The organism is Deltaproteobacteria bacterium HGW-Deltaproteobacteria-18 (assembly GCA_002841885.1).
Lineage (GTDB): Bacteria > Desulfobacterota > Desulfovibrionia > Desulfovibrionales > Desulfomicrobiaceae > Desulfomicrobium.
In genome coordinates this window covers 25,063-108,038 of the sequence record PHBE01000018.1, presented here as the reverse complement: position 1 = coordinate 108,038, position 82,976 = coordinate 25,063, and the positions used below count along the sequence as shown (strand labels likewise).

Annotated in this window: 77 protein-coding genes, 2 tRNA genes and 1 pseudogene (1 of these 80 running past the window's edge); 55 read left to right on the top strand and 25 right to left on the bottom strand. The window is 60.3% G+C overall.

Going from position 1 to position 82,976, the window contains the following annotated elements; all coding sequences use genetic code 11:
• Positions 1-169: 169 nt before the first annotated feature.
• The 4 genes from CVU60_15190 to CVU60_15175 all read left to right on the top strand — a co-directional run bounded on the left by CVU60_15190 (position 170) and on the right by CVU60_15175 (position 6,555).
• Positions 170-766 carry a TetR/AcrR family transcriptional regulator gene (locus CVU60_15190; protein PKN40679.1) on the top strand — a complete coding sequence of 199 codons (597 nt, stop codon included), beginning with the start codon at positions 170-172 and terminating at the stop codon, positions 764-766.
• Positions 767-835: 69 nt separating this feature from the next.
• On the top strand, positions 836-1,984 hold the full coding sequence (locus CVU60_15185) for an efflux transporter periplasmic adaptor subunit (protein PKN40678.1): 1,149 nt from the start codon (positions 836-838) through the stop codon (positions 1,982-1,984).
• 9 nt (positions 1,985-1,993) lie between these two features.
• Positions 1,994-5,149 (top strand): hydrophobe/amphiphile efflux-1 family RND transporter, encoded by a 3,156-nt coding sequence (locus CVU60_15180; protein ID PKN40677.1) that lies wholly within the window; start codon positions 1,994-1,996, stop codon positions 5,147-5,149.
• Entirely contained in the window at positions 5,137-6,555 is a 1,419-nt protein-coding gene (locus tag CVU60_15175) for a hypothetical protein (protein PKN40676.1), read from the top strand. Before CVU60_15180 ends, CVU60_15175 begins: the two co-directional genes overlap by 13 nt.
• A gap of 69 nt (positions 6,556-6,624) precedes the next feature.
• Here the strand turns inward: CVU60_15175 and CVU60_15170 are convergent, their stop codons facing one another.
• From CVU60_15170 to CVU60_15115, 12 genes are all read right to left on the bottom strand, one after another.
• On the bottom strand, positions 6,625-8,013 hold the full coding sequence (locus tag CVU60_15170) for a hypothetical protein (protein PKN40675.1): 1,389 nt from the start codon (positions 8,011-8,013) through the stop codon (positions 6,625-6,627).
• 3 nt (positions 8,014-8,016) lie between these two features.
• On the bottom strand, positions 8,017-9,693 hold the full coding sequence (locus CVU60_15165; protein PKN40684.1) for a hypothetical protein: 1,677 nt from the start codon (positions 9,691-9,693) through the stop codon (positions 8,017-8,019).
• A gap of 124 nt (positions 9,694-9,817) precedes the next feature.
• Complete coding sequence (locus CVU60_15160; protein PKN40674.1) at positions 9,818-10,279, bottom strand: D-tyrosyl-tRNA(Tyr) deacylase; 462 nt, start codon at positions 10,277-10,279, stop codon at positions 9,818-9,820.
• Positions 10,279-10,677, bottom strand: a complete 399-nt coding sequence (gene queD, locus CVU60_15155; GenBank protein ID PKN40673.1) for a 6-carboxytetrahydropterin synthase QueD — start codon at positions 10,675-10,677, stop codon at positions 10,279-10,281. The genes CVU60_15160 and queD overlap by 1 nt, the downstream gene beginning before the upstream one ends.
• Positions 10,678-10,682: 5 nt before the next feature.
• Entirely contained in the window at positions 10,683-14,144 is a 3,462-nt protein-coding gene (locus tag CVU60_15150) for a DNA polymerase III subunit alpha (protein ID PKN40672.1), read from the bottom strand.
• 137 nt (positions 14,145-14,281) lie between these two features.
• A complete protein-coding gene (gene gap / locus CVU60_15145) occupies positions 14,282-15,277 on the bottom strand; it encodes a type I glyceraldehyde-3-phosphate dehydrogenase (protein PKN40671.1) in 996 nt (331 codons plus the stop codon).
• A gap of 12 nt (positions 15,278-15,289) precedes the next feature.
• Entirely contained in the window at positions 15,290-16,213 is a 924-nt protein-coding gene (fba, locus tag CVU60_15140; GenBank protein ID PKN40670.1) for a fructose-1,6-bisphosphate aldolase, class II, read from the bottom strand.
• 21 nt (positions 16,214-16,234) lie between these two features.
• On the bottom strand, positions 16,235-16,996 hold the full coding sequence (locus tag CVU60_15135) for a 5'/3'-nucleotidase SurE (protein PKN40669.1): 762 nt from the start codon (positions 16,994-16,996) through the stop codon (positions 16,235-16,237).
• Positions 16,954-17,565, bottom strand: coding sequence for a pyruvate ferredoxin oxidoreductase (locus tag CVU60_15130; GenBank protein PKN40668.1), 612 nt, complete (start codon positions 17,563-17,565; stop codon positions 16,954-16,956). The genes CVU60_15135 and CVU60_15130 overlap by 43 nt, the downstream gene beginning before the upstream one ends.
• A complete protein-coding gene (locus CVU60_15125; GenBank protein PKN40667.1) occupies positions 17,558-18,394 on the bottom strand; it encodes a 2-oxoacid:ferredoxin oxidoreductase subunit beta in 837 nt (278 codons plus the stop codon). Before CVU60_15125 ends, CVU60_15130 begins: the two co-directional genes overlap by 8 nt.
• A 2-nt stretch (positions 18,395-18,396) precedes the next feature.
• Positions 18,397-19,545: a 2-oxoglutarate synthase subunit alpha gene (locus CVU60_15120; protein ID PKN40666.1), complete on the bottom strand. Its 1,149-nt coding sequence runs from the start codon at positions 19,543-19,545 to the stop codon at positions 18,397-18,399.
• A complete protein-coding gene (locus CVU60_15115) occupies positions 19,526-19,870 on the bottom strand; it encodes a 4Fe-4S ferredoxin (protein ID PKN40665.1) in 345 nt (114 codons plus the stop codon). Before CVU60_15115 ends, CVU60_15120 begins: the two co-directional genes overlap by 20 nt.
• 248 nt (positions 19,871-20,118) lie before the next feature.
• Between CVU60_15115 and CVU60_15110 the strand changes: the two genes are divergently transcribed.
• The 3 genes from CVU60_15110 to CVU60_15100 are packed head-to-tail and all read left to right on the top strand — an operon-like array spanning position 20,119 to position 22,609.
• Positions 20,119-21,204, top strand: coding sequence for a DNA-binding protein (locus tag CVU60_15110; GenBank protein ID PKN40664.1), 1,086 nt, complete (start codon positions 20,119-20,121; stop codon positions 21,202-21,204).
• A 9-nt stretch (positions 21,205-21,213) separates the two neighbouring features.
• Positions 21,214-21,849, top strand: a complete 636-nt coding sequence (tmk, locus tag CVU60_15105; GenBank protein ID PKN40663.1) for a dTMP kinase — start codon at positions 21,214-21,216, stop codon at positions 21,847-21,849.
• Positions 21,842-22,609, top strand: coding sequence for a glycosyltransferase family 2 protein (locus CVU60_15100; GenBank protein ID PKN40662.1), 768 nt, complete (start codon positions 21,842-21,844; stop codon positions 22,607-22,609). Before tmk ends, CVU60_15100 begins: the two co-directional genes overlap by 8 nt.
• A 57-nt stretch (positions 22,610-22,666) precedes the next feature.
• On the opposite strand, the gene fumC is transcribed toward CVU60_15100, so the two are convergent.
• The gene (fumC, locus tag CVU60_15095; protein PKN40661.1) at positions 22,667-24,058 is read right to left on the bottom strand and encodes a class II fumarate hydratase; all 1,392 of its coding nucleotides are present in this window, start codon (positions 24,056-24,058) and stop codon (positions 22,667-22,669) included.
• Positions 24,059-24,090: 32 nt separating this feature from the next.
• Complete coding sequence (locus CVU60_15090) at positions 24,091-24,696, bottom strand: nitroreductase (GenBank protein ID PKN40660.1); 606 nt, start codon at positions 24,694-24,696, stop codon at positions 24,091-24,093.
• A 66-nt stretch (positions 24,697-24,762) separates the two neighbouring features.
• Between CVU60_15090 and CVU60_15085 the strand changes: the two genes are divergently transcribed.
• Together CVU60_15085 and rarD are read left to right on the top strand one after the other, a co-directional pair.
• Positions 24,763-25,569, top strand: a complete 807-nt coding sequence (locus CVU60_15085) for a monofunctional biosynthetic peptidoglycan transglycosylase (protein ID PKN40659.1) — start codon at positions 24,763-24,765, stop codon at positions 25,567-25,569.
• Between the two features lie 53 nt (positions 25,570-25,622).
• Positions 25,623-26,501 carry an EamA family transporter RarD gene (gene rarD / locus CVU60_15080; GenBank protein ID PKN40683.1) on the top strand — a complete coding sequence of 293 codons (879 nt, stop codon included), beginning with the start codon at positions 25,623-25,625 and terminating at the stop codon, positions 26,499-26,501.
• Positions 26,502-26,573: 72 nt separating this feature from the next.
• Here rarD and CVU60_15075 read toward each other — a convergent pair whose 3' ends face one another.
• The gene (locus tag CVU60_15075) at positions 26,574-27,728 is read right to left on the bottom strand and encodes a UDP-4-amino-4,6-dideoxy-N-acetyl-beta-L-altrosamine transaminase (GenBank protein PKN40658.1); all 1,155 of its coding nucleotides are present in this window, start codon (positions 27,726-27,728) and stop codon (positions 26,574-26,576) included.
• 122 nt (positions 27,729-27,850) lie between these two features.
• Between CVU60_15075 and CVU60_15070 the strand changes: the two genes are divergently transcribed.
• The 6 genes from CVU60_15070 (at position 27,851) to CVU60_15045 (ending at position 32,222) form a co-directional block, all read left to right on the top strand.
• Positions 27,851-28,105, top strand: coding sequence for a glutaredoxin family protein (locus tag CVU60_15070; protein PKN40657.1), 255 nt, complete (start codon positions 27,851-27,853; stop codon positions 28,103-28,105).
• The gene (locus tag CVU60_15065; GenBank protein ID PKN40656.1) at positions 28,105-28,455 is read left to right on the top strand and encodes a ferredoxin:thioredoxin reductase; all 351 of its coding nucleotides are present in this window, start codon (positions 28,105-28,107) and stop codon (positions 28,453-28,455) included. Before CVU60_15070 ends, CVU60_15065 begins: the two co-directional genes overlap by 1 nt.
• Positions 28,456-28,503: 48 nt before the next feature.
• Entirely contained in the window at positions 28,504-28,725 is a 222-nt protein-coding gene (locus CVU60_15060; protein PKN40655.1) for a hypothetical protein, read from the top strand.
• A 133-nt stretch (positions 28,726-28,858) separates the two neighbouring features.
• Positions 28,859-30,253, top strand: a complete 1,395-nt coding sequence (locus CVU60_15055; GenBank protein ID PKN40654.1) for a glutamate--tRNA ligase — start codon at positions 28,859-28,861, stop codon at positions 30,251-30,253.
• A 79-nt stretch (positions 30,254-30,332) separates the two neighbouring features.
• Entirely contained in the window at positions 30,333-31,463 is a 1,131-nt protein-coding gene (locus CVU60_15050; GenBank protein ID PKN40653.1) for an RNA methyltransferase, read from the top strand.
• 162 nt (positions 31,464-31,625) lie between these two features.
• Entirely contained in the window at positions 31,626-32,222 is a 597-nt protein-coding gene (locus CVU60_15045) for a superoxide dismutase [Fe] (GenBank protein PKN40652.1), read from the top strand.
• A 61-nt stretch (positions 32,223-32,283) separates the two neighbouring features.
• Here CVU60_15045 and rpmB read toward each other — a convergent pair whose 3' ends face one another.
• The gene (gene rpmB, locus CVU60_15040) at positions 32,284-32,484 is read right to left on the bottom strand and encodes a 50S ribosomal protein L28 (protein ID PKN40651.1); all 201 of its coding nucleotides are present in this window, start codon (positions 32,482-32,484) and stop codon (positions 32,284-32,286) included.
• Between the two features lie 195 nt (positions 32,485-32,679).
• Here rpmB and CVU60_15035 point away from each other — a divergent pair, with 195 nt between their 5' ends.
• The 19 genes from CVU60_15035 to lon all read left to right on the top strand — a co-directional run bounded on the left by CVU60_15035 (position 32,680) and on the right by lon (position 50,967).
• Complete coding sequence (locus tag CVU60_15035) at positions 32,680-33,210, top strand: metal-binding protein (GenBank protein ID PKN40650.1); 531 nt, start codon at positions 32,680-32,682, stop codon at positions 33,208-33,210.
• 26 nt (positions 33,211-33,236) lie between these two features.
• Positions 33,237-33,416 (top strand): 50S ribosomal protein L32, encoded by a 180-nt coding sequence (locus CVU60_15030; protein PKN40649.1) that lies wholly within the window; start codon positions 33,237-33,239, stop codon positions 33,414-33,416.
• Positions 33,409-34,476, top strand: coding sequence for a phosphate--acyl-ACP acyltransferase (locus CVU60_15025; GenBank protein ID PKN40648.1), 1,068 nt, complete (start codon positions 33,409-33,411; stop codon positions 34,474-34,476). Before CVU60_15030 ends, CVU60_15025 begins: the two co-directional genes overlap by 8 nt.
• 48 nt (positions 34,477-34,524) lie before the next feature.
• A complete protein-coding gene (locus tag CVU60_15020; protein PKN40647.1) occupies positions 34,525-35,514 on the top strand; it encodes a 3-oxoacyl-ACP synthase in 990 nt (329 codons plus the stop codon).
• Positions 35,515-35,569: 55 nt separating this feature from the next.
• A complete protein-coding gene (locus CVU60_15015) occupies positions 35,570-36,313 on the top strand; it encodes a beta-ketoacyl-ACP reductase (GenBank protein PKN40646.1) in 744 nt (247 codons plus the stop codon).
• 44 nt (positions 36,314-36,357) lie between these two features.
• On the top strand, positions 36,358-36,588 hold the full coding sequence (locus CVU60_15010; GenBank protein ID PKN40645.1) for an acyl carrier protein: 231 nt from the start codon (positions 36,358-36,360) through the stop codon (positions 36,586-36,588).
• A gap of 112 nt (positions 36,589-36,700) precedes the next feature.
• Positions 36,701-37,942, top strand: coding sequence for a beta-ketoacyl-[acyl-carrier-protein] synthase II (gene fabF, locus CVU60_15005; protein PKN40644.1), 1,242 nt, complete (start codon positions 36,701-36,703; stop codon positions 37,940-37,942).
• A gap of 44 nt (positions 37,943-37,986) precedes the next feature.
• Complete coding sequence (gene glyA, locus CVU60_15000; protein PKN40643.1) at positions 37,987-39,225, top strand: serine hydroxymethyltransferase; 1,239 nt, start codon at positions 37,987-37,989, stop codon at positions 39,223-39,225.
• An 83-nt stretch (positions 39,226-39,308) separates the two neighbouring features.
• Entirely contained in the window at positions 39,309-39,770 is a 462-nt protein-coding gene (locus tag CVU60_14995) for a cytidine deaminase (protein PKN40642.1), read from the top strand.
• On the top strand, positions 39,763-40,887 hold the full coding sequence (ribD, locus tag CVU60_14990) for a riboflavin biosynthesis protein RibD (protein PKN40641.1): 1,125 nt from the start codon (positions 39,763-39,765) through the stop codon (positions 40,885-40,887). Before CVU60_14995 ends, ribD begins: the two co-directional genes overlap by 8 nt.
• Positions 40,888-40,889: 2 nt before the next feature.
• Positions 40,890-41,546 (top strand): riboflavin synthase, encoded by a 657-nt coding sequence (locus CVU60_14985; GenBank protein ID PKN40640.1) that lies wholly within the window; start codon positions 40,890-40,892, stop codon positions 41,544-41,546.
• Positions 41,547-41,585: 39 nt separating this feature from the next.
• Positions 41,586-42,800: a bifunctional 3,4-dihydroxy-2-butanone-4-phosphate synthase/GTP cyclohydrolase II gene (locus CVU60_14980; protein PKN40639.1), complete on the top strand. Its 1,215-nt coding sequence runs from the start codon at positions 41,586-41,588 to the stop codon at positions 42,798-42,800.
• A 19-nt stretch (positions 42,801-42,819) separates the two neighbouring features.
• Positions 42,820-43,290 (top strand): 6,7-dimethyl-8-ribityllumazine synthase, encoded by a 471-nt coding sequence (locus CVU60_14975; protein PKN40638.1) that lies wholly within the window; start codon positions 42,820-42,822, stop codon positions 43,288-43,290.
• Positions 43,291-43,299: 9 nt separating this feature from the next.
• Positions 43,300-43,764 carry a transcription antitermination factor NusB gene (gene nusB / locus CVU60_14970; protein PKN40637.1) on the top strand — a complete coding sequence of 155 codons (465 nt, stop codon included), beginning with the start codon at positions 43,300-43,302 and terminating at the stop codon, positions 43,762-43,764.
• A gap of 7 nt (positions 43,765-43,771) precedes the next feature.
• A complete protein-coding gene (locus CVU60_14965) occupies positions 43,772-46,261 on the top strand; it encodes a leucine--tRNA ligase (GenBank protein PKN40636.1) in 2,490 nt (829 codons plus the stop codon).
• A 4-nt stretch (positions 46,262-46,265) separates the two neighbouring features.
• On the top strand, positions 46,266-46,787 hold the full coding sequence (locus CVU60_14960) for a hypothetical protein (GenBank protein ID PKN40635.1): 522 nt from the start codon (positions 46,266-46,268) through the stop codon (positions 46,785-46,787).
• Positions 46,788-46,794: 7 nt separating this feature from the next.
• Complete coding sequence (locus CVU60_14955) at positions 46,795-47,748, top strand: DNA polymerase III subunit delta (GenBank protein ID PKN40634.1); 954 nt, start codon at positions 46,795-46,797, stop codon at positions 47,746-47,748.
• Complete coding sequence (locus CVU60_14950) at positions 47,745-48,425, top strand: hypothetical protein (GenBank protein ID PKN40682.1); 681 nt, start codon at positions 47,745-47,747, stop codon at positions 48,423-48,425. Before CVU60_14955 ends, CVU60_14950 begins: the two co-directional genes overlap by 4 nt.
• Before the next feature lie 127 nt (positions 48,426-48,552).
• Positions 48,553-50,967: an endopeptidase La gene (gene lon / locus CVU60_14945; GenBank protein PKN40633.1), complete on the top strand. Its 2,415-nt coding sequence runs from the start codon at positions 48,553-48,555 to the stop codon at positions 50,965-50,967.
• Positions 50,968-51,051: 84 nt separating this feature from the next.
• On the opposite strand, the gene CVU60_14940 is transcribed toward lon, so the two are convergent.
• The 3 genes from CVU60_14940 to CVU60_14930 all read right to left on the bottom strand — a co-directional run bounded on the left by CVU60_14940 (position 51,052) and on the right by CVU60_14930 (position 56,173).
• Positions 51,052-54,291: a hypothetical protein gene (locus CVU60_14940; protein PKN40632.1), complete on the bottom strand. Its 3,240-nt coding sequence runs from the start codon at positions 54,289-54,291 to the stop codon at positions 51,052-51,054.
• Positions 54,292-54,392: 101 nt separating this feature from the next.
• Positions 54,393-54,869: a hypothetical protein gene (locus CVU60_14935; GenBank protein ID PKN40631.1), complete on the bottom strand. Its 477-nt coding sequence runs from the start codon at positions 54,867-54,869 to the stop codon at positions 54,393-54,395.
• A 53-nt stretch (positions 54,870-54,922) separates the two neighbouring features.
• Positions 54,923-56,173 (bottom strand): phosphohydrolase, encoded by a 1,251-nt coding sequence (locus CVU60_14930; GenBank protein PKN40681.1) that lies wholly within the window; start codon positions 56,171-56,173, stop codon positions 54,923-54,925.
• 242 nt (positions 56,174-56,415) lie between these two features.
• On the opposite strand from CVU60_14930, the gene CVU60_14925 reads away from it, so the two are divergent.
• The 3 genes from CVU60_14925 to CVU60_14915 all read left to right on the top strand — a co-directional run bounded on the left by CVU60_14925 (position 56,416) and on the right by CVU60_14915 (position 58,612).
• Positions 56,416-56,844 (top strand): 50S ribosomal protein L13, encoded by a 429-nt coding sequence (locus CVU60_14925; GenBank protein PKN40630.1) that lies wholly within the window; start codon positions 56,416-56,418, stop codon positions 56,842-56,844.
• Between the two features lie 18 nt (positions 56,845-56,862).
• The gene (locus CVU60_14920; GenBank protein ID PKN40629.1) at positions 56,863-57,255 is read left to right on the top strand and encodes a 30S ribosomal protein S9; all 393 of its coding nucleotides are present in this window, start codon (positions 56,863-56,865) and stop codon (positions 57,253-57,255) included.
• A gap of 76 nt (positions 57,256-57,331) precedes the next feature.
• Positions 57,332-58,612: a radical SAM protein gene (locus CVU60_14915; protein ID PKN40628.1), complete on the top strand. Its 1,281-nt coding sequence runs from the start codon at positions 57,332-57,334 to the stop codon at positions 58,610-58,612.
• Between the two features lie 144 nt (positions 58,613-58,756).
• Here the strand turns inward: CVU60_14915 and CVU60_14910 are convergent, their stop codons facing one another.
• Entirely contained in the window at positions 58,757-59,818 is a 1,062-nt protein-coding gene (locus tag CVU60_14910) for a phosphoribosylformylglycinamidine cyclo-ligase (protein PKN40627.1), read from the bottom strand.
• A 40-nt stretch (positions 59,819-59,858) separates the two neighbouring features.
• Here CVU60_14910 and CVU60_14905 point away from each other — a divergent pair, with 40 nt between their 5' ends.
• Both CVU60_14905 and amrS read left to right on the top strand, forming a co-directional pair.
• Positions 59,859-60,197, top strand: coding sequence for a hypothetical protein (locus CVU60_14905; GenBank protein ID PKN40626.1), 339 nt, complete (start codon positions 59,859-59,861; stop codon positions 60,195-60,197).
• A gap of 3 nt (positions 60,198-60,200) precedes the next feature.
• The gene (amrS, locus tag CVU60_14900) at positions 60,201-61,232 is read left to right on the top strand and encodes an AmmeMemoRadiSam system radical SAM enzyme (GenBank protein PKN40625.1); all 1,032 of its coding nucleotides are present in this window, start codon (positions 60,201-60,203) and stop codon (positions 61,230-61,232) included.
• 22 nt (positions 61,233-61,254) lie between these two features.
• Here amrS and CVU60_14895 read toward each other — a convergent pair whose 3' ends face one another.
• Both CVU60_14895 and CVU60_14890 read right to left on the bottom strand, forming a co-directional pair.
• Positions 61,255-61,758 (bottom strand): cob(I)alamin adenolsyltransferase, encoded by a 504-nt coding sequence (locus CVU60_14895; protein PKN40624.1) that lies wholly within the window; start codon positions 61,756-61,758, stop codon positions 61,255-61,257.
• Complete coding sequence (locus CVU60_14890) at positions 61,749-63,029, bottom strand: chlorohydrolase (GenBank protein PKN40623.1); 1,281 nt, start codon at positions 63,027-63,029, stop codon at positions 61,749-61,751. Before CVU60_14890 ends, CVU60_14895 begins: the two co-directional genes overlap by 10 nt.
• Before the next feature lie 179 nt (positions 63,030-63,208).
• Between CVU60_14890 and CVU60_14885 the strand changes: the two genes are divergently transcribed.
• Positions 63,209-64,954 carry a methyl-accepting chemotaxis protein gene (locus CVU60_14885; GenBank protein PKN40622.1) on the top strand — a complete coding sequence of 582 codons (1,746 nt, stop codon included), beginning with the start codon at positions 63,209-63,211 and terminating at the stop codon, positions 64,952-64,954.
• Positions 64,955-65,019: 65 nt separating this feature from the next.
• Here the strand turns inward: CVU60_14885 and CVU60_14880 are convergent, their stop codons facing one another.
• From CVU60_14880 to CVU60_14870, 3 genes are all read right to left on the bottom strand, one after another.
• Positions 65,020-65,610: a pyridoxal 5'-phosphate synthase glutaminase subunit PdxT gene (locus CVU60_14880; protein PKN40621.1), complete on the bottom strand. Its 591-nt coding sequence runs from the start codon at positions 65,608-65,610 to the stop codon at positions 65,020-65,022.
• A complete protein-coding gene (locus tag CVU60_14875; protein ID PKN40620.1) occupies positions 65,610-66,506 on the bottom strand; it encodes a pyridoxal 5'-phosphate synthase lyase subunit PdxS in 897 nt (298 codons plus the stop codon). Before CVU60_14875 ends, CVU60_14880 begins: the two co-directional genes overlap by 1 nt.
• A gap of 99 nt (positions 66,507-66,605) precedes the next feature.
• Positions 66,606-67,607 (bottom strand): hypothetical protein, encoded by a 1,002-nt coding sequence (locus CVU60_14870; GenBank protein ID PKN40619.1) that lies wholly within the window; start codon positions 67,605-67,607, stop codon positions 66,606-66,608.
• A gap of 81 nt (positions 67,608-67,688) precedes the next feature.
• Between CVU60_14870 and CVU60_14865 the strand changes: the two genes are divergently transcribed.
• From CVU60_14865 to CVU60_14795, 15 genes and pseudogenes are all read left to right on the top strand, one after another.
• Complete coding sequence (locus CVU60_14865; GenBank protein PKN40618.1) at positions 67,689-68,075, top strand: hypothetical protein; 387 nt, start codon at positions 67,689-67,691, stop codon at positions 68,073-68,075.
• A 206-nt stretch (positions 68,076-68,281) separates the two neighbouring features.
• Positions 68,282-69,703 (top strand): hypothetical protein, encoded by a 1,422-nt coding sequence (locus tag CVU60_14860; protein PKN40680.1) that lies wholly within the window; start codon positions 68,282-68,284, stop codon positions 69,701-69,703.
• Positions 69,703-71,265, top strand: coding sequence for a KamA family radical SAM protein (locus CVU60_14855; GenBank protein PKN40617.1), 1,563 nt, complete (start codon positions 69,703-69,705; stop codon positions 71,263-71,265). The genes CVU60_14860 and CVU60_14855 overlap by 1 nt, the downstream gene beginning before the upstream one ends.
• Positions 71,262-72,431 (top strand): peptidase M20, encoded by a 1,170-nt coding sequence (locus CVU60_14850; protein PKN40616.1) that lies wholly within the window; start codon positions 71,262-71,264, stop codon positions 72,429-72,431. Before CVU60_14855 ends, CVU60_14850 begins: the two co-directional genes overlap by 4 nt.
• Before the next feature lie 112 nt (positions 72,432-72,543).
• Positions 72,544-73,503: a C4-dicarboxylate ABC transporter substrate-binding protein gene (locus CVU60_14845; GenBank protein PKN40615.1), complete on the top strand. Its 960-nt coding sequence runs from the start codon at positions 72,544-72,546 to the stop codon at positions 73,501-73,503.
• A 92-nt stretch (positions 73,504-73,595) separates the two neighbouring features.
• Positions 73,596-75,803 (top strand): C4-dicarboxylate ABC transporter, encoded by a 2,208-nt coding sequence (locus CVU60_14840; GenBank protein ID PKN40614.1) that lies wholly within the window; start codon positions 73,596-73,598, stop codon positions 75,801-75,803.
• Between the two features lie 16 nt (positions 75,804-75,819).
• On the top strand, positions 75,820-76,311 hold the full coding sequence (locus CVU60_14835; protein PKN40613.1) for a universal stress protein: 492 nt from the start codon (positions 75,820-75,822) through the stop codon (positions 76,309-76,311).
• A 263-nt stretch (positions 76,312-76,574) separates the two neighbouring features.
• The gene (locus CVU60_14830) at positions 76,575-77,813 is read left to right on the top strand and encodes an aminoacetone oxidase family FAD-binding enzyme (GenBank protein ID PKN40612.1); all 1,239 of its coding nucleotides are present in this window, start codon (positions 76,575-76,577) and stop codon (positions 77,811-77,813) included.
• 128 nt (positions 77,814-77,941) lie between these two features.
• Entirely contained in the window at positions 77,942-78,421 is a 480-nt protein-coding gene (locus tag CVU60_14825; protein PKN40611.1) for a peroxiredoxin, read from the top strand.
• Positions 78,422-78,432: 11 nt separating this feature from the next.
• Positions 78,433-79,737 (top strand): GGDEF domain-containing protein, encoded by a 1,305-nt coding sequence (locus CVU60_14820; protein ID PKN40610.1) that lies wholly within the window; start codon positions 78,433-78,435, stop codon positions 79,735-79,737.
• The gene (locus CVU60_14815; GenBank protein ID PKN40609.1) at positions 79,730-80,200 is read left to right on the top strand and encodes an ATPase P; all 471 of its coding nucleotides are present in this window, start codon (positions 79,730-79,732) and stop codon (positions 80,198-80,200) included. The genes CVU60_14820 and CVU60_14815 overlap by 8 nt, the downstream gene beginning before the upstream one ends.
• A gap of 137 nt (positions 80,201-80,337) precedes the next feature.
• Positions 80,338-82,398, top strand: a complete 2,061-nt coding sequence (locus tag CVU60_14810; GenBank protein ID PKN40608.1) for a methyl-accepting chemotaxis protein — start codon at positions 80,338-80,340, stop codon at positions 82,396-82,398.
• Positions 82,399-82,590: 192 nt separating this feature from the next.
• Positions 82,591-82,667, top strand: a tRNA-Pro gene (locus CVU60_14805).
• 7 nt (positions 82,668-82,674) lie between these two features.
• Positions 82,675-82,750: transfer RNA gene (locus CVU60_14800), tRNA-Thr, on the top strand.
• A 130-nt stretch (positions 82,751-82,880) separates the two neighbouring features.
• Positions 82,881-82,976: pseudogene (locus CVU60_14795) on the top strand (trehalose-binding protein); it runs 1,531 nt beyond the window's last position.

Here is an 82,976-nt window from a genome sequence, read left to right as displayed (position 1 = left end):
GACTTTTCCGCCCTGCACGCAACGACTCAACTCTACGAGGCCAGCGAAGGAGTTCCGGCGGGTCTCAAGGCCATGACGACAGCGGGCCGTTTTCCGCAATAGGTTTTCTGCTTCCTATCTCCCAATTTACTCTTGACGACAAAGTGAACGATCGTTAACTAGCCCCTCCATGTCAAAACGACTCACCACGATAATACGCCGCGAACAGATCGCAGAAGCGGCCCTGGCCCTGGTTGCCGACCAGGGTGTCGGCGCACTGACCGCACGCAATGTGGCCCGCGCCGTGGGCGTGACCGCACCAGCCCTTTACAAGCACTTTCCGGGCGGCAAGGCCGACATCCTGTCCAGCGTCCTGGACCTGCTCGACGACGTCAAGAGCGAAGGAATCCGTCAGGCTCTCAAAGAACCTGGCCCGGCCCTGATCAAGCTGCGTCGCTGCTACGACCTGCACATCAGCGTTGTCGAGCGCTACCGCGCGCTGCCCAACCTTGTGCTTTCGGATGCCCTGTGGAGCGACGAGACACATCTGCGGGAGCGCCTGCTCAAAAACCACCAGCGACATCAGTCCGAAGTGGCCAAAATCATCAGCCAGGGACAGGCAGCAGGCGAAATCCGCGCCGATATCGATGCCGACGAGATCTTCGTGCAGTTCCTGGGTCAGTTCCTGACCATCGCCATCCTGTACAGCAGGCGCGGCGACATGATCGATCCCAAAACCCAGGCCGAGGCGAACTGGAAAATGTTTGTCCGAGGCGTATCCCCCTAATTTTTTTTGCCCCTAAAGTGAACACCTGTTCACATGCCATTTTCAAAACAGCAATCATGGAAGGACCAAATGAAAAAAATACTTATTCCCGTTGTCGCGCTGCTCGCCGTCGGCCTTGGCTATCTCGCCTGGAACAAGCCTTCGCAGGCCAATCAGCCCACTGCCGCCCGGGTCGCTCCCGCACCGGAAGTGGCCGTGGTGACCATGCAGGAAAAAGATGTCCGGCTGACCACGGAATTGCCGGGCCGTACCGCCGTTTACCAGATGGCCGAGATCCGGCCGCAGGTAGGCGGCATCATCCTGAAGCGGGCCTACACGGAAGGAACCGAGGTCAAGTCCGGCGACCTTCTCTACCAGATCGACCCCGCAACGTATGAAGTGGCTGTGGCCCGCGCCAAGGCTGCCGTGGCCAAAGCCAAGGCCGAACTGGAGCCCGCGCGGCTCAAGGCGCTGCGCTACCGCGACCTGATCCGCACCAAGGCCGTCAGTCAGCAGGATCACGACGAGGTACAGGCGGCCCTGGCCCTGGCTGAAGCCAATGTGGCTGCGGCACAGGCCGAGCTTGGCGCCGCGCAGATCGACCTTGAGCGGACCAGGGTCCTCTCGCCCATAAACGGCCGCATCGGACGCTCCACCATCACCCCCGGTGCCCTGGTCACGGCCAATCAGGCCCAGGCCATGGCCACGGTGCAGCAACTCGACCCCATCTATGTCGATCTGACCCAGTCCAACGTGGAGCTTTTGCGCATGAAGCACGCCCTCAAGAGCGGGGCCGTCCAGTCCGCAGGCGAGGCCGCGACAAAAGTGCGTCTCATCCTCGAAGACGGAGCCACCTACGCCCATGCAGGCGTGCTGCAGCTGGCCGAGGCCAGCGTGGACCAGAGCACCGGTTCCGTCACGCTGCGCGCCGTGTTCCCCAATCCCGAACGCGACCTCCTGCCGGGCATGTATGTCCGCGCCGTCGTCGAGGAGGGCGTGCTCGCAAGCGCACTGCTCATCCCGCAGCAGGCCGTGGTCCGCAACGCGCAGGGCCAGCCCCTGGCCATGGTCGTGGACGGCGAGGAAAAGGTGGCTGCCCGCCCCCTGGAACTTGACCGTGCGGTCGGCGGTGACTGGATTGTACGGGAAGGGCTGGCCGCCGGAGACCGCGTGGTCATCGAAGGGTTGCAGAAGGCGCGCCCCGGCGTGCAGGTCCGTGTAGCCCAGGACGCAATGTAAGGAACTATCATGGCACATTTTTTCATAAATCGACCGGTCTTCGCCTGGGTTCTGGCCATCGCCGCCATGCTTGGCGGCGTGCTGGCCATCACGGGCCTGCCCATATCCCAGTATCCGCCCATCGCCCCGCCTTCCGTGGCCATCAGCGCGACCTACCCCGGCGCGTCGGCCAAGACGCTTGAAGACGCGGTCACGCAGGTCATCGAACAGAAGATGAAGGGCATCGACAATCTGGACTACATGTCCTCGACCAGCCAGTCCTCGGGACAGGCCGAAATCACCCTGACCTTCAAGGCCGGCACCAACCCTGACATTGCCCAGGTGCAGGTCCAGAACAAGCTGCAGCTGGCCATGTCGCTGCTGCCGCAGGAAGTGCAGGCCCAGGGCGTACAGGTCACAAAGGCGGTCAGAAACTTCGTGCAGGTGCTCGGTTTCGTGTCCGAAGACGGCTCCATGGCCAGGGCGCAACTGGCCGACTATGTAGCCGCCAACGTGCTCGACGGCCTGAGCCGTGTGGAAGGGGTCGGCGAGGTCACCCTGTTCGGCTCGCAGCACGCCATGCGCATCTGGCTCAACCCTGACAAGCTGCATACCTACAGCCTCACGCCATCCGACGTTGCCGCCGCCATCAAGGCCCAGAACGCCCAGATTTCGGCCGGACAGCTCGGCGGATTGCCCTCGGTGGAGGAGCAGCGCATCAACTTCACGGTCAGCGTCCAGGACCGTCTGCAGACTCCCGAACAATTCCGGAACATCCTGCTGAAGACGAACACCGACGGATCCGTGGTACGCCTTGGCGACGTCGCCAAGGTGGAACTGGGCGCAGAAAATTCGCAGATCGTCTCCCGCTTCAACGGTCAGCCCGCGGCGGCTCTGGCCATCAAGCTGGCCACCGGCGCAAACGCCCTGAAAACCGTCGAGGCCATCGCCGAATACACAGCCAGCATCAGCTCGACCTTTCCCGCCGGACTGAAGGTTGTGGAAGCCTTCGACACCACTCCCTTCGTGCGCATCTCCATCGAGGAGGTGGTCCGCACCCTGCTTGAAGCCGTCGTGCTGGTCTTTCTGGTCATGTACCTGTTTCTGCAGAACTTTCGGGCCACCCTCATCCCGACCATCGCCGTGCCCGTGGTTCTGCTCGGCACCTTCGGGGTGCTGGCGGCATTCGGCTACTCCATCAATACCCTGACCATGTTCGCCATGGTCCTGGCCATCGGCCTGCTGGTGGACGACGCCATCGTGGTGGTCGAGAACGTGGAGCGCATCATGCACGAGGACGGCCTGTCGGCCAGGGATGCCACTCACCTGTCCATGACCCAGATCTCAGGCGCCCTGGTCGGCATCGCCCTGGTCCTGTCCGCCGTGTTCGTGCCCATGGCCTTCTTCGGCGGCTCCACCGGAGTCATCTACCGTCAGTTCTCCATCACCGTGGTCTCGGCCATGGTCCTCTCGGTCCTGGTGGCCCTGATCCTGACCCCCGCCCTGTGCGCCACCATGCTCAAACCGGCCAAGCCCGGACAGGGCAAGCGAGGCTTCTTCGGCCTTTTCAACCGCGGCTTCGACCGCACGGCAAATGGCTATCAGAAGCTGGTCGGGTCCATGACCCGGCGCTGGGGGCGCTCTCTGGTGCTCTACGCCCTCATCCTTGCAGCCATGATGTTCCTGTTTCAGCGACTGCCCACGGGCTTTCTCCCGGACGAAGACCAGGGCATCCTCTTCGTGCAGGTCCAGCTGCCCATCGGCGCGACCCAGGACCGCGCCCTTGATGTGCTGGAGCGCATCGAGAACCACTTCCTGGAAGCAGAGAAGGACTCTGTGCAATCGCTCATGGCCGTGGCGGGTTTCAGTTTCGCCGGCAGCGGGCAGAACACAGCCATGTGCTTCATACGTCTCAAGGACTGGAGCATGCGCAAGAGCCCCGACTTGCACGTCAAGGCCATCGCCGGACGGGCCATGGCCGCTTTCTCGCAATACCGTGACGCGCAGGTCTTTGCCTTTGCCCCACCGGCGGTGATGGAGCTGGGCAACGCGGCCGGCTTTGACTTCGAGCTTCAGGACATGGCGGGCCTTGGTCACGAAAAGCTCATGGCCGCCCGCAACCAGCTCCTGGGCATGGCCAGGCAGCATCCGGACCTGGCCATGGTCCGCCCCAACGGTCTGGACGACACGCCGCAGTACCGCATCGACATCGACTGGAACAAGGCAGGCGCACTGGGCCTTGCCGTGTCGGATGTGACCGGGGTCATCGCCACGGCCTGGGGCAGTTCCTACGTCAACGACTTCCTGGACAAGGGACGCGTCAAGAAGGTCATCATGCAGGGCGAGGCGCCCTACCGCATGATGCCCGAGGATCTGGCCCGCTGGCATGTGCGCGGCAAATCCGGACAGATGGTGCCCATGTCGAGTTTCGCCACGGCCCACTGGACCTCGGGCTCGCCGCGACTGGAACGCTACAACGGCGTCCCCGCCATGCAGATTCTAGGCGCCCCGGCTCCGGGCAAGAGCTCCGGGCAGGCCATGGCGACCATGGAGAACCTGGCCAGCCAGTTGCCTGAAGGCATAGGCTTCTCCTGGACCGGGCTGTCCTTCCAGGAACGTCAGGCCGGTTCGCAGACCATCATGCTCTACGGCCTCTCCATCATCGTCGTCTTCCTGTGCCTGGCGGCCCTGTACGAGAGCTGGAGTCTGCCCGCATCGGTCATCCTGGTCGTGCCCATCGGCGTCGTCGGCGCCCTGGCCGCCGTCAGCCTGCGCGGCCTGACCAACGACGTCTACTTCCAGGTCGGCCTGCTCACGACCATGGGGCTGGCAGCCAAAAACGCCATCCTCATCGTCGAGTTCGCCAAGAGCCTGGCCGAATCGGGCATGGACCTCATGACCGCGGTGGTCGAGGCGGCACGGCAACGTCTGCGGCCCATCCTCATGACCTCCCTGGCCTTCGGCCTTGGCGTCCTGCCTCTGGCCCTGAACTCCGGCGCGGGTTCGGGCGGTCAGAACTCCATCGGCACGGGCGTCATCGGCGGCACCATTGCATCGACCATCATCGGTTCCCTGCTCATCCCTGTCTTCTTCGTCATTGTGGCCAAGCTGGGACTTTCCCGCAAGGAACCGAAAAAATCGACCACTCGCGCCATCATCCCCGGAGGCCATCCATGCGAAGATTGATACTCGTGATCGCGCTCGTCGCCCTTGGCGGCTGCGCCACTCTCGCCCCTGAGCGAGAACGCCCTGACATGCCCGTGCCCGAAGCATGGAACGCACCGGCCCAGTCCAGCCTGGGGCTGGCCGAAGTGGACGAGCTTGGCTGGCGGGATGCTTTCCCCGACCCGGCACTGCAAAAGCTCATCTCCACGGCCCTGCACCAGAACAGAAGCCTGCGCCAGGTCGTTCTGGCCATGGACAAGGCCCGGGCGCAATTCGGCATCGCCCGCGCCGACCGCATCCCAGGCATCGACGCATCGGGCCAGAACTCGAACCAGCGCCTGCCAGCGGACCTGCACGGCGGCATCGAGGGCATTGACCGGCAGTGGAACGTAGGGCTTGGAATCTCCTCCTTCGAACTTGATTTCTTCGGCCGGGTGAAGAACCTGGAGGAATCAGCCCTGGAGAGCTACCTGGCCACGGAAGAAGCCCGCCGGGCCGCGCACATCAGCCTCGTGTCCCAGGTCGCAAAGGGCTACCTGACCCTGGCCGGGGACCGCGAACACCTGGCCCTGGCCCGGGAAACCTATGAAAGCCGCCAGGCAACCCTGGAGCTGACCCTGGCCCAGTTGGCCCACGGAATGAGCACCGAACTGGCCCGGCATCAGGTCGAAGAAGTGGTGGCCGTGGCCCAGGCCGAGGTCGCGCGCCTCGCGGCCCAGGTGACCATGGACGAAAACGCCCTGGCCGTGCTGGTCGGCGTGCCCGTCCCGGAACTCGACCTCCCGGCCCGGGCCATAAACGACGTGGCCCTGCGCACGACCGTGAAGCCAGGCCTGCCCTCGGAACTCTTGACCAGACGCCCGGACATCCTTGAAGCCGAACATCGGCTCTGGGCCGCAGGGGCGGAAATAGGAGCCGCACGGGCGGCGTTCTTCCCGCGCATCGGCCTGACCACAACGGCCGGTCTGGCCAGCCTGGAACTGACCGACCTGTTCGATTCGGCCCAGCGGGTCTGGACCTTCGTGCCCAGCGTCACCCTGCCCATCTTTGATGCGGGCCGGAACAAATCCAGGCTTGAAGCGGCCAAGGCGGAACAACAGATCCGGGTCGCGCAGTACGAGGAAACCATTCAGAACGCCTTCCGCGAAGTCTCCGACGCCCTGGCCAAAAACCAAGGCTACGAAGGGCAGGTCCGGGCCCAGGTCCGCCGCGCCGCAAGCGCCGAGAAAAGTCGTCAGCTGGTCGACCAGCGTTTTTCGGCGGGCCTTGAGAGCGCCTTTGCCGTGCACGACGCGGAACGCACCCTCTTCAACGCCAGACAGAATCTGCTGGAAGCACGCCTGGCCGGAAAACTGGCCATGGTCGAGCTCTTTACCGCGCTTGGCGGCGGCTGGCAGGAAAACGCACTGCATGCCTCAGCGCAATAACAAAACCCTGAATAAAAACGAAAAAAGGCGGCCACTGGCCGCCTTTTTTCGTTTGAAAACATTATGCGATCACGTTTGACGAAGAAAACCGAGATGCTCTTCGGCCAGGGCCAGCACGCGCTTGCGGCTGGCCGGGGAGCAGTCGTGATTGGACAGGTGAACGGCGGCGTACCCGCTCAAAGGGCGCAGGGCCAGGGCAGCGTGATCCCATTCGCGCACAAGCCGCTCAGGATCAAGGGCGCTGCTCGCGGTGCGCAAAAACCTAAGGACGCCGACCGCCATGACACGCACCATGGCTTCGTGGGCTTCCCGCAGATTCCCCGCTGCAGCCAGACATTCGTCCTTTGCGCCAAGGCCGAAAGCGTGCAGCCAGAAAGCCTGCCAATATACGGACAGCATCTGACCGGCCTTGGGGCGAACGGAGAGAGGGAGCAAATCGTAGAGACCGTCCTTGCGCCCGCTGGCCAGAATCTCGAGTCCGGGAAGCCGCAGGCCCGTCAGCTTGCCCTTGCGGCCGAGCATGGCTTCGAGCACGCGCACCACCCGCGCAGGCTTGAAACGCTGGTGGCAACGCGGAAGTTCAAAGCGGCAGCGCCAGCAGCCCACGCAATCTCCTGAACTGCGCAGCACCACGTGTCCCGGCTGATAAGGGCCGGTTTCGAAGGCGTGCACCGGACCCATGGAAAGATTGAGCACCTTGATTCCCGACCAGGCCGCCAGGTGCATGGGGCCCGTATCGGGAGAGATCATGGCGGCCAGATTCTGCCCATATACGGCAAACGCATCCAGCCCGAGGCTGCCGCAGGCGCTGGCCACAGGCCGCTTGGAGAGACGAAGCACCTCGCGGCACAATTCCCGCTCTGCGGGTCCGCCAAGCAGAACCGGCACGAACCCGCGCCGCTCAAGCTCCGCGACAAGCTCGACCCAAAACGCGGCGCAAGGCCGCTTGTCCGGTTCGCTCGCACCGAGAAAAAGGCCAACATGGCGGATGTCGGCCGGCATGTTGCGCGGCGCGGGCCAGCAGGTCTGACCCATGATGCGGCGCGGAATGACATCGAGGGCGTTCAGATCGGCCCAATGAAAGCGGTTGTGCCGGTTGTTGTGGGTCAGCGAGGCCCGGTATTCCTGCCAGTCGCCCTCGATGCGGGTCACGCCGTCCCGGATGTATCCGCCCACCAGAGCGTCGCAGCTCAGGCTCCCGGCCAGCTCCATGCTTTCGGCGCGGTGACTCAGATTTATGACCAGATGGAACGCCTGCCTCCTCAAGGCAGCGCCCTGCCCATGGCTGAAGTAGCGCACCTGCGGGCTGAGGCGCATGAGCGGCCCGGCGAAACTCGGCTCGGCCATGACCCAGACCGGATGACCGGGAAATGCCCGCTCAAGCCACAAAAAAAGCGGAAAGGACAGGATCAGATCCCCCATGCGCTGCATCTGGATGACCAGGATGGGCTTCTTCACCGGCTATCCGTAGATGGAGCGCATGGTCCGGACCAGGGACTCAAGGCGCAGGTCGTAGGTGTGTTCAGCCAGGATGCGGGAACGCGCGGCCTCGGTAATCCTTGCGCGCTCGCCGTCGTGGCGAAGATAATGGCGAACAAGGTCGGCAATCTCGCCGGGCTCCTGATAACAGACAATCTCCCGGCCGGGCTCGAAAAGCGCTTCCATCTGCCGCCTGTGGTCAGTGAGCAGAAACCCGCCGCAAACCGGCACGTCGAAGACGCGCTGATTGACCGCGCCCTTCATCTGCTGGCTGGTGCAGTTGAAGTTGATGCGCGTGGCCGGATAAAATGCGGGCAGGTCGGCGTAGTAGTTGAGTTCGCGGTGATAGGTCCAGCCGTCCGGCGGCAGAATGTCATGCCAGCCCGGATCTCCGACCAGAAGCGGCTTGAAGGGCAGCAGCTCGCGCACGCGCTGCAGGCGGTACAGAAGTGTCGCCTGCCAGGTGATCAAAGTCTCGAAGGCAAGCCGGGCATCCACATCGGGCAGGGACCTGAAAGCCTCCACGTACATGGGCCGCTCCTCTTCCAGAAACCGAGCCACGGACAGGGCCCCGCTGAGCATGAAGGCGCGTCCGAGCTCCTCCAGATCGGCCAGAAGAACGGCGGGAAAATCATAGTGGCGCAGCTTGGCGTGCACCTTGTAAACCATAGAATTGCCGACAAAAGAGACATCGCGCAGCGGAGTCGTGTGCGGCGCGTAGGCAAAACGGTGCGGGTCCGTGGCCAGGGGCAGGTAGTGCACGCGCGAGAATCCCTGCGCCTTCAGGGACTCGATATTGTCCACATCCCAGGTGAAGAGCGTGACCCAGTCCGAAGCCAGATTCTCGTAAACGTAGAGGATGAGGTGCGGGTTGTCGACGAACCAGGACGCCAGGGGCAGCTCCATGCGCGCCAGAAGCGCCGTCAGGATGCCCTCCTTGTCCACGCCCAGATGATTGATGGTCAGCACGAAGTCGGGACGAAAGGCCAGGATTTCCGAGAGGATGGACTCCACGAATTCCTGGCTGCCCACCTCCTGGCTCGGGAGCTGCACCAGCGAGGTCGCGTAGCCAAGGCGGGCAAAGGCGGCCTCGAGCTCGCCCATCAGGAAGTAGGAACTGGTCAGCAGCAGCACTCGCGGGACGCCGGAGCGGAACTTGGGATAGCGCGCCTGGCTCCAGAAATCGACCTTGCGGCTCACTTCCAGGCGGTCGCCCAAATCGCGGTACATACCGGGTCGCAGGCGAACATAGAAAGGATCACGCACCGGGGCGAAAGGCAGGCCGCCGTGCCGGATCTGCCAGCGGGTCAGCTGGTCCAGGGCCGCGGCAGGATCAGCATCGGCGATCCAGAACACACGCGGGTCATCGCGCCATTTCTGCGGCACTCCGGTCAACGCGCCGATGGGCTCTTCGGCATCGACCACGGCCACCGGGCCCGCAGTTCTGTCCAGCACATCGGCAAGACCGACTCCCAGGCCCGCTCCCAAGAAAACAGGCAAAACGCCGCGGGCCGGAATTTCCGCCGCGCGACGCAATTCGTTCTCGGCCCCGCGCCTGCCACCCAGGTGCTGGACGCGGCCATCGCGCAGGATGCGCACGTCCACGGATCCGTCGGGCAAGCGGGCGGGTTCGGCGGTGTAGTCGATCTCGGCGGACATGGTTTCAGACCGTGCCGCTGGCCGCTTGTGGGAGGAGGAAAATCCGGATGAAGCCATGCATGCTGTGTCCTGTCAAAAAATGAACGTTCGCAAAACTGCTAGCAACATGCCTGCCAAAAAGAGACTAGAGTTCGTCGCTGTCCAGCCAGATCGTGACCGGCCCCCAGTTGACCAGGGACACGTCCATGTCCGCGCCGAATTCGCCCTCGGCCACATTCGGCCACTGCCGGCGCAGGTCGGCCACAAAAGACGTGTACAGGGCCAACGCGGCCTCTGGCGGAGCGGCTTTGGAAAAGGAGGGGCGGCGGCCCTTTTTGACGTCGGCATAGAGGGTGAACTGCGAAACCACCAGGATGCCGCCGCCGTGATCGGCCAGGCTCGCGTTGATGGGGCCGCCTGCGTCGGGAAAAAGCCGCAGGCCGAGGAGCTTCTGCATGAACCTGTTCCAGACGGGCCCGCCGGCCATGTCCGGAGTGTCGTTGCCGCCGAAGCCGAGCAGCACGACGATACCCGGTCCGATCTCGCCCACGGTGCAGCCCTGGACACGGACGCAGGCCGAGCGCACCCGCTGCAGGACCGCCCGCATCAGGCCGGTCCTTCCGAGTAATAGGCCCTGGAACTGGCTTTCTCCGAGACCATGACCTCGGCCAAACGGACCGGATACGGGGCCAGCAGGACTTTCATGCGCCGGAACACGAAGCGGGCCAGCAGCTCCGAAGAGGGATTCTGCTCGGCAAAATCCGGCAAGTCGTTCAGATGCCTGTGGTCGAGTTCGTCGGTGACCTCTTTCAGCAAACGCTTGAGCGCCTTGAAGTCCATCAGGATGCCAAGCTTTGGGTCGAGGCTCTCGCCGACCACGTCGACCTCGACGGTGAAATTGTGGCCGTGCATGTTCTCGCACTTGCCCTCGTAATGCCGCAGCTGATGCGAGGAGCTGAAATCCGAGCTCACCCGAAGCCGCCATTGCCCTTGTGTCATGCACACTCCCTTTAGGTTCGGACCAATCGCCATTGTTCGAATTCACGCCAAAATTCCGGGCACGGCGCCACCATGAAATCCGGCCCGAACTGGAGCCTGCACACGTATTCCCCGCGGCCGAGATCGACCTGCACCGGAGCCTGCCCCGGATAACGCGTGACGATCTCGCCCAGCCCGGCCCAGTCGGGGTCCTGCCCCTCGGCGCGCACGAAAAGGACCACCGGCTCCGTGCCCGATCCGACCACCTCCGAGAGCAGCTTGAAGGACTCGGCCAGAACCTTGGCTTTCTTGGGCCCGTCCTCGTTCTCCTCGTTCATGGAGTCGCGCTTGGCCACAACGCCGGTCATGAGCAGGGGCTCCTCGCAGGTCAGCAGCTCGCGGTAGGTCACGTACGGCTCCGAAAAGACGATGGCCTCGCCCGAACCGCTCAGGTCCTCGATGCCGCAAAAGGCCATGCGGTCACCCTTCTTGGTGTTGATGGTCTTCATCGACGTGACCAGGACCGGTATCTGCACCGGCGATTTTTCGGTGAGGTCCGCGCACTGGGCCAGGGTCGGGTAGCCCAGCCGCCTGATCTCCTGGCGGAAGGGCTGCAAGGGATGGCCGATGAGGAAAAACCCGAAGGCCTCCTTTTCCATGCGGCACTTCTCGTCATCCCCGAATTCAGGCAGCGCGGCCTCTTCGCCTTCGATGCCGAGCCCCGTCAGGTTGCAGGTGTTCTCCTCGACCATGCCCATGAACGAGAGCTGGCCGGAGGTTTTGCGCTTGGCCCGTTTCTGGGCCATGGCCTGGACCTTGTCGAGGCCCTCCAGCAACGCCCGGCGCGAGCACCCGAAACTGTCCATGGCGCCCGATTTGACGAGGGAATCGAGCACCCTCTTGTTGACCTTGCGCAGATTCACGCGCTGGCAGAAATCGAGCAGACTGGTGAAATCCCCGCCCTTTTCCCGCTCCTCCACGATGGACTCGACAGCCCCCTCGCCCACGCCCTTGATGCCGGAGAGGCCGTAGCGGATGGACTCTCCCTCGACGGTGAACTCGTTGTAGCTGCGGTTCACGTCCGGAGGCAGGACTTCGATGTCCATGTCCCGGCAGGCGCTGACATGAGCCAGGATCTTGTCGGTGTTGGACACTTCCGAGGTGATGATGGCGGCCATGAACTCGGCCGGATAATGGGCCTTCACGTAGGCCGTCTGATAGGAGATGACGGCGTAGGCGGCGCTGTGGGACTTGTTGAACCCGTAGCCCGCGAACTTCTCCATGAGGTCGAAGATGTATTCGGCCGCCTCCTGGGAAATGTTGTTCTCCCGCGCACCGTCCAGGAAACGGACCCGCTGCTTGGCCATCTCCGCCGGGTCCTTCTTGCCCATGGCCCGGCGCAGGTTGTCGCCTTCACCCAGGGAATACTTGGCCAGATCCGAAGCGATCTTCATGACCTGTTCCTGGTAGAGGATGACGCCGTATGTGTCCTCCAGGATGGGGTGGACCACGGGGGCCAACTCCTCGAACTCGTACTCGACCTTGCGCAGCCCGTGCTTGCGGCCGATGAAATCGTCAACCATGCCCGATTCCAGGGGACCAGGCCGGTACAGGGCCAGAAGCGCGATGATGTCCTCGAAGCAGGAGGGCTTGAGGCCGCGCAAGACCCGGCGCATGCCGTCGGATTCCAGCTGAAACACGCCGTCCGTCTCGCCACGGCACAGAAGTTCGAAGGTCTGCGGGTCGTCGAGGGGGAGTTTCTCAAGAACAGGCACGGGCTTGTTGTTCTTGCGAATGAGTTTGAGCGCATCGTCGATGACGGTCAGGGTTTTAAGGCCCAGAAAGTCGAACTTGATGAGCCCGATAAGCTCGACCTTCTTCATGTCGAGCTGGGTCACGACCTCCCCGTTCTTGCCCTTGTGCAGGGGCAGGTACTCGACCATGGGCTTCTGGGAGATGACGATGCCGGCGGCGTGGATGGACGAGTGCCGGGCCAGGCCCTCAAGGCGCCGGGCGACATCGTAGAGTTTTCTGTACTGCGGGTCGCTGTCGATGAGGGTGCGCAGCTCAGGCTCCTCGTCCAGGGCCTTGGTCAGGGTCATTTTCAGGTCTTCGGGGATGAGCTTGGCGATGCGGTCGGCGTCCTTGAGGCTGACATCAAGAGCCCGGGCCACATCGCGGATGGCGCCCTTGGCCTTCATGGTCCCAAAAGCCACGATCTGGGCCACGTGGTCGGCCCCGTATTTATCCGAGACGTAGCGGATGACCTCGTCGCGCCTGTTGTAGCAGAAATCCACGTCTATATCAGGCATGGACGCACGCTCCACGTTCAAAAACCTCTCAAAGAAGAGCGCGTAGCGGATGGGGTCCAGGTCCGTGATCCTGAGCGCGTACGAGACCAGCGATCCGGCAGCCGAACCTCGACCGGGACCGACCGGGATGTTCTGCGATTTCGCCCAGTTGATGAAGTCCTGAACGATCAGGAAATAGGCCGGAAAGCCCTTCTCGATGATGACGCTGAGTTCGAGTTCCAGGCGCTCGCGGTAAGCGGCCTCGTCCACCTCGTAAGGCAGGGCGGCGATGCGCTCCCTTAGCCCCTCTTCGGACAGGCGGCGAAATTCCTGGTCCAGGGTCACGCCCTCGGGCACGTCGTAGACCGGGAAGAAATGCTGCTTGAGCTTCAGTTCCACCTCGCACATGTCCGCAATGCGGCCCGCGTTTTCCACGGCCTCGGGACAGTTGGCGAAGGCGGCCTCCATCTCTTCGGGGGCCTTGTAGTAAAATTCGTTGGTGTCGAACTTGAGACGCTGCTTTTCCGATGCGATCTTGCCCGTGCCCACGCACAGGAGGATGTCGTGGGCCTCGTAGTCGTCCTTGTTCAGATAGTGGCAGTCGTTGGTGGCGACCAGAGGCAGGCCCGTCTCCCTGGCCAGCTCCATGAGCCTGTCGTTGACGACCTCCTGCTCTTTCAGGCCATTGGACTGCAACTCCAGATAGAAGCGGTCCGGAAAGATCTCCATGTATTCTTTGGCCTTGAGCAGGGCACTGTCGAAAGTGCCGTGTCGCAGAGCATAAGGCACCTCGCCCTGCAGACAGGCCGAAAGGCAGATGAGGCCCTCGGAGTGGGCGCGCAGATATTTCTTGTCCACGCGGGGTTTGTAATAGAACCCCTCAAGAAAACCGGCGGACACAATCTTGACCAGGTTGTGGTAGCCGATGAGGTTCTGGGCCAGTAGAACCAGGTGAAAACGCTTCTTGTTCTCCCGCTCGTGCATGTCGTCGGCGATGTAGACTTCGCTGCCGATGATGGGCTTAATGCCGTGCTTCTTGGCTTCGAGATAGAAAGGCACGGAACCGAAGAGATTGCCATGATCTGTGATGGCGGCCGAGGAAAAGCCGAAATCAACGGCCCGGGCGCACAGGTCCCTGAGGCGGATGGCGCCGTCAAGAAGGCTGTACTCGGAATGGCAATGCAGATGGGTAAAACCGCTCATGGTACTCTCAGGGAAACGAGGATTTCAAAAATCGGGGAAATGGAGACTAGAAAAGGCGCGGCTGAATTGCAAGCCGAGCTTCAAAGCAGAACGCCCGGACTGGCCGGGCGTTCTGGAATGGCATCGCACTCAGAGAATCACACGGATGCCCCGACCATCCTGGCCAGGCGCAGCAGCTGGTTGGTGAAGCCGGCCTCGTTGTCGTACCAGACGATGATCTTGACCATGGTTCCGTTAATGACCGAGGTGCACAGGCCGTCGACCACACCGCCGTAGATGCTGCCGACGTAGTCCATGGAAACGAGCGGAACCTCGGTGTAGCCCATGGCCCCGCCTTCGGGTCCGCTGGCCGCGGCCTTCAGGATCGCGTTGACCTCGGCCGCCGTGGTCGGCTTCTCCACTTCCACGACCAGGTCCACCAGGGACACGTTGGGCGTGGGCACACGCACGGCCATGCCGTCGAGCTTGCCCGCCAGGGCCGGGATGACCAGGCTCACTGCCTTGGCCGCGCCCGTGGTCGTGGGCAGCATGTTCATGGCCCCGGCACGCCCGCGACGGATGTCCTTGTGGGTGCCGTCGAGCATGCGCTGGCTCATGGTGTAAGAGTGAATGGTGGTCATGAGCCCGTGCTTGATGCCGAAAGTGTCGTTCAGCGCCTTGGCCGCAGGAGCCAGACAGTTGGTGGTGCAGGAGGCGTTGGAGATGATCAGGTGTTCGGCCGGGTTGTAGAGCCCGTCATTGACGCCCATGACCACGGTGAGATCGGCGTCTTTGCAGGGGGCGGAGATGAGCACCTTTTTTGCTCCGGCCGCCAGATGCTTCTTGCAGTTTTCACGATCATTGAACTTGCCCGTGGACTCTACGAGAATGTCGACACCCTTCCAGTCCCAGGCGTCCGGAGCGTTGCGGGTGACCAGCACCTGCTTGCCGTTCAGCAGAAATCCCTGTTCGTTGGGCTCGACATCACCGGCAAAAGTGCCGTGAACCGAGTCGTATTTGAGCAGATACGCAAGAGATGCGTTGTCGCCGCGGGCGTTTACGCAGACCAGCTGCACATCCTGGTTTCCGGCCAGGATGCGTGCGAGGTAGCGCCCGATGCGACCAAAACCATTGAGTGCGATTTTGACAGCCATATTCTTTTCCTCTTAGATTTTATTGGATGAACCCAGAACGTTCCTGATCTTGTGTGCCACCATGTCCCGCACTGCGTCCCTGGCCACCAGCAGATACTGGCGCGGATCGAAATGGGAAGGATTGTCGGCCAGATACTTGCGGATGGTGGCGGTCATGGCCAGACGGATATCGGTGTCGATATTGATCTTGCACACGGCCGAGGCAGCCGCCTTGCGCAGCAGGTCTTCGGGCACGCCCTTGGCCCCGGCGATCTTGGCGCCGTACTGGTTGGCCATGTCCACAAATTCCTGGGGCACGGACGACGCGCCGTGCAGCACGATGGGGTAACCGGGCAGCAGGGCCTTGATCTTCTCCAAACGATCGAAGTCGAGCTTGGCCTCACCGGCAAACTTGTAGGCCCCGTGACTGGTGCCGATGGCAATGGCCAGGGAGTCGCAACCCGTGCGGCCGACAAACTCCGCTGCCTGATCCGGGTTGGTGTACACGCTGTGCTCCACATCCACGTCGTCCTCCACGCCTGCGAGCTGTCCGAGCTCCGCCTCGACCCAGACGCCACGATCGTGGGCATAGGCCACGACCTGTTTGGTCAGGGCGATGTTTTCCTCGAAGGACAGGTGCGAACCGTCGATCATGACGGAAGTGAAGCCGCCGTCGATGACTTCCTTGCAAATTTCGAAATTCTGGCCATGGTCGAGGTGCAGGCAGACCGGCAGATCATTGTCGGCCAGGGCGGCCTCCATGAGCTTGATGATGTACCCCTGTCCGGCGTAGCGGCGGGCGCCGGCGGAAACCTGCAGGATGAGAGGGGATTTCTCGAGGTTTCCGGCCTCCATGATACCCTGGATGATCTCCATGTTGTTCACGTTGAAACCACCGACGGCAAAGCCTTCGGCGTAACCTCGGGCAAACATTTCCTTGGGTGTGGTCAGGGGCATGATCGTCTCCTTGAAAGGCGGTTATTCGTTCTTGGCCAGATGCCGGGTCAATGCTTCCAGATATCCGGCATGAGTCAGATCAAAAGTCAAAGGGGTGGCGGTGATGTAACCTCGACTCAGATATCCCCGATCCGATTCGGGCTCCACATTTTCCGGCGGGATGATCCCGCACAGCCAGTAATATGGATTTCCCCTGGGATCGTTTCTCTCGTCGTACCAGTCCCGGTAGGTGGACGAGGTCTGACTGCAGACCTTGAGCCCCTTGGCGTTTTCAAACGGCCCGGCGGGAAAATTCAGATTCAGCACGCAATGACGGGGAAAGGAAGTCCAGAATTCCCCGTCAAGCATCCGCACCGCGTATTCGGCCTGTGCGGAAAGCTCTTCAGGATGAAAATCGTCCACGGACACCGCCATGGCCGGGATGCCCGCCAGGGCCCCTTCGGTGGCCGCGGATACCGTGCCCGAATAGAGCACGTCCACTCCCACGTTGGCGCCTGAGTTGATTCCCGACACGATCATGTCCGGGCGCCTTGGCAGCAGGTGGCTCAATGCCAGCTTGACGCAATCCGCCGGAGTGCCGGAAATGCCAAGGCCGGAAAACCCCGTTTCCTCCACCTGCTTGACCCTCAGTGGAGAAAACAGGGTCACCGAATGCCCTACCGCGCTCTGCTCGGTCATGGGTGCGGCCACGTGCACCCTGTGTCCGGCCTTGATCAAGGCGCCGTAAAAGGCGCGCAGTCCTACTGCTCTGATTCCGTCGTCATTTGTGAGGAGAATGTCCATTTTTCGGGTGCGTCCGGATAAAGTTTCTTGGCCTGACTGTGCCCAAGGGTCAGAGCCTTGACGTTCACGTCCAGGATCTTGGCCGGCAGGACCGATGCCAGGGCCTTTTTCACGTTGGCGAAATTCATGAACGGCAAAAAGTGACTGAGCGCCCCAAGACAGATTATGTTCATCGTCTGGGGCAGGCCGATCTTATCCCGGGCCATTGTCGTGAACGGCAGCCCCCAATAAATGTTGGAAGGAGTCTGGGTCACGAGCGAGGTATCCACCAACAGGAAGCCGGTGGGCTTCAGGTTGCGAAAATACAGGTTGCAGGCCTCCTGACTGAGAGCCACGAGCATGTCAAGATTCACGGGCTTTGGATAGCTGATTCTGTGTGAGCTTATGACCAGATCGGCCCGGCTCGCTCCGCCCCGGGCCTCGGGGCCGTAGCTCTGGGTCTGCGTGACGTGAAAGCCGTGATCTATGGCCAGCACCTGGCCCATGATCTTGCCCAGGGTCAGGATGCCCTGGCCGCCCGTGCCGGAAAGCCGTATTTCAAATCGATTCAGTTCGTGCTGCTTAGGCATTTCGCTGCTCCTGAAGCTTGTTGCGCAGTTCCTCATAACGCACTTCCAGACCCTGCCGCATCTCGTCCCTGAACACTCCGATGGGCGTGAACTTTCCCTTCTCTTCCGGGGCGAGCTGGGCATACCGATCAAGCTTGGCGGTGTTTTTCTTGTACCACTGGTACATGTCCACCACGGTCTTGAACTTGTTCTTGCGGCCATACTGGGTATGGCAGGGGGTCAGGATCTCGACCAGGTTGAAACCCGGTTTCTCCAGGGCGTCGCAGATGAGCCCGTCGAGCATGTTGGCGTGCAGCACCGTGCCGCGGGCCACGTAACTGGCGCCGCTGGCCATGGCCATGTCCACGATGTCGAAGCTGCGTTCGAGCTGACCGAAAGGCGACGTCGCGGAGACGGTCCCTTCGGGGCTGGTCGGGGAAGCCTGGCCGCCGGTCATGCCGTAGATATTGTTGTTCAGCACCAGCGCCGTCAAGCCAATGTTGCGCCTGGCCGCATGGATGAGATGGTTTCCGCCGATGGACATGGCGTCGCCGTCGCCCATGACCACGATGACCTTGAGCGCCGGGTTGGCCATCTTGATGCCCGTGGCGAAGGTCAGGGCCCGGCCGTGAGTGGTGTGCACGGTGTTGAAGTCAACGTACACGGCCATGCGCCCGGAGCAGCCGATGCCGGCCACGAGCACGACATCGTCCTTGGCGTAGCCCAGGCGATGCACACTGCGGATGAGGGAGCCGAGCACGATGCCGTGGCCGCAGCCCGCGCAGTAGACGTGGGGAAACTTCTTGTTGTGCCTGAGATAGTCGTGAATGAGTTGTGTTACCTGTGCCATGGTCACGCCTGCATGATATTTTTGAAGATTTCCGAGGGAGTGATGATCTGGCCGTCAACGCGGTTGTTGGTGATGACGTGGGTCAGGCCGTTGTTGACCCGCTTCACCTCGCGCGAGATCTGCCCCATGTTCATCTCCGGCACGATGAGCGCCTTGCACTGCCGCGCCAGGGATTGCACTGCCGTCTTGGGGAAGGGGAAGAGGGTTTTGAGCTTCAGCAGCCCGGCCTTGACCCCTCGTTCGCGGGCCATGTGCACGGCAAGCTCGGCCGAACGGGCCACGCAACCGTACGCCAAAACGACCACCTCCGCATCCTCGCAGCTGACCTCGTCGAAAAGCTGGATGTCGTAGAAGAACTGGTCGATCTTGCGGAACTGCCTGTGCATCAGCGCCTTGACCTCGTCGGGCTTCGACGTGGGGAATCCGTTCTGGTCGTGGGTCAGGCCCGTGACATGAAAACGGTACCCGGAACCGAGGGGCGGCAGGGCCGGAACCCCGCGCATGGTTTCCTCGTAGGAAACGTACCACTCCGGCGGCATGGAAGGGGTCACGCGGGCCAGGATCTCAAAATCCTCGGGACCGGGAATGGAGATCTTTTCCCGGGTGTGGGCCGTGATCTCGTCGAGCAGCAGGATGACGGGCGTGCGGTATTTTTCGGCGAAATTGAAGGCCACGACGGTCATTTCCAGGCATTCCTGAACGTCGCTGGCCGAAAGGACGATGATGGGATGGTCCCCGTGACAGCCCCAGCGGGCCTGCTGTACATCGCCTTGGGCCGGACTGGTCGGCAGGCCGGTGCTGGGCCCTCCGCGCATGACGTTGACCACGACCAGGGGCACCTCGGTCATGCACGCGTAGCCCAGATTCTCCTGCATGAGGGAAAAGCCCGGCCCGGAGGTGGCGGTCATGGCCTTGCGGCCGGCCAGGGACGCACCGATGATGGCGCCCATGCTGGCGATCTCGTCCTCCATCTGGATGAACACCCCGTCCTTGACCAGAGGCAGCCGCGCGGACATGACCTCGGCGATTTCCGTGGACGGGGTTATGGGGTAGCCCGCATAGAAGTTGCAACCAGCCAGGAGGGCTCCCTCGACCACCGCTTCATTGCCGAGTGCGAATATTTCCGTTCTCTTACGCTTTTTTGTCGCCATGTTCGTCTTCCCGGTTAGGTGTTCCAACATTTTCCTCCGGACCTGGGTCGGTGCCGGCAGACGGGTCCAGAGGCCCGCCCTTGGCGGCATCGAACGCGTCGGTCTTTCTGCGGCTGACCTCCTTGGGGGTAACGGAGATCGCGAAATCCGGGCAATGCAGCTCGCAGAATCCGCAATTCACGCAGTCTTCCTCACGCACCACATGTGCCTTGCCGTCCGGCCAGAGTTCGAGCACCTTGGACGGGCAAAAAGCCGCGCATATCCCACAGCCTTTACACCAATCCGGATAAATCGTCACCTTTGCTTGACCTTTCTTTTTGGACATAACCGCTCGATAAAGTGTTGGGGTTTCTTTCGTGGGTATGAAAAAAGGACACGCCCCGCCAATTCTGGTCGTCAATCCGGCCGGATACGTCCGGCCTCTTGCCAAAGTTGAAAACTTGCCTGTAGACGAAGTGGGAAACGAGCACGCGAAAGTCTTTTGAATATTGTGCAACTGCCCAATTATCTTAGAAAATATCGACATCGCCTTCGTTTGCGCCATTACCTCATGCATGCAGGAATAGCAACTTAATGAAGCACAAAAAAACATACGTACGCGATTTGGCTGAAGGAAATTCGATTTCCGAGGTGTTTGCCCTTTCCAAGGCCCAGCGCAAGGAAGCCAAGAACGGCCCCTACTGGCAACTGACCCTGACCGACCGTACCGGCAACATCGAGGCCAGAATCTGGTATCCCCAAAGTCAGCAATTCGAAGCCCTGCAGGCGGAGCAATTCGTGGCCGTAAGCGGCCAGGTGGCCTCTTTCAAGGACCAGCTGCAGATGAACGTCAACGACATGGGCGTCATCGACCCGCGCGAAGCGGGCCTGGACATGGCCGACTTCCTGCCTTCCTCAGCCATTCCCCCGGAGGAGCTTCTGCTGGAAATGGAAGAGTTCCTCGGCTCCGAGCTGACCTTCAAGCCATGGAAGGCCCTGTGCAAAAGCGTGCTGCACGACGAGCGCATCCGCACGTCCCTTTTGAGCGCGCCCGGAGCCAAGGCCATCCACCATGCCTACGCCGGAGGGCTCCTTGAGCACACCCTGGCCATCATGCGCATCTGCAGTTCCTTGTCCCGGCTCTATCCGGGGATCGACCGGGAGATCCTGCTCGTGGCCGCGCTTTTCCACGATCTGGGCAAGGCCTTCGAACTCTCGCACGGCATAAGCCGCGAATACACCGATGCCGGACGTTTGCTGGGGCACATCCAGATCGGGCTGGAGGTCCTGGAGCCTTTTCTGCGCAAGACCAAGGACCTTCCTGAAGAGCTGGCCATGCACCTGAAGCATCTCATCGTCGCACATCATGGCGAGCTGGCCTTTGGTTCTCCCTGTCTGCCCCAGACCGCGGAAGCCTTCGTCCTGCACTACGCGGACAATCTGGACGCCAAGATCAATACCGTGCATGGAGCTCTGACCGCCCCCGACGGCGAGGAAGTCAGCGGCTGGAGCGAATATCACCGCACCCTTGGTCGCTACCTGTACCAGCCCATGCGCACGCCGGTTGCGGCCAGGACAGCAGAACCGCAGCCCAAAACGCCCAAAAAAGCGGCGCCCAAATCCGAGGAATCGCCCCTTTTAAAGGCCATGGGCATCACCGCAACATCCGGCAACCAGTGAGGAGGAGGCATGTTTCTTACTTTTGAAGGCATGGAGGGCTGCGGAAAATCCACGCAGTGCAAAAAACTCATCGAACATTTCGTACGTCAGGGACACGATGTCCTGCACACTCTTGAGCCCGGCGGCAGCCGCCTGGGCAAGGAGCTCAGACGCATTCTGCTCGATCCCAAGAACAGCGACCTGTCCTCCACCAGCGAACTTTTTCTCTATCTGGCCGACCGCGCCCAGCACGTCTCCTCGGTCATCCGTCCGGCCATGGAAGACGGCCGGACCGTTATCTGCGACCGCTTCGCCGACTCCACAGTGGTCTATCAGGGCTACGGACGCGGCCTGGACCCGAGCCTCCTGCACCACCTGAACGACGTGGCCGTGCAAGGGCTCTGGCCGGACGTGACGATCCTGCTGGACGTGGAACCGGAAATCGGCCTCAAGCGCGCCCTGACCCGCAACATGCAGGACAACAAGGCCGCCACCGAGGGCCGCTTCGAAGCCGAAAGCATGGCCTTTCACACCCGCATCCGTGAAGGCTACCTGACTTGGGCCGCCCTGCATCGCGGCCGTTTTCTGGTCGTTGACGCGGGCCGGAATCCGGACGCCGTGTTCGAGTCCATCCTGCGCGGTCTGGAGGAGAAAGGCCTTGGCTAAGCCGGAAGTCACAGGCCTGATCCTGACCCTGAACGGAGCACGGCATCTGGGCGCATGTCTTGCGTCCCTCAGTTTCTGCGACCGGATCCTGGTCGTGGACTCGGGCAGCACGGACGCGACGGCGGACATCGCCGCCGCTCATGGTGCCCAGGTGCTGGTCAACCCCTGGCCCGGACCCAAAAAGCAGTTCGAGTTCGCCTTCGGACACATCGAGACCCCCTGGGTGGTCTCGCTGGACCAGGACGAGATCCTGTCCGACGAACTGCGGGCGTCCGTCATCCAGGCGCTGCAGGACCCGGGGAACACGAGCGCCTTTCTCTGCCCCCGCACCTCCTACTATTTCGACCGCTTCCTGCGCCACAGCGGCTGGTATCCGGACCTGCTGCCCCGCGTCTTCAGGCTGGCCGACACGGGAGTGCATGTCTCCGGGCCGCACTACGGGTTTGAAACGAAAGGAAAGACCCGGCGCCTGGCCGGAGACATCATCCACTACCCCTACGAAAACCTGAAGCAGCATGTGGAAAAGATCAACTACTACACGCAGATCGCCGCCGAAGAAATGCACGCCAAGGGAAAACGGGCGGGCGTGGCCACGGCAATGGGCCACGGACTGGCCAGATTCTTGAAGATCTATTTCTTCCGGCGGGGTTTTCTGGACGGCAAGGCAGGTTTCGTGCTGGCGATCAACTCATTCTTCTACGCCTTCCATAAGTATATCCGGCTGGCGGAACTCACTCTCAAGGACAAAAACGGGGCGTAGCAGTCTCACGACTTTCTTCCTTGCCGCGCCTGAATCCCGAGCATCGGAATACGGCCGTCAACCCTTCTCGTGGGGCCTGGCCATCCGCATGGGATCGACCAGGGTGTCGAAGGCCCCCCCGTCCAGATAGCCCAGTTCCAGGCAGGCCGCCTTCAGGGTTGTGCCCTCCACATGCGCCTTGTGCGCCACCTCGGCGGCCCTGTCGTAGCCGATGACCGGCGATAGGGCCGTGACCAGCATGAGCGAATTTCCCACATGGCTGGCGATGACCGCCTCGTCGGGCGCAAGACCCGTCAGCGCGTGGGCGGTGAAGCTTGCGCAGGCATCGGTCAGCAGGCGCATGGCTGTCAGCAGGTTGAAGATCATGACGGGCTTGAAGACATTGAGCTCGAAATTGCCCTGGGAACCGGCCATGCCCACCGCCGCGTCCAGCCCCATGACCTGCACCGCGACCATGGCCATGGCCTCGGACTGGGTCGGGTTGACCTTGCCGGGCATTATGGACGAGCCGGGCTCGTTGGCGGGCAGGATCAGCTCGCCCAGCCCCGCGCGCGGGCCCGAGGCCAGCCAGCGGATGTCGTTGGCGATCTTCATCAGCGACCCGGCCAGGGTTTTCATGGCTCCCGAAGCCATGACCACCGCGTCATGGGCCGAAAGGGCCGCGAAGAAATTCGGGGCAGGCACGAACGGCAGCCCCGTAAGTTCGGCAATCCGGTCCGTGGCCACCCGGGCGAAATCCGGGTGTGCGCCAAGGCCCGTGCCCACCGCCGTCCCTCCCAGGGCCAGCCGGCACAGATGCGGCAGACAGCCCCGCAGCCGCTCCAGATTGTCCTCCAGCAGGGCCGCATATCCCGAGAACTCCTGCCCCAGGGTCATGGGTACGGCGTCCTGCAAATGGGTGCGGCCGATCTTGACGATGCCGTCCCACTCCCCGGCCTTGCGCGCCAGTTCGTCATGCATGGCCGTCACGGCCGGAATCACCTCGCCCGTGAGCATGAGGGCCGATGCGATGTGCATGGCCGCCGGGAACGTGTCGTTGGACGACTGAGACATGTTGACGTGATCGTTGGGATGCACGGGCGTCTTGCTGCCGAGCACCCCGCCGAGCATCTCGATGGCCAGGTTCGCGACGACCTCGTTCACGTTCATGTTGGTTTGGGTGCCGCTGCCCGTCTGCCAGACATGCAGGGGAAAATGCCCGGCCAGCTTCCCGTCCGCGACTTTCCGGCAGGCTGCCATGATGGGTTCGGCCAGATGGGACGGCAGCTTGCCTAACTCCAGATTGGCCTGGGCCGAAGCGAGCTTCAGGATGCCGAAGGCGTGGATGATCTCCTGCGGCATGAGATCGCCGCCGATGCGGAAGTATTTCAGGGAACGCTGGGTCTGCGCGCCCCAGTAGCGATCCCCCGGCACCTCGATTGGTCCCATGCTGTCGGTCTCGATACGCATTTGCGCCATGCTCCCTTCCCCCTTTTCGAAGTTCAGATTTTCTTGATCACGTTCTGAAGAGGCTTCTTGCTTGGTCCCTGGGTCGGCCGCACGGGATGTCCCACGGGGATCACGGCCATGAATTCGCCCTTGGGCTCCTGCAGAAAAGCCAGGATCTCGTCCTTGATCAGATAGAGAATGCCAAGCCACACCGCGCCAAGACCCATGGACGTCGCGGCCAGCAGCAGATTCTCCACGGCCGCGGCCGAGCTCTGGATCTCCATGGTGCGAAAGAAATCAAAGGCCATCTCACGGTCGACATGAAAAAGCTCCGTGCCGTGACTGATCAGATCGCCGGTGTTGATCACGGCGATGGTCACCGGAGCCGAAGCGATGCTGCGCGCGGCCATGCGCAATAGCGACGAGGCCGGTTTCTGGAATGTCTTGGACGCCGAAGAGACCAGGTCAGCCAGATTGATTCTCGCCTCCCCTTCCAGAATGACAAATTTCCAGGACTGGCGGTTATGCGCGGAAGGAGCCTGGTTGGCGGCATCGAGCATGGCCATGAGCATATCCTCGGACAGGTCGCGCGGCGCGAACTGACGGATGCTGTGTCGGGCGTGGATAGTGGCCAGAGTTTCATTGTTCAGGTCATTCATGTATTCATCCTTTGTTTGACGGATCGCAAGGCGGATTGACTTTGGCATGACACCGGCGCACAAGCGGTGGCCGGGTACGCCGCCATCCATTTCAAATCCACTAGCTCCAACATGGCACGCAAGACAACCACTTCCACTCCCCGGCGCGGGGGGTCGCGCACATCCGCAAAAAAGCACGCCGCATCAAGAGGCCCGCTTCGCCGCGTCCTGCAGGCGGCCGGCTGGATCCTGCCGGGCATCGTGGTTGTCATCCTGATCTTTCGTTTCATTCCACCGCCCACCAGCGCCTTCATTATCACCTGCCAGGTGGAACGGCTGCTTGATCCGGCTTCCGGTCCCGCTGTGATGCACGAATGGACGCCCATGCGGCGCATTCCGGCGCACATGGCGCTGGCCGTGGTGGCGGCGGAGGATCAGAACTTCCCGAACCATTTCGGCTTCGACCTCGATGCCATCGCGCGAGCCGTGAAGCACAACAAAAAGAGCCAGAACGTCCGCGGGGCAAGCACCATCTCCCAGCAAACGGCCAAAAACCTTTTTCTGTGGTCCGGCCGCAGCTATGTCCGCAAGGCCCTGGAAGCCGGTCTCACGGTGCTGATCGAGCTTCTCTGGTCCAAGGAAAGAATTTTGGAAGTCTACCTGAATATCGCCCAGTTCGGTGACGGCACCTACGGAGTGGGGGCAGCGGCCAAGCGATTCTTCGGCAAGACTCCCGCCGGGTTGACCACCCGCGAGGCGGCGCTTCTGGCCTCGGTGCTGCCAAGCCCCGACAGATTTTCGCCCGCCCGCCCGTCCTCCTATCTGCGGCAAAGGGCGCAATGGGTGCAAACCCAGATGAGGCAGCTCGGACCAAACCATATTGAATGGCACTGAGTGTCAAAGAGGCCACGCATGTCCACCTTTCGCTTCGCCACGGGGAAAACAGCATGAACCCGGGCATTGTCGCCGCCATCGGAGCCTACGCCAGCTGGGGCATGCTGCCCATCTACTGGAAGCTTCTGGGCCACGTGCCCACCTCCCAGTTGCTCTGCCACCGCATAACGTGGTCTTTCGTGGTCCTGGCCATCTTTCTGGTCCTGACCCGGCGCATCGCGAGATTGCGCAGCAGCCTGAGTCCATCCGTATGGGGAAGCTATGTCCTGGCCAGCCTGCTCATCGGCGTGAACTGGTTCATTTATGTCTGGAGCGTCAACGCGGGCTATATCGTGGAGGCGAGCCTTGGATATTTCATAAACCCCCTGCTCTCGGTGCTGCTTGGGGTCTTCTTCATGCGCGAAAGGCTTCGACCCCTGCAATGGGCGCCTCTGGGGCTGGCGGCGGCGGGCGTGATCTATCTGACCTTCGATTACGGCCGCTTGCCCTGGATTGCCTTGACCCTGGCCATAACCTTCAGCCTCTACGGACTGGTCAAAAAAAAGGCGCCGCTGGGCGCTTTTGAAGGCCTGACCCTGGAGACGGGGCTGCTCCTTGCCCCCGCCCTGGCCTGGCTTGGCTGGAGCGAACTCTCGGGCACGGGAGCGTTCCTGCACGCCGAAGGCGGCTCGGACCTGCTGCTCATGGGCGCAGGCGTGGTCACCACCGCACCGCTGGTCATGTTTGCGGCCGCCGCGCACCGCATTCCCCTGTCCATGATCGGCATCCTGCAGTATATCGCGCCGACCATCCAGTTCCTGATCGGCGTCTTCATGTACCATGAACCCTTCTCCCGCACCCAGTTCACGGGCTTCGGCATGGTCTGGCTGGCGGTGCTGCTGTTCTGGCTGGAACGCTGGAGTTTTGGGCGAAAACTGCGTCACCCCGCGTGACAGAAACGCAGAAAAGCCGGTTAACCCGGCTTTTCTGCATCATTTCAAACCAAAATTACCCCTGCCGCAGGTTCAGGATTTGGCCAGAACCTGACGCACGGCACCGATCACATCACTCACATCCTCATCCGTCAGCTTTGCCGAAATGGGCAGGCTCACGGTCTGGCGACCGATATCACGCGCATGGGGATAATCCTGCGGCGACCACCCGAAGCGTTCCTGATAATAGGGATGCTCGGGGATGGAGAGATAGTGCACGCCGACTCCGATCTTGCGGGCCGTCATGGCCGTCAGGAAGGCATCGCGGCTGATTCCGGCCCGCTCTTCATCCACCATCACCGAGTAAAGGTGATATGCGTGCCGGGTATCCTCTTCAACCGGCGCGGGCAAAGTCAGCGGCAAATCCGACAGCTCTTCCATGTAGCGGGCCCAGATCGCCCCGCGCCGCTGCCAGTAGGGCTCGACCTTGTCGAGCTGGCGCAGACCCAGGGACGCCTGCAAGTCCATCATGTTGTATTTGAAACCGGCTTCGGTCACGAGGTAATGCTTGTAGCCCGAATCTCCAAAACGGTTCCAGGCGTCGCTGGACATGCCGTGCAAGGCCAGAACCTTGAGTCGGGCCGCATGCTCGGGTTTCCTGGCCAGAATGAGCCCGCCCTCGCCGGTGATGATGTTCTTGGTAACATAGAAACTGAAGCAACCGAAATCTCCGAAACACCCGGCCTTGCGCCCATGATATTCGGTTTCGATGGCATGGGCGCAGTCCTCGATGATCGTCAGGCCGTGGTCGTTCGCCAGAGCGCAGAGCGGATCCATGTCGCAGGCCCGGCCCGCGAAATGCACGGGCAGAATGGCTTTGGTGCGGGAGGTGATCCTGGCCTTCACGCTCTGGGGGTCGATATTCATGCTGCGGGGGTCCACGTCGGCAAGGACAGGAGTGGCTCCGGCATGGATGATGGCATTGACCGAGGCGCAAAAGGTCAGCGGGGTGGTGATGACCTCGTCGCCGGGACCGATCCCGGCAGCCAGGATGCTCAGATGCAGGGCGGCGGTGCAGGAATTGACGGCCACGGAATGCTCGGCATCCTTGTAGGCCGCAAAGCGCCGCTCGAACTCGGCCACCCGGGGACCGGTGCCGATCCAGCCGCTGCGCAGGCAGGAGACGACTTCTTCGATCTCATCCTCACTGATTCGTGGCGACCCGAAAACCAAAAATTTTTCGCGCATGATGTTCTCCCGCGATATGCCCCATCCCGGCGTGGACGGCGGGGCGATTAATCTTTATAGCATCCCAATCAAAGAGACGGCCAAGGGCTATCGCAACGCCCACGACATAGCAAGGAGGATCCATGCCTGACAAAGCCATCACGCTCTATGCATTAAGCACCTGCGTTCATTGCAAGAAAACAAAAGAGTACCTCGACGACTGCGGTGCGAAATACGACTGCGTCTTCGTCGACAAGCTCGAAGGCGATGAACGCAAGCAGATCATCGAGGCCATCAAGAAAATCAATCCCAAGCTTTCCTTTCCGACCTTGCTCGTGGACGAGGAAGCCATTGTCGGCTTCAAGCAGGATCAGATCAAGGAAGCCCTGGAGAGATGATGACTCCCGAAGAACTCTACGAGAAACTGCGGCCCCTGCAGGAAGCCAAAGGCTATTTCTTCAACAAGGACAAAGCCTTCGTTCTTGATCTCATGGAAAGCCTGCTGATCAACCGCGAGCGTTACGGCTACATGGCCTGCCCCTGCCGCCTGGCTTCAGGCAAGCGCGAACTGGATCAGGACATCCTCTGCCCCTGCGTTTACCGCGAACCGGATGTGGCCGAATTTGGAGCCTGTTATTGCGGACTCTACGTCTCCAAGGAAATCAACGAAGGCAGCATCCCCCTGGAGACCGTCCCCGAACGGCGCGACCCTGAAAAGCTGATGGCGGGCCTTCTTTTCGAAGAATGATCGAGATCGGCTGACGCCCATCCTGACGCGCCAGCCCCGGAGGGAGCCATGCGAGAACAGGTCGAGAAGGCGCTTGATACCGTGCGCCCCATTCTGCAAGCTGACGGCGGCTACGTTGAACTGGTGGACATCCTGCCCAGCGGCATCGTGCAGGTGCGCATGTCCGGAGCCTGCAAGGGGTGCCCCATGGCACAGATGACGCTCAAGAGCAGCATCGAGCGCGCCGTCAAGAAGATGGTTCCCGGCATCAAGTCCGTCGAAGCCGTCTAGCCGGGCCAGGCCGCCCGGCCGGGACCATCCGGCCGCAACTTTCCCACGCAACACTCATCCCGCGCCCGCCGGCCCAAAGCCCCGGGTTCGGAATCAGCCGGCGTTTTTTCGCCGTTTTTTCTGGAAGAGCAACATGACCCAAATAGTGACACGTTTCCCCCCCAGTCCCACTGGATATCTGCATATCGGAGGTGCCCGCACGGCGCTTTTCAACTACCTGTATGCCCGCCAGAGCGGAGGCAAGTTCATCCTGCGCATCGAGGACACGGATCAGGCCCGATCGACCCAGGAAATGACAGACGCCATCATCGACGCCATGCACTGGCTGGGCCTGGATTTTGATGAAGGCCCCTATTTCCAGAGCGAGCGCGGCGACCTCTACGGCAGCCATGTGGACAGGCTCGTGGAAACGGGCAAGGCCTACTACTGCTCCTGCACGCCCGAAGAAGTCGAAGAGATGCGCGAGACGGCCCGCGCTGCGGGACTCAAGCCCAAATACAACGGCAAGTGCCGGGAACTTGGCCTTGGGCCCGGACCTGGGCGCGTGGTCCGCTTCAAGACACCGCTGACGGGCAAGGTGATCTTTGACGACCTCATCAAGGGTCCCATCGCCTGGGACGTGCAGGAAATGGACGACTTCGTCATCCGCCGGGCGGACGGCTCCGCCATCTATCAGATGGCAGTGGTCGTGGACGACGTGCTCATGGGCGTGACCCATGTCCTGCGCGGCGACGACCACCAGAACAACACGCCCAAGCAGATCCTCATCTACGAGGCCCTGGGTGCAGCCCTGCCCAAATTCGGCCACGTGCCCATGATCCTCGGTCCCGACAAGAAAAAGATGAGCAAGCGCCACGGCGCGACCTCGGTCATGATGTACAAGGATCTCGGGTACCTGCCCGAAGCCATGCTCAGCTATCTGGTGCGGCTGGGCTGGTCTCATGGCGATGACGAACTCTTCACCATGGACGAGCTGCTGAAGAAATTCACTCTTGAGGGCCTTGGCAAATCCGCCTCGGTTTTCGACATGGACAAGCTCAACTGGACCAACAGCCACTTCATCAAGGTCGGCGATGTGCCGAGGCTCGCAGGATTGCTGGACGAAATGATCCGGCAGAACACGGACTTTGAACCAGCAAAGGACTACCTTGAGGCCATCGTGCCCCTCTTCCAGCCCAGAGCCAAGACTCTCAAGGAAATGGCCGAACAGGCGACCTTCTTCCTGCATGACGCCGGGAGCCTGCCTTATGCCGAAGCGGCGGTGACCAAGTTCCTCACCCCGGATACACGTGAGCATCTTGCGATCCTGGCTGAACGCATGGAAGCCCTTGCAGCCTTTGACCACAGCAGCCTGGAAGAGATGGTAAACGTCTATCTGGAAGAGACCGGCCTCAAGTTCAAGGCTCTGGCCCAGCCCATTCGCGTGGCCATCACCGGCACGACCATGAGCCCGGGCCTGTTCGAAACAATGGAAGTCCTCGGGCGCGAGCGCACCCTGGAACGCTTCCGCAAGGCCCTGACCCTGTAATCACGGCCCGGGCAACCGGGCCTTTTCATGACCTGCCGGGCGAGTCCATCTCGTCCATCTCGTCCAGAAGGTCCATCCCATGTACGACTACCAGCAAAACCAGATCTATACAGCCCAGGTGGCGGACGGCATCGAAGACCTGGCCCGAACCGAACTGCAGGAACTCGGGGCCACCGACTGCGCATGCGGCTTTCGCTACGTGCGCTTCAAGGCCTCACCCCAGGCGCTGTACCGCATCGCCTACCGCGCGCGGCTGATCTCCCGCGTCCTGGCTCCGCTTGTGCGCTTCGCCTGCCCGGCGGACCAGGATCTTTACAAGGCCGGCATGGCGATACGCTGGACCGACTTCCTGACGGCGGACCAGACTTTCGCCATCTTCGCCAATGTCTCAAAAAGCGCCATCGGCCATTCCCAGTATGCGGGACTCAAACTCAAGGACGCCGTTGCGGACTGGTTCCGGGATCACACCGGCATCAGGCCCAGCGTCGACCCCCGCGATCCCGACCTGTGGTTGCATCTGCACATCCACGAAGACGTGGGCACGATCAGCCTGGACGTCTCCGGCGGGTCCATGCACCGGCGCGGCTACCGCGTGCAGAGCGTCGAAGCGCCCATGAACGAGACCGTGGCGGCGGCGATAATCCGCATGAGCGAATGGGACGGCAAGTCTCCCCTCATCGACCCCCTGTGCGGCTCGGGGACCATTCTGTGCGAAGCATTCATGCACGCCACCAACCTTCCGTCCGGATTGCTGCGCCGCAAATTCGGCTTCAACCGGCTGCCCGATTTCAATCCCCGTCTGTGGGATCTGGAGCTCGCCGCCGAGACCACGGTGGAACTCGAGGCCGACCTGCGCGGCAGCGACATCGACGCCGTCGCGGTGGAAGCAACGCGGACCAACATGTCCATGCTGCCCGGCGGGGACGAGGTCATCGTCGGGCGCAGGGACTTTTTTGAGCGCGGCGACATGACAAACACTACCATCATTTGCAATCCACCCTACGGCATCCGCCTCGGCAAAAGCGAAGACATGGCCCCGTGGTTCAAAAAATTCGGGGACCACCTGAAACAACGTTGCGCCGGTTCCACCGCATACGTCTACTTCGGGGACAGGGCCTGGCTCAAGTGCATCGGCTTGAAGCCGCAGTGGAAAAAGCCCCTCAAGAACGGAGGCCTGGACGGCCGCCTGGCCAAGTTCGTCCTGTACTGATCGCACCGGCAAGTGAGCACACAATTTCGCGTCCTCCTGTTGACAGATTACTTTCATTGATTCACTTTGAACTACCTTCCAATTTCCACGGCCCGCCCACTTTAAAGGCAGGGACCGCGCCAGGATTGGCATCACGTTCTATACATTAAATAGGAGGCTTGTATGATCTTCGTGCTCCCGGATCTCCCCTACGCCAAGGACGCTTTAAGCCCATGCATCAGCGCCAAGACCTTTGACTTTCATCATGGCAAACACCACCAGCTCTACATCGACAACACCAACAAACTGATCGCGGGCACGGATTTCGAAGGACAGACACTGCGGGAAATAGTCATGGCCACGGCGGGCGACCCCTCCAAGGCTGGCATTTTCAACAACGCGGCCCAGGTCTGGAACCATTCCTTCTACTGGCGCTGCATGAAGGCCGGCGGTGGCGGAGCACCCACCGGAGCCGTGGCTGAAGGCATCAACAAGGCATTTGGCAACTACGAAAATTTCGCCAAGGCCTTCAAGGAAGCAGGCATGACTCAGTTCGGAAGCGGATGGGCCTGGCTGGTGGAAAAAGGCGGGAAGCTTGAGATCATGAAGACCGGCAACGCCGACACGCCCATGATCCACGGCGCCAAGGCACTGCTCACAGCAGACGTCTGGGAGCACGCCTATTACCTTGATTACCAGAACCGGCGGGCCGACTATCTGCAGGATTTTCTGGACAAGCTGATCAACTGGGAATTCGTAAACCAGCAGCTGGCCAAGTAGTACGGCAGGCAACAAAAAAGGCGACCTTAAGTCGCCTTTTTTGTTGAAAGAACAGGGAAGCCTAGTTGACTGCGGGCTTAGTCACGGCTCCAGAACGGATGCACTGGGTGCAAACCTTCATCCGCTTCACTTCGCCGGACTGCAGCTGTGCGCGGACAGCCTGAAGGTTGGGCATGAAGCGCCGCTTGGTCTTGTTGTTGGCATGGCTGACATTGTTGCCGACCTGAGGGCCCTTCCCACAAATATCGCAAACTTTTGACATAACGTCCTCCTAAAATAGTGCTTTGATATCTTAAGCTGTCATGGCCTGGCAGCTCCGAGACTTTCCGGCCGGCCATGAACATGATTTGCCGCCAGAGGAATTTGGACCCATATATCTGGACGCCGGGGATGGCAAGTAAAAATCCTTGACAGGAAAAAGAAACCCCATATACACGTCCCGTTTCGAGGTGCACACATGGTTGAACATTGGATTGGACTGACGAATCTCCCGGCACAAGGTCGGGAATTTTCATTTGACGACCAGGATGTCTGGAGGGAACTCTGGCAGGAGTTCCACTATGACATCGAGATCGTCACACCTCTTTCGGCCACGCTGAGCATCGTTCCCCAGCAGGACGGATACCTGATCCAGGGCCATCTTGGCGGCACCGTAAAAACCGTGTGCCACCGATGCCTGGAAGAGGCCGAAGTGGTCATCGATCACGACTTCGACTCCTTCGAAGCTCACGAAGACGTCGACCTGATCGAAGACGAACCCACCCACCTGCGCAACATCGACACAGGGTGGGAATTGGACTTGGCTGGCCTTTTGTGGGAAGAATTCCTGCTGGCCCTGCCCGAAAAAATACTTTGCGCCGACTCGTGTTTGGGGCTATGCCCGCAATGCGGAAAAAACAGGAACCTGGAATCATGCGCCTGCAGCAATCCCGACAGCCAATCACCCTTGGCCAGAGCGTTGCAAGGCCTTAAAATCAAAACCAATTAGATCGCTTTCAAGATAGAGGTGCCATCATGCCATTGCCCAAGAAGAAAACATCCAAGTCCAGAAGAAACATGCGTCGTTCCCATGACCACGTCGCCATCCCCAATGTCGTGTACTGCGAATGCGGCGAAGCGAGCCTGTCCCACTGCATCTGCCCCGGTTGCGGCAAATACAAGGGACGCCAGTACACCAAGGCTGCAGATGCCTAAAGACATCTGTCTCGCCGTGGACGCCATGGGGGGAGACTTCGGCCCGGAAATAAACATTCCGGGCTCCCTCGCGGCTGCCCGTGAGACGGGAGTCCGGCTCATCCTTGTGGGCGACGAACCGTCCATCCGCAAGGAATTGGAGAGGCACGCCCATGCGGACGTGCGTTTCGAAATCGTTCACACCACCCAGGTGGCCGGCATGGCGGAAAAGCCTTCGGATGTGCTCAGGCGCAAGAAGGACAGCTCCATGCAGGTGGCCTTTCGGCTTGTGCGCGAAGGCCGGGCCCACGGCGTGGTCACGGCCGGAAACTCCGGCGCGGCCCTGGCCTGCGGCATGTTCATCCTCGGCCGCATAAGCGGCGTGGACAGACCGGCGCTGGCTTCCATCTTGCCGACGCTCAAAAAGCCCATCGTGCTCATCGACGTGGGCGCCAATGCGGACTGCAAGCCATACAATCTGGTCCAGTTCGGCCTCATGGCCGAAGTGCTGGCCCGTTGCGTGCTGGACATCCCCAGTCCGAAAGTGGGCATTCTGAGCATCGGAGAGGAAGAAGGCAAAGGCAACAGCCTGACCAAGGACGCCTTTACCCTGCTCAAGGGATCTTCACTCAATTTTATCGGCAACGTCGAGGGACGTGACGTCTTCATCGGCGATACCGACGTCATCGTCTGCGACGGTTTCGTCGGCAACGTGGCCTTGAAGCTGAGCGAAGGACTGGGCTCGGCGTTGGCTTCCATGCTCAAGACGGAGCTCAAGAAGTCAATCTGGTCGCGTCTGGGAACGCTCATCGCCCTGCCCGCCTTCAAACGCTTCGCCAAAAAAATCGACTACGCCGAATACGGTGGCGCGCCCATTCTTGGCCTGAACGGCATCGCCATTGTCTGCCACGGCAAATCCAATGCGAGAGCCATCACCACCGCACTGCAGCAAGCCGCCATCTTCGTTGAGAAAAAGGCCAACGATTACCTCGTGGAGGGCCTTCACGCCAACACGGAACTGAGCCTCTTCTCCCGAACCGGCAAGGCCTCCGCCCTGAAGCAGGAAGCTGCGGGCCTTTAGCTTTGCAACTTGACGCAGCCCCCCTCAGGGGAATGTAGGAATCCGCTCATGTCTTCACCGTGCTTCATTTCGGGACTGGGTTTGCACCTGCCCCGGACAATTGTAACGAATTCGGACCTGGAACACCTCGTCGAGACCTCCGACGACTGGATTCGCACGCGCACCGGCATCGCAACACGATATTTCGCCCAGCCGGACGAGCCCTGTTCCGTCCTGGCCTACCACGCCGCATGCAAGGCCCTTGAAAACGCGGGAATGACCGCCCAGGACCTCACGCATATTTTTGTGGGCACTTTTTCGGGGGACTACAATCTCCCGACCACTTCCTGCCTGCTGCAGGACATGCTGGGCCTCAAGGGCATCCCGGCCTTCGATCTGGCCGCGGCCTGCTCCGGCTTTCTGTATTGCCTCGAGACGGCCCGGGCCTATGCCTGCATGTATCCCGACGCCAGAATCCTGATCGTCGGCAGTGAGGTGACCACCTCACGACTCAACTTTGAAGACCGTACCACCTGCGTACTCTTCGGCGACGGGGCAGGAGCGGCCATCGTCACAGGACAGGGTAATCCCGGCAAAATCAAGGTCCTCGACGCCATGCTCAAAGCCGACGGTTCCGTAGGCAACCTGCTGACCATCCACGGCGGCGGCTCGGCCTGCAAGCCGGTGCTCGGCCAGACCGTCGGACCGGAATATTTTGTCGAGATGAACGGACGCGACGTCTTCAAGCACGCCGTGCGCTGCATGGTTGAAATTTCCGGGAATCTGCTGGAGCGAAACGGGCTGACCACCGACGACATCGATCTCATCATCCCTCATCAGGCCAATATCCGAATCATCGAGGCCATCGGCAAGAAATTGGACGTGGGCTCCGATAAAATCTACGTCAATGTGGACCGGATAGGTAACACCTCGGCGGCCTCCATCCCCATCGCACTGACCGAAGCTGTGGCCAGCGGCCGCATCCAGCCCGGAATGAAGGTCCTGCTCACCGCCTTTGGCGGCGGATTTACCTGGGCATCGGCCTTGTTGCAATTTTAGTGGTCATTGAGTAACCACTCAATTCGCACTTTTCAAGCAAACCACGAGGTCAATCATGAGCGAACTGGTCAGGACCGCCCTGGTCACCGGCGGCACAAGAGGGATCGGCAAGGCGATCGTAAAAAAACTTGCAGGCTTGGGGTACCAGGTTTATTTCACATACGTGAGCAGACCGGAACTCGCCGAAGCCGTATGCGCCGAAGTATCGGCTGATGGCGGGGCGGCCCGGGGCTTTCTGCTTGACGCCAGCGACTGGGACGCCGTAGCCGATTTTTTTGCTGCCGAGATCAAGGACAAGGTCAGCCTTGAGCTTCTGGTCAACAACGCAGGCATCACCAAGGACGGCCTGATCATGCGCATGAAGCGCGAGCAGTGGGAACAGGTGATCCAGATCAACCTGACCGGAGCCTTCGTCTGCCTGCAACAGGCGGCCAAGATCATGCTCAAGCAGCGCAAAGGACGCATCGTCAATATTTCCTCTGTCGTGGGGCAGATGGGCAATGCCGGGCAAGCCAACTACTGCGCATCCAAGGCCGGCCTCATCGGGCTGACCAAGGCTGCGGCACTTGAGCTTGGTTCGCGCGGCATCACCGTCAACGCCATCGCGCCGGGGTTCATCGAGACCGACATGACTGAAACTCTCCCCCAGGACGTGCGGGAAAAATATCTCGAACGCATTCCTCTGGGACGCCTCGGTTCGGCGCAAACCATCGCCGACGCCGTGGCCTATCTTGCATCCGACCAGGCTGAATACATCACCGGTCAGGTGCTCGGAATCAATGGCGGCATGTATCTGTAGCCTGATTCCACATTACGTACGAATACACACTTTGGAGGATGAAAATGTCTATTGAAGAAAAAGTCAAAGAACTGGTGGTCGAGCAGCTGGGCGTTTCCGCGGAAGAAGTAAAGCTTGAGTCCTCCTTTGTGGAGTCCCTGGGCGCCGACTCCCTGGACCTGACCGAACTGATCATGGCCATGGAAGAGGAATTCGACATCGAGATCGATGACGAAGACGCACAGAAGATCGCCACCGTCCAGGACGCCATCAATTATATCAAGTCCAAGTCCTAGGACCCGTATCGTCGCCATGACACGGTACCCCGGTCCGTCTGGGGTACCTTTTTTTTCATGCACAGCCGGGTGGAATTGTCCGCCGGGCAAGTCCTAACTTTTCGAGAAGATCATGATTGGAAAACGCGTTGTCGTTACAGGCCTTGCGGCCATGACCCCCATTGGCAATTCCCTGCAGGAAAGCTGGGCCAACCTTGTCGGCGGAGTCTGCGGCATTGGTCCCATCACCCTCTTTGACTGTTCCGAATTCGACACGAAGATCGCAGGGGAACTGAAAAATTTCAATCCGACCGATTATGTCGGGGTCAAGGATGCCAAGCGAATGGACCGCTTTGTCCAGATCGCCGTGGCCGCCGGCAAGCAGCTCATGGAAGACTGCGGTCTGACCATGGACGAAGCCACGGCCCCGGAAGTGGGCGTGCTCTTGGGCTGCGGTCTTGGCGGCCTGTCAACCATCGAGGAATTCCACAGCAAGCTGCTCAAATCCGGACCAGGCAGGATTTCGCCCTTTTACATTCCCATGCTCATCGCGAACATGGCTTCGGGTCAGATTTCCATCCACACCGGCGCCAAAGGCCCGAATCTGGTCACCACATCGGCCTGCGCCTCGGCCACCCACGCCATCGGCTACGCGTATTCCGACATCAAGCTCGGCCGGGTCAAGGCCTGCATCACCGGCGGAGTGGAGTCGACCATCACGCCCATGGGCGTGTCCGGTTTCATTGCCATGAAGGCCCTGTCCACCCGCAACGACGAACCGCAAAAGGCCAGCCGCCCCTTTGACGCCGACCGCACAGGCTTTGTCATCGGCGAAGGCGCGGGCCTGCTCATGCTCGAAGAGCTGGAGCACGCCAAGGCACGCGGAGCAAAAATCTATGCCGAAGTCGTCGGCTACGGAGCTTCCGGAGACGCGTATCACATCGCCGCTCCCGAAGAATCGGGCACGGGCATGGCCCAGGCCATGAAGTGCGCCCTGCGGGACGCCGAACTGGCCCCCGAACAGGTCACCTTCGTCAATGCGCACGGCACCTCGACCAAACTCAACGACAAGACCGAAACCAAAGCCATCAAGTCCGTCTTCGGCGATCACGCCTACAAGATGCCCATCACCGCCAACAAGAGCATGATCGGACACCTGCTGGGCGCTGCCGGCGGTGCCGAGGCTGTATTCACGGCCATGAGCCTGACCTCGGGCATTGTCCCCGGAACAATCAATCAGGACACTCCGGACCCGGACTGCGATCTGGACTACACTCCGGGCGCCAGCAGGGAAATGGAGCTGGAATACGGCATCAGCAACTCGTTCGGATTCGGCGGCACCAATGCCTCCATAATCCTGCGCAGTTTCAAATAACGACTTGCCGCCGCCGCGCGGCTCAACAGAGTGGAGATACCGCCATGGACGAACTCACCCGCCAGGATCCGCAGATAGCAAAGGCAATCCAGCTGGAGACCAACCGCCAGATCACCAAACTCGAGCTCATTGCCTCGGAGAACTTCACCTCCCTTGCGGTCCGCGCCGCCATGGGCAGCGTCATGACCCACAAGTACGCCGAAGGCTACCCGGGCAAACGCTATTACGGCGGCTGCGAGTTCGTGGACATGGCCGAAAACCTGGCCATGGAGCGGGCGCGCCAGCTTTTCGGGGCCGAGTACGCCAACGTCCAGCCCCATTCGGGTTCCCAGGCCAACATGGGCGCCTATTTCGCCGTCATCGAACCCGGCGACACCATCCTGGGCATGAACCTGTCCCACGGCGGTCACCTGACTCATGGCAGCCCGGTCAATTTCTCGGGCCGCCTGTTCAAGACCGCCTTTTACGGGGTGGAAAAGGAAACCGGCCAGATCAACTATGACGAGGTCGAAGCCCTGGCCAAGCAGCATCAGCCCAAGCTGATCATCGCCGGTGCCAGCGCCTACCCGCGCACCCTCGATTTTGCCCGCTTCCGCGCCATCGCCGATAGCGTCGGGGCCAAGCTGCTGGTCGACATGGCCCATATCGCGGGGCTCGTGGCCACGAATCTGCACCCCTCGCCCATAAAACACGCGCACTACACAACGACGACCACGCACAAGACCCTGCGCGGACCTCGCGGCGGCATGATCCTGAGTTCAGAGGAATTCGGCAAGACCCTCAACTCCCAGATCTTCCCCGGCATCCAGGGCGGACCGCTCATGCACGTCATCGCGGCCAAGGCCGTGGCATTCGCCGAGGCCCTGCGCCCCGAGTTCAGGGAATACCAGCAGCAGGTTCTCGACAACGCCGTCACCCTGGCCAAGGAACTGACCGACGCAGGCTATCACCTGGTTTCCGGAGGCACGGACAACCACCTCATGCTGGTGGACCTGACCGCCCAGGACATCACCGGCAAGGACGCCGAGATCGGCCTGGACAAGGGCGGCATCACCGTCAACAAGAACACCGTGCCCTTCGAGACCCGCTCGCCCTTTGTCACCTCCGGAGTCCGCCTGGGCACGCCGGCCTTGACCACGCGCGGCATGAAGAGCGGCGACATGCGCAAGGTGGCCAAATGGATTGTAGCCATCCTCGAGAATCTGGACAACGAGTCCAGACTGACCGAGATTCGGCTTGAAGTGGAGAAATTCGCGGGCCAGTTCCCGCTTTTCGCCTGGTAGACCACGCTTTTTTCTACCGCCTTTCTCCAACCACAGGGCCAATTTGCGGGCCCTGTGGTTGATTCGTTTCCAAAGAGGTGACCATGGACAACCGCATCCCCTGGCCGGAATATTTCATGAGCATCGCCTACCTGGTGGCCGAGCGCTCCACCTGTTTGCGGCGAAAGGTCGGAGCCCTGGCCGTCAAGGACAAACGCATCCTGGCCACGGGCTACAACGGCGCGCCGGCAGGGCTGACCCACTGCCTTGAACTCGGCTGCATGCGCGAAAAGCTCGGCATCCCCTCCGGCCAGCGCCATGAACTCTGCCGCGCCCTGCATGCCGAACAGAACGTCATCATCCAGGCCGCCATCCACGGGGTGAGCATTGAAGGGGCCGACATCTTCTGCACGACCCAGCCGTGCATTCTCTGCGCAAAAATGCTCATCAACTGCCGTGTCAAAGCCATCTTTTTCGCCGAGGGCTACCCCGACGAGATGTCGCGGGAAATGCTGGAAGAAGCAAAAATCCCGTATACGCGACTGGAGAAGCCAGCCGATGCATGACGGAAGCGTGTTCATGGATCAGGCCATCCGACTGGCCGGACAGGGCCTTGGCCACACTGCGCCCAACCCCTGCGTCGGCGCGGTTCTGGTACGCGACCGCGAGGTTGTGGCCGAGGGCTGGCATACGGCCTGCGGACAGCCCCACGCCGAAGTCGAAGCCCTGCGCGACGCTCAGGCCAAGGGCGTCGATCCTCGCGGATGCACCCTCTACGTCACCCTCGAGCCATGCAACCACCATGGCAGGACGCCGCCCTGCACCCAGGCCATCCTGGAGGCCGGGATCGCGGAGGTGGTCATCGGCTGCCTCGACCCCAACCCTTCGGTGGCCGGTGGCGGAGCCGATCGCCTGCGGGACAGGGGCGTAAAAGTGCGCAGCGGACTTCGCGAACAGGAGTGCCGGGATCTCATCGCCGATTTTCTGGTCTGGCAGACCACTGCCCGGCCCTACTCCATCCTCAAGCTGGCTACCACCCTGGACGGCAAGATCGCCACCCGTGACGGACAGGCGGCCTGGATCTCGGGTGAAGCTTCGCGGCACGAAGTGCACCGGCTGCGGACCTGGTGCGGGGCGGTCATTGTCGGCGGGGGCACGTTTCGGGCCGACAACCCCATGCTTACCTGCAGGCTGCCCGAATACGACGGCCCGCAACCCCTGGCCGTGATCGTGTCCCGCGACCTGCCTGACCCAAGCCATGGATCTCATCTTCTGTCCGTCCGACCGGATCAGACCGTATTCTGGACAACAGAGGCTCAAAGTTGTTCCGAGCGGGCCAGGCTGCTCACGGACCTGGGCGTTACGGTCTGTGGCCTGCCTTTCCTGAAAACGGAACCCGAAGCCCTCGATCTTGGCGCCGGACTGCAACTGCTGCGCAGCGACAAGGGATGCCTTTACACCCTGACCGAGGGAGGCGGGCACCTGGCCGGATCCATGCAGCGACAGGGACTGGTCGATGAACTGCGCATCTTTCAGGCCATGAAGGTCCTGGGCGACGAAGAGGCCCGCTCGGCATTTGCCGGTCGCAAGGCCCTTTCCATGCAGGACTGCTGGGAATTTCGGCTCGTTGAGCAGGGATTTTTCGAAACCGATCTCTATCTCAGGCTGCGAGCAAAGGAGTAGGAATGTTCACAGGAATCATCCAGGGCCTTGGCCGGGTGGGGGCCATGGACCGGCGCGGCGGCGAGACCCGCTTCACGTTGCGACCCGACTTTGCCCTGACCGACTACGCCCTTGGCGAATCCATCGCCGTAAACGGGGTCTGCCTGACTGTGGAAACCTTCGGCGCGGGCTGGTTCACGGCATACGCTTCGGGCGAAACCATGTCCGTGACCAACCTTGGAGCGCTTGGCGTATCCTCGGCGGTCAATCTCGAACGTGCCCTGGCCGTGGGAGACCGCCTTGGCGGACACATCGTCTCCGGACATGTCGATTGCCTGGCAGAGGTCCTTTCCGTCCGTCAGGCCGGCCAGTCCCGTGTCTACCGCTTGGGCTTCCCTGCCCCATACTCGCCCCAGGTCATCCCCAAAGGTTCAGTGGCCCTGGACGGGATAAGCCTGACAGTCAACGATTGCGGTCAGGGTTTTTTGGAAGTAAACATCATCCCGGCCACGCAACGGGAGACAACCATTTCGGACTGGGCGCAGGGTCGGCGGATCAACATGGAGACCGATGTGATCGGCAAGTATGTGCAGCGCATGCTCGATCCCTGGAGCGAAGGTCGCGCCAAGGGCGCTCCATCGGCAATCACCCCCGATTTTCTGAAAGAACACGGATTTTAATCGCCACTCAAGTCCGATAGCCCATAAACGAGGAAAAACATGCACAAATGTTCGGCCGAAGAGGCCATCAAGGAAATAAAGGCCGGGAAGATGATCATCCTGGTCGACGACGAGGACCGGGAAAACGAAGGCGACCTGACCATCGCAGCAGAAATGGTCACGCCCGACGCCATCAATTTCATGGCCAAATACGGACGCGGCCTCATCTGTCTCGCCCTGGAACCCGCCCTGGTCGACAAGCTGGAACTGCCGCTCATGGCCCGGCGCAACACCTCCAAGTTCGGCACCAACTTCACCGTGTCCATCGAAGCCAAGCAGGGCGTGACCACGGGCATCTCAGCCCATGACCGGGCCCTGACCATCCAGACCGCCGTGGCCGACCAGACCACCCCCGAGGACCTGGCCACCCCCGGCCACATCTTCCCCCTGCGCGCCAAGCCGGGCGGAGTTCTGGTCCGCGCCGGACAGACCGAAGGGTCCGTGGACCTGGCCCGTCTGGCCGGGCTCAAGGGTGCGGCCGTCATCTGCGAGATCATGAACGACGACGGCACCATGTCGCGCATGCCCGACCTCAGGAAATTCGCCGAAGAGCATGACATGAAGATCGCCACCATCGCCGATCTCATCGCCTACCGCTCCCGCAAGGACTCCCTGGTCCGCCGCGTGGCCGAGGCGCGCATGCCCACCTGCTACGGCGAGTTCACCATCGTGGCCTACGAGAACGACATCGACGCACACACGCACATCGCCCTGGTCAAGGGAGAAATCTCCGAGGACAACCCCGTGCTGGTCCGGGTGCACAGCGAATGCCTGACCGGCGACGTGTTCGGCTCCATGCGCTGCGATTGCGGCAGCCAGCTGCAGCGGGCCATGCAGATCGTCAATGATGAAGGCTCTGGCGTCATCCTCTACATGCGTCAGGAAGGCCGCGGCATTGGCCTTGGCAACAAGATCAAGGCTTACCACCTGCAGGACGAAGGCCGTGACACCGTGGAGGCGAACCTGGAGCTCGGTTTCGCGCCCGATCTGCGCGATTACGGCCTGGGCGCGCAGATCCTGGTCGATCTGGGCGTGAAGCGCATGCGGCTCATGACCAACAACCCCAAGAAGATCATCGGTCTGGAGGGTTACGGTCTCAAGGTCGAAGAGCGGGTGTCCATCGAAATCCCGGCCTGCGACGACAACAAATGCTATCTGCACACCAAGCATTCCAAACTCGGCCATCTGTTGCAATTTGAAGCCGAAAACAAATAATTTTTTCAAGGGAGTAGACATGCTGCACGTCAAGACCATCGAAGGCCAGATGCAGGCCCAGGACCAGAAGTTCACGATTATTGCCAGCCGCTTCAACGACTTCATCGTCGACCGTCTCATCGGCGGGGCCGTGGATTATCTGCTTCGTCACGGAGCCACACGCGAAAACATCACCCTTATCCGTGTACCCGGGGCTTTCGAGATGCCTCTGGTAGCCCAGAAAGTCGCGAAGAGCGGCAAGGCCGACGCCATCATCTGCGTGGGTGCGGTAATCCGGGGCGCCACCCCCCATTTCGACTTTGTCTGCAGCGAGGCCACCAAGGGTATCGCCCACGTGTCCATGGACACCGGCATTCCCATCGGCTTTGGCCTCCTGACCACGGACACCCTGGAACAGTCCATCGAACGCGCCGGCAGCAAGGGCGGGAACAAGGGTGTCGAAGCCGCCTCCGCGGCCCTGGAAACCCTGCGCGTTCTGCAGCAGATCTAGGGGAAATACGTGACTCACAACCGTCGGCATCAACGCCGCTTCGCCTTTCAGGTCATCTATTCGCTGGTTTTCGGCCGGGAAATGTCCAAGGACTCCCTCATAAAGTCCTTCGACAATTTCTGGACCGAAGAGGAATTCGACATGGAGCGCCAGGATTCCTACGCCTGGACTCTGGTCGAGGGTGTATTCGACAATTACGACAGCATCGACGAGATCATCACCAAGCACTCGCAGCACTGGAAACTCAATCGCATCGCCAAGGTTGAGCTGACCATCCTGCGACTCTCCCTCTTCGAGATGCTCTACTGCCCCGACATCCCCATCAAGGTGGCCATGAACGAGGCCATCGAGCTGGCCAAGGATTTCGGGGATGACAACTCCAAGACCTTTGTCAACGGAGTCCTCGACGCCGCGGCCAAGGGCGCCCAGCGTAACGAACACAAGACAATTCAGTCCGGCAACACGGAATCTTGAGGACAGCATGAGGCATTACGATTTCAAGCAGATCGAGGAAAAATGGCAACAGGCCTGGGAAGACCAGGCCTGTTTTCGAACCGACATGTCCCGGCACGGCGAAAAATACTATGTCCTTGAAATGTTTCCCTACCCGTCGGGGCGCATCCACATGGGACATGTGCGCAACTACTCCATCGGCGACGTGGTCGCCCGTTACAAGCGCATGCAGGGTTTCAACGTGTTCCACCCCATGGGCTGGGACGCCTTCGGCCTGCCTGCCGAAAACGCGGCCATCAAGAACAACACCCACCCCGCCAAGTGGACCTACGAAAACATCGCCTACATGCGCACCCAGCTCAAACGGCTGGGCTATTCCTACGACTGGGATCGGGAAATCGCGACCTGCCATCCCGGATATTACCGTTTCGAGCAGGAATTCTTCCTCAAGTTCCTGGAAAAAGGGCTGGTTTACCGCAAGAACGCGCCGGTCAACTGGTGTCCGAGCTGCCACACCGTACTGGCCAACGAGCAGGTCGAGGAAGGCCTGTGCTGGCGCTGCGATTCCGAGGTGCAGCAGAAGCAGCTGTCGCAGTGGTTCCTGCGCATCACCGACTACGCCGAGGAACTTCTGGCCGATCTGGACAAGCTGACCGAGGGCTGGCCCGAACGCGTGCTGACCATGCAGCGCAACTGGATCGGCAAAAGCATCGGCGCCGAGATTTCCTTCAAGGTCCAGGGCCTTGACGAAGAGATCCCCGTATTCACGACCCGCCCCGACACGCTCTTCGGCGCGACCTTCATGAGCCTGGCTCCGGAGCACCCCCTGGTGCAGAAGCTTGTCGCCGGAACCGCCCAGGAAGTCGCAGTAGGCGAATTCGTGGACCGCATCGCCAAGATGGACCGCATCGTCCGCACCGCCGATGACCTGGAAAAGGAAGGCGTCTTCACCGGACGGTACTGCATCAATCCCCTGAACGGTGTTGAGATGCCCATCTATGTGGCCAATTTCGTGCTCATGGGCTACGGCACGGGCGCGGTAATGGCCGTCCCGGCCCACGACCAGCGCGATTTCGAATTCGCGGCAAAATACAAGCTGCCGGTGCAGGTGGTCATAAACCCCAAGGACGCGAATCTTGATCCGGGGACCATGACCGAGGCCTATTCCGACCCCGGCATAATGACCAATTCGGGACAGTTCGACGGCATGGGCAACGAAGAAGCCAAGAAGGCCATAGTCGACATGCTCGCGGACCGGAATCTGGGCAAGCCCACGGTCAACTACCGTCTGCGCGACTGGAACATTTCCCGCCAGCGTTACTGGGGGGCACCCATCCCGGTCATCTATTGCGATGACTGCGGCATCGTGCCCGTACCGGCAAGCCAGCTCCCGGTGGAACTGCCCCTGGACGTCAAGGTCAACGCCGACGGGCGCTCTCCCCTGCCGGACTGCGAAAGCTTCGTGAACGTCACCTGCCCGACCTGCGGCAAGCCCGCCCGTCGCGAGACGGACACCATGGACACGTTCGTTGAATCATCCTGGTATTTCGCCCGCTACACCTCGGCCCGCAACGAGACTGTGGCCTTCGACCCGGCGGAGGTTGCCTACTGGATGCCCGTGGACCAGTACATCGGCGGAATCGAGCACGCCATCCTGCATCTTTTGTATTCGCGCTTTTTCGTCAAGGCGCTACGCGACGAAGGCTATCTCACCCACGACGAACCCTTCAAGAACCTGCTGACCCAGGGCATGGTTCTGCTGCACGGCTCCAAGATGTCCAAGTCCAAGGGCAACGTTGTGGACCCCGACGAGATGATCGCCAAGTACGGAGCGGACACCGTGCGGCTGTTCTGCCTTTTCGCCGCGCCACCGGAAAAGGATCTGGAATGGAACGACAAGGGCATCGAAGGATCGAGCCGCTTTCTGAACCGTCTCTGGCGTCTGGTGGACGAGCTTGATGACGTCCTCTCACCCGTCGGCACATGCGTAAACGTGGACGGGACCCTCGGCGAGGCTGAGGCCGAACTGCGACGCAAGGAGCACGACACCGTGCGCAGGGTGGAGCGAGACATCGAAAACAAGTTCCAGTTCAACACGGCCATCGCGGCCATGATGGAGCTGGTCAACACCCTCTACGCGACCAAGGACGACCTGCGCGGAAGCAAGCACGGCCCGCGCCTCCTGTCATCGGCCATCTCATCCCTGCTGGTGACCCTGTCCCCCATCGCCCCGCACGTCTGCGAAGAAGTCTGGGACCGCATGGGATACACCAGGACCCTGGCCGCGGAACCCTGGCCCGCGCACGACCCGGAAGCGCTCAAGACCAACGAGGTGACCGTGGTTCTGCAGGTCAACGGCAAGCTTCGCAGCCAGATAACGGTGGCGGCGGATGCGACCTCGGAAGAAATAGAGACTCAGGCCATGAACGATCAAAACGTCTCACGACACATCGAGGGCAAAACAATTGTCAAAACAATCGTCATTCCCGGAAAACTGGTTAACGTGGTTGTCAGGTAGCCTCATGTGGGCGGTGCTCTGCATCGCCCTGCTGCTACCCGCATGCGGATATCAGCTTACCGCCCGGGCACCGATTCAGCTGCCTCAGGACAGTACGCGCCTCTATCTGGACAAGGTCACCAATCCGACCACCGAGACATGGCTCGAACCCATGCTCAGGAGCAGCCTGCGCGACGAACTGACCCGCCGCGGCAACGTCACCTGGGTCAGCCGGGACGAGGCCGAGGCCACGGTCAACATCGACGTGCGCTCCTACAGCACCTCGGACTCCCTGAAAGGCCGTGATGACATAACTCTCAAGTCCGCGGCCAGCATCCAGATGGTGGTCACCTTTTTCAGCACCAAGACCAACGCCCTGATCTGGACCTCAGGTCCGATTGCGGCCTCCGAATCCTTCCGGGGCGTCAGCGAAACCCAGTCGAGTACGGGGGCCCTGCAGTCAACCAGCGCCAAGCGCGAAGCGACGCAGGACGCTGTTGATCTCGCAGTGCGCAAGGTGGCCGACCAGCTGGGCCAGAAGTTCTGATCCGGCCATGACCAGACAGGGCTTCTCCTTTCTCGTCTGCGCGGACCCTGAACTTCTGAAGGACCGTGTGGACGAACTCCTGGAAGGCCAGGGTTTCGCCGTTCGAACCTTCTGGGGCGACGAGGAACTCCCTGATCGCTTCTGGCAAACCCTGACCGTTCCCTCCATGATGGGCCCGCCCAACGCCGTGGTCCTGCGCCGGGCCCAGGACCAGAACGACGAGTTCTGGACCCGCATGGAAGCCCTGCTGGCCATGGCCAGACCTTCAGTGTGGCCCATGTTCTGTCTTGAAGGCGAGTGGAAATCCGGCAAGTCCAACGTGCCAAAGACCGTGAGCAAGGGCAGATACTGGGCCGCCGCGCAAAAACGAGGCTGGATCTGGGAACATCCCGGCCTCTCCCGCGCCACCATCGGCCAGGAGCTCGACCGTTTCGCCTCGCGCCACGGACTGAGCTACGCTCACGGCGTCAAGAAAATCCTGGCCGAATCCCTGCCGCTCAGCACCATCGCCCTGCGCAACGAACTTGAAAAAATCCTGCTCCTGTCAGGCCCGGAAAAATCGATCCAGCCCGAACACCTTGTGGCTCTCGATGCCGGGGAGGCTTTTGATCTGTTTGCCTTTCTGCGTTCCCTGCAGACGCCCGCCGGCCGCCAGCAGGCCTGGGACCGTCTCCTGAACGACCCGGCCATGGCTGGCGGAGACATGGTATTCCCGGTCTCCTCGCTCATGCTGCGCGAAGCCCGTCAGCTCTGGCAGCTTCTGCACGGGGAGGACGGCAAGGTTCAGCTCTACCCCAGCCTGAAGACGGAAAAGAAGCGCCTGGCCCAGCGTCTGGGACCGGTGCGCATCGGCCGCTTCTGGGATATCGTGCTGCAGGCCGACACGGACATCAAGACCGGAAGGCTAAAGCCCGCGCAGGCCATGGAGAACCTCGTCAAGGAAGCGCAGCGCCTGTGGTGAAAGAGGACGCAGCCCACTATCTGGGACACCGCGAACGTCTGCGCGAACGCCTGGACAATGATCCCCGGGCCTTGTCCGATTACGAAGTGCTCGAATTGCTGCTGACCTATGCCCTGCCCCGCAAGGACACCAAGCCCATCGCCAAGGAAATGATCTCCCGCTTCGGGTCCCTTGGAGACGCGCTGCTCGCGGATCCCGGACGCATCGCCGAAATCGCCGGCCTTGGCGAAGGCGCGGCCAGATTCTGGCGGACCCTGCACGAATGCCGCGCGCGCCAGGCGTGCGGCTCGATAGCCCGCAGGGAAAAGTTCTCATCTCCGGAGCAGGTTAGGGACATGGTCTGCGCTCGCCTGGGGCACCTCACCAAGGAGGAGTTCTGGGTCATCCTCGTCGACAACCAAAACAGGCTCATCTCCTTCGAACGCATCTTTCAGGGCACCGTGGACCAGACCGCGGCCTACCCGCGCGAAATCCTCGAACTGGCCCTGCGACACCATGCCGGCGGGCTGATACTGGTTCACAACCATCCTGGGGGAAACCCCGCCCCCTCCTTGCAGGACAAGGCCCTGACCGAGACCATCGCCCGCCTGGCGGATGACCTTGGCCTGCGCCTCCTCGACCACATTGTGGTCACTGCCGAGACCTATTCCAGCTTCCGCGCCCAAGGCTTGCTCTGATTTTTTATTCCCAAATGGGAAAAAATCCATTTTTTTTCTTGCCTGAGGCTCCAGGAGCCTTATAATTGACTGAATTTGCTTTTCGCGGCTAGAAATTACGCGAATACAACACCACGAGGAGACTTTCATGAGCGACGAAAAATCGTTTTCCCCGGAAAAAAACGAACTTCAGGGCGAAAATTCCAATACAGCCAGCGCCGACAGCTCCGTTCAGGAAGCGGAAATCCCGACCACCATGCCTCTTTTGGCGGTCAGGGACATTGTCGTCTTCAATTACATGATCCTGCCCCTGTTCGTTGGACGTGAAAAGAGCGTTCAGGCTGTGGACGCGGCGCTCAATGGCAGCCGGTACATCTTCATCAGCACCCAAAAGGACGAGGGAGTGGATGATCCTTCTCCCGAAGATCTCTACGCAACCGGCACAGTGGCCATGATCATGCGCATGCTCAAGATGCCCGACGGCCGCCTTAAAGTACTGGTGCAGGGGCTGACGCGCGCCAGAATCACCGAATTTGTCCAGCACGACCCCTTCGACATGGTCAAGATCGAAACCATCGACGAGCTCGTGGTTGAAAATCCCGGCCCCGAAGAGGAAGCCCTGCTGCGCTCGGTCAAGGAACAGAGCGAAAAAATCCTGACCCTGCGCGGCATCGACGCCGGCGAGATCATGAATGTGCTCAACGCCGTGAACGAGCATGGCCGCCTGGCCGATCTCGTGGCATCGAACCTGCGCATGAAGTCCTCCGAAGCCCAGCGCATCCTTGAGAGTCATGATCCCATCGAGCGCCTGAATCTGGTCAACTCGCAACTGGTCAAGGAAGTGGAAGTGGCCTCCATGCAGGCCAAGATTCAGAGCATGGCCAAGGAAGGGATGGATAAGGCCCAGCGCGAATACTTCCTGCGCGAGCAGCTGAAGGCCATCCGCCGCGAGCTTGGCGACAAGGGCGGCGAAGGCGAGGAGATGGAGGAACTCAGAAAAACCCTGAACTCCATAGGCCTGCCCAAGAAGGTGAAAAAAGAGGCCGACAAGCAGCTCTCGCGCCTTGAGTCCATGCACCCGGACAGCTCGGAAGCGACCATCCTGCGCACCTATATCGACTGGCTCATCGATCTGCCCTGGAAAAAGACATCAAAAGACCGGCTCGACATCAAAGAGGCCGCCAAGATCCTGCATGAGGACCACTACAACCTGGAGAAGGTCAAGGAGCGCATCCTCGAATACCTGAGCGTACGCAAACTCAACCCGTCCATGAAGGGCCCGATCCTGTGCTTCGTCGGCCCTCCCGGCGTGGGCAAGACATCCCTTGGCAAGTCCATCGCCAGATCCCTCGGACGTAAATTCGTGCGCATGTCGCTGGGCGGAATGCGTGACGAGGCCGAAATCCGAGGACATCGCCGCACCTACATCGGCGCCATGCCTGGCCGTATCATCCAGTCCATGAAGGATGCCGGGACGGTCAACCCAGTCATCATGCTCGACGAAATCGACAAGCTCGGCAACGATTTCCGGGGCGATCCATCCTCGGCGCTGCTGGAGGTGCTCGACCCGGAACAGAACAACTCCTTTACGGATCATTACCTGAACGTGCCCTACGATCTGTCCAAGGTCATGTTCATCTGCACGGCCAACATGCTCGATACCATCCCCTCGGCGCTCCTGGACCGCATGGAAGTGATCCGCATTCCCGGTTACACCGAGCAGGAAAAGACCATCATCGCGAGGCGTTATCTCTTGACCAGACAGATCAAGGAAAACGGCCTCACCAATGATACCCTGATCATCTCCGACGCGGTTCTGGCCGAAATCATCAGAGGCTACACGCGCGAGGCGGGCTTGCGCAACCTGGAACGGGAGATCGGCTCCATCTGCCGAAAATACGCCCGCCGGGTGGCCGAAGGCAAGAAGGGACCATTCCGCGTGACCACCTCGGCGCTCACCAAACTCCTGGGACAGCCCAAATTCATGGATGAGGAGCGCGAAAGTTCCATGCCTCCCGGCGTGGCCCTGGGCCTTGCCTGGACGCCTTACGGCGGCGAGATCCTGCACATCGAATGCAGCCTGCTGCCGGGCAAGGGCAAACTCATCCTGACCGGGAAGCTCGGAGAGGTCATGAAGGAGAGCGCCCAGGCCGCACTGAGCTTTGCCCGCACCAAGAGCGCGAGTCTGAAACTTGCAGATGACTTCTTCGACACGCACGACATTCACATCCATGTCCCGGCCGGCGCCACTCCCAAAGACGGGCCATCGGCGGGTGTGACCCTGGTCACGGCGCTCATGTCGGCCATCAGCAACGAACCCGTTGCCTCGGATGTGGCCATGACCGGCGAGATCACCCTGCGCGGTCGGGTCATGCCGGTTGGCGGAATCAAGGAAAAAATCCTGGCGGCTGTCAGCCACGGGGTCAAGAAGGTGCTCATCCCGGCCCGCAACGCCCACGACTTGGACGAGATCCCGAAGGAACTCAGAAAACGCATCACGGTCAAAACCGTCGAAACCATCGACGAAATCTGGCCGGAAGTACGCTCGATGAAAAGCGAATGATCCGCCCAATGCCCATCGTCAAGAAAGCCCCCGCGACACGTAATCGTCGTGGGGGCTTTTCATTTACCTCTGCGGGGCTTCGACTCATCCCTGGCCGTAGCCCGGATCCTGTCCCCGCCATCCGCTTGCGGGCAGCTCGATCACAAATCTGGTTCCGTTGCCGGGAGTCGATTCCACCCACATTTTTCCGCCATGGCCCCGTGTCACTATGAAGTAGGACACGGAAAGACCTAGGCCAGTACCGACGCCTGGAGCCTTGGTGGTATAGAACGGCTCGAAGACCCGGCGCAGAATCTCCGGCGGCATGCCCGGCCCGTTGTCCTCGAACTCGCATCGCACTCCCGAGGCATGGTTCGACAACCGCACCACGATCCTCGGATCATCCGGCGGGGATTCGCCCATGCTCATGGCCTGTGCAGCATTGCGCAACAGATTCAGAAACACCTGCTCAAGTTCCGTCTCCGTGCATTGGATCTGCACAAGATTCGCTGCATACTCCCTGTCGATGCGGATTCGTTTGAAATCAAAGCTCTTCTTCAGGTCATAGTCATTTTGCGCCAGGATCACGGCCCGATCCACAATGACCGGTATCGAGCAGACAGCGCGCCTGGATTCGCTGCGACGGCTGAAGTCGAGCATGTGGCGGATGATTTCTGCCGCTCGCAATGCAGCGGCCTGCATATCCTGCACAAATGGCAGGATTTTACGTGCCTGCATGTATTTTTCGAGCAACTCCATGTCCAGGCCGATGCTCTGGGCCACTTCGATGTTCCTGTGAAAATCCGGACGGGTGCGCTGCACCAGATTCTGCGCGGTCTGCACGATAATTCCCAGCGGATTGTTGATCTCATGAGCGATTCCGGCCGCGATTCCACCCACGGAGACCATCTTCTCGCTCTGGATCATCATCTCCTGCATACGCCTGAACTCCGTCACGTCCCGTATCACGGCCAGAAGAAAACGTTCCGCCCCAAGAGTTATGAACTGTGCTGAAACACTGCACATCACGAGGGCGCCATCCTTGCGCCTAAATTCAATCTCCGTGTTGTTGACCTGGCCGGTGCTCTTCAGGCGCTCAACCACCCGCCTGCGGCTTTGAGGGTCTACGAACAGACCGATCTCAAGGGCGCTTCTGCCCACAAGCTCATCCTGACGGTATCCCGTGAGCCTTGCGTACGCGTCGTTTACTTCAACCAACAGGCCGCTGTCAGGATCGGAAAGGGAGATGGCGTCCGGTGAAAGCTTGAAGAGGCGTGAAAATTTCTCCTCGGATTGACGCAGCCGCTCCTCGGTTCGTTTACGTTCGGTGATGTCGCGAAAAATCCCCTCGACCCCAAGCACGGAGCCCTCATCGTCACGATAAAGCCCGCTCGATGTGGCCACGAGCACAGGTTCGCCGTCCTTGCGCTTCAGCATCACCTCGAAGTCGGCAACAAACCCGTCAGCCTGGATTCGCTGCAGGAAATCCCGGCGCTCCTCCGGCTTGAACCAGAACTCCTCGTTCAGCCGTCCGAGCATCTCTTCGCTGCTTTCGTAACCGAGCAGACGGACTCCCGAAGGGCTGACCATGGACAGCCGGCCCTCGGCATCGGTGCGGTAAAAGACATCATGAATGTTGTCGATGACCGAGCGATAGAGCTTCTCGCTTTTGCGCAAGTCTTCTTCCGCCCTTTTACGCTCGGTATAGTCGAAAAGCAGTGAAAGCATGACCTCCCGGCCCTCAAGAACGATGGTCTCGGCGGACCAGAGGACGGATCGCACGCTGCCCGTTTTGGTCAAGAACTCGATGGGGAACTCCTTGAAGGAGCCATACCTGCGCAGGATTTCAGTGGCCCTGTCCCTGAATTTCGGATCCGCCCATATCCCGACCTCTTTGGAGGTCCGCCCGATCTGGTCATTCTTTGCATAACCGAGCATCTCCAACCATCTCGCATTGACGTCGATGAAACGGCCGGTGGCAATGTCGGAGATGACCAGCGGCGCCGGGCTGGAATGAAAGGCCTTGGCGAAGCGCTCTTCACTCTGACGCAGCAGCTCCTCGCCCTTTTTGCGCTCGGAGATATCCCGGCCAACGCCGACGATAGCCTCGATCTCCCCGTCCTCTCCCAGAACGGCCGAATCGTTCCAGGCAAACCAGCGCCAACCCTCGACAGTCATGGCGCGCTGCTCCAAGTAGGCGGTATGCGGCGGGACATGCAGCGCCTTCAAGGCCTCTTCGGTGGCGGGCAGATCCTCTGCATGAATAAGCGGCATGAAGGTCGAATTCAACAATTCGTCTTCGGACTTTCCAAAAACCCGGCAATATGCCGGGCTCACGTAAAGAAAACGGCCCTCCAAATCGACCTTGACCACCAGATCGGTCTGATGCTCCACCAGAAGTCTGTATTTTTCCTTTCCCTGACTTGCCTCGCGCACAGACTCCGCCAACGCTGCTGTTTTTTCGAACACTCGTCTGCGCAGGATGAAATTCCACGAAAAAACACCCAACAGTATTACGATTAAAATCCCGAACCAGGAGACAATCATGTGCCAAGGCAAAGACGCTTGTGCGGAGCGACCATGCCAATCGTCCATGATTGCTTCGATTTCGGACTCCGTGATTTGATCGAACCCGCCCTGTATCACTCCCAGAAGCTCGGCATTGTTCTTGCGCACTGCCCCGTGCACGGCATGTGTCAAAACCAGTTCCGAGGCCTGGCGAAACACGGCGCTGCCCTCATGCCGAGCCAGATAATGCCGCGCCACGGGCACGTCCGAGATGAACACCTTGATCTCACCTGAAATTGCCGCCTCGACAAGTTCGTGCGCGCCGGGAAACGTGGCGAACCGCAATTCCGGATAACGCGACAGGGCCACGTCCCGCGCAGCGTCCCCGCCGACAATTCCTACCGAAAACCCAGCGAGATCTTTGACATTCTTGATCCCCCCAAGCTGGCCTTGAAAAAAAATGGCCGAGGGTATGGCGGCGATCTGGGTCGTCAGGTCGAAAACTTCCTCACGCACCGGCGTGCGGGCCATCCCGCCAACCGCGTCGGCCTGCCCGTCCTTGACCGCCTCGAGAGCGGCGCTCCACTCCATGAGATGAAATTCCACGGTGATGCCGGTCTTCCTGCTCCACAGTTCCCAGATATCAACCAGAATCCCCCTGGGATCGCCAGCGGCATCGAGAAATATGTACGGGGGATAATCCTTGTCATCCGCAACAACGATCTTCCCGGGGACGGCCAGCGCACCCGGGACAATAAAAAATAGGGAGACAAAGACAAGAGCCGCGCCCGCCAGAAGGCGGACCCCGGATCTTAAGCCCTTTTTGGTGCAGCTCATTATGGCAGCTCACTTGCGAAGGAAACGCCGGGGGCGCTGAAAAATCCTTCGGGAAAAAGATATCTTGGAGAGCCGGGGACGCCAGCTCTCTCGGAAGAAAACTATGGCATCAGAGAATCGCCGATTTCCTTGAACAGATCGGCCATGCAGACCACGCCGATGATCTTCCCTCCCTCCTCGACCACTGCGCGACCACGACGGTAGTCGAGGAATACCTCAAGCACCCGGGCCAGCGGATCGTTAGGTTTGAGCATGGGAATGTCATGCTGCAGGCATTCCGAAATGCGGACCTGGGAGCAGCTGCGGCAAGCATGGGCAAAAGCGCTGTCCCAGTCCACCTCGTTGCCGTCGAGAACGGAGCCCTTGAGCAGACACGGACCAATGCCCTGGATCAGGTTCCACATGGACAGTACGCCTATGAATTTGTCGTTCTTGGAAAAGACCAGCACGAAGCTGGTGTCCGGCTGTTTGGCGCGAATTTGCCGCAGGGCGGTGATGGCCTCGGAAAGGCTCGCGTCCTCACGCACGCGCGCAAAATCCTCACGCATGATATCCCAGACCCGCTTGCGTAGCATCATGATTTTTCCCCTTTTTAATGATAATGAAGAATAGGGCCCGGCCCTGAGTTCACTCAGTCGAAATCCGCCAAAAGCGCGCCGATGTGCAATTCATCCGTCAGCGACTGGTTCTGATACAATGTCCTGATCCGCCACGAAGCCTGTTGCAGGTGGGCATTGGTGATACCGTTGGACAAGGCGGTGTAGGCTTCGAGAAAGGCGGCCAGATGGTCGCACACTTTCAGCATTCTGCCGTCCTTGGGACAGAACTCGTCGCGGTTGTAGGGCCCCTGCAACTGCTCCCAGCTCACGACTTTCGCCCGCCCGTCCTCCATGATGGTGGCCTCGAACTCCGAGCCGACCTCGATGCCCAGAAAATATTCCAGCCGATCCACAAGCCCCCCATACACTGATCGGTCCAGAATGGAAAAGAGGCGGCGCTCAAGTTCCCGGCCCTCGTATTCACGGATCAGATCCCCGATGCCCTGGACCGAACTCTTGACCGGGGAGATGATGTCCCGGGTCAGAAGCTCCGGGATATCGTGAAAAAGCCCTGCATAGAAATTGTTTTTTCTGCGCACCGGACACGCGCCAACGGCGATACTGAAAAAATAGGCCAGGCAGGCCACGATGAACATGTGCCCCAAAACGGAAGTCTCAGGAATGCGCGGGGTCTGGGACCAGCGCTTCTGGAAACGCAGCTGTCCGCACATGAAGGCGAACTTGCCGAGCCGGGTGCTCGGACCCTCGATCAGCTGGCGCACGCCGGTCAGATCCAGATGCGCCTCGAGCCCGCGCCTGAAATTGTCCTCGATGTCGTCCATCTCCTCATCCCATTTGTTCATGTCCCGGATGAGGTGGAATTCCCACCTGCTGGCAAAGAGATGCGCGGCGTCGAGGATTCGCGAGGCCAGGCTCTGGTCGCCGCTGACCTGCCGCTCGAAATGGTCCTTCATGCCATCCCAGAATTCCTTGCCCAGGGGCTGGACACGCGGCTGCAATTCATTGAGAACCCAGGCCGTGAGTTTCTGATAATGCGCCGGATTGGACTTGATCTGGTAGAAGATCGGCGGCTTGATGTCGGTTATGACCAGTCGGTAGAGGTAGTCATAGATCCCGCCTCGCACGATGTCCTCGCCAAGGACGGCCTTTTCCTTTGGCGGCAGACTCTGGGAGTTGAGCTCGAAAAGCAGCCAGGCGACGATCATCTTGTGGGCCTGCTTGTCGACTTCCACAAGTTCCATGGGACGCATCTTGTCGTTCCAGCGTTTCATGAAACTCCCGGAAAACACAAGCTGAAGCAAACCCTTGCGTATACTGGCCACCATCGACCTCCCCGTGTTGCCGGAGCTGCCCGGCGGATGAAATTTTTTCTGAAAAAAACAAGAAAAATGCTTTACAAGCAGGCTTAGGACAGATAGCTGTTTCTTCCCTTATCCCACATGCATTGTTTCGTTACGTTGTAGCGGTTACGGTGGTAAAGCACAACCATTTGTGCATGTTACCTCCGATCTCAAGGTTGAAAGCACCCGCAACGACTCGGGTTTATCAGGCAGGAGCCACAGAAATGAAGACGTATAGTCCCAAAGCAAGTGAACTGACCCACAAATGGTACCTTGTCGACGCCAAGGACAAGGTCCTGGGCCGACTTGCAACGGAAATAGCAACCCGCCTCCGGGGAAAACACAAGGCCGAGTTCGCCCCGCACATGGATAACGGTGATTTCATCATCGTCATCAACGCGGACAAGATCAAGGTAACCGGGCAGAAGGCTTCCCAGAAGACCTACTACCGTTACACAGGTTATGTAGGCGGCCTTCGGGAAACCACTCTGGAAGAAATGATGGTCAAAAGCCCGGAAACGGTCATCACCAAGGCGGTCAAAGGCATGCTGCCCAAAAGCGCATTGGGCTTTCAGCTGATCAAGAAACTGAAAGTATACACCGGCACGGAACATCCTCACCAGGCACAGCAGCCTGAAGTGCTGGACATCTAATCAGGGATGGAGAAGATTATGAGTCAAGATTTCTTCTACGGTACCGGCAAAAGAAAGACATCCGTTTCCCGGACCAGACTGTATAAAGGCACAGGGACAATCACTGTCAACGGTCGCGAACTGGGTGATTACTTTCCCCGGGCCACGTTGCAGATGATCATTCGTCAGCCCCTGAAGCTGACCAAGACCCTCGAAAAATTCAACATCGCCTGCCGTGTTACCGGCGGCGGTCTTTCCGGACAGGCTCAGGCCGTGCGCCACGGCATCAGCCGTGCCCTGCTTGAATTCGATCCGGAAATGCGCGGCGTGCTCAAGCGTGCCGGTTTCCTGACCCGCGATTCCCGCGTCAAGGAAAGAAAGAAGTACGGCCAGCGCGCTGCCCGTGCCCGGTTCCAGTACTCCAAGCGTTAATCGCCCTCTGGTTTTCGACACACTGGGGCAGAGGTGCACGCGCACCTCTGCCTTCTTTTTTTTAAAGGAGCGCCCTTTGAGCAGCAAAAAAATCCAGCCCGTCATGGTGTTCGCGGATGCGGACGGCAATGTTTACGACCACCCCGACCTGCTCATGCTCGTGCGCCGGGGCCGCGAACTGACCCTGCCCCGCCCGGACGAACTCATCCCCCTGCCCGAAGGCAGCGACCTGTATCTTTTGCCCGGCCGTCACGCCCTCGGGCTCGATCCGGAAACGGGCAAGGCCGAGGCCATGGAAGAGCGGGCCGTGGCCGCTTTTGTCTGCCCGTCCTACACACTGTCCGCCTCGGCGGCCTACCTGCCTGACGCAGACGCTCCCAAACTGCCGCTGTTCGCATACGGAGCCATCGGCTTCGCCAGGGACAAATTCTGGGTCGCAGCCACCCAGGTCGACAAGGACAGAAGACAGGTCTTCAGCCAGATCGCGCCGGAACGGATCACCAAAGGTGCTCAGGACCTGCTGAAGCGCTATCCCGAAAACCGGCTGATCTCGCATCTTTCGCGCTGCGCCCTGACCTTTTGTTGCCCGGCCGCAAAAAACCTGGCCCTGGGCCGGTTCGAGGCGCCCCTGCCCACATCCAAAGCCTGCAATGCCCGCTGCTACGGCTGCATCTCGCACCAGCCGCTGGACTCGGGATTTCCTTCCTCCCAGAACCGCATTGATTTCACTCCCACGGCGAAAGAAATTGTCGAGATCATGAACCTGCACTCCAAGCGGGCCAAGAATCCGGTCATGTCTTTCGGCCAGGGCTGCGAAGGCGAACCCCTGACCGAAGCCGCGCTCCTGACCGAAGCCATCGCCCTCTTCCGCAGCGGGGGCGGCCGGGGCACGGTCAACATCAACACCAATGCGAGCCTGCCGGACACCATGCCCGGCCTGGCCAAGGCCGGCCTTGACTCCATCCGGGTCAGCCTGAACAGCGCGCGGGAGTCCGTCTACAACAGCTACTACCGACCCCACGGCTACACCTTCGCCGATGTCCGCCGCACCATCGTCACAGCCAAGGAGCACGGATTATTCGTGTCCCTCAACTATCTTTTCTTCCCCGGCGTGAATGACGTGGAGAGTGAACTGGAGGCCCTGACCGACCTGGTCGCCTCCGCCCGGCCCGACTACATCCAGATGCGCAACCTGAGCCTTGACCCCGAGCTTTACCTGGGCTGTGTCGGAGATCCGACCGAACCGTCCATGGGTCTTGGCAATTTCATGAAGCGGCTCAAAAAAGCCTGCCCCTGGATCAATTACGGCTATTTCAACCCCTACCTCGAGAACAAAATCCCCGTGCTCTGGACATAGCCCCTGCCTGCCCGGCGGCGCCCAAGGGCCGATGGCGCAAATAGGGCCTGCCAAAAGGCCAAAAAGAACCCCGCCTGGAAAACCAGACGGGGTTCAATCATTTCTCAAAAAGAAAAGGACGTCCCTGACCGCCTTGTGGTCAGCTCACGCGTCCGCGACCGGAAAATCTATGCGGACCTGCTCCTCGCCCTCGACCCGCTCGACAATCTCGCCGATGATCCAGGCGTCCTGCTTCAGGGCGCCCAGCCGGTGCACCACGTCCTTGGCCACATCCTTCTTGACGACCATGATATAGCCGATGCCGCTGTTGAAAATCTGCAGCATCTCCTCCCAACTCAGATTCCCCTGGGTCCTCAGCCATTCGAACACGGGCGGGATGCTCCAGGACCCGAAGCGGATCTGTGCGGTCACGCCCTTGGGCAGGATGCGCACGATGTTGTCGTAGAAGCCGCCGCCGGTGACATGGACCATGCCATGAATCTCCCAGTCCCGCATGACGTTGCGCACGGCTTCGACATAGATGCGGGTGGGCGTGAGCAGGACCTCGGCCACGGTCTGGTCCGTGCCGGGAAAAATATCGGCAGGCTGCAGGCCGGAGCGTTCATAGATCTTTCGCACCAGGGAGTAGCCGTTGGAATGTACGCCCGAAGAGGCCAGGCCGATGATGATGTCGCCCACGCCGATGCTTGAGCCGTCCACGACCTTGTCGTTGTCGACCATGCCGACACAGAAACCGGACAGGTCGTATTCCCCGTCGGCGTAAAAATCGGGCATCTCGGCCGTTTCGCCGCCGATGAGGGCGCACTGGGCTTCCTTGCAGCCTTCGACGATGCCTTTGATGACCGCTTCGGCCTTGTCGATATCGAGCTTGCCCGTAGCAAAATAATCAAGAAAAAACAGAGGCTTGGCGCCTTGAACAATAATATCGTTGACACTCATGGCCACCAGGTCGATGCCGACGGTGTCGTGTCTGTCGAACATGAAGGCCAGCTTGAGCTTTGTCCCCACGCCATCGGTGGAAGCCACCAGCACCGGCTCGTTGACCATGGACATGGAAGGCTTGAACAGCCCGCCGAATCCTCCGATATCGTTGACAACGCCCTTGGTGTAGGTCGATGCTACCATGGACTTGATCCGGGAAACGAACGTGTTGCCCGCTTCTATATCAACCCCGGCATCCTTGTAGGCCTTGTCTCGCTGGGACATGTACAACTCCTTGTTTCTTCGTCTTCAACCAGCTATGTTAATGCAAATCATTCTTCATCTGGAGGCCAAGTTGCATAAACTCACGGCTGAACCAAGTAAAGCAAAAAACACGACGTTGGCAAGGCCGATCCTTGCGACGGTCTGCCTTTTCATTTTCATGGGTCAGGCGGCGCAGGCGGAAATCATCATTGATTCCGGCCCGGCAAAGGACACCGTGATGCAGATCGGCGGCGCAGGAAACGGTGACGAAAGCATCCTCATCCATTCAGACCCGGACAACGGCTCGCTGATTCTGGTCTCGCCGCCGACGACTCCGCCACAAGAGGATTCCGGCCTTGGCCCCGTCATCATCGTTCCGGAGATCAACATCAAGGAGTAGGATATGATAGCGCCCGCGCTCCTCTGGCGTCCCTTGGAGGGCAACTCCGTGCAATGTCAGCTCTGCGCCCACTTCTGCCATATCGAAGACGGGGCCAGAGGGCAGTGCGGAGTACGCGAAAACAGGGGGGGACAACTCTTCTCCCTGGCTTACGACAAGGTCGCGGCCCTGAACCTCGACCCGGTGGAGAAAAAACCGCTCTTTCATTTTCTGCCCGGGACCAAAACCCTTTCCCTTGGCACCCAGGGCTGTAACCTGGCCTGCGCATTCTGCCAAAACGCAAGCCTTTCGCAGCCTCCCAGGCAGGGCAAGGCGCTCAGCGGAGAGGCCATCCCTCCACGGGAAATCATCCGCATGGCCCAGACATCGGGGGCCGCGTCCGTGGCCTACACCTACTCCGAGCCCACCATCTTTTTCGAACTCATGCGCGAAATCGCGCTCCTGGCCCTGGATGCAAACCTGGCCAACATCATGGTCAGCAACGGTTTCCAGAGCCCTCAGTGCCTGGATGCGCTGGGCGGTCTGATCCAGGCCGCCAACATCGACATCAAATCCTTTCGCGAGGAATTCTACCGCGACATCTGCGCCGCACGTCTGGGGCCTGTACTCAAAAATCTGGTGCACATGAAAAAACTGGGCTGGCACATCGAAACTACCACCCTGATCATCCCCGAACTGAACGACTCGGACCGGGAACTGGGCGACATCGCACGCTTCGTGCACGATGAACTGGGCAAGGAGACTCCCTGGCACGTCTCGCGCTTCCACCCATGCCACCGGATGCTGAACCACCCGCCAACACCCCTCGACACGCTGAAGCGGGCCTACGACATCGGACGTGCCGCAGGACTCTCCCATGTCTTTGTCGGCAACGTGCCGGGATCGGATCTGGAAAACACCATCTGCCCCGGATGCGGACAGATGGTCGTGGAACGCCTCGGCTTCACGATCCTGCGCAACAGGCTGCACCGAGGCGTCTGTGCCGGGTGCGGGGAGATCGTCATCAAACCGGAAAATCTGGGGGACGGGGATTGAAAAAACAGCCGGACCGCGCCCCTTAAAATTCAATCCCGCGGCGGGCCTTGCCGCCCTCCGAGTAAATGTGCCGGACCTCGGTGATGTCCGAAACGATGTCGGCAAGCTCCACCATCCAGGCCGGAACGCCGCGCCCGGACAGGACCAGATGGCGATCCTGATCCCTGCAACGCCTGATCAGCTCCCGCACCTCATCCTCCAGAAGCAGCCCGTGGTTCAGGGCATACAGGGTCTCATCGAGGATCAGCATGTCCACACCCCGGTCCAGACGTTCCCCGGCCCAGTGCAGAAGCTGTAAGGCCTTCTCGCGATGGGTGTCGTAATCCGTGTTGCGGTAAAAGCCTGCTCCCGACGCCAGAAAATTCTCACCGAGCAGCTTTGCCAGCATCTCCTGCTCGCCGGCCTGGTCGCCTCTCTTCATGAACTGCCCAAAAGCCACGGTGAGCCCCTGGCCCAGGGCGCGGATGGCCTGACCGACGCAGGCCGAAGTCTTGCCCTTGCCGTTGCCGGTGTAGATCAGGAGCATGCATCCCCCTCCGGCTCCCGCGGAGCATTGAGCCTGGCCAAGGTCGCGCGGACCTGAGCCAGGATCTCTTCCTCGCCCTCGACCTTGCCGCCAAGCATCAGCACGCGGCCGTCGCAGATGGTCGTATCCACGCAGGAGCTGTTCGCGCTGTAGACGAGGTTGGAGACGAGGTGGTGCCCCGGGACCATGCGCACGTGCTCCAGATTGACCAGGATGCAATCGGCCAGCTTGCCCGAAGCGATGCGTCCGGCATCGAGCCCGTACATGCGCGCCCCGTTCAGGGTGGCTGCGTCGAGGGCTTCCTGGGCCGGAAAGACGGTGGGATCCATGGACGTGACCTTGGCCAGAAGAGAGGCGATCTTCATCTCCTCGATCATGTCGAGATTGTTGTTTGAAGAGCACCCGTCCGTGCCCAGGGCCACGGCAACCCCATGGGCCTTCATGGCAGCGTAGTCGAACTGCCCTGAACAGAGCTTCATGTTCGAGACGGGACAGTGCACGACCTGCACCCCGTGCGCGGCCAGAAGCTTCATCTCCGCCCCGTTCATCCACACGGCATGCGCCAGGATCAGGTTCGGGGCCAGCAGGCCAAGCTCGTGCAGATACTCCACGGGCCGTTTGCCATGCTTGGCCAGACAGTCCTCGACCTCCTTTTGCGTCTCGGAAAGGTGCAGGTGCACCAAAAGCCCGTGCTGGTTCGCGTATTCCCCCAGCCAGCGCAGGGAGTCCGAAGACACGGTGTAGATGGCGTGGGGCCCGAGAATGAACTGAACACGGTCCGGAAACGCGGCGCTGGCGGCGTGCAGATCCATGACCTGACGCTTCATGGTCTCGGCGCGGGCCGGATCTTCGAAATCAAAAAAGGCTGCGGACAGGGCTGCGCGCATGCCCATTTCCGTCACGGCTCGGGCCGTGCCCTTCCAGTGCCAGTACATGTCGGCAAAAAAAGTCGTCCCGGACTTGATCATCTCAAGGCAGGCCAGCTTCGCCCCCCAATAGATGTCGTCCTCGCCAAGCCGCGCCTCGAAAGGCCAGATGTGTTCGGCAAGCCAGGTGTGCAGGTCCATGTCGTCGGCATAGCCGCGCATCAGCGTCATGGCGGCGTGGGTGTGGGCGTTGTGGAAGGACGGCAGGATGGCCTTGCCCGACCCGTCGATGATCACATCGGCGGACGAGTCCACGTCCGTTCCGATGGAGTCGAAGCGATTGCCCTTGATGAGCACGTCAACCAGCTCTCCGTTCAGGCGCACTTTTCTTATCAAGATACTCAAGGGGGCACCTCCGTTGTTTGGAGGTACCTGATAACGGCATCCCCCCGTCATTGTCCATAAGAGAGGCCCTGACCGCCGCCGGCTGGAGGATTGACTTTTCCTGCGAATGCGTTCTTCTCTTTTACGGCTGGCTCATTTATACATGTTTGCACGAAATTCACGGAACACGAGGTATTGATATGAAAAACGCAGATCCAGTCCCAAATTCGGACACGCCCATGCTCTCCACGCTGCGAGGCAAGATCACGGCGACAGTCCTGACCCTGCTGGCCCTGAATGCCGCAGGCATCATCTGGATCGCCGTGACGGCAAGCTCCGCCATTCCGCCCTTGTCGTGGGGCGTGGCCGGAATCATCCTGCTCTTGACCGTGGGTATCGGCGCCGTCTGCATGAAGATTCTGCACCGGGAAGCGCAGCGGGGCATCGCCGACATAAACGCCGTGTTCCAGAACATCCAGGGCCAGGAGGCCGACCTGTCCTGCACCATGGCAGACCTTGACAACCCGGATCTGAAGCACATCTCCGGCTGCTACAACAGCTTCCTGTCGAGCGTGCGGGAACTGGTGGAAAAAATCCGCAAGATGGGCATCGACATCGCCCTCGACAGTACCCGCATGGCCAAGTCCGTGTTCGACACCAGGAACAAGACCGCAACGCAGGGCTCCATTGCCGAGGAAGTGGCCGTGGCCAGCAACGAGGCCAACGCGGCCATCGCCGAAATCGCGCAGAACACGCAGTATGTAGCCGAAAAGACCACCAGCAACCTGAACACCGCCCACAGGTCGCACACGGAATTGCAGGACGTCACGGACAAGATTCACAAGATAAACGGCATCGTCGAATCCTTCCGCAACACCGTCGACGATCTGGGCGCAAGTTCGGCCAACATCCTGAGCATCGTGACCATCATCAACGGCATCTCCGAGCAGACCAATCTCTTGTCCCTGAACGCCACCATCGAGGCGGCCCGGGCCGGCGAGCACGGCAAGGGCTTTGCCGTGGTCGCCGAGGAAGTGCGCGAACTCTCGCGCCGGATCAAGCCAGCCACGGAAGAAATCTCCAACAATATCGGAGCAATGATCAAGATTGTTGAACGAACTCAAACCGAAACTGCGCAGATCCTGGATTATGCCAGGGACACTGATCAGGTGGTGACCGCGGCCACTGTCAATTTCGAGCGCATGATCGACGACTTTGAAACGGCCAACGACCAACTGATCAAAATCGCGGCCGCCATCGAGGAATTGTCGACCAACAACAACGACGTCACCGAGAAGGTCAACAACATCAACAAGCTCAGCCAGGAGATCGCCAAGGACATGAACTCCTCGGCCACCTCGGTGGACGCCCTGAACTCCGTCACCGAGCGGATGCTCGAACTGGTGGCGCGCTTCAAGACCGGGGAAGGAAAATTCGACACGGTCATCGACACGGCCAAGGAGATCCGCGACGACTATCAGGCCCGGATTCAGGGCATGAAGGAACGGGGCTTCAACGTCTTCGACACCCAGTACAAGGCCGTGCCGAACACGTCGCCGCAGAAATACGTCACCGCCTTCAGCGACGTTTTCGTCAAGGAGATGCAGAACGTCGTCGACGAAGCGCAGAAAAGGATCCCGGGGACCATCTATTGCCTGGCCATCGATCGCAAGGGCTACCTGCCCATCCATCACGGGGCCGTGTCCAAGGCCATGACCGGCGACCCGGCCAAGGATCTGCTGCAGAGCCGGCACCAGCGCATCTACCAGAGCAACCACACCGAGCAGCGCAGGTGCTCGCACACCGACCCGCTCCTGCTGCAAACCTACATGCGCGACACAGGCGAAATCCTGAACGACCTGTCCATGCCCATCTTTGTCGACGGCAAGCACTGGGGAGCCTTCATCATGGGCTTTGACCCGCGCACCATGTTCAGCGACTCCTGAAAAGACCTGCACTCCCTCTTGAAAAGGCCGGACCGCTCCGGCCTTTTTGCATTGCTGCGCCGCGCTTATCCGGCCAGGGTTCGCCGTGCCGGATAAGCGCACAAATCCAGGAAACAGGCATGCACGCGCCCGTCCCCGGTCAACTCCGGATGAAAGGCCGTGGCCATGAGATGCCCCTGACGGAAGGCCACCGGGGCCTCTCCCCGAAAGGCCAGGACCTTCACCCCCGGACCCGTTTCGAGCACCTGCGGAGCGCGGATGAAGACGCCCGGAAAGGGGGCGGACTCCGAGAGCCCCTCTACGCTCAGGCTTGACACGAAACTTTCCTGCTGACGGCCGTAGGCATTGCGCGCGACCCCCATGTCCATAAGTCCAAGAAAAGGCGCCTCGCCCTCGACCCTGGCCGCCAGCAGAATGAGTCCCGCGCAGATGCCCCAGACCGGACGGGCCGCCCCGAAATCGCGCAAGGCGGCATCAAGCCCGGACAGTCCTGCCAGACGCCGCATGGCTGTGCTCTCGCCGCCGGGCAGGATGAGTCCGTCCAGTCCCTCAAGCTGCGCGCAAGAACGGACCAGCTCGGCATGCACCCCAAGTGAACCAAGCATTTCGACATGCTCGGCAAAAGCGCCCTGCAGGGCCAGGATGCCTACGCGCATTACCAGCCCCGGCCCGCGAACTGCTCTGCTGCGTCAAGGGAACGAACCGCGATGCCGGACATGGCCTCGCCAAGATTTTCGCTGACCTGGGCCAGAATGGACGGATCATCGAAATGAGTCACCGCCTGCACGATGGCGCGCGCTCTTCTGGCCGGATCTCCACTCTTGAAAATCCCCGAACCCACGAAAACCCCATCCATGCCCAGTTGCATCATGAGCGCTGCATCGGCCGGAGTAGCCACGCCGCCGGCCGCGAAATTGACCACCGGCAGCTGTCCCTGCTTGCGCACCTCTCGCAGAAGCTCCAGGGACGCCCCGATATTTTTGGCATATGTGGCCAACTCCTCGGAGGGCATTTCGCGCACCAGCCTGATCTGGCTCTGCACGGTCCGGGCATGGCGTACGGCCTCGACCACGTCCCCGGTGCCTGCCTCGCCCTTGGTGCGGATCATGGCTGCGCCCTCGGCAATGCGGCGCAGGGCTTCGCCCAGATTGCGGCAACCACAGACAAACGGCACTTTGAATGCGTTCTTGTCGATGTGAAATTCCTCGTCCGCCGGAGTCAGGACCTCGCTCTCGTCGATGTAGTCCACGCCCACGGCTTCAAGAATGCGGGCCTCCATGAAATGTCCGATGCGGCACTTGGCCATGACCGGTATGGAAACCGCAGCCATGATCTCCCGGATCATGCCCGGGTCGGACATGCGGGCCACGCCGCCGCAGGCCCGTATATCGGATGGAACCCGCTCCAGGGCCATGACCGCGCAGGCCCCGGCCTCTTCGGCGATGCGGGCCTGATCAGCGTTGACCACGTCCATGATCACCCCGCCCTTGAACATGCGGGCCAGACCCGTGTTCAGCAGAGTCTTGTCGTCGTTGCCTTCATTTGGTTTCATTCTGTCCTCCTTGGTAAGATTGGACAGTCGTTGAAACAGTCAGGCCACAAAATGACAATAGCAGTTTATTGCGGAGAAAATATGGAGGATTTCTCCATATCAGGGCTCAAGAGAGAGCAGGTGAGCGCGCAAGCCGTCCAGGCGGCCCTTGAGTCCGAGCTTGCGGCGCAGATGATGACGGTGGGTATCGATGGTGGAGGCGCCGACCCCGAGACGGGCGGCGATTTCCTTGGTGCCGAGTCCCTCGCGGATCAGCTCCGCGACCTGGATTTCGGTCGGGGTCAATCCCTGGCAGACCGTGGACAGCCGATGACAGAACGGCTCGGTCAGTTCCTTGAGACCACGGCGGAGTTGATCGGCCAGCAAACGGACCTCATCCCCTGCGCAAAGACCTTGCAGGCGATCCAGGGTCGGAACGATGCGACGGCGGACATTGGCCAGCACGGCCTGTTCAAGATCTTCGCGATCTTCTTCGCGCTGGCGCAAAAGGACCTTGAGCGCCGCGTTCATCTCGGCCAGCCGCTCAGTCTGGGCCACAAGCTCGGCGGTACGTTCCCGCACCCGTTCCTCCAATGCTTCGCTATGCCGCTCCCGCAGCGCCTCCTTTTCCTTGCGCCCGCTGATCTCGGCCAGGGTGCCGACGTACCCCAGCAGGTTGTCGTCCGGACCGTGGACCGGCCGCGTCTGCTCCTCTACCCAACCCACTCGCCCATCCGGGCGGACGTAGCGATACTCGGCGCGAAAAAGCGGCGCGCCTCCGGTCACGGCTCCGGCCCGTTCACCCAGCAGCCTCGGCAGGTCCTGCGGATGAACTGTCCTGGCCCAACCGTCCCCGAGAGCCTCCTCCTCGGACAGGCCCATCATCTCGCAGAAGGTCCTGTTCACGAAAACACACTTGTCGCTGGCGTCGTCAAAAAAAATTCCAAGAGGCGAGCCATCGACCAGAACCCGCAAGCGGGCCTGCAGGACCGCAAGTTCGGCTTCAAGATCGTGCTGACGTTTTTCTGAATCGGTTGACATGAGAAACGCTGATAAGGGCTCATCGCGTTTTAGGGAATACCTCTTTTTAGCCCCGCATCGCGGCTGCCCTTCGCCACGCATGCCCCCCAATACAAACCCGCCCTTGATCCCGGCCCCTGCACGGCGTACGGACCAGTAAACACAAAATTACCGGAGTTACCCATGAAAAGATTGATCCTTATGTGCGCTCTTTTGCTGGGCATCCTGCCGGCCACGGCGGCCGTGGCCGGGCCCTGGACCGCCCTTGAACCTGTCCAGCTGTCTGCTTCGGGCACTTCGGCGACCCTGCCGGTGGGCGAAAAGCTGGGCAAGATCGACAATATGCGTTTCAAGATCGACGGGGCGACAGTCACGTTCGAGAGCCTGACCCTCATTCCGGTCGAAGGCGACCCCATCCCCCTGCGCGTTCCCGTGCAGCTCAAGTCCGGAGAATCCTCGGGACTCATCAACATTCCAGGGATGGCCACGGCCATCGACAAGCTCAAGCTCGTGTACCGCATCACCGAAGGCAAGCCCGCCACGATGACCCTGCGGCTCAAGCAGGACTGAACGGAAGGCCTGGAAATCGACGCAAAACCAGAACCGGGGCTCAGCCGACCGAAAATCCGGTGCCGCGAGCAGGAATCCGGACGTGGTGTTGCGCCGAACCAAGCAAATAATTGCGGTTTGCGGAATCAATCGATAGGGCCAGCGAAACAAATGCCCGCGACAATGGCGTTGCCGGGCCAATTCTGTTGCGTGGAGGCGCGGTTATGATCATGGAAGACGAGGACATACTCTTTTCGGATATCAAACTTGACCCGGACACGTTTTATTTCCTGTATATCGGCGAAATAAAAACGGACTGCCTGAACCAGTTCTTCAAGGAGACCCTCTCCAAGATTCACGGCCAGAAATTCGATTTCATTTCCATCCTGCCCGATGTTCTCGAATCCTATCCGCACAAGAACACCATGGTCATAAACCCCATGGCCCGGGAGCTTTTCCGGGCAAAGGGGCGCAAGGTCAGCTTCCGCATCCCGCCACGGACCTTTGCCTCCCTGGTTTCCGCATCGGACACGGTCAACGAGCTGATCCGCCAGCTTCTCGACAAGCAGGGGCATGTCTTCATCCATGTCTTTGAATCCGTGCCCGAGCTGACCCTGGCACTGATCCCAGGCGTGCGCATCCTCGGGCCCAGCGGCCACATCGCCAACATCTGGAACAACAAGCTCTACCAGTTGCAACGCCTCAAAGACGTCGCGCCGCTGATCAGCTACCGTGTCTGCCAGGATGCGCAGGACATGATGGATACGGCACGGGAACTCTGGGAAGAGTGGCCGGACGGCATCTTTGTCAGCCAGCCCTATTCGGCGGCCGGAGTGAACAGCTTTGTCGCCCGCACGCAGGAAGAGATCGAAACCAAGACCGGACATCTGCGGGGCAAATTCTTCATCAGCCGCTACATCCCGCACGTGGCCGACCCCACGGTCCTGGGGATCGTGGCCAACGCTCAGGACGTGTTCATCGCGGCCACCGCCGATCAGGAAATCTACGACGGCAACAAGTTTCGCGGATCCACCTTTCCCTCGGAGCAACCCGACGCCACGCAGCAGGAACTGCGCGAGATAACGCGCAGAATAGGCCAGGTCATGGGACGCGGCGGCTATCGCGGCATCTTCGGGTGCGACTATATCGTCGACGACCAGGGCCGGATTTTTTTCGTGGAGGTCAACGCCCGCAAGCAGGGCACGACCATGGAGATGTGCTGCACCCTTGAGAACGCCCTGCCGCCGGAAACTCCGGGACTTCTGGAGCTCGAATATCACGCCGTGATGTTCGACCGCTTCCCGGACAACAAGGTGGAGATAAAGGAAGCCCTCAAGGGGATCTGCTGGCGGACCTACAATTTCAAGCTCGAACACGAGGCCGAAACCGAGCACATCGTCCCCGTGGACGAGGACGAGCGGACACTCTTTCGCCAGATCGTGAGCAATGGTCAGGAGCACGGCGTGATCGTGGTCGAGCACGTGGGCGGCAAACAGGCCGTCATGCCCGGCACGTTTCTGGGCAGGGTCGTGGCCGTGGCCCGCGACCGCTGCCTGCTCGATGAAGACATTCGCCTGGGTATCGAGCAACTCAGCGACTCCATCCGCAAACACTCACAACCACAGGTATCAAGCGAGGATGACAAGTGATGAGCATCAATGCCCTGGACGCGTTTACGACGGATCTCTTTGAAAAACTGTTCACCATGAAAAATGACGGCACGCCATCAGGCGATGAGTGCCAGACCATAGCCGCACTTTTCAGGCAGGCCGAGGCCGAAAAGCTGACAGGCCCCATCGTCGCCCTTTTCGCCGCCCTGGAAAAAATCCATGACGAACAGGGCTGGACTCCCGAGCAGCTTGGCATGACGCGGGACGGCCTTGAGGCGCTGGCCGTGAAGCATGAACAGATCGACGAACACCGGGTCACGGTGGGCGGCCGTGTCGGCAAGGCCCTGAACATCGTCGACGCGGCCCAGGACCGGGTCACCGAATACCTGGAACGGCATCCCAAAGAAGCTCCCAGCGGCATCGAGGTCTGGGACCGGATGCTCGAGAACCAGGCGCGCATCAAAAAAGTCCTGGGCATGGGCGAGGACGACTGGAACTCCTACTCCGGGCAGCTTCGCCATGCCATCGAGGACGTCGAGACACTTTCCAAGGTGGTCGATCTGCCCGCCAAGGCAGTGCAGGACGTGCTGCGGGTCACCAGGACCTATCGCATGCGCCTCACGCCCTATTACGCGAGCCTCATCCTGCCAGGCCAGGTCAACGATCCCGTCCTGCTGCAGTCCGTGCCTACCGGGGAGATGATCGACAACGCCGGTGTCGAGATCCCTCCCGTGGCCGCGGACCATTCCCCGGCCCGCCTCATCGACCAGTTTTACCCCAGGGTGGTGACAATCAAGGCCACCAACATGTGCGCCATGTACTGCACCCATTGCCTGCGCATCGCCCACATCGGGGCCAAGGACCGCCTTTACGGCAAGGAAGCCTATGGCGAGGCGTTGGAGTACATCCGCGCCAACCCCGAGATCCGTGACGTGCTCGTCACCGGCGGCGACAGCCTGGTCCTGCCCAACAGCATGCTCAAGTGGCTTCTGGGCGAACTCGACGCCATCGATCATGTACGCATGAAGCGACTCGGCACGCGCATCCCCGTGACCACGCCGCAGCGCATAGACAGCGAACTCCTGGATATCCTTGAGGCCAGCAGCGACAAAAAACCTCTGCGCGTGGTCACGCAGATCAACACCGCGCAGGAGATCACGCCGGTCTCCAAGGCCGCTTTCAAGGCGCTCTCCAAACGCGTGGCCGCGGTCATGAACCAGGCCGTGCTTTTGAAAGGCATCAACGACACGAGCGTCAAGATGTGGAAACTCTGCGAGACCATCCAGGAAGCCTATGTCCGGCCCTACTATGTCTTCAACTGCAGCTACCGCAATCCGCAGTTCATGCATTTGCGCGTGCCCGTGGCCGTTGGGCAGAGCATTATCGAGAGCATGTACGGCAACATCTCCGGCGACGCCATCCCACGCTACATCGCCACTGCCGGGGGAAAGATCCCGCTGCACCGCACCAATGTACTCGAACACGCACAGGGACACGTAAAGATGCAAAAGCCTTGGAGCGGAGAACAGGTCATGTATCCCGATCCCGATCCCAGGGAGTACGCCCGTCAGGACTTCGGCTTCGCCAAATACGAGAAATGATCCCGGTCATGCACGACAAAATCCAATCGTTTCTGGCCCCCCGCCGCAGCGAAGCCCTCGAGCAGCTGCGGCGGCTGGTCGAGATCCAAAGCGGTAGCCGCAACAAGCCGGGCCTTGACCGCATGGCCGCGGAAATGACGGAGATCCTGGGGGGGATAGTGCCGGACGTGCGCGTCCTGCCTTTCGCTGACCACGGCAACATGGTCCAGGCCAGAACCGCTCCGGCCGCAAAAGGACGCAAGGGGATCGTGCTGGTCGGACACATGGATACGGTCTTCCCCGCCGACACAGCCTTCACCGCGTTCCGCGAGGATGGCGAGCGCTGCCATGGCCCGGGCGTCTATGACATGAAGGGAGGCCTCGTGGTCGCGGTCCAGGCCCTGAAAGCCCTGGCTCACCTGGGTCTTCTGGACGAAATTCCGATTACCGTGCTGTGCAATTCCGACGAGGAGATCGGCTCGCATGCTTCGCGCCCCTGGATTGAGAAAGAGGCGCAGGGCGCCCTGGCCGCGTTGGTCTTCGAAGGCGCAGGCGCAGGACGAGAGGTGGTCACCGGCCGCAAGGGGCGGCTCGGCATGCTGCTGACAGTTCGGGGCCAGGCCGGGCATGCGGCCAAAGGCGGAGCCAAGGCCAGCGCCATACTGGAGTTGGCGCACATGATCATCGCCCTCGAAGGATTGAACGACGGCCGGGAGATAACCCTGAATGTCGGCCGGATCGAAGGCGGGATCGGGCCCAATACCGTGCCCGATCTGGCCACGGCGGCCCTCGATGCCCGCTTCCTGAACCAGCAGGGACGGCAACGGCTCGAAGAGGATCTGAACCGGATTGTCTCACGGCCCACGATTTCCGGGACCGTGGGCACACTGACCGAACAGTCCGGGCGACCGGCCATGCCCCAGTCGGAAGGGAACAGGCGGCTTTACGCCATGGCCCGCGCGCAGGCGCAGATTCTTGGTTACGACCTGCCCGAGGAGCTGCGTTCGGGCGTGTCCGATGCCAATTTCATTGCCGGCCTTGGCGTGCCCGTGCTCGATGGGCTGGGCCCCGTGGGCGATCTGGATCACAGCGATCTGGAGTATATTCTCAAGGACACGCTGCTCGAGCGAGCGGCACTCACGGCTGCAACAATCGCAGCAATCTGGAATCATGCAGAAAGCGCGTGATTTTTCCAACCCCCCGCAATTTGACAGAATGAATGATCTTCAGCATAGAAGATCGACAACGTAGTGGATTTTTTGTCCTTGATTCACAACAATTCATTAGATGGAGGTGCTTATGGTTGGAAGAAAATGGCTGGTCGCCCTTGTGGTCGTACTCGGAATGGCAGTGTCCGCGCCGCAGGCAATGGCCAAACAGGATATCCTCTTCGGCGGAGCCTCGATCACAGGCGTCTACTACCAGGTCGCGCTGCAGCTCAGCAACATGATGAACAAGCATGCGGCTGACAAGTACAACTACATCGGTCGGCCCACGGGCGGTTCCGTTTTCAACATCAACGCCATCGACCGTGGCGCGTTTGACTTTGCCGTGGCCCAGTCCGACCGCAACTGGCAGGGTGCCAACGGCGCTGCCGACTGGGAAGGCAAGCCCGTCAAGGGCCTGCGCAGCGTGTTCAGCATGCATCCCGAGACCGTCCTGCTGGTCACCCGCAAGGACGCCGGCATCAAGACCGTCATGGACATGAAGGGCAAGCGGATCAACATCGGCAACCCCGGCTCCGGCCAGCGCGGCAATGCCGAAGACGTCCTGCGCATCTACGGCCTGGACTTCAACAAGGATTTCAGCGCCGAGGCGTTGCAGCAGGCTGAAGCCTCCCGCGCCCTGGTCGACCAGAAGATCGACGCCTTCTTCTTCACAGTCGGCAACCCCAGCGCCGCTGTCGAAGAGCCGGCTCAGTCCGTCGATCTCGACATCGTCCCCATCAATTCCGACGGCATCAAAGACTTCGTGGCCAAGCATCCCTATTACATCATGACCAAGATTCCGGCCGGCACCTACAAGGGTGTGGACAAGGATGTCGAAACCTACGCCGTGACCGCGACCGTCATCTCCAATGACTCCGTGTCCGAAGAAGTGGTCTACGACATGGTCAAGACCGTGTTCGAGAACCTGGACGAACTCAAAGCCTCCCACGCCGCTTTCCGCAACCTGAACCCCAAGGAAATGCTGCAGGGCCTCTCCGCCCCGCTGCATCCCGGCGCGCTCAAGTACTACAAGGAAAAAGGTTGGATGTAGCCTCATCCTGACAAGGGGGCCACACGGCCCCTTTGTCTGTTAAAAGGCCCGCTTTTTCTTCCGCCTCACTTCTCTGATGCAAGGACATTGTCATGGCAGAACACGAAACGCCCAAACAAGATCACGCCGCCCCCGAAAAAGAATCTTCCGCCAGCATGAAAAAGGCCGCCGAAGACCTCGTGGCCATGGTCGAAGCAGGCGCACGGGAACCTTCGAATTTTTTCGCGTCGGGAGCGATCACACTTTTATGCCTGTGCTGGTCCGGCTTTCAGCTTTTTCTGGCCTACCAGCCCCTGAATTCGCACATCGCCCGGGCTTGGCACCTGGCGTTTGCAGTGTGTCTGGCCTTCCTTGCCTATCCTGCCTACAAGCAGCAAACTGCGCCCATGTGGGTCAAGTGGACCAGAAAAGTCATACCCAATTTCGCTAGGCGCTCCATACGCACCTACATTCCCTACTACGACATGGTACTTGCGGCGCTGGCCACGGCCGGAGCGCTCTACATCTGGTGGGATTACGACCAGCTCATCAATCGCCAGGGCCTGCCCAACACCATGGACATCTGGATGGGCATCATCCTGATAGTGCTACTGCTTGAAGCCGCCCGACGCTCCCTGGGCCCGGCCCTGACCATTCTTGGCTCCGTTTTTATGGCCTACACGGTCTTTGGCCCCTATCTGCCTGAAGTGCTCCGACATCGGGGTGTACCGCTCGATTTCATCATCAGCGACATGTACCTGACCACTACCGGTATTTTCGGTGTGCCTCTTGGCGTATCGACAGACTTCGTCTTCCTCTTCGTCCTCTTCGGCGCCCTGCTTGACCGCGCAGGCGGAGGAAAATATTTCATCGACGTGGCCTTCTCGGCGCTAGGCACCTTTCGCGGCGGGCCGGCCAAAGCCGCAGTCCTGGCCTCGGGTCTGACAGGGCTTGTCTCGGGCTCTTCCATCGCCAACACCGTGACCACGGGTACCTTCACCATCCCGCTGATGAAGAAGGTCGGCTTTCCGGCATACAAGGCTGCAGCAGTGGAGGTCGCGGCTTCCACCAACGGCCAGCTCATGCCGCCGGTCATGGGCGCGGCAGCCTTCATCATGGCCGAGATAATAGGCATTCCATACCTGGATGTCGTCCGGGCCGCATTCCTGCCAGCGATAATTTCCTACATCGCCCTTTTCTGGGTCGTACACGTCGAATCCATGAAGCTGGGCATCAAGGCCATTCCACGCAGCCAGCTTCCGCCCTTCTTCAAGACCTTGCTGCGGGGCTGCCATTTCATCATCCCCTTGGCAGTACTGATCTTTTTTCTGGTCGTCGTACGTCGATCACCCGTGACCTCGGCGCTCCTGGCCATCGAGAGCCTGACCGTGATCATGCTGATCCAGCGCCCGATCATCGCCTACCTGACCATGAGCGCCCATCGCCGCGCCGGCACCCTGGATCCGGACGTGGACACCAAGCGTTTCATGACCGCAGCCTTCCGCCAGGGTCTTGTCGATATCTGGAACGGCCTGATCATGGGCGCCCGCAACATGATCTCCGTGGGCGTTGCCACCGCCACGGCAGGCATCATTGTCGGCGTGGTGACCATCACCGGCCTTGTCGGCCGTTTCATCACCCTCATCGACACCATCTCCATGGGCAACGTGGTCCTGATGCTCATCTTCACGGCCATTACCAGCCTGATCCTGGGCATGGGCATGCCGACCACGGCCAATTACATCATCATGGCCACTCTTACGGCTCCTGTCATCGTGCAGCTCGGTGCCGACGCGGGCCTGGTCTTCCCCGTCATCGCGGCCCATCTGTTCGTCTTCTATTTCGGAATTCTCGCCGACGACACTCCTCCGGTGGGACTTGCCGCCTATGCAGCAGCGGCCATTGCACGCTCCGATCCGATTAAAACCGGTGTGCAGGGTTTCGCCTATGACCTGCGCACCGGGATTCTGCCTTTCATTTTTCTCTTTAACACCGATCTGCTCATGATCTCAGGAGTGACCGCCACCGGTGACATCATCTGGCTTGACGACTACCTGCACATCGCGTGGATCTTCTTTTCCGGGATTGTCGCCATGTTTGCGTTCGCCTCGGCGATCCAGGGCTGGCTGGTCAAAAGCTGCAACTGGGCGGAGCGTCTGCTGCTGCTGGCGATTTGCGCCACTACATTCCGACCCGGAGCATTTGCTCCGTACCTGCCCTTTGACAGGCTTGGAATGCAGATTCTGGGAGTTTGCGTTTTCTTCCTTCTTGTCGCATGGCAAATGACGGTTAAAAAGACCAAGAAAAAAGTCACCACCTAAAAAGGCGAGGCACTGCATGTACAAACGCGTTCTTGTCCCCATTGATTTGCAGGAGTCTGACGATCGCGCTCGCTGCATGGGCTTGGAGAGATCAATTGAACTTTGTCGATTGTACAAAGCTCAACTGCATATCCTGACAGTAGTACCTGACATGGGAATGCCCATTGTTGCCAATTACTTTCCTCCTGACGCCGGCGACAAGATTGTCGCCGAGGCAGAGGAGATGCTTCATGAGATGGTTGGCGTCTATATTCCTGAAGATATAGACGTTAATTATCTTGTCGCGCAAGGATCCATCTATAGAAGGATTTTGCGTATGGCTGAAAAAATAAATGCGGACCTTATCGTGATGCCTGCGCATCGGCTCAAACTGCAGGACTATCTTCTGGGCACAAACACGGCCAAGGTAGTCCGGCATGCGCAGTGCTCAGTGCTGGTGGTGCGCTACGACTCCGAAGAATCCTGCGTGATCTTCGATCAATCAGGCGACTCCGAAGACGACGAATAATCGCGCAAGATCGGCTTTTCAAACACGCCATCAATGGTAACGTTACCCGGTCTGCTCCCGGGCAGCCTTCCGCCTTCGGGAAGCTGCCCGGGAGCAGGCCGGGTTTCACATGTTCCAAACCACAATTCGAACCTGCCAAACATCCTCCTGGCCGGCTACCAAAGAAAATCGAACTTAATTTTCAGGCTGGGGGCCGATCCGTGCTCAACTGCCTTTACATCCTGCCCCGCACACTTCAGAATGTAATTTTTTGAAGGAATCCCATGAACCACTCCGTCATAGTCATCGGCGGCGGGCCTGCCGGTCTTCTCGCCGCTGCCACCGCAGCATCCGGGGGCGCTTCCGTCACCCTGCTCGAACGCATGGACCGTCCGGGCCGCAAGCTCCGAATCTGCGGCAAGGGCCGCGGCAACATCGGCAACACCGCGCCTCTGGATGAGTTCCTGACCCATTTCGGCAAGAATTTTCGTTTCCTGCGCCCGGCCCTGTCCCATTTTTTCACCAAGGACACCATCGCACTTCTGGACGCTCTAGGCGTTCCGACCAAGGAAGAGCGCGGCGGACGCCTTTTTCCAGCCAGCGACAGCGCCCAGGATCTTGTGGACGCTTTTGTCCGCAACGCCAGGGCAAAGGGCGTTACCATCCGCACCGGATGCCGGGTACGGGGCATCAACCGCAAGGACGAGCAATTCGAAGTCTCTTTCGGCTCTCAGACCCTCACGGCAGACAGGATCATTCTGACCACGGGCGGGGCCTCCTATCCCGCGACCGGCTCCACCGGGGACGGCTACGACCTGGCAAAATGCCTCGGACACGCCATAGTGCCCATCGCTCCGGCGCTTGTTCCACTGATTACCGCCGGCGATACTGCAGCCAGGTTGCAGGGGTTGTCGCTCAAGAATGTCCGCGTCGAATTGCGCGTCGACGGCAAAAAGGCGGGAGAAGACATGGGCGAGATGCTCTTCACCCATTTCGGACTGTCCGGCCCCCTCATCCTGACCTTGAGCAAGGCTGCCGTGCGTGCGGTGGACCAGGGCAAAAAGACCGAGATACTCATCGATCTCAAACCCGCCCTGGATCCGGCCAAGCTTGACGCCCGCCTGCTGCGCGACTTGGGAGAGCACGGCAAGATGCACATGGAAAACTTGCTGCGCGGCCTGATGCCTCCCAAGCTTATCCCCGTCTGCCTTGAACAGACGCGACTGGCCGGAGACAAGGCCGCCCATCAGATCTCCGCCGAGGAACGCAAACGCCTGCGCCTGTGGCTCAAGGAACTGCGCTTCACCGTCAGTGGCTACCGCCCCTTGCGAGAGGCCATCATCACCGCCGGCGGCGTAGACCTGGCCGAGGTCAATCCCAAGACCATGCAATCGAAAATCTGCCCGGGGCTATTTCTGGCCGGAGAAATACTCGACATGGACGCCGACACGGGCGGCTTCAACCTGCAGGCGGCCTTGTCAACGGGCTACCTGGCGGGCCTGAGTGCTTCCGACATTCCCTGACCCTGCGCGTACGCGAAGATGGCTTTGCCGCAGGGTGACGTTCCCTCAAACTGCGACCCTGACCTTGCACGCACCCGGGGGTTACGCTAGGAGTTTGGCGGGAGACTTTGTTTCCCAAGGAGTTTTTCATGACCGACTTCAAAATTCCCGCTCCCGGCGAACCGGCTCCCCCTTTCTGCCTCGGCGGCGCTTCCGGAACCGACATCCGGCTTGAGGACTACGCGGGGCGCTGGGTGGTTCTCTACTTCTACCCCAAGGACAACACTCCCGGCTGTACCGTTGAGGCACAAGAATTTTCCGCCCTGAAGGATCAGTTCGCGAAGTTGAATGCCGTAGTCCTCGGCGCGAGCCCGGACTCCGTCAAATCCCATCAGAATTTCACGGGCAGGCACGCCCTGGAGGTGGAGCTGCTGAGCGACCCCGAACATGAGATTCTGAAACAATTTGGGGCCTGGAGGCTCAAGAAAAACTACGGCAGGGAATACATGGGCGTGACTCGTTCCACATTCCTCATCGACCCCTCTGGAATCATCCGCCGCTCCTGGCCTTCGGTCAAGGCGGCCGGACACGCAGCCGAAGTGCTGGTCGCTTTGAAAACGCTGGTTTGAGCAGAAGATCCATGCCGCGAGGACAAAGCAACCTTCTGACGGAGCTGAAAAGCCTCGTCGCCGCCATCGAGGGCAGCGCACGAACGAACGACCCGGTCGCATTCAAAGCCCACCTCAAGGAACTTGTCGTCTGGGCCCGGCAACTGATCCTGCGCGTCCCCCTTTCCTCCTCCGCGCCGGCATTGGAAAACGAGGGGCTCAAACGCAGGCTGCGCACCTCGAAAAGCAGTTTCGAGTCAATGATCTCCGCCTACAAGGCCATTCTGGACGCTTTTGAAACATTTCGCGGGACCGTCGATCTCGTTCAGCAAGCCAAGCGTCTGGATGAACTTCCCGCCACGCTGGACGCCATCCGGGGACTGCGCAATCTGCACACACTGCATGTCGTTCTGGACCATGACCTTTTCGAGCATCGCATTCCCAAGGGGGTCGGCCGGGCTTCGGCCGCCATGCTCAGGGAACGCCTGAAACAATTCTCGCCCAGCCCGCACGCTCCCAGGCTTTTTCTCGGCGAGGTCGGACAAATCGAAAAGCCCGACTTTTTCCTTGGGCTGGAACAGCCTCCGCCCTCCGGTTCCTGCTTCATCTTCGCCCTCGGACACAAATACGTGCACTCCAAGATCATTGGCGTGGTGGCGGCCTATGATCCGGACCCAACGCGCTATGCCCCGGACAAGGCCACTGATTTTCTGAGCCATTTCTGCGACATCCTGGCTTGCACCCTGATCACCGCCCTGGAACACGCTCAGCTTGAGGAGCTGACCGTGCGCGACGCCTTGACCGGAGTGAACAACCGCACCTACCTGGAGCGTCATGCCGGGCGCATCCTCGATTTTGCGGCGCGCAAAAAGCTCCCCGTGCACCTGCTCTTCATCGATCTGAACGGATTCAAGGCGGTCAACGACGCCCTCGGACACGAGGCTGGGGACGCCATTCTGGTGGCGGTGGCCAGGTCCATCAAGGCCATGATCCGCAAATACGACATCTTCGTACGCCTCGGTGGAGACGAATTCGTCATCCTGCTCCCGGACACGGACGAAGACATGGCCCTGACATTTGTCACCCGCCTACGCCGGACACTGGCCGGCATCGATGTCGGGCAGGCCTGCTCCCTGGATACAAATCTGCGAATTTCCGCTTCAGTCGGCGTGGCCCGCCACCAGCCGCCCCAGAGCCTGGAAAGCCTCATCAAGGCCGCCGATCAGCGCATGTACGAAGACAAGACACTCTCAAAAAACGGTCCGGCCGACGGGCATGATGCCTCCATACCAAAAAACACCCCTTTCCCGGCAAGGACCGAGCATTACCATGATTGAATTCGACATCTCCGGCTTCGGACAACGCACACTGCACCACCTGGTTCTGGACTACAACGGCACGCTGGCCCTTGACGGCCGGGTCCAACCCGGCGTGTTTTCGCGCCTGAGCCAACTCAAGAGCAAGCTGCAAATCCACATCCTTACTGCGGACACATACGGGACTGTACGTTCAACATTCGGCCAGTCAGACTATACGGTGCATGTCCTGCCCGCCGGCAACGAACGTGCGGCCAAGGCCGAATATGTACGCGAACTTTCGGCCCTGTCCTGCGCCTGCCTGGGCAATGGCAACAACGACTCCGTCATGCTTGAGGAAGCCGGATTGTCCATGGCCGTGCTCCAGCCCGAAGGGATCGCAAGGGCCGCCCTCACCTCGGCTCACATCCTGGTTCCCGGCATCGAGGCCGGTCTCGATCTGCTGCTGCACCCCAACCGCCTCAAGGCCACCCTGCGAGCCTGACGCGCAGGTGCGTAATACGCACGCAAATAAACTTTTCAAGTATCTAGTATTAATAATCCTTGTTGATTTATTCGGATCAAATAAGTACTCTTCAGAATCATTGAATTGAATTTCAAGCTTTCAAAAGAGGGGGGCGCATGATCAATACCCAGTCCATCAAATTCACCACCAAACTGTTTACAGGAATCCTGTCCATCCTGATACTGTCCATGGTTTCGGTAATCGCAGTTACCAACACGCTGGTAAAAGACGGACTCGAAAGTCTCGGACGGGATGCGCTGGAGAATATCAACAACTCCGTTTTCATCTCCCTGGAAACCCAGAACTCCCTTTTACTCGAAAAGCTCACCGGCGACATGACCATCCTGGAGGGAGAACTGGACCGCTACGGCTCCTTTGATCTGGACCCGAGCTACATGCTGGACCGCTCCATCACCAACCAGGTCTCAAAGAAGGTTGAGCAGGTCAGCATCCCGAGGCTCATGCTCGGAGGAACCGTCATAAACGGCAACACGGGCATCGTCGACAAGATCCAGTTCATGACCGGCGGGGTGACCACCATCTTTCAGGTCCTCGACGACAAACTGCTGCGGATTTCCACCAACGTGCGCATCAACGAAACGGACCGGGCGGTGGATACCTACATCCCCGCCGACAGCCCCGTATACAAGACCGTCATGAGCGGCGAGACCTACAACGGCCGCGCTTTTGTGGTCGACGACTGGTATGTGACCTCATACAAGCCCGTGTACAACGCGGACGACAAGATCGTGGCGGTCCTCTTCGTGGGGCGCAAGATACTGACCCCGCAACTGCGCGAAATGCTGACCACTATCAAGGCGGGCGGTGTCGGCTACTTTTTTGTATACAATTCCAAGGGTGAGGTGTTGGTTCATCCCACCCTCGAAGGGAAAAACATTTTTGAAGAGCCCGGCATCGGGGATTATTTCCGCGGCCACAATGACGGTTTCCTCGACTACGAATGGAACGCGAAACACAAGATCACCTACACCCAGCACTTCGAGCCCTGGGACTGGCATCTTGCCGTTGGCCTGAATAATGACCAGATGGTTCGCGGGCTGGACACGGAGATCATCACCAAGTGTATTTACGTCGGCCTGGCGATCATGCTGCTCGGCGTGTTCATTGCCGTGTTGCTCATCCGCGGCATCGCCAAACCCCTGAACCAGCTTGCGACCAAGAGCCTGCAGGTGGCCGAAGGAGACTACACCATCGCCTTTGCCCACCCGGCCAAGGACGCCATAGGACATCTGTCGGACGCCTTGAACACCATGGTCGGACGCACCAAGGAAATGCTCGGTGAAATCAACACCGCCACCCAGTCACTGGCTACGGCGTCAACGCAATTGTCGAGCATTTCCTCCCAGATGACCGAAGGATCGGCCCAGACTGCACACATGGCCACCACTGTCAGCAGCGCGGCAGAGGAAGTCAGCGGCAACATGAACTCCGTCTCGGCGGCCATGGAGCAGGCCTCCATGAACATGACCACCGTGGCCACGGCGGCAGAAGAGATGTCCGCCACCATCCACGAGATCGCCCAGAATTCCGAACGGGCCAAGAACACCACGGCCAGCGCAGTGTCCAAGGCTCAGGCCGCCTCGGGCAGAGTCGACGAACTGGGGACGGCCGCCAAGGAAATCAGCGCCGTAACCTCAACCATCACCGCCATCTCCTCCCAGACCAACCTGCTGGCCCTGAATGCCACCATCGAGGCGGCGCGGGCAGGCGAGGCAGGGCGAGGATTTGCCGTCGTGGCCAACGAGATCAAGGAACTCGCGCAGCAGACGGCCAAAGCCACCGAGGACATCCGCGAGAGGATCACGGGAATCCAGTCCGTAACCACCCAGACGGTGGGCGACATCTCCGATATCACCGGAGTCATTGCCGAGATGAATGAAATCGTGAGCACCATCGCGGCAGCCGTTGAAGAACAGTCCGTGACCACCCGCGACATCGCGGAAAATGTCGGTCAGGCGTCCATGGGTATCAACGAAATCAATTCCAACGTGGCCACCAGCTCGTCCATGACCCACTCCATCAGTTCCGACATCGAAAAGGTGCGCTCGGCCTCGGACGAGATGACCGCAAGCAGCCAGACCGTGCAGCAAAGCGCGATGGAACTTTCCGAACTTGCCGAACGCCTGCAGGACCAGGTTTCGCGTTTTAAGATCTAGCCCCATCCAGCGGACGGAAAAAAGGGCCAAACGCGGCCTTTTTTCCGTCCGTGCTCAACGTTGCCCTATCGGGCCACAAAATCAGCAGCCCGGAAAAACAAACAATTTCAAAAGTTCCCACTCTATTTCTGCCTGAAATCAAAAAAGTGTTTGACAAAGCACAAGGCTCTACCTAGAAGCGTTTTCTCGTGTCGGGATGTAGCGCAGCCTGGTAGCGCACCTGAATGGGGTTCAGGGGGCCGGAGGTTCAAATCCTCTCATCCCGACCACACGAAAGCCCACATAGCTCAGTTGGCAGAGCGCGTCCTTGGTAAGGACGAGGTCAGCAGTTCAATCCTGCTTGTGGGCTCCAGACATCAAAGCCGATCCTTGTGATCGGCTTTTTTGTTGCGTGTTATCCACCTTTTTCACAAAGTTCTCTTTTTGCCGCTCCACTGCTAAATCTTCCCGGTCAAACAAAAACCTTTCCCCGCGAGGAATACATGCACGTAGGCTCCTACTCCTTTCAGGAATTCAAGAACAAGGCAGCAGAATTTCACGGCTACCCCGCCCCCGGCCTTTTGATCGGCGGTTACATG

Bases quoted from the DNA above. Each gene is read 5' to 3' on its own strand.
- CVU60_15190 (PKN40679.1), top strand. From the start codon at position 170: ATGTCAAAACGACTCACCACGATAATACGCCGCGAACAGATCGCAGAA.
- CVU60_15185 (PKN40678.1), top strand. From the start codon at position 836: ATGAAAAAAATACTTATTCCCGTTGTCGCGCTGCTCGCCGTCGGCCTT.
- CVU60_15180 (PKN40677.1), top strand. From the start codon at position 1,994: ATGGCACATTTTTTCATAAATCGACCGGTCTTCGCCTGGGTTCTGGCC.
- CVU60_15175 (PKN40676.1), top strand. From the start codon at position 5,137: ATGCGAAGATTGATACTCGTGATCGCGCTCGTCGCCCTTGGCGGCTGC.
- CVU60_15165 (PKN40684.1), bottom strand. From the start codon at position 9,693: ATGTCCGCCGAGATCGACTACACCGCCGAACCCGCCCGCTTGCCCGAC.
- CVU60_15160 (PKN40674.1), bottom strand. From the start codon at position 10,279: ATGCGGGCGGTCCTGCAGCGGGTGCGCTCGGCCTGCGTCCGTGTCCAG.
- CVU60_15150 (PKN40672.1), bottom strand. From the start codon at position 14,144: ATGAGCGGTTTTACCCATCTGCATTGCCATTCCGAGTACAGCCTTCTT.
- gap (PKN40671.1), bottom strand. From the start codon at position 15,277: ATGGCTGTCAAAATCGCACTCAATGGTTTTGGTCGCATCGGGCGCTAC.
- fba (PKN40670.1), bottom strand. From the start codon at position 16,213: ATGCCCCTGACCACACCCAAGGAAATGTTTGCCCGAGGTTACGCCGAA.
- CVU60_15135 (PKN40669.1), bottom strand. From the start codon at position 16,996: ATGGACATTCTCCTCACAAATGACGACGGAATCAGAGCAGTAGGACTG.
- CVU60_15130 (PKN40668.1), bottom strand. From the start codon at position 17,565: ATGCCTAAGCAGCACGAACTGAATCGATTTGAAATACGGCTTTCCGGC.
- CVU60_15125 (PKN40667.1), bottom strand. From the start codon at position 18,394: ATGGCACAGGTAACACAACTCATTCACGACTATCTCAGGCACAACAAG.
- CVU60_15120 (PKN40666.1), bottom strand. From the start codon at position 19,545: ATGGCGACAAAAAAGCGTAAGAGAACGGAAATATTCGCACTCGGCAAT.
- CVU60_15115 (PKN40665.1), bottom strand. From the start codon at position 19,870: ATGTCCAAAAAGAAAGGTCAAGCAAAGGTGACGATTTATCCGGATTGG.
- CVU60_15110 (PKN40664.1), top strand. From the start codon at position 20,119: ATGAAGCACAAAAAAACATACGTACGCGATTTGGCTGAAGGAAATTCG.
- tmk (PKN40663.1), top strand. From the start codon at position 21,214: ATGTTTCTTACTTTTGAAGGCATGGAGGGCTGCGGAAAATCCACGCAG.
- fumC (PKN40661.1), bottom strand. From the start codon at position 24,058: ATGCGTATCGAGACCGACAGCATGGGACCAATCGAGGTGCCGGGGGAT.
- CVU60_15090 (PKN40660.1), bottom strand. From the start codon at position 24,696: ATGAATGACCTGAACAATGAAACTCTGGCCACTATCCACGCCCGACAC.
- rarD (PKN40683.1), top strand. From the start codon at position 25,623: ATGAACCCGGGCATTGTCGCCGCCATCGGAGCCTACGCCAGCTGGGGC.
- CVU60_15075 (PKN40658.1), bottom strand. From the start codon at position 27,728: ATGCGCGAAAAATTTTTGGTTTTCGGGTCGCCACGAATCAGTGAGGAT.
- CVU60_15070 (PKN40657.1), top strand. From the start codon at position 27,851: ATGCCTGACAAAGCCATCACGCTCTATGCATTAAGCACCTGCGTTCAT.
- CVU60_15065 (PKN40656.1), top strand. From the start codon at position 28,105: ATGACTCCCGAAGAACTCTACGAGAAACTGCGGCCCCTGCAGGAAGCC.
- CVU60_15060 (PKN40655.1), top strand. From the start codon at position 28,504: ATGCGAGAACAGGTCGAGAAGGCGCTTGATACCGTGCGCCCCATTCTG.
- CVU60_15055 (PKN40654.1), top strand. From the start codon at position 28,859: ATGACCCAAATAGTGACACGTTTCCCCCCCAGTCCCACTGGATATCTG.
- CVU60_15050 (PKN40653.1), top strand. From the start codon at position 30,333: ATGTACGACTACCAGCAAAACCAGATCTATACAGCCCAGGTGGCGGAC.
- CVU60_15045 (PKN40652.1), top strand. From the start codon at position 31,626: ATGATCTTCGTGCTCCCGGATCTCCCCTACGCCAAGGACGCTTTAAGC.
- rpmB (PKN40651.1), bottom strand. From the start codon at position 32,484: ATGTCAAAAGTTTGCGATATTTGTGGGAAGGGCCCTCAGGTCGGCAAC.
- CVU60_15035 (PKN40650.1), top strand. From the start codon at position 32,680: ATGGTTGAACATTGGATTGGACTGACGAATCTCCCGGCACAAGGTCGG.
- CVU60_15030 (PKN40649.1), top strand. From the start codon at position 33,237: ATGCCATTGCCCAAGAAGAAAACATCCAAGTCCAGAAGAAACATGCGT.
- CVU60_15025 (PKN40648.1), top strand. From the start codon at position 33,409: ATGCCTAAAGACATCTGTCTCGCCGTGGACGCCATGGGGGGAGACTTC.
- CVU60_15020 (PKN40647.1), top strand. From the start codon at position 34,525: ATGTCTTCACCGTGCTTCATTTCGGGACTGGGTTTGCACCTGCCCCGG.
- CVU60_15015 (PKN40646.1), top strand. From the start codon at position 35,570: ATGAGCGAACTGGTCAGGACCGCCCTGGTCACCGGCGGCACAAGAGGG.
- CVU60_15010 (PKN40645.1), top strand. From the start codon at position 36,358: ATGTCTATTGAAGAAAAAGTCAAAGAACTGGTGGTCGAGCAGCTGGGC.
- fabF (PKN40644.1), top strand. From the start codon at position 36,701: ATGATTGGAAAACGCGTTGTCGTTACAGGCCTTGCGGCCATGACCCCC.
- glyA (PKN40643.1), top strand. From the start codon at position 37,987: ATGGACGAACTCACCCGCCAGGATCCGCAGATAGCAAAGGCAATCCAG.
- CVU60_14995 (PKN40642.1), top strand. From the start codon at position 39,309: ATGGACAACCGCATCCCCTGGCCGGAATATTTCATGAGCATCGCCTAC.
- ribD (PKN40641.1), top strand. From the start codon at position 39,763: ATGCATGACGGAAGCGTGTTCATGGATCAGGCCATCCGACTGGCCGGA.
- CVU60_14985 (PKN40640.1), top strand. From the start codon at position 40,890: ATGTTCACAGGAATCATCCAGGGCCTTGGCCGGGTGGGGGCCATGGAC.
- CVU60_14980 (PKN40639.1), top strand. From the start codon at position 41,586: ATGCACAAATGTTCGGCCGAAGAGGCCATCAAGGAAATAAAGGCCGGG.
- CVU60_14975 (PKN40638.1), top strand. From the start codon at position 42,820: ATGCTGCACGTCAAGACCATCGAAGGCCAGATGCAGGCCCAGGACCAG.
- CVU60_14965 (PKN40636.1), top strand. From the start codon at position 43,772: ATGAGGCATTACGATTTCAAGCAGATCGAGGAAAAATGGCAACAGGCC.
- CVU60_14960 (PKN40635.1), top strand. From the start codon at position 46,266: ATGTGGGCGGTGCTCTGCATCGCCCTGCTGCTACCCGCATGCGGATAT.
- CVU60_14955 (PKN40634.1), top strand. From the start codon at position 46,795: ATGACCAGACAGGGCTTCTCCTTTCTCGTCTGCGCGGACCCTGAACTT.
- lon (PKN40633.1), top strand. From the start codon at position 48,553: ATGAGCGACGAAAAATCGTTTTCCCCGGAAAAAAACGAACTTCAGGGC.
- CVU60_14940 (PKN40632.1), bottom strand. From the start codon at position 54,291: ATGAGCTGCACCAAAAAGGGCTTAAGATCCGGGGTCCGCCTTCTGGCG.
- CVU60_14935 (PKN40631.1), bottom strand. From the start codon at position 54,869: ATGATGCTACGCAAGCGGGTCTGGGATATCATGCGTGAGGATTTTGCG.
- CVU60_14925 (PKN40630.1), top strand. From the start codon at position 56,416: ATGAAGACGTATAGTCCCAAAGCAAGTGAACTGACCCACAAATGGTAC.
- CVU60_14920 (PKN40629.1), top strand. From the start codon at position 56,863: ATGAGTCAAGATTTCTTCTACGGTACCGGCAAAAGAAAGACATCCGTT.
- CVU60_14910 (PKN40627.1), bottom strand. From the start codon at position 59,818: ATGTCCCAGCGAGACAAGGCCTACAAGGATGCCGGGGTTGATATAGAA.
- CVU60_14905 (PKN40626.1), top strand. From the start codon at position 59,859: ATGCAAATCATTCTTCATCTGGAGGCCAAGTTGCATAAACTCACGGCT.
- amrS (PKN40625.1), top strand. From the start codon at position 60,201: ATGATAGCGCCCGCGCTCCTCTGGCGTCCCTTGGAGGGCAACTCCGTG.
- CVU60_14895 (PKN40624.1), bottom strand. From the start codon at position 61,758: ATGCTCCTGATCTACACCGGCAACGGCAAGGGCAAGACTTCGGCCTGC.
- CVU60_14885 (PKN40622.1), top strand. From the start codon at position 63,209: ATGAAAAACGCAGATCCAGTCCCAAATTCGGACACGCCCATGCTCTCC.
- CVU60_14880 (PKN40621.1), bottom strand. From the start codon at position 65,610: ATGCGCGTAGGCATCCTGGCCCTGCAGGGCGCTTTTGCCGAGCATGTC.
- CVU60_14875 (PKN40620.1), bottom strand. From the start codon at position 66,506: ATGAAACCAAATGAAGGCAACGACGACAAGACTCTGCTGAACACGGGT.
- CVU60_14870 (PKN40619.1), bottom strand. From the start codon at position 67,607: ATGCGTGGCGAAGGGCAGCCGCGATGCGGGGCTAAAAAGAGGTATTCC.
- CVU60_14865 (PKN40618.1), top strand. From the start codon at position 67,689: ATGAAAAGATTGATCCTTATGTGCGCTCTTTTGCTGGGCATCCTGCCG.
- CVU60_14855 (PKN40617.1), top strand. From the start codon at position 69,703: ATGAGCATCAATGCCCTGGACGCGTTTACGACGGATCTCTTTGAAAAA.
- CVU60_14850 (PKN40616.1), top strand. From the start codon at position 71,262: ATGATCCCGGTCATGCACGACAAAATCCAATCGTTTCTGGCCCCCCGC.
- CVU60_14845 (PKN40615.1), top strand. From the start codon at position 72,544: ATGGTTGGAAGAAAATGGCTGGTCGCCCTTGTGGTCGTACTCGGAATG.
- CVU60_14840 (PKN40614.1), top strand. From the start codon at position 73,596: ATGGCAGAACACGAAACGCCCAAACAAGATCACGCCGCCCCCGAAAAA.
- CVU60_14835 (PKN40613.1), top strand. From the start codon at position 75,820: ATGTACAAACGCGTTCTTGTCCCCATTGATTTGCAGGAGTCTGACGAT.
- CVU60_14830 (PKN40612.1), top strand. From the start codon at position 76,575: ATGAACCACTCCGTCATAGTCATCGGCGGCGGGCCTGCCGGTCTTCTC.
- CVU60_14825 (PKN40611.1), top strand. From the start codon at position 77,942: ATGACCGACTTCAAAATTCCCGCTCCCGGCGAACCGGCTCCCCCTTTC.
- CVU60_14820 (PKN40610.1), top strand. From the start codon at position 78,433: ATGCCGCGAGGACAAAGCAACCTTCTGACGGAGCTGAAAAGCCTCGTC.
- CVU60_14815 (PKN40609.1), top strand. From the start codon at position 79,730: ATGATTGAATTCGACATCTCCGGCTTCGGACAACGCACACTGCACCAC.
- CVU60_14810 (PKN40608.1), top strand. From the start codon at position 80,338: ATGATCAATACCCAGTCCATCAAATTCACCACCAAACTGTTTACAGGA.